The organism is Paraburkholderia sp. BR10141 (genome assembly GCF_056155635.1).
Genome location: NZ_JBMIQH010000014.1, coordinates 56,669 through 171,268 on the forward strand (window position 1 = coordinate 56,669; position 114,600 = coordinate 171,268).

97 protein-coding genes, 1 tRNA gene, 2 pseudogenes and 3 riboswitches (1 of these 103 running past the window's edge) are annotated in these 114,600 nt (G+C 66.1%); of the genes and pseudogenes, 59 read left to right on the plus strand and 41 right to left on the minus strand.

Features of this window, described 5'->3' with window-relative positions; genetic code table 11:
* The 4 genes from atpG to ACOJB8_RS20260 all read left to right on the plus strand — a co-directional run.
* Positions 1-713: the 3' portion of a F0F1 ATP synthase subunit gamma gene (gene atpG / locus ACOJB8_RS20245; RefSeq protein WP_069264446.1), read on the plus strand. It extends 169 nt beyond the left edge of the window; 713 of the gene's 882 nt are visible here — the last part of the coding sequence; the start codon falls outside the window, past its left edge; its stop codon occupies positions 711-713.
* Positions 714-800: 87 nt separating this feature from the next.
* Entirely contained in the window at positions 801-2,195 is a 1,395-nt protein-coding gene (atpD, locus tag ACOJB8_RS20250) for a F0F1 ATP synthase subunit beta (RefSeq protein ID WP_069264444.1), read from the plus strand.
* Positions 2,196-2,274: 79 nt separating this feature from the next.
* A complete protein-coding gene (locus tag ACOJB8_RS20255; protein ID WP_028203314.1) occupies positions 2,275-2,700 on the plus strand; it encodes a F0F1 ATP synthase subunit epsilon in 426 nt (141 codons plus the stop codon).
* Between the two features lie 333 nt (positions 2,701-3,033).
* On the plus strand, positions 3,034-4,794 hold the full coding sequence (locus ACOJB8_RS20260; protein WP_475013902.1) for an AMP-binding protein: 1,761 nt from the start codon (positions 3,034-3,036) through the stop codon (positions 4,792-4,794).
* A 742-nt stretch (positions 4,795-5,536) separates the two neighbouring features.
* On the opposite strand, the gene ACOJB8_RS20265 is transcribed toward ACOJB8_RS20260, so the two are convergent.
* Positions 5,537-6,349: a transporter substrate-binding domain-containing protein gene (locus tag ACOJB8_RS20265; RefSeq protein ID WP_475013904.1), complete on the minus strand. Its 813-nt coding sequence runs from the start codon at positions 6,347-6,349 to the stop codon at positions 5,537-5,539.
* Between the two features lie 224 nt (positions 6,350-6,573).
* Here ACOJB8_RS20265 and hemE point away from each other — a divergent pair, with 224 nt between their 5' ends.
* On the plus strand, positions 6,574-7,665 hold the full coding sequence (gene hemE / locus ACOJB8_RS20270) for a uroporphyrinogen decarboxylase (protein ID WP_069264734.1): 1,092 nt from the start codon (positions 6,574-6,576) through the stop codon (positions 7,663-7,665).
* A gap of 417 nt (positions 7,666-8,082) precedes the next feature.
* Positions 8,083-10,338 carry a primosomal protein N' gene (locus tag ACOJB8_RS20275; protein ID WP_475013906.1) on the plus strand — a complete coding sequence of 752 codons (2,256 nt, stop codon included), beginning with the start codon at positions 8,083-8,085 and terminating at the stop codon, positions 10,336-10,338.
* Positions 10,339-10,411: 73 nt separating this feature from the next.
* Here ACOJB8_RS20275 and ACOJB8_RS20280 read toward each other — a convergent pair whose 3' ends face one another.
* Positions 10,412-10,561 carry a hypothetical protein gene (locus tag ACOJB8_RS20280; RefSeq protein WP_368603720.1) on the minus strand — a complete coding sequence of 50 codons (150 nt, stop codon included), beginning with the start codon at positions 10,559-10,561 and terminating at the stop codon, positions 10,412-10,414.
* A 290-nt stretch (positions 10,562-10,851) separates the two neighbouring features.
* On the opposite strand from ACOJB8_RS20280, the gene putA reads away from it, so the two are divergent.
* Complete coding sequence (gene putA, locus ACOJB8_RS20285) at positions 10,852-14,796, plus strand: trifunctional transcriptional regulator/proline dehydrogenase/L-glutamate gamma-semialdehyde dehydrogenase (RefSeq protein ID WP_475013909.1); 3,945 nt, start codon at positions 10,852-10,854, stop codon at positions 14,794-14,796.
* Between the two features lie 96 nt (positions 14,797-14,892).
* A complete protein-coding gene (locus tag ACOJB8_RS20290) occupies positions 14,893-16,041 on the plus strand; it encodes a branched-chain amino acid ABC transporter substrate-binding protein (protein WP_069264433.1) in 1,149 nt (382 codons plus the stop codon).
* A 123-nt stretch (positions 16,042-16,164) separates the two neighbouring features.
* On the opposite strand, the gene ACOJB8_RS20295 is transcribed toward ACOJB8_RS20290, so the two are convergent.
* From ACOJB8_RS20295 to ACOJB8_RS20330, 8 genes are all read right to left on the minus strand, one after another.
* On the minus strand, positions 16,165-17,883 hold the full coding sequence (locus ACOJB8_RS20295; RefSeq protein ID WP_475013911.1) for a thiamine pyrophosphate-binding protein: 1,719 nt from the start codon (positions 17,881-17,883) through the stop codon (positions 16,165-16,167).
* Positions 17,884-17,957: 74 nt separating this feature from the next.
* The gene (locus tag ACOJB8_RS20300) at positions 17,958-19,346 is read right to left on the minus strand and encodes an L-serine ammonia-lyase (protein ID WP_069264429.1); all 1,389 of its coding nucleotides are present in this window, start codon (positions 19,344-19,346) and stop codon (positions 17,958-17,960) included.
* A gap of 97 nt (positions 19,347-19,443) precedes the next feature.
* Positions 19,444-20,640, minus strand: coding sequence for an alginate lyase family protein (locus tag ACOJB8_RS20305; RefSeq protein ID WP_475013913.1), 1,197 nt, complete (start codon positions 20,638-20,640; stop codon positions 19,444-19,446).
* 118 nt (positions 20,641-20,758) lie between these two features.
* Positions 20,759-23,743 (minus strand): aminomethyl-transferring glycine dehydrogenase, encoded by a 2,985-nt coding sequence (gene gcvP, locus ACOJB8_RS20310; protein ID WP_475013915.1) that lies wholly within the window; start codon positions 23,741-23,743, stop codon positions 20,759-20,761.
* Positions 23,744-23,815: 72 nt separating this feature from the next.
* On the minus strand, positions 23,816-24,196 hold the full coding sequence (gene gcvH / locus ACOJB8_RS20315; RefSeq protein WP_028203325.1) for a glycine cleavage system protein GcvH: 381 nt from the start codon (positions 24,194-24,196) through the stop codon (positions 23,816-23,818).
* Positions 24,197-24,270: 74 nt separating this feature from the next.
* Positions 24,271-25,389: a glycine cleavage system aminomethyltransferase GcvT gene (gcvT, locus tag ACOJB8_RS20320; RefSeq protein ID WP_475013918.1), complete on the minus strand. Its 1,119-nt coding sequence runs from the start codon at positions 25,387-25,389 to the stop codon at positions 24,271-24,273.
* Between the two features lie 89 nt (positions 25,390-25,478).
* Positions 25,479-25,614, minus strand: a riboswitch (glycine riboswitch).
* A gap of 57 nt (positions 25,615-25,671) precedes the next feature.
* Positions 25,672-25,782: riboswitch (glycine riboswitch) on the minus strand.
* Between the two features lie 214 nt (positions 25,783-25,996).
* Positions 25,997-26,368, minus strand: coding sequence for a hypothetical protein (locus ACOJB8_RS20325; RefSeq protein ID WP_342949176.1), 372 nt, complete (start codon positions 26,366-26,368; stop codon positions 25,997-25,999).
* A gap of 176 nt (positions 26,369-26,544) precedes the next feature.
* Positions 26,545-27,600, minus strand: a complete 1,056-nt coding sequence (locus ACOJB8_RS20330; protein ID WP_368603712.1) for an oxidoreductase — start codon at positions 27,598-27,600, stop codon at positions 26,545-26,547.
* Between the two features lie 277 nt (positions 27,601-27,877).
* Between ACOJB8_RS20330 and ACOJB8_RS20335 the strand changes: the two genes are divergently transcribed.
* Positions 27,878-29,968: a UvrD-helicase domain-containing protein gene (locus tag ACOJB8_RS20335; protein WP_475013920.1), complete on the plus strand. Its 2,091-nt coding sequence runs from the start codon at positions 27,878-27,880 to the stop codon at positions 29,966-29,968.
* Positions 29,969-30,052: 84 nt separating this feature from the next.
* Positions 30,053-30,634, plus strand: a complete 582-nt coding sequence (locus ACOJB8_RS20340; protein ID WP_475013923.1) for a hypothetical protein — start codon at positions 30,053-30,055, stop codon at positions 30,632-30,634.
* 94 nt (positions 30,635-30,728) lie between these two features.
* Here ACOJB8_RS20340 and ACOJB8_RS20345 read toward each other — a convergent pair whose 3' ends face one another.
* Entirely contained in the window at positions 30,729-31,652 is a 924-nt protein-coding gene (locus ACOJB8_RS20345; RefSeq protein ID WP_342949179.1) for a c-type cytochrome, read from the minus strand.
* Between the two features lie 326 nt (positions 31,653-31,978).
* Here ACOJB8_RS20345 and ACOJB8_RS20350 point away from each other — a divergent pair.
* Positions 31,979-32,054 (plus strand) — tRNA-Arg (locus ACOJB8_RS20350).
* Between the two features lie 278 nt (positions 32,055-32,332).
* Here the strand turns inward: ACOJB8_RS20350 and ACOJB8_RS20355 are convergent.
* From ACOJB8_RS20355 to ACOJB8_RS20380, 6 genes are all read right to left on the minus strand, one after another.
* Positions 32,333-33,013 (minus strand): CmcI family methyltransferase, encoded by a 681-nt coding sequence (locus ACOJB8_RS20355; RefSeq protein WP_368603710.1) that lies wholly within the window; start codon positions 33,011-33,013, stop codon positions 32,333-32,335.
* A gap of 29 nt (positions 33,014-33,042) precedes the next feature.
* On the minus strand, positions 33,043-33,720 hold the full coding sequence (locus tag ACOJB8_RS20360) for a class I SAM-dependent methyltransferase (protein WP_368603709.1): 678 nt from the start codon (positions 33,718-33,720) through the stop codon (positions 33,043-33,045).
* Between the two features lie 93 nt (positions 33,721-33,813).
* Complete coding sequence (locus tag ACOJB8_RS20365) at positions 33,814-36,927, minus strand: O-linked N-acetylglucosamine transferase family protein (RefSeq protein WP_368682628.1); 3,114 nt, start codon at positions 36,925-36,927, stop codon at positions 33,814-33,816.
* 279 nt (positions 36,928-37,206) lie between these two features.
* Complete coding sequence (fliT, locus tag ACOJB8_RS20370) at positions 37,207-37,506, minus strand: flagellar protein FliT (RefSeq protein WP_342949194.1); 300 nt, start codon at positions 37,504-37,506, stop codon at positions 37,207-37,209.
* Between the two features lie 23 nt (positions 37,507-37,529).
* The gene (gene fliD / locus ACOJB8_RS20375) at positions 37,530-39,107 is read right to left on the minus strand and encodes a flagellar filament capping protein FliD (protein ID WP_342949195.1); all 1,578 of its coding nucleotides are present in this window, start codon (positions 39,105-39,107) and stop codon (positions 37,530-37,532) included.
* 145 nt (positions 39,108-39,252) lie between these two features.
* Positions 39,253-40,449, minus strand: a complete 1,197-nt coding sequence (locus tag ACOJB8_RS20380; RefSeq protein ID WP_342949196.1) for a flagellin — start codon at positions 40,447-40,449, stop codon at positions 39,253-39,255.
* A gap of 370 nt (positions 40,450-40,819) precedes the next feature.
* Here ACOJB8_RS20380 and ACOJB8_RS20385 point away from each other — a divergent pair, with 370 nt between their 5' ends.
* Together ACOJB8_RS20385 and rpsU are read left to right on the plus strand one after the other, a co-directional pair.
* Positions 40,820-41,761, plus strand: coding sequence for an aldo/keto reductase (locus ACOJB8_RS20385; RefSeq protein WP_342949197.1), 942 nt, complete (start codon positions 40,820-40,822; stop codon positions 41,759-41,761).
* A gap of 381 nt (positions 41,762-42,142) precedes the next feature.
* Positions 42,143-42,355 (plus strand): 30S ribosomal protein S21, encoded by a 213-nt coding sequence (rpsU, locus tag ACOJB8_RS20390; protein WP_004198205.1) that lies wholly within the window; start codon positions 42,143-42,145, stop codon positions 42,353-42,355.
* A gap of 137 nt (positions 42,356-42,492) precedes the next feature.
* Here rpsU and ACOJB8_RS20395 read toward each other — a convergent pair whose 3' ends face one another.
* Together ACOJB8_RS20395 and ACOJB8_RS20400 are read right to left on the minus strand one after the other, a co-directional pair.
* Positions 42,493-42,951 carry a hypothetical protein gene (locus tag ACOJB8_RS20395; protein WP_342949198.1) on the minus strand — a complete coding sequence of 153 codons (459 nt, stop codon included), beginning with the start codon at positions 42,949-42,951 and terminating at the stop codon, positions 42,493-42,495.
* 294 nt (positions 42,952-43,245) lie between these two features.
* Positions 43,246-43,842, minus strand: coding sequence for a DNA-3-methyladenine glycosylase I (locus ACOJB8_RS20400; RefSeq protein WP_342949199.1), 597 nt, complete (start codon positions 43,840-43,842; stop codon positions 43,246-43,248).
* Positions 43,843-44,021: 179 nt separating this feature from the next.
* Between ACOJB8_RS20400 and ACOJB8_RS20405 the strand changes: the two genes are divergently transcribed.
* Both ACOJB8_RS20405 and ACOJB8_RS20410 read left to right on the plus strand, forming a co-directional pair.
* Positions 44,022-44,918 (plus strand): glucosamine kinase nucleotide-binding domain-containing protein, encoded by an 897-nt coding sequence (locus ACOJB8_RS20405; RefSeq protein WP_069264390.1) that lies wholly within the window; start codon positions 44,022-44,024, stop codon positions 44,916-44,918.
* Between the two features lie 92 nt (positions 44,919-45,010).
* Positions 45,011-45,832 (plus strand): Cof-type HAD-IIB family hydrolase, encoded by an 822-nt coding sequence (locus ACOJB8_RS20410; RefSeq protein WP_069264389.1) that lies wholly within the window; start codon positions 45,011-45,013, stop codon positions 45,830-45,832.
* Between the two features lie 67 nt (positions 45,833-45,899).
* Here ACOJB8_RS20410 and ACOJB8_RS20415 read toward each other — a convergent pair whose 3' ends face one another.
* A complete protein-coding gene (locus tag ACOJB8_RS20415) occupies positions 45,900-46,616 on the minus strand; it encodes a histidine phosphatase family protein (RefSeq protein WP_342949200.1) in 717 nt (238 codons plus the stop codon).
* Between the two features lie 213 nt (positions 46,617-46,829).
* Positions 46,830-47,576 (minus strand): aquaporin Z, encoded by a 747-nt coding sequence (gene aqpZ, locus ACOJB8_RS20420; protein ID WP_342949201.1) that lies wholly within the window; start codon positions 47,574-47,576, stop codon positions 46,830-46,832.
* Positions 47,577-47,876: 300 nt separating this feature from the next.
* Between aqpZ and ACOJB8_RS20425 the strand changes: the two genes are divergently transcribed.
* Positions 47,877-48,173, plus strand: a complete 297-nt coding sequence (locus ACOJB8_RS20425) for an H-NS histone family protein (protein ID WP_028203342.1) — start codon at positions 47,877-47,879, stop codon at positions 48,171-48,173.
* Positions 48,174-48,357: 184 nt separating this feature from the next.
* Here the strand turns inward: ACOJB8_RS20425 and ACOJB8_RS20430 are convergent, their stop codons facing one another.
* Positions 48,358-49,422 (minus strand): glycosyltransferase family 4 protein, encoded by a 1,065-nt coding sequence (locus tag ACOJB8_RS20430; RefSeq protein WP_069264383.1) that lies wholly within the window; start codon positions 49,420-49,422, stop codon positions 48,358-48,360.
* A gap of 596 nt (positions 49,423-50,018) precedes the next feature.
* Between ACOJB8_RS20430 and flhD the strand changes: the two genes are divergently transcribed.
* From flhD to ACOJB8_RS20530, 20 genes and pseudogenes are all read left to right on the plus strand, one after another.
* The gene (gene flhD / locus ACOJB8_RS20435) at positions 50,019-50,336 is read left to right on the plus strand and encodes a flagellar transcriptional regulator FlhD (protein ID WP_069264381.1); all 318 of its coding nucleotides are present in this window, start codon (positions 50,019-50,021) and stop codon (positions 50,334-50,336) included.
* Positions 50,337-50,442: 106 nt separating this feature from the next.
* Complete coding sequence (gene flhC / locus ACOJB8_RS20440) at positions 50,443-50,985, plus strand: flagellar transcriptional regulator FlhC (protein WP_069264379.1); 543 nt, start codon at positions 50,443-50,445, stop codon at positions 50,983-50,985.
* A gap of 363 nt (positions 50,986-51,348) precedes the next feature.
* Complete coding sequence (gene motA / locus ACOJB8_RS20445; RefSeq protein ID WP_042265911.1) at positions 51,349-52,209, plus strand: flagellar motor stator protein MotA; 861 nt, start codon at positions 51,349-51,351, stop codon at positions 52,207-52,209.
* A 10-nt stretch (positions 52,210-52,219) separates the two neighbouring features.
* Positions 52,220-53,284, plus strand: coding sequence for a flagellar motor protein MotB (gene motB, locus ACOJB8_RS20450; protein ID WP_475013934.1), 1,065 nt, complete (start codon positions 52,220-52,222; stop codon positions 53,282-53,284).
* Positions 53,285-53,297: 13 nt separating this feature from the next.
* The gene (locus ACOJB8_RS20455; RefSeq protein ID WP_475013936.1) at positions 53,298-53,672 is read left to right on the plus strand and encodes a response regulator; all 375 of its coding nucleotides are present in this window, start codon (positions 53,298-53,300) and stop codon (positions 53,670-53,672) included.
* 57 nt (positions 53,673-53,729) lie between these two features.
* The gene (gene cheA / locus ACOJB8_RS20460; RefSeq protein ID WP_368606872.1) at positions 53,730-56,006 is read left to right on the plus strand and encodes a chemotaxis protein CheA; all 2,277 of its coding nucleotides are present in this window, start codon (positions 53,730-53,732) and stop codon (positions 56,004-56,006) included.
* A 57-nt stretch (positions 56,007-56,063) separates the two neighbouring features.
* The gene (gene cheW, locus ACOJB8_RS20465; protein WP_028203349.1) at positions 56,064-56,600 is read left to right on the plus strand and encodes a chemotaxis protein CheW; all 537 of its coding nucleotides are present in this window, start codon (positions 56,064-56,066) and stop codon (positions 56,598-56,600) included.
* Between the two features lie 189 nt (positions 56,601-56,789).
* Positions 56,790-58,652 (plus strand): methyl-accepting chemotaxis protein, encoded by a 1,863-nt coding sequence (locus ACOJB8_RS20470; protein ID WP_368606871.1) that lies wholly within the window; start codon positions 56,790-56,792, stop codon positions 58,650-58,652.
* A 228-nt stretch (positions 58,653-58,880) separates the two neighbouring features.
* On the plus strand, positions 58,881-59,828 hold the full coding sequence (locus ACOJB8_RS20475) for a CheR family methyltransferase (protein ID WP_069264370.1): 948 nt from the start codon (positions 58,881-58,883) through the stop codon (positions 59,826-59,828).
* Positions 59,825-60,643: a chemoreceptor glutamine deamidase CheD gene (gene cheD, locus ACOJB8_RS20480; RefSeq protein WP_368682624.1), complete on the plus strand. Its 819-nt coding sequence runs from the start codon at positions 59,825-59,827 to the stop codon at positions 60,641-60,643. Before ACOJB8_RS20475 ends, cheD begins: the two co-directional genes overlap by 4 nt.
* Positions 60,640-61,761, plus strand: a complete 1,122-nt coding sequence (locus ACOJB8_RS20485) for a protein-glutamate methylesterase/protein-glutamine glutaminase (protein ID WP_141710660.1) — start codon at positions 60,640-60,642, stop codon at positions 61,759-61,761. The genes cheD and ACOJB8_RS20485 overlap by 4 nt, the downstream gene beginning before the upstream one ends.
* Positions 61,762-61,891: 130 nt before the next feature.
* Positions 61,892-62,287, plus strand: coding sequence for a chemotaxis response regulator CheY (gene cheY / locus ACOJB8_RS20490; RefSeq protein WP_028203354.1), 396 nt, complete (start codon positions 61,892-61,894; stop codon positions 62,285-62,287).
* Positions 62,288-62,417: 130 nt separating this feature from the next.
* Positions 62,418-63,074: a protein phosphatase CheZ gene (gene cheZ, locus ACOJB8_RS20495; RefSeq protein WP_069264724.1), complete on the plus strand. Its 657-nt coding sequence runs from the start codon at positions 62,418-62,420 to the stop codon at positions 63,072-63,074.
* Positions 63,075-63,385: 311 nt separating this feature from the next.
* The gene (locus ACOJB8_RS20500) at positions 63,386-63,886 is read left to right on the plus strand and encodes a DUF2844 domain-containing protein (protein WP_475014001.1); all 501 of its coding nucleotides are present in this window, start codon (positions 63,386-63,388) and stop codon (positions 63,884-63,886) included.
* 19 nt (positions 63,887-63,905) lie between these two features.
* Positions 63,906-65,189: a DUF3443 domain-containing protein gene (locus tag ACOJB8_RS20505; RefSeq protein WP_475014003.1), complete on the plus strand. Its 1,284-nt coding sequence runs from the start codon at positions 63,906-63,908 to the stop codon at positions 65,187-65,189.
* 224 nt (positions 65,190-65,413) lie between these two features.
* Positions 65,414-66,619: pseudogene (gene flhB / locus ACOJB8_RS20510) on the plus strand (flagellar biosynthesis protein FlhB); the annotation flags it as partial.
* Positions 66,620-66,741: 122 nt separating this feature from the next.
* Positions 66,742-68,841 carry a flagellar biosynthesis protein FlhA gene (gene flhA / locus ACOJB8_RS20515; protein WP_069264366.1) on the plus strand — a complete coding sequence of 700 codons (2,100 nt, stop codon included), beginning with the start codon at positions 66,742-66,744 and terminating at the stop codon, positions 68,839-68,841.
* 296 nt (positions 68,842-69,137) lie between these two features.
* Positions 69,138-71,243 (plus strand): flagellar biosynthesis protein FlhF, encoded by a 2,106-nt coding sequence (flhF, locus tag ACOJB8_RS20520; protein ID WP_475013940.1) that lies wholly within the window; start codon positions 69,138-69,140, stop codon positions 71,241-71,243.
* Positions 71,236-72,018, plus strand: a pseudogene (locus ACOJB8_RS20525) (MinD/ParA family ATP-binding protein); the annotation flags it as partial. The gene flhF and the pseudogene ACOJB8_RS20525, both read left to right, overlap by 8 nt.
* Positions 72,019-72,373: 355 nt before the next feature.
* Positions 72,374-73,105: an RNA polymerase sigma factor FliA gene (locus ACOJB8_RS20530; RefSeq protein ID WP_069264361.1), complete on the plus strand. Its 732-nt coding sequence runs from the start codon at positions 72,374-72,376 to the stop codon at positions 73,103-73,105.
* A 172-nt stretch (positions 73,106-73,277) separates the two neighbouring features.
* On the opposite strand, the gene ACOJB8_RS20535 is transcribed toward ACOJB8_RS20530, so the two are convergent.
* From ACOJB8_RS20535 to flgA, 3 genes are all read right to left on the minus strand, one after another.
* Positions 73,278-73,721, minus strand: coding sequence for a flagella synthesis protein FlgN (locus ACOJB8_RS20535; protein ID WP_069264359.1), 444 nt, complete (start codon positions 73,719-73,721; stop codon positions 73,278-73,280).
* Positions 73,722-73,771: 50 nt separating this feature from the next.
* On the minus strand, positions 73,772-74,116 hold the full coding sequence (gene flgM, locus ACOJB8_RS20540) for a flagellar biosynthesis anti-sigma factor FlgM (RefSeq protein WP_406954057.1): 345 nt from the start codon (positions 74,114-74,116) through the stop codon (positions 73,772-73,774).
* 181 nt (positions 74,117-74,297) lie between these two features.
* Positions 74,298-75,608: a flagellar basal body P-ring formation chaperone FlgA gene (gene flgA / locus ACOJB8_RS20545; protein WP_475013943.1), complete on the minus strand. Its 1,311-nt coding sequence runs from the start codon at positions 75,606-75,608 to the stop codon at positions 74,298-74,300.
* A 246-nt stretch (positions 75,609-75,854) separates the two neighbouring features.
* Here flgA and ACOJB8_RS20550 point away from each other — a divergent pair, with 246 nt between their 5' ends.
* The 12 genes from ACOJB8_RS20550 (at position 75,855) to flgL (ending at position 88,099) form a co-directional block, all read left to right on the plus strand.
* Positions 75,855-76,370 carry a flagellar basal body protein gene (locus ACOJB8_RS20550; protein WP_069264353.1) on the plus strand — a complete coding sequence of 172 codons (516 nt, stop codon included), beginning with the start codon at positions 75,855-75,857 and terminating at the stop codon, positions 76,368-76,370.
* Between the two features lie 88 nt (positions 76,371-76,458).
* The gene (flgC, locus tag ACOJB8_RS20555; RefSeq protein WP_028203363.1) at positions 76,459-76,884 is read left to right on the plus strand and encodes a flagellar basal body rod protein FlgC; all 426 of its coding nucleotides are present in this window, start codon (positions 76,459-76,461) and stop codon (positions 76,882-76,884) included.
* Between the two features lie 201 nt (positions 76,885-77,085).
* Complete coding sequence (locus tag ACOJB8_RS20560; RefSeq protein ID WP_083245249.1) at positions 77,086-77,733, plus strand: flagellar hook assembly protein FlgD; 648 nt, start codon at positions 77,086-77,088, stop codon at positions 77,731-77,733.
* Positions 77,734-77,759: 26 nt separating this feature from the next.
* Positions 77,760-78,998: a flagellar hook protein FlgE gene (flgE, locus tag ACOJB8_RS20565; protein ID WP_368618529.1), complete on the plus strand. Its 1,239-nt coding sequence runs from the start codon at positions 77,760-77,762 to the stop codon at positions 78,996-78,998.
* 27 nt (positions 78,999-79,025) lie between these two features.
* Positions 79,026-79,784: a flagellar basal-body rod protein FlgF gene (flgF, locus tag ACOJB8_RS20570; RefSeq protein ID WP_069264348.1), complete on the plus strand. Its 759-nt coding sequence runs from the start codon at positions 79,026-79,028 to the stop codon at positions 79,782-79,784.
* Positions 79,785-79,847: 63 nt separating this feature from the next.
* Complete coding sequence (gene flgG, locus ACOJB8_RS20575) at positions 79,848-80,636, plus strand: flagellar basal-body rod protein FlgG (RefSeq protein WP_069264346.1); 789 nt, start codon at positions 79,848-79,850, stop codon at positions 80,634-80,636.
* A gap of 32 nt (positions 80,637-80,668) precedes the next feature.
* Positions 80,669-81,382 carry a flagellar basal body L-ring protein FlgH gene (locus ACOJB8_RS20580; protein ID WP_475013947.1) on the plus strand — a complete coding sequence of 238 codons (714 nt, stop codon included), beginning with the start codon at positions 80,669-80,671 and terminating at the stop codon, positions 81,380-81,382.
* Positions 81,383-81,414: 32 nt separating this feature from the next.
* Complete coding sequence (locus tag ACOJB8_RS20585) at positions 81,415-82,575, plus strand: flagellar basal body P-ring protein FlgI (RefSeq protein ID WP_069264718.1); 1,161 nt, start codon at positions 81,415-81,417, stop codon at positions 82,573-82,575.
* A 10-nt stretch (positions 82,576-82,585) separates the two neighbouring features.
* Positions 82,586-83,587 (plus strand): flagellar assembly peptidoglycan hydrolase FlgJ, encoded by a 1,002-nt coding sequence (gene flgJ / locus ACOJB8_RS20590; protein WP_475013949.1) that lies wholly within the window; start codon positions 82,586-82,588, stop codon positions 83,585-83,587.
* 268 nt (positions 83,588-83,855) lie between these two features.
* Positions 83,856-84,626, plus strand: coding sequence for a flagellar brake protein (locus ACOJB8_RS20595; protein ID WP_028203371.1), 771 nt, complete (start codon positions 83,856-83,858; stop codon positions 84,624-84,626).
* Positions 84,627-84,836: 210 nt separating this feature from the next.
* Positions 84,837-86,843, plus strand: a complete 2,007-nt coding sequence (gene flgK, locus ACOJB8_RS20600; RefSeq protein WP_475013951.1) for a flagellar hook-associated protein FlgK — start codon at positions 84,837-84,839, stop codon at positions 86,841-86,843.
* Between the two features lie 11 nt (positions 86,844-86,854).
* Positions 86,855-88,099, plus strand: coding sequence for a flagellar hook-associated protein FlgL (gene flgL, locus ACOJB8_RS20605; protein WP_368727171.1), 1,245 nt, complete (start codon positions 86,855-86,857; stop codon positions 88,097-88,099).
* Between the two features lie 84 nt (positions 88,100-88,183).
* Here the strand turns inward: flgL and fliR are convergent, their stop codons facing one another.
* From fliR to fliF, 13 genes are all read right to left on the minus strand, one after another.
* Entirely contained in the window at positions 88,184-88,975 is a 792-nt protein-coding gene (fliR, locus tag ACOJB8_RS20610; protein ID WP_069264337.1) for a flagellar biosynthetic protein FliR, read from the minus strand.
* 52 nt (positions 88,976-89,027) lie between these two features.
* Positions 89,028-89,297, minus strand: coding sequence for a flagellar biosynthesis protein FliQ (gene fliQ, locus ACOJB8_RS20615; RefSeq protein WP_069264333.1), 270 nt, complete (start codon positions 89,295-89,297; stop codon positions 89,028-89,030).
* A 10-nt stretch (positions 89,298-89,307) separates the two neighbouring features.
* Positions 89,308-90,051: a flagellar type III secretion system pore protein FliP gene (gene fliP, locus ACOJB8_RS20620; protein ID WP_246089067.1), complete on the minus strand. Its 744-nt coding sequence runs from the start codon at positions 90,049-90,051 to the stop codon at positions 89,308-89,310.
* A gap of 102 nt (positions 90,052-90,153) precedes the next feature.
* Positions 90,154-90,783: a flagellar biosynthetic protein FliO gene (fliO, locus tag ACOJB8_RS20625; RefSeq protein WP_410860034.1), complete on the minus strand. Its 630-nt coding sequence runs from the start codon at positions 90,781-90,783 to the stop codon at positions 90,154-90,156.
* Positions 90,780-91,238 carry a flagellar motor switch protein FliN gene (gene fliN, locus ACOJB8_RS20630; protein WP_069264329.1) on the minus strand — a complete coding sequence of 153 codons (459 nt, stop codon included), beginning with the start codon at positions 91,236-91,238 and terminating at the stop codon, positions 90,780-90,782. Before fliN ends, fliO begins: the two co-directional genes overlap by 4 nt.
* Positions 91,231-92,229: a flagellar motor switch protein FliM gene (gene fliM, locus ACOJB8_RS20635; RefSeq protein WP_069264713.1), complete on the minus strand. Its 999-nt coding sequence runs from the start codon at positions 92,227-92,229 to the stop codon at positions 91,231-91,233. Before fliM ends, fliN begins: the two co-directional genes overlap by 8 nt.
* 46 nt (positions 92,230-92,275) lie before the next feature.
* Positions 92,276-92,779, minus strand: coding sequence for a flagellar basal body-associated protein FliL (fliL, locus tag ACOJB8_RS20640; RefSeq protein WP_069264327.1), 504 nt, complete (start codon positions 92,777-92,779; stop codon positions 92,276-92,278).
* Positions 92,780-93,011: 232 nt separating this feature from the next.
* Positions 93,012-94,574: a flagellar hook-length control protein FliK gene (locus ACOJB8_RS20645; RefSeq protein WP_475013955.1), complete on the minus strand. Its 1,563-nt coding sequence runs from the start codon at positions 94,572-94,574 to the stop codon at positions 93,012-93,014.
* A 21-nt stretch (positions 94,575-94,595) separates the two neighbouring features.
* Entirely contained in the window at positions 94,596-95,048 is a 453-nt protein-coding gene (gene fliJ, locus ACOJB8_RS20650) for a flagellar export protein FliJ (protein ID WP_069264319.1), read from the minus strand.
* Entirely contained in the window at positions 95,045-96,748 is a 1,704-nt protein-coding gene (gene fliI / locus ACOJB8_RS20655; RefSeq protein WP_475013957.1) for a flagellar protein export ATPase FliI, read from the minus strand. The genes fliJ and fliI overlap by 4 nt, the downstream gene beginning before the upstream one ends.
* Complete coding sequence (fliH, locus tag ACOJB8_RS20660) at positions 96,742-97,419, minus strand: flagellar assembly protein FliH (RefSeq protein WP_069264316.1); 678 nt, start codon at positions 97,417-97,419, stop codon at positions 96,742-96,744. Before fliH ends, fliI begins: the two co-directional genes overlap by 7 nt.
* Positions 97,412-98,407, minus strand: a complete 996-nt coding sequence (gene fliG, locus ACOJB8_RS20665) for a flagellar motor switch protein FliG (protein WP_069264314.1) — start codon at positions 98,405-98,407, stop codon at positions 97,412-97,414. Before fliG ends, fliH begins: the two co-directional genes overlap by 8 nt.
* The gene (gene fliF, locus ACOJB8_RS20670; RefSeq protein WP_069264310.1) at positions 98,397-100,205 is read right to left on the minus strand and encodes a flagellar basal-body MS-ring/collar protein FliF; all 1,809 of its coding nucleotides are present in this window, start codon (positions 100,203-100,205) and stop codon (positions 98,397-98,399) included. The genes fliG and fliF overlap by 11 nt, the downstream gene beginning before the upstream one ends.
* Before the next feature lie 306 nt (positions 100,206-100,511).
* Here fliF and fliE point away from each other — a divergent pair, with 306 nt between their 5' ends.
* From fliE to ACOJB8_RS20695, 5 genes are all read left to right on the plus strand, one after another.
* Positions 100,512-100,847, plus strand: a complete 336-nt coding sequence (gene fliE, locus ACOJB8_RS20675; RefSeq protein ID WP_069264308.1) for a flagellar hook-basal body complex protein FliE — start codon at positions 100,512-100,514, stop codon at positions 100,845-100,847.
* A gap of 144 nt (positions 100,848-100,991) precedes the next feature.
* Positions 100,992-101,438: a flagellar export chaperone FliS gene (gene fliS, locus ACOJB8_RS20680; protein ID WP_069264306.1), complete on the plus strand. Its 447-nt coding sequence runs from the start codon at positions 100,992-100,994 to the stop codon at positions 101,436-101,438.
* The gene (locus tag ACOJB8_RS20685; RefSeq protein ID WP_069264304.1) at positions 101,435-101,767 is read left to right on the plus strand and encodes a flagellar protein FliT; all 333 of its coding nucleotides are present in this window, start codon (positions 101,435-101,437) and stop codon (positions 101,765-101,767) included. The genes fliS and ACOJB8_RS20685 overlap by 4 nt, the downstream gene beginning before the upstream one ends.
* Before the next feature lie 84 nt (positions 101,768-101,851).
* Positions 101,852-103,393, plus strand: a complete 1,542-nt coding sequence (fliK, locus tag ACOJB8_RS20690; protein ID WP_475013962.1) for a flagellar hook-length control protein FliK — start codon at positions 101,852-101,854, stop codon at positions 103,391-103,393.
* Positions 103,393-103,797, plus strand: a complete 405-nt coding sequence (locus ACOJB8_RS20695) for an EscU/YscU/HrcU family type III secretion system export apparatus switch protein (protein WP_475013963.1) — start codon at positions 103,393-103,395, stop codon at positions 103,795-103,797. Before fliK ends, ACOJB8_RS20695 begins: the two co-directional genes overlap by 1 nt.
* On the opposite strand, the gene ACOJB8_RS20700 is transcribed toward ACOJB8_RS20695, so the two are convergent.
* Both ACOJB8_RS20700 and ACOJB8_RS20705 read right to left on the minus strand, forming a co-directional pair.
* On the minus strand, positions 103,775-105,226 hold the full coding sequence (locus tag ACOJB8_RS20700) for a coniferyl aldehyde dehydrogenase (protein ID WP_475013965.1): 1,452 nt from the start codon (positions 105,224-105,226) through the stop codon (positions 103,775-103,777). The two genes, ACOJB8_RS20695 and ACOJB8_RS20700, sit on opposite strands and share 23 nt — an antisense overlap.
* Before the next feature lie 79 nt (positions 105,227-105,305).
* On the minus strand, positions 105,306-107,027 hold the full coding sequence (locus ACOJB8_RS20705; RefSeq protein ID WP_475013967.1) for an isovaleryl-CoA dehydrogenase: 1,722 nt from the start codon (positions 107,025-107,027) through the stop codon (positions 105,306-105,308).
* Between the two features lie 377 nt (positions 107,028-107,404).
* On the opposite strand from ACOJB8_RS20705, the gene ACOJB8_RS20710 reads away from it, so the two are divergent.
* Complete coding sequence (locus ACOJB8_RS20710; RefSeq protein WP_475013969.1) at positions 107,405-109,033, plus strand: GMC family oxidoreductase; 1,629 nt, start codon at positions 107,405-107,407, stop codon at positions 109,031-109,033.
* Between the two features lie 26 nt (positions 109,034-109,059).
* Here the strand turns inward: ACOJB8_RS20710 and ACOJB8_RS20715 are convergent, their stop codons facing one another.
* A complete protein-coding gene (locus ACOJB8_RS20715) occupies positions 109,060-110,007 on the minus strand; it encodes a LysR family transcriptional regulator (protein ID WP_069264295.1) in 948 nt (315 codons plus the stop codon).
* Positions 110,008-110,161: 154 nt separating this feature from the next.
* Here ACOJB8_RS20715 and ACOJB8_RS20720 point away from each other — a divergent pair, with 154 nt between their 5' ends.
* The 5 genes from ACOJB8_RS20720 to metF all read left to right on the plus strand — a co-directional run bounded on the left by ACOJB8_RS20720 (position 110,162) and on the right by metF (position 114,453).
* Positions 110,162-110,650 carry a CidA/LrgA family protein gene (locus tag ACOJB8_RS20720; protein ID WP_410860685.1) on the plus strand — a complete coding sequence of 163 codons (489 nt, stop codon included), beginning with the start codon at positions 110,162-110,164 and terminating at the stop codon, positions 110,648-110,650.
* A 38-nt stretch (positions 110,651-110,688) separates the two neighbouring features.
* Positions 110,689-111,411 (plus strand): LrgB family protein, encoded by a 723-nt coding sequence (locus ACOJB8_RS20725; protein ID WP_475013972.1) that lies wholly within the window; start codon positions 110,689-110,691, stop codon positions 111,409-111,411.
* Positions 111,412-111,495: 84 nt separating this feature from the next.
* Positions 111,496-111,603: riboswitch (S-adenosyl-L-homocysteine riboswitch) on the plus strand.
* Positions 111,604-111,636: 33 nt separating this feature from the next.
* Positions 111,637-113,055, plus strand: coding sequence for an adenosylhomocysteinase (gene ahcY / locus ACOJB8_RS20730; RefSeq protein WP_069264292.1), 1,419 nt, complete (start codon positions 111,637-111,639; stop codon positions 113,053-113,055).
* 162 nt (positions 113,056-113,217) lie between these two features.
* The gene (locus tag ACOJB8_RS20735) at positions 113,218-113,571 is read left to right on the plus strand and encodes a phage holin family protein (RefSeq protein ID WP_028203399.1); all 354 of its coding nucleotides are present in this window, start codon (positions 113,218-113,220) and stop codon (positions 113,569-113,571) included.
* A gap of 51 nt (positions 113,572-113,622) precedes the next feature.
* Complete coding sequence (metF, locus tag ACOJB8_RS20740; protein ID WP_069264291.1) at positions 113,623-114,453, plus strand: methylenetetrahydrofolate reductase [NAD(P)H]; 831 nt, start codon at positions 113,623-113,625, stop codon at positions 114,451-114,453.
* Positions 114,454-114,600 lie beyond the last annotated feature (147 nt).

Sequence of the window (114,600 nt, forward strand, 5' to 3'; positions counted from 1 at the left end):
GCCGTGCGAACCCCGAGTACCGCCACCCGTTCATGGTGGAAAACACCGGTGCGAAGGTCGCAGGCGTGATTCTCGTCACGACCGACAAGGGTCTGTGCGGCGGGATGAACACCAACGTGCTGCGCGCGACGCTGCAGAAGTTCAAGGAGCTGGAAGCATCCGGCACGACGATCGAAGCAACTGCGATCGGCAGCAAGGGCCTCGGTTTCCTGAATCGTCTGCGCGCGAAGGTCGTCTCGAACGTTGTGCAACTCGGCGACACGCCGCACCTCGAAAAGCTGATCGGCGCGATCAAGGTGCAGCTCGACCAGTACTCGGAAGGCAAGCTTTCCGCCGTGTACCTCGCGTACACGCGCTTCGTCAACACGATGAAGCAGGAGCCTGTAATCGAGCAACTGCTGCCGCTGTCGGCCGAGCGTCTGGAAGCGGATGACGACGGCACGACGCCGAAGTCGGCGTGGGACTACATCTACGAGCCGGACGCGCAAACCGTCGTGGACGAACTGCTGGTGCGCTATGTCGAAGCCCTGGTCTATCAGGCCGTGGCGGAAAACATGGCTTCGGAGCAGTCGGCCCGTATGGTGGCGATGAAGGCGGCGTCGGACAACGCGAAGACGGTCATCAACGAACTGCAGCTCTCGTACAACAAGAGCCGCCAGGCCGCGATTACGAAGGAACTTTCGGAAATCGTCGGCGGCGCAGCAGCCGTTTGATCAAGCGACGAGCGCGAACCGATTGCGAAACCGCGCCGGTGTATGCCGGTGAGCGAGTGAAGAATTCAGGTATCTAAAGGAAAATCGATGAGTACAACTGCTTTGGTAGAAGGCAAGATCGTACAGTGCATCGGCGCGGTGATCGACGTGGAATTCCCGCGCGAGAGCATGCCGAAGATCTACGACGCGCTGATTCTCGAAGGGTCGGAACTGACCCTGGAAGTGCAGCAGCAGCTGGGCGACGGCGTTGTCCGCACCATCTGTCTGGGTTCGGCTGACGGCCTGCGCCGCGGCACCGTGGTCAAGAACACGGGCAACCCCATCCGCGTGCCGGTCGGCAAGCCGACCCTCGGCCGCATCATGGACGTGCTCGGCCGTCCGATCGACGAAGCTGGCCCGATCGTGAGCGAAACGACGCGCTCGATCCACCAGAAGGCTCCGGCGTTCGACGAGCTGTCGCCGTCGGCGGAACTGCTCGAAACCGGCATCAAGGTTATCGACCTGATCTGCCCGTTCGCAAAGGGCGGCAAGGTCGGTCTGTTCGGTGGTGCTGGCGTGGGCAAGACCGTCAACATGATGGAGCTCATCAACAACATCGCCAAGGAACACGGTGGTTTCTCCGTGTTTGCGGGCGTGGGCGAGCGTACCCGTGAGGGCAACGACTTCTACCACGAAATGAAGGACTCGAACGTTCTCGACAAGGTCGCGCTGGTGTACGGCCAGATGAACGAGCCGCCGGGCAACCGTCTGCGCGTCGCGCTGACCGGTCTGACGATGGCCGAGCACTTCCGCGACGAAGGCCTCGACGTGCTGTTCTTCGTCGACAACATCTACCGTTTCACGCTGGCTGGCACCGAAGTGTCGGCACTGCTCGGTCGTATGCCGTCGGCAGTGGGCTATCAGCCGACGCTGGCTGAAGAAATGGGCAAGCTGCAAGAGCGCATCACGTCGACCAAGAAGGGCTCGATTACGTCGGTTCAGGCCGTGTACGTCCCTGCGGACGACTTGACCGACCCGTCGCCGGCTACGACCTTCGGCCACCTGGACGCAACCGTCGTGCTGTCGCGTGACATTGCCTCGCTGGGTATCTACCCGGCAGTCGACCCGCTCGACTCGACCTCGCGCCAGATCGACCCGAACGTGATCGGCGAAGAGCACTACTCGATCACGCGCGGCGTGCAGCAAACGCTGCAGCGCTACAAGGAACTGCGCGACATCATCGCGATTCTGGGCATGGACGAACTGTCGCCGGAAGACAAGCTGACGGTGGCCCGCGCTCGCAAGATCCAGCGTTTCCTGTCGCAGCCGTTCCACGTCGCGGAAGTCTTCACGGGCTCGCCGGGCAAGTACGTGCCGCTGAAGGAAACGATTCGCGGCTTCAAGATGATCGTTGACGGCGAATGCGATCACCTGCCGGAGCAGGCGTTCTACATGGTCGGCACGATCGACGAAGCCTTCGAAAAGGCCAAGAAGATCCAGTAAGGGTTAGTTGCCGAAGTGCGGATAAGTCGCGCGACTTATCCGCCACAGCAGCCAATTAATCCCCAAGGAGTCGACACATATGGCAGCAACCATCAAGGTAGACGTCGTCAGCGCCGAAGAGAGCATCTTCGACGGCCAGGCGAAGTTCGTCGCGCTTCCGGGCGAGGCGGGCGAGCTGGGCATTCTGCCGGGGCACACGCCGCTCATCACGCGTATTCGTCCGGGCGCAGTGCGCATCGTGGCGGAAGACGGCGGTGAAGAGTTCGTGTTCGTCGCCGGCGGCATTCTCGAAGTGCAGCCGGGCGCCGTCACGGTGCTCGCCGACACCGCGATCCGCGGCAAGGATCTCGACGAGGCGAAGGCCACCGAAGCGCGCAAGCGCGCTGAAGAGACACTGCAGAACGCCGGCTCGAACCTCGAGTACGCCACCGCCCAGGCCGAACTGGCCTACGCGGTCGCGCAGCTCGCGGCGATCCAGCGCCTGCGCAAGATGAACCAGCACTAATGGGTTCTCGTACGCGCCCCCTCGTGGGGCCGCGTTCGAAGCAAAAAAGGGCTCCCCGGTTGGGGAGCCCTTTTTGCATGTGCGCGCCGGTGGGCGGGCACGGCCCAATGGCACCGCGATGAAAAACGCGGCATAAATGCCGTGAGCCACGGAGGTCGACCAAAACGCTCCGGCATACTTGACGTTTACGGAAAGGTAATGCCAAATCATGCGTTCGCAGCCGGCCCAGACCCTGCGGGTAAGACTTGATGCCGCCCCCAGTCAAGCCGGTGGCACAATGGTTTTCAAATTCATTTCAAACGCGGGAGTGACGCTCCCCAGGAGACAGCCATCATGGCAATCGACGCAGCAGGCGCGCGCGCCGCGCCCGGTGTACATGAGCCGCTCATCGCGCCGAAAGACGGGCTTTCCTACGTGCGAGGCACGTCCGACGTGCCACTCAGCGACGCGACCCTCGGCACGTTCCTGCAGGAGACCGCCAACCGCTTCCCCGAGCGGCCCGCCGTGGTGTTCCGCGAGCAGGGCATCCGCTGGAACTGGCGCGAGTTCGCCGCAGAAGTGGACGTGCTCGCGGCCGGTTTTGCCGAGCTAGGCGTCGTCAAGGGAGACCGCGTCGGCATCTGGTCGCCCAATCGCGTCGAATGGCTGCTCACCCAGTTTGCGACCGCGCGTATCGGTGCGGTGCTCGTCAACATCAATCCCGCCTATCGTCTTGCCGAACTCGAATACGCGCTGAACAAGGTCGGCTGCAAGGCGATCGTCTCGGCGGAGAGCTTCAAGACCTCGAAGTATCTGGAAATGCTGCAGACGCTCGCGCCCGAGCTTGCGAGCGCCACGCCCGGCCAGTTGCAGGCCGCGCGCCTGCCCGAACTGCGCGCGGTCGTGCGCATGTGCGACACGGCCACGCCCGGCATGCTCTGCTTCAGCGAACTCGTGGAGATGGGCCGCGAGCGCATCGCGCGCGACGGCACGGCGTGGCTCGACGCCATCAACGCGACGCTATCGCCCGACGAGGCCATCAACATCCAGTTCACGAGTGGCACGACCGGTAATCCGAAGGGCGCGACGCTCACGCACCGCAACGTGCTCAACAACGGACGTTTCATCGCCCAGGCGATGCGCCTCACCGAAGAGGATTCGCTTTGCATTCCGGTGCCGCTCTATCACTGCTTTGGCATGGTGCTCGCGGTGCTCGCGTGCGTATCCGTTGGCGCGAACATGGTGTTCCCCGGCGAGGCGTTCGATCCGCGCGCGACGCTCGAAGCCGTCTCGGAAGAGGGCTGCACGGCCTTGCACGGCGTGCCCACGATGTTCATCGCGGAGCTCGATCATCCGGAGTTCGCACGCTTCGATCTTTCGAAGCTGCGCACAGGCATCATGGCCGGCTCGCCGTGCCCGATCGAGACGATGAAGCGCGTGGTCTCCAGGATGCATCTCGCCGAAATCACGATCGCCTACGGCATGACGGAAACGAGCCCGGTGTCGTTCCAGAGCTCGACCACCGACCCGCTCGACAAGCGCACGACCACCGTGGGCCGCATTCAGCCGCATCTCGAAGTGAAGATCGTCGACGCGCTCGGCAATATCGTGCCGGTGGGCGAAACGGGCGAGCTGTGCACGAAGGGCTATTCGGTGATGCAGGGCTACTGGGGCGACGCGGAGAAGACGGCCGAGTCGATCGTCGATGGCTGGATGCATACGGGCGATCTCGCGACGATCGATGCCGAAGGCTACTGCAACATCGTCGGTCGCCTCAAGGACATGCTGATCCGCGGCGGCGAGAACATCTATCCGCGAGAGATCGAAGAGTTTCTGTTCCGCCACCCGAAGGTGCAGTCCGCGCAGGTGTTCGGCGTGCCCGATGCGAAGTACGGCGAGGAAGTGTGCGCGTGGATCGTGCTCCGCCCGGGCGAAGCGGCAACGGCCGAGGAGATTCAGGCGTTCTGCCAGGGGCAGATTGCCCACTACAAGATCCCGAAGTACATCCGCTTCGTCGACGAATTGCCGATGACCGTGACAGGCAAGGTGCAGAAGTTCGTGATGCGCGCGCGCATGATCGACGAACTCAAGATCAACGAGCAGAAGACGGCTTGATACGAGGTTCGATGCAATGCCGCGGCGGACGATTCAAGGCGTCGCTGCGGCATTGCAGAACGCGCAAAATAGTCGGGAAACCGAACGATTATTTACGCTGGAGGGAGTGGGTGCGGAGCGATGCCTGTTGAATAACGAAACGTACAGGCGAAAAAAAAGCGGGCCTGGAGCCCGCTAAAAACCACACGCTACGGGGTTAGCGCGAGGAGACCAAAGGAGGAGCCGGGTCATGAAACGTCTTCGACGCCGGTCACGGCTCCAACAAGGATGCCCCTCGAGAGGGCTTCGGCGTAGGGCCGACCGGCTGGTGTTTTGTGTCCGCTCACACTGGCACCGCGCCACATCCGTGTTGAAACCGTTGAAGGCATTGTGGGCGAATTAAGATAGGTTCGCGGTAACAAAGTGTTTCAGGTTGTAACGCCCGTCAGATAAGGCTCTCCGGCGCTTTTTGCCATCCTGAGCGTTTCGCGGAAGTCATTTTTACCGCTATTTTTCGAGGCTGCCTGACAGCCTTAATCGCAACTCGCGCGCGAGGATTCGAATCGCATGAAGGAAGGCCCACCGCATGGGCCTTTTTACGCATGACGCGTACGGTACAGATTTACCGGGTGCGCACATGCGCAATGCGTCGGCATTGCGCTCGCGCGTGGAATGCAAACTTTGCGTGCCTCGTGTGACCCCATGTTCTGCAACTCATCGTAGCAATTCGAAGGGCCATAACAATGCGGCGCGATTCAACACTTCACTTCAGCCACTTGTCGGAGATTGCCTGATATTCGCCGCTCGCGCGCGCAAGGTGCAGCCACTGATCGACATACTGCTGGAACACCACGTCGCCGCGCGGCACCATCCACGCTTTTTCGCCGTACTGAAACGGCTTGTCGGGATGCACCGAACACAGCCCCGGGTTGAGCTTCTGCTGCAACATGGTCTCGGAGGCGTCGGTCACCATTACGTCGGCCTTGCCCGCGAGAATCTGTTTGAAGATCGTCACGTTGTCCGGGTACATGACGAGATTCGCATTCGGCAGGAACTGCTTCGCGAAGCGCTCGTTCGTGCCGCCCGGATTCACGATCACGCGCACCGAAGGCTGGTTGATCTGCTCAACGGTCTGATACTTCTTGACGTCCGCGCATCGCACGATCGGCGTCTTGCCGTCGACTTGATAGGCCTCGGTGAAGAACACGCGCTTCTGGCGTTCGAGCGTCGTGGAGACGCCGCCCACTGCAACGTCGCACTTCGCGAGGAAGTCGTTCATGAGGTTCGACCACGACGTCTTCACGAACTCGGCCTTCACGCCCAGCGACTTCGCAAGCGACTGGGTCATGTCGATGTCGATGCCTTCGAACGTGCCGTCCTGCCTGTAGAACGAGTAGGGCTTGTAGTCGCCGGTCGTGCAGGCGCGCAGCGTGCCGCGCGCGATGATTTCGTCGAGGCGCGACGGGGCTGTGGCGCTCTGCGCACCGTTGGCGGGGGTACCGGCGGACTGGCTCGTGGCGCACGCGCTCAGCAAAGCGGCGCTAACGATCGTCAGGCCGAGGGCGGCTTTATTCATCGTGTCTCCAGATCTGGTTTTGGTTGATGTAATGTTTTGGAAAGCCGTCTGATGATAGTCCTCGCGTACGCGGCCGTTAAGCGCGGACTTACCTGGGTAGGCAGGCCTATACTTCAGTGGCATTGCGCTTTCTGATCCCGCCCATCAGGGGCATGACGCGACGGCCGCTCCGGTAAAATGGCCGCTTGCTTCCGAACCTTGGCGCGACTTCGCGCATCCAGCACGTGGCCCACACTCTCCTGAACGACACCTTCCTGCGCGCGCTGCTGCGCCAGCCGACCGAGTACACGCCGATCTGGCTGATGCGCCAGGCAGGCCGCTATCTGCCGGAGTACAACGCCACGCGCAGCCGCGCGGGCAGCTTCCTCGGCCTCGCGAAGAATCCCGATTACGCGACGGAGGTCACGCTCCAGCCGCTCGAGCGCTATCCGCTCGACGCCGCGATCCTGTTCTCCGACATTCTCACGATTCCGGACGCGATGGGCCTTGGCCTCTCGTTCCAGGCGGGTGAAGGGCCGAAGTTCGCGCACCCCGTGCGTACCGAAGAAGACGTGGCGCGGCTCGCCGTGCCGGATATCGGCGCGACGCTCGGCTACGTGACCGACGCCGTACGCGAAATTCGCCGCGCGCTCACCAATGCAGAAGGGCACCAGCGTGTGCCGCTGATCGGCTTCTCGGGCAGCCCTTGGACGCTCGCCTGCTACATGGTCGAAGGTGGCGGCTCGGACGACTTCCGCACGGTGAAGTCGATGCTGTACGCGCGCCCCGACCTCATGCAACGCATTCTCGAAGTGAACGCGCAGGCGGTGGCGGCCTATCTGAACGCGCAGATCGAAGCCGGCGCGCAGGCCGTGATGATCTTCGACACCTGGGGCGGCGCCCTCGCGGACGGCGCGTACCAGCGCTTCTCGCTGGCGTACATCGCGCAGGTCGTGGCGCAGCTCAAGCGCGAGCACGACGGCGAGCGCGTGCCCGTGATCACCTTCACGAAGGGCGGCGGCCTCTGGCTCGACGAAATCGCCAATACGGGCGTGGACGCCGTTGGCCTCGACTGGACCGTCAACCTCGGGCGCGCGCGCGAGCGCGTGGGCGAGCGCGTGGCGCTGCAGGGCAACCTCGACCCCACGGTGCTGTTCGCTTCGCCGGCCGCGATTCGCGAGCAGGCGCGCGCGGTACTGGACAGCTTTGGCGCGCACCCGGGCCACGTGTTCAACCTCGGCCACGGCATTTCGCAGTTCACGCCGCCCGAAAGCGTGGCCGAACTCGTGGACGAAGTGCATCGCCACAGCCGCGCGATCCGCGCGACCGGTGCGTGACGTTTTTGATGCGCCGCACCAAGCTGGGCTCCGGGCGTCAGGGTATGACCGGGCTCAAGAGGCCATCCAGACGCCATCGCGGTCCTGTCAAGACTTGACTTATACACACTTGCCTCGTTGCGGCGCGCAAGAGGGAAAGGTTGTCGCAGGCGCCCGTTCAGGTCTGCGCAGAATCAATCAGACCCTTGACAGACAAGGCTTTCGGCGCTCCACGGCGCTGTGTGCGGTATCCCACATAACGACGACACGCGGGCGCGCTGCGGCGGCGCCCGGGAAGTTCTCAACAAAGTTATCCACAGGCGCAGATTCGGGGGCGCGATTGTTCTGCGGAATCCAAAACTTAGCGCGAAATCTCAAGTATTACTTGAGGTTTGCATGTCTGTGCGGTGGCGTACGGAACTTCCCTGGGAGTGAGGCATGACAGGGCAGTACGTGCGCGTGGCGCTGGACCATCCACTGGATGCGCTCTACGACTATCGCTATGGCCTCGACAGCGCGCCGGAGCCCGGCATGCTCGTGCGCGTGCCGTTCGGACGTCGCGACGTCGTCGGCCTGATCTGCGAAGTGACCACTCACAGCGACGTGCCCGCGAACAAGCTCCGCGACGTGAGCGCGGTGTGCGCCGCCTGTCCGCCGCTTTCGGCGCAATGGCTCGCGCTGGCTGGCTTTGCCGCCGACTACTATCAGCGGGGCCTGGGCGAGGTCGCGTTGCCGGCGCTGCCACAGGCGCTGCGCGATCCGTCGCGCTGGGCGCGCATGCTCGCCCCCGAGGAGCGCTACCGTCTGTCGCCGCAAGGGCGCGCCGAGTTGCCCGACGCGTTGCCGGCGCGCGCCCAGGCGCTGCGCCGTCTCGCGCAGGCGCTCGTTGATGCCGGCGAACTCGACGCCGCCGCGGCCCGCGCGCTGCATCCGAAGGCGATTGCGACGCTCGAAGCCTGGTGCGAAGCCGGCTGGGTCGAGCACGAGTCCGTCGAGGTCGGCGCGGCCGCAAGTGCAGCCCACAGCGCACCGCAGACTGCGGCCATGGTGGACGTCCCGCGCCTGAGCGACGAACAGGCCGAAGCCGTGGAAGCCATCGGCGCGGCGAGCGGCTTCGCGCCCTTCCTGTTGCACGGCGTGACGGGCAGTGGCAAGACCGAGGTCTATCTGCGCGCGCTCGCGGCGCTGCTCGAGCGCGACCCCGGCGCGCAGGCGCTCGTGCTGGTCCCGGAAATCAATCTCACGCCGCAGTTCGAGGCGGCGTTTCGCACGCGCTTCGCGGCCACGCTCGCCGACGAGGCCATCGTCACGCTTCACAGCGGCCTCGCGGAAGGCGAGCGCGCCCGCAACTGGCTCGCGGCACACACGGGCCGCGCGCGCATCGTGCTCGGCACGCGGCTCGCGGTGCTGGCCTCGCTGCCGCGTCTCTCGATGCTCGTGATCGACGAGGAGCACGACCCCGCCTACAAGCAGCAGGAAGGGCTGCGCTACTCGGCGCGCGACCTCGCGGTATGGCGTGCGAAGCAGCTGGGCGTGCCGGTCGTGCTCGGCTCGGCCACGCCGTCGCTCGAAAGCTGGTGGCAGGCCGAGCAGGGCCGCTACACGCGCCTCACGCTCTCGCGCCGCGCAATTGCCGACGCGGTGCTGCCCACCGTCAAGCTGATCGATCTCGAAGAGGAGCGCCGGCGGGGCCGCGCTTCATTCGAAGGGCTCTCCGGGCCCCTGGTCGCGGCGATGAAGGCGCGCCTCGAGCGCGGCGAGCAGAGCCTCGTGTTCCTGAACCGTCGCGGTTATGCGCCCACGCTCGCTTGCGACGCCTGCGGCTGGGTGGCGGGCTGCCCGCGCTGCAGCGCGTACGTCGTGCTGCACAAGCCCGAGCGCGCGCTGCGCTGCCATCACTGCGGCTGGGAATCGCGCATTCCGCATTCGTGCCCGGAGTGCGGCAACGTCGACATCGCGCCGATGGGGCGCGGCACCCAGCGCATCGAGGAGGCGCTCGCGAGCGCGGTGCCGGGCGCGCGGGTGCTGCGCATCGACGCCGACAGCACGCGCCGCAAGGGCAGCGCGCAGGCGCTCTTTTCCGACGTGCACGCGGGCGAGGTCGACATCCTGGTGGGCACGCAAATGATCGCGAAGGGGCACGACTTCCAGCGCGTGTCGCTCGTCGGCGTGCTGAACGCCGACAATGCGCTCTTTTCGCACGATTTCCGGGCGAGCGAGCGCCTGTTCGCGCAGTTGATGCAGGTGAGCGGACGGGCGGGGCGCGCCGGCCTGGCTGGCGAGGTGCTCGTGCAGACGCGCTATCCGCGCCACGCGCTCTATCACGCGCTGGCGCGCCAGGACTACCTGGGGTTTGCGAATACGCAGGTCGCGGAGCGGCGCGACGCGCACCTGCCGCCGTTCGTCTATCAGGCGTTATTGCGCGCCGAAGGGCGCACGCTGGAAGCGGCGCTGGCGTTTCTCGCCCAGGCCGCGGAGGCGCTCACCGCGATTCCGGGCGCCGAGCGTGTCATGGCCTACGACGCGGTGCCGCTCACCATCGTGAAGGTGATGAACGTGCATCGCGCGCAACTGCTCGTGGAAAGCCAGTCGCGTGCCGCGCTGCAGGCAACGCTGCGCGCATGGCAGCCCGCGCTGCGCGCGTTGCGCGGCGTGCTGCGCTGGAATCTCGAAGTCGATCCGCTCGATATCTAGCCGCGGACAGCCGCCGCCATGGCCCCGTTGCCGCAACAGCGGGGCCACCCGGTATCAACTTCCCGTTTCTTCCTTACTGGCCGACCGTATCGGCCGCATCCGTGCGCGCCGCGCGCTTCAAACTCATGCGGCGTTCATCCGGCGCCGTCGCGCCGCGCATGAACAGCACGGCGCACGTCGCGCACAACGTCCAGATCCCTGCAATTACCAGCAGCTTTTCCATTTTTCGGTCCCTACGCACTTTCTTGTGATCAACAACCCCCGCTCTGTTTGTATAACGGCACGGCCGCGGAATCGATTAGGGTTGTCCAGCGTGTTGTTGGGCCAGGGAAAATACCGAGCGCGACCCGCGCGGCCCGGTGGGCGGTCATCGGCTGCAAACCCAGGCTGCACGGGGCCTCAACCGTGGTGCAACCATTTTGTGAGAGTGGTTGCACCTTTTTATTGGTAGGGTTACGATTCGCCAACTTTTTGGTCACCGCCGGTGCGGGTCTGCCGGCATATGAAGGAAACATGGCTAGCACCACACTTGGCGTCAAAGTCGACGATCTCCTCCGCTCGCGCCTCAAGGACGCCGCCACGCGGCTCGAGCGCACGCCGCACTGGCTCATCAAGCAAGCCATCTTTGCCTACCTCGAGAAGATCGAGCACGGCCAGTTGCCTCCCGAACTCAATGGTCATGTCGGTGCGACCGATCTCGCGGAAGGTGCTACCGCTGACGACGACGAAGCGGCGTCGCACCCGTTCCTCGAATTCGCGCAAAACGTGCAACCGCAGTCGGTGCTGCGCGCGGCCATCACGGCCGCGTACCGCCGTCCGGAGCCGGAGTGCGTGCCATTCCTGATCGGTGAAGCGCGCCTGCCGGCCAACCTCACGGGCGACGTGACGAAGCTCGCCACGAAGCTCGTCGAAACGCTGCGTGCGAAGGGTACCGGCGGCGGCGTGGAAGGCCTGATCCACGAGTTTTCGCTGTCGAGCCAGGAAGGCGTGGCGCTGATGTGCCTCGCCGAAGCGCTGCTGCGCATTCCCGATCGCGCGACGCGCGACGCGCTCATCCGCGACAAGATCAGCAAGGGCGACTGGAAATCGCACGTGGGCCACGCGCCGTCGCTGTTCGTGAACGCCGCCACCTGGGGCCTCATGATCACCGGCAAGCTCGTCACGACGAACAGCGAGACGGGTCTGTCGTCGGCGCTCACGCGCATGATCGGCAAGGGCGGCGAGCCGCTGATCCGCAAGGGCGTGGATATGGCCATGCGCCTGATGGGCGAGCAGTTCGTCACGGGTGAGAACATCTCCGAGGCGCTGGCCAACAGCCGCAAGTTCGAAGCGCGCGGTTTCCGCTACTCGTACGACATGCTCGGCGAAGCCGCGACGACGGAAGCCGATGCCCAGCGCTACTACGCATCGTACGAGCAGGCGATCCACGCGATCGGCAAGGCCGCGGGCGGCCGCGGCATCTACGAGGGCCCCGGCATCTCGATCAAGCTCTCCGCGCTGCACCCGCGCTACTCGCGCGCGCAGCAGGAACGCACGATGGGCGAGCTGCTGCCGCGCGTGCGCGCACTCGCCGTGCTCGCTCGCCGCTATGACATCGGCCTCAATATCGACGCCGAAGAAGCCGATCGCCTCGAACTCTCGCTCGACCTGCTCGAAGCGCTGTGCTTCGATCCGGAACTCGCGGGCTGGAACGGCATCGGCTTCGTGGTCCAGGCTTACCAGAAGCGCTGCCCGTTCGTGATCGACTACATCGTCGATCTCGCGCGGCGCAGCCGTCACCGCATCATGGTGCGCCTCGTGAAGGGCGCGTACTGGGATACGGAAATCAAGCGCGCCCAGGTGGACGGCCTCGAAGGCTATCCCGTGTACACGCGCAAGATCTACACGGATGTCTCCTACCTCGCCTGCGCGAAGAAGCTGCTCGGCGCGCCGGATGCCGTGTATCCGCAGTTCGCCACGCACAACGCGTACACGCTCTCGGCGATCTATCACCTCGCGGGCCAGAACTACTATCCCGGCCAGTACGAATTCCAGTGCCTGCACGGCATGGGCGAGCCGCTGTACGAAGAAGTCACGGGCCCGCTCTCGCAGGGCAAGCTCAACCGTCCGTGCCGCGTCTATGCACCGGTCGGCACGCATGAAACGCTGCTCGCGTATCTCGTGCGCCGTCTGCTCGAAAACGGCGCGAACACGTCGTTCGTGAACCGTATCGCCGATGCCTCCGTGCCGGTCGCCGAACTGGTCACGAACCCCATCGACGACGCCGCCAAGGTCGTGCCGCTCGGCGCGCCGCACGCGAAGATTCCGCTGCCGCGCGAGCTGTATGGCAACGAGCGTTTCAATTCGATGGGCCTCGATCTGTCGAACGAGCATCGTCTCGCGTCGCTCTCGTCGGCGCTGCTGGCGAGCGCGCATCATCCGTGGCGCGCCGCGCCGATGCTCGCGGACAGCGAGATCGTAGACATCGCCGCACGCGACGTGCGCAATCCCGCCGATCATCGCGATCTCGTCGGCACCGTAGCGGAAGCGACGAGCGAGCACGTGAGCGCCGCGCTCTCGCACGCCGTGGCCGCCGCGCCGATCTGGCAGGCCACGCCCGTCGAAGCGCGCGCGGATTGCCTCGCACGCGCCGCCGATCTGCTCGAAGCGCAAATGCATACGCTGATGGGCCTGATCGTGCGTGAAGCGGGCAAGTCGCTGCCGAACGCCGTGGCCGAAATCCGCGAAGCGATCGACTTCCTGCGCTACTACTCCACGCAGATCCGCGAAGAGTTCTCGAACGACACGCATCGCCCGCTCGGCCCCGTGGTGTGTATCAGCCCGTGGAACTTCCCGCTCGCGATCTTCATGGGCCAGGTGGCCGCCGCGCTCGCAGCCGGCAACACCGTGCTCGCGAAGCCCGCGGAACAAACGCCGCTGATCGCCGCGCAAGCGGTGCGCATCCTGCGCGAAGCCGGCGTGCCGGCGGGCGCGGTGCAACTGCTGCCGGGCAACGGCGAAACCGTGGGCGCGGCGCTCGTCGCCGATCACCGCACGCGTGCCGTGATGTTCACGGGCTCGACCGAAGTCGCGCGCCTCATCAACAAGACGCTGTCCGAGCGCCTCGATTCCGAAGGCCGCCCGATTCCGCTGATCGCCGAAACCGGCGGCCAGAACGCGATGATCGTCGATTCGTCGGCACTCGCGGAGCAGGTCGTGGCCGACGTGCTGCAAAGCGCCTTCGACTCGGCCGGCCAGCGTTGTTCCGCGCTGCGCGTGCTGTGCCTGCAGGACGACGTGGCCGACCGCACGCTCGAAATGCTCACGGGCGCGATGAAGGAACTCGCGGTGGGCAATCCCGACCGCCTCTCGACCGACGTCGGCCCCGTGATCGACATCGACGCGAAGCGCGGTATCGATACGCACGTCGCCGGCATGCGCGAAAAGGGCCGCAAGGTCCAGCAGATGCCGACGCCAGACTCCTGCGCGCAAGGCACATTCGTGCCGCCTACGCTCATCGAGCTCGACAGCCTCGACGAACTCAAGCGCGAGGTGTTCGGCCCGGTGCTGCACGTGGTGCGCTATCGCCGCAGCCAGCTCGACAAGCTGCTCGAGCAGATCCGCGCAACGGGCTACGGCCTCACGCTCGGCATTCACACGCGTATCGACGAAACGATCGCGCACGTGATCGGCCGCGCGCACGTGGGCAACATCTACGTGAACCGCAACGTGATCGGCGCGGTGGTGGGGGTGCAGCCGTTCGGCGGCGAAGGTCTCTCGGGCACGGGTCCGAAGGCGGGTGGCGCACTGTATCTGTCGCGTCTGCTCGCGAAGCGTCCGGCCGGTTTGCCGAAGTCGCTCGCCGATGTGCTCGTCGTCGACGCGCCGCAAGCGGCTGACGGCAACGGCGCGCCGCAATCGGCACAGGCTGCGCTCACGACGCTGCGCGACTGGCTCATCGCCGAGCGCGAGCCCGCGCTCGCGGCACGCTGCGACGGCTACCTCGAATACGTGCTCGCGGGCGCCACGGCGGTTCTGCCGGGCCCGACGGGCGAGCGCAACACCTACACGCTTTCGGCGCGCGGCACGGTGCTGTGCGTGCCGTCGACGGCCACGGGCGCCCGCGCACAACTCGCCGTTGCGCTCGCAACGGGCAACCGCGCGCTGTTCCAGGGCGCGGCAGGCGAAGCGCTGGTGAGCGCGTTGCCGGCGGCACTGAAGGCGCACGTCGCGATCAAGAAGACGGCGGATGCCGACTTCGATGCGGTCCTCTTCGAAGGCGACAGCGACGAGCTGCTCGCACTCGTGAAGGAAGTGGCCAAACGTCCTGGCCCGATCGTCTCGGTGCAGGGCGTGGCAGCGCACGCGCTCGCCAACGGCGATGAAGATTACGCTCTCGAACGACTGCTCGCGGAACGTTCGGTCAGCGTGAATACGGCAGCAGCAGGCGGTAATGCAAATTTGATGACGATCGGTTAAGCACCAGCCATACTGTCGGTCGTCTCAAGACAAGGAAGCGGCAAGGCGCATTGAATCCGAAGCCGCTCGTTTCATACCTGGTACCAAGGAGAAGCAATGCAACACACGATGAAGCAGCTGGCAGGCGCAACGCTTGTTGCCGCCCTGTCGCTGGCGGGGACTGCGCAGGCACAACAAGCCGAAGACGTGAAGATCGGTTTCGCCGGTCCGATGACGGGCGCGCAGGCGCACTATGGCAAGGACTTCCAGAACGGCATCACGCTCGCAGTCGAAGACATGAACGCGACGAAGCCCGTGATCGGCGGCAAGCCGGTTCACTTCGTGCTCGACTCGGCCGACGATCAGGCCGACCCGCGCACGGGCACGACGGTCGCGCAGAAGCTCGTCGACGACGGCATCAAGGGCATGCTCGGTCACTTCAACTCGGGCACGACGATCCCGGCTTCGCGCATCTACGCGAACGCAGGCATCCCGCAGATCGCCATGGCGACGGCGCCTGAGTACACGCAACAAGGCTTCAAGACGACGTTCCGCATGATGACCTCGGACACGCAGCAGGGTTCGGTCGCCGGCACGTTCGCAGTGAAGAACCTCGGCTTGAAGAAGATCGTCGTGATCGACGACCGCACGGCCTACGGCCAGGGTCTCGCCGACGAATTCTCGAAGGCTGCAAAGGCTGCCGGCGGCAACATCATCGACCGTGAATACACCAACGACAAGGCCGTCGACTTCAAGTCGGTCTTGACGAAGGCGAAGGCGATGAACCCCGACCTGGTCTACTTCGGCGGCGCGGATTCGCAAGCGGCACCGATGGTCAAGCAGATGAAGTCGCTGGGCATCAAGGCCCCGCTGATGGGCGGCGAAATGGTGCACACGCCGACCTTCCTGCAGATCGCGGGTGACGCGGCGAACGGCACGGTGGCGTCGCTCGCCGGCCTGCCGCTCGACCAGATGCCGGGTGGCAAGGACTACGTCACGAAGTACAAGAAGCGCTTCGGCGAAGACGTGCAGACGTACTCGCCGTACGCCTACGACGGCGCCATGGCGATGTTCGACGCGATGAAGAAGGCCAACTCGACGGATCCGGCGAAGTACCTGCCGTTCCTCGCGAAGACCAGCATGCCGGCAGTCACGACGTCGGACCTCGCGTACGACACGCGCGGCGACCTGAAGAACGGCGGCATCACGCTGTACAAGGTCGTCGACGGCAAGTGGACGACGCTGCAAAGCGTGGGCGGCAAGTAAGCGCCTGAGCTTTAGCTGAAGTCAAAAGCCCCGCAGAATCGAAAGATCTGCGGGGCTTTTGTTTGTGCGCTCACAACTGCTCACTCAGTGCGACAGGTGAGCTTGTTCAGGATTCCTTTTCAGTCATTCTCCGCGCATTTTCTTGCCCGCTTCGCGAATCTGTTCGAGCGTGGCCGCAGGCGTGCTCGCTTCCTTCGTCACACGGATCTCGATCAGCGCGGGCTTGCCTGCCGTGAGGGCACGCTCGAGCGCGGGGGCGAATTGCGCCGTGGTCGTGACGACTTCGCCGTGCGCGCCGAACGACTGCGCAAACGCCGCGAAGTCGGGGTTCGTGAGCTGCGTGCCGTGCACGCGGTTCGGATAGTGGCGCTCCTGATGCATGCGGATCGTGCCGTAGTGCGCGTTGTTCACGACGATGAACACGACATTCAGGCCGTACTGCATTGCCGTGGCGAGTTCCGACGACGCCATCATGAAGCAGCCGTCGCCCGCGAGCGCGACCACGGTGCGCGAGGGGTATTGCGACTTCGCGGCGATCGCGGCGGGCACGCCGTAGCCCATCGCGCCGCTCGTGGGTGCGAGTTGCGAGCGGAAGTGGCGATACGCGAAATGGCGATGCAGCCACGTTGCGTAATTGCCCGCGCCGTTCGTGACGATCGCATCGTCGGGCAGGCGCGCGCGCAGTTGCTGCATGACTTCGCCGAGCTGCACGTCGCCGGGCATCGGCAGCGGCTTGCGCCATGCGTGCCACGCCTCGTGTGCTTCTGCGGCGCTGCCGGCCCACGCGGGTTGAGCGGGCGCCGGGAGGGTTGCGAGCAGCGCCGCGAATTCCGCGAGGCCCGAAACGATTGGCAGATCGGCTGCGTAGACACGGCCGAGCTCCTCCGCGCCCTGATGCACGTGGATGAGCGTTTGCTTCGTTTTGGGAATGTCGAAGAGCGTGTAGCCGCCCGTCGTCGATTCGCCCAGACGCGGACCGAGTGCGAGCAGCACGTCGGCTTCGCGGATGCGCTTCGCGAGCGCCGGATTGATGCCGAGACCCACGTCGCCCGCGTAGTTCGGGTGATCGTTGTTGAGCGTGTCCTGAAAGCGGAACGCGAGGCCGACGGGCAATTGCCAGTTCTCGACGAAGCGCTGGAAGTCCGCACAAGCCTGCGGGTTCCAGCCATGGCCGCCTGCGATCACGAACGGCTTTTTCGCGCCCGCGAGCAGATCGCGCACGCGCTCCATCTGCGCGGCGGAAGGCGACGCCTGCACGCGCTGCGCGCTCGGCGCGATGGGCTGCGCTTCGGACGCGGGAATCGCGCCGCTCAGCATGTCTTCGGGCAGCGCGAGCACGACGGGACCCGGCCGTCCCGACATCGCGACATGGAACGCGTGGCTCAGGTATTCGGGCACGCGGCGCGCGTCGTCGATCTGCGCGACCCACTTCGCCATCTGGCCGAACATGCGTCGATAGTCGATTTCCTGGAACGCCTCGCGGTCCATCTGCTCGCGCGCGACCTGGCCGATCAGGAGGATCATCGGCGTGGAGTCCTGGAACGCCGTGTGCACGCCAATCGAGGCGTGCGTGGCGCCCGGCCCGCGCGTGACGAGCGCGATGCCGGGCCTGCCCGTGAGCTTGCCGATCGCTTCCGCCATGTTCGCCGCCGCTGCCTCGTGACGGCACACCACGGTTTCGATCCTTGCGGTTTCGTCGGACAAGGAATCGAGCACCGCAAGATAGCTCTCGCCCGGTACGCAAAACACGCGCTCGACGCCATTGGCGACGAGCGCATCGACGACGAGGCGAGCTCCGGTGGTAGTGGCTTCGGTGGTGGCGGATGCGTTCGGCTGCTGCATGGCGGTCAAGTCTCCTTCAATCGTTACGTGAATACGTTCGGATGCTTCAGGCAAGGCGACAGCGTTTCAGCGAATCAGCACTCGACGATGTTCACCGCGAGGCCGCCGCGCGAGGTCTCCTTGTACTTCGTCTTCATGTCGGCGCCGGTCTCGCGCATCGTCTTGATCACCGAGTCGAGCGAGACGTAATGGGCGCCGTCGCCGCGCAGCGCCATGCGCGCGGCGTTCACGGCTTTCACCGAGGCCATGGCGTTGCGTTCGATGCAGGGAATCTGCACCATGCCGCCCACGGGGTCGCAGGTGAGGCCGAGGTTGTGCTCCATGCCGATTTCGGCGGCGTTTTCCACCTGCAGCGGCGTGCCGCCCAGCACGGCGGCGAGCGCGCCGGCGGCCATCGAGCAGGCCACGCCCACTTCGCCCTGGCAGCCCACTTCGGCGCCCGAAATCGACGCGTTGAGCTTGTAGAGAATGCCGATGGCGGCCGCAGTGAGCAGGAAGTCGATCACGCCCTGTTCGTTCGCTCCCGGCGTGAAGCGCACGTAGTAGTGCAGCACGGCGGGGATAATGCCCGCTGCGCCGTTGGTCGGCGCGGTTACGACACGCCCGCCCGCGGCGTTTTCCTCGTTCACGGCGATGGCGTACAGGTTGATCCAGTCGATCATCGAGAGCGGATCTTGCAGCGCGCGCTCGGGGTTGCTGGTCAGCGCGCGATGAAGCTGCGGCGCACGGCGCTTCACGGCGAAGGGGCCGGGCAGCGTGCCGTCGGCGTCGGGATTGTTGATGCCGCAACCGCGCGATACGCACGACTGCATCACGTTCCAGATGTGCAGGAGACCTGAGCGGATCTGCTCGTCGCTGTGCCAGACGCGCTCGTTTTCGAGCATCAACTGCGCGATGCTCTTGCCCGTCGAGGCGCACAGCGCGAGCATCTCCGCGCCCGTGGTGAACGGATTCGGCAATTGCTGGGCCGCCGCGAGCACCTTCGTGTTCGGCGCGCCGGCCGTAACGACGAAGCCGCCGCCTACCGACAGATACGTGCTTTCGCGCAGCGTGTCGCCGTTCGCATCGAGCGCGCGCAGCTTCATGCCGTTCGGGTGTTCGGGCAGCGCCTGGCGATAGAACGCCACGTGCTCCTTGGGAACGAACGCGATGGGATGGCGGCCGAGCAGCGCGAGCTGGCGCGAGGTGCGCACGGCTTCGAGGCGCTCGCTGATGGTGTCGGGATCGACGGTGTCGGGCGCGTCGCCCATGAGGCCCAGCATGACGCCGCGGTCGGTGCCGTGGCCCTTGCCGGTGGCGCCGAGCGAGCCGTACAGCTCGACCTTCACGGCGGCGGTGCTCGCAAGCAGACCGTCGCGCTCGAGTCCTTCGGCGAACATCAGCGCTGCGCGCATCGGCCCGACCGTGTGCGAGCTGGAGGGCCCGATGCCGACTTTGAAGAGATCGAAAACGCTTACTGCCATGGGTACTGCTCCTGCTTGTCTGACGTTGGTTTGTAGGGATGCGGCGCGTTCGGCGGCATCGTTATTTCCCGTGCCGCCGCCGCATCCCGCGCGCGTTTTACCGCGCCGGCAACGGCAGACAGACGGCGAGCCACGCGGGCGGCGTGGGCGCGAGTTTCAGCGCGACTGGTGCAAAGCGGCCGTCGAGTCGCGCCGCGAGGTGAAACAGTTCGGCGGCGTTTTTGGGGTCCCACTGGCCGGTGTAGCCCGGCAGGCCCGCTTCGCGCCGCTTCGCGTCGAACGGTACGTTCGAATGCACGAATTCGTCGTGCGTCTTCTGGCCGAGCGCATACGGCGTGAGCCAGTCGAGCGCGCCCGCGAGCGTCGCGCCGTTGGCCGCGCGTTCGGTCAGCCAGTTGCGGTTGTGGCGGCGCGCGGCGAGCGCGGCGGTCACGAGCGGCTGCAAATCGTAGGTCACGTAGTGCAGTGCATCGCGCTCGGAGAAGTCGAGTGTCGAGCCGTCGGGCGCGACGTTGTCGCCGAGATGCTCGACGAAGAGCCGCTGCGCCGTCGCGATCATCTTGCGGTTGTCGAGCGTGAACGCGATCATCGCTATCAGTTTGACCCGATGGCTCTGCCAGTTGTTCGCAAAATTTCCCTTGAGCGGGCGCGGCTGTGCGTCGATCTGCGCGATATAGCCGGTCGCGAAGCTGTTCAGGAACTGCATGGTCGCGTTGCGCGTTTTCACGGGCAGCGCGCTCGCGGTCATGTCGTAGGCGAGTATCAGCCCCTCGAAACGCGTTTCGTCGATGGGATTGAAGCTCGGCTTGTACGTGGTGACCCAGGCGAGCAGAAAGCGGTCCACGAGCTTCAGGAAGCGCTCGTCGCTCGTCGCGCGCCACGCGAGCGCGGCGTTGCGCATGAGGTCGAGTTCCTTCGCCGCCTCGACGCTCTGGTCGTAGATGCCCTCGTGCGGCAGCGTGCCCTCGGTGTGCAGGCGCGGCAGCGGACGCGGCGTGTCGTTCACGTGCGTCAGCACCTCGGCCACGAGCGCCTTCACGCCCGGATCGGAGTTGGTGCGCTCGCTCGATTGCAGCGCGGGGGCCGCGCAGAAGTTCATGGCCGCATGGGCCGTACCGGCGAAGGTCGCGGTGAAGGTGGCGCAGGCCAGCGCCAGCGCAGCGGCAAGGCGCTGCGGGCGGCGTAACAGCGCACCGCGCGCGTGCCGGGCTTGCCGGACCGTATTCCGCGTTGCGGCATGCGGCAAGTCCCGCACCGAGTCCCGCAATGGAACCATTCGCACCTTCCGCGCCATGCGCGACTCCCTGATTCAAGGCTGACAGGTGTGTGATGTTAGCGGTTTGCGGCGGCAAATGTGAGAGGGATGACCGCCGCCGCGTGAGCCGAAGGTCACGCGGCGGCTTCACAAGGGCTTATTCGCCGGCGGTTTCGTCTGCATGTTCGCCCGCATATTCGCTAAGCGGCACGCACGAGCAGAACAGGTTGCGGTCGCCGTAAGCGTTGTCGGCGCGGCCAACCGGCGGCCAGTACTTGCGTGCGACGAGCGATGCGACCGGGTAGGCGGCCTGCTCGCGCGAGTAGGCGTGCTTCCAGTCGTCGGCGACCACCACGGCGGCCGTGTGCGGCGCGTGACGCAGCGGGTTGTCTTCCTTGTCCGCGCGGCCGTCTTCCACGGCGCGGATTTCCTCGCGGATGGCAACCATCGCGTCGATGAAGCGGTCGAGCTCCTCCTTCGACTCCGACTCGGTCGGCTCGACCATCAGCGTGCCCGGCACCGGGAAGCTCATGGTCGGGGCGTGGAAGCCGTAGTCCATCAGGCGCTTGGCCACGTCGTCCACGGTGATGCCGCTTGCATCCTTGATGGGGCGCAGGTCGAGAATGCACTCGTGCGCGACGAGCCCGCCCGGGCCGCTGTAGAGCACCGGGAAGTGCGGCGCGAGCTTGTTCGCCACGTAGTTGGCGTTGAGGATCGCGTTTTCGGTCGCAGCGGTCAGGTTGGCCGCGCCCATCATGGCGATGTACATCCACGAGATCGGCAGGATCGAGGCCGAGCCGTAAGGCGCTGCGCTCACCGCGCCGATGCCGTGACCCTTATCGGTCGAGCGCTTGTAGCCCGACGAAAGCTGGTTCGGCAGGAACTGCGCGAGGTGCGCGCCCACTGCGACCGGACCGACGCCCGGGCCGCCGCCGCCGTGCGGAATGCAGAAGGTCTTGTGCAGGTTCAGGTGCGAGACGTCGCCGCCGAACTGGCCCGGCGCCGCCAGACCCACCATGGCGTTCATGTTCGCGCCGTCCACGTACACCTGGCCGCCCGCCGCGTGCACGATCTCGCAGACTTCGCGCACGTTCTCTTCGAACACGCCGTGCGTGGATGGGTACGTGATCATGATCGCGGCGAGCTTCGCCGCGTGCTGCGCGGCCTTGGCCTTGAGGTCGGCGAGATCGATGTTGCCTTGCGCGTCGCACGCGACCACGACCACCTGCATGCCGGCCATCTGCGCCGATGCGGGGTTGGTGCCGTGCGCCGAAGCGGGAATCAGGCAGACGTTGCGATGCGCTTCGCCGCGCGAGGCGTGGTACGCCTGGATGATGAGCAGACCCGCGTATTCGCCCTGCGAGCCGGCATTCGGCTGCAGCGAAACGGCGGCGTAGCCCGTTGCGGCCACGAGCATCTGTTCGAGCTGATCGACCATCTCGCGATAGCCAACCGTTTGCTCCGCAGGCGCGAACGGGTGGATGCGGCCGAACTCGGGCCACGTGACCGGCAGCATTTCCGAGGTCGCGTTGAGCTTCATCGTGCACGAGCCGAGCGGGATCATCGAGCGGTCGAGCGCGAGGTCCTTGTCGGAGAGGCTGCGCAGGTAGCGCAGCATTTCCGTTTCCGAGTGGTGACGATTGAACACCGGATGCGTGAGGTACGCGCTTTCGCGCGCCAGCGCGGCCGGAAAGGTCAACGCGGCGGCTTGCGTGAGTTCGGCGTCGAGCTTGTCGACCGAAGGCGCTTCGCCGGCGAACGCGGCTTGCGCGAACACGGCGAGCAGGTCGGCCAGATCGGCGCGCGAAGTCGTTTCGTCGACGGACACGCCCACACGCGTCTCGCTCACGTGGCGCAGGTTCATGCCGCGCGCGAGGGCCGCGTCGTGCAGCGCCTGGGTGCGCGGGCCGGCTTCGAACGTGAGCGTGTCGAAGAACGCTTCGTTCACGAGCGTGTAGCCCAGTTGCTTCGCGCCCGCGGCGAGGATCGCGGCGACGCGGTTCACGCGTTGCGCGATGCGCTTCAAGCCTTGCGGGCCGTGGTAGACGGCGTACATGCTCGCCATGATCGCGAGCAGCGCCTGTGCCGTGCAGACGTTCGACGTCGCTTTTTCGCGGCGGATGTGCTGTTCGCGCGTTTGCAGCGCGAGGCGCAGCGCCGGGTTGCCTTGCGCGTCGATGGTCACGCCGACGAGACGGCCCGGCATCTGGCGCTTGAATTCGTCCTTCACCGCGAGGTAGGCGGCGTGCGGGCCGCCGAAGCCCATCGGCACGCCAAAGCGCTGCGAGTTGCCCACGGCCACGTCCGCGCCCCATTCGCCCGGCGGCGTGAGGACGGTGAGTGCAAGCAGATCGGCGGCGGCGATCACCGCGCCGCCGGCTGCGTGCACGGCTTGTGCGAGCGCGCGGTAGTCGCGCACGTCGCCGTTCACGCCCGGATATTGCAGCAGCACGCCGAAGGCACCTGTGGTTTTGGCAACTTCGGCCGCTTCAGCGGCCGGACCGACCTTTACCTCGATGCCGATCGGCTTGGCGCGCGTCTTCACGACTTCGATGGTCTGCGCCAGCACGTCGTCGGCGACGAAGAACACGTTCGACTTCGACTTGCCCACGCGCTGCACGAGCGTCATGGCTTCGGCGGCGGCAGTGGCTTCGTCGAGCAGCGACGCGTTCGAGATCGCGAGGCCCGTCAGGTCGGTGATCATCTGCTGGAAGTTCAAGAGGGCTTCGAGGCGGCCCTGCGAGATTTCCGGCTGGTACGGCGTGTACGCGGTGTACCACGCCGGGTTTTCGAGCACGTTGCGCAGGATGACGGCCGGCGTGTGCGTGTCGTAGTAGCCCTGCCCGATATAGGAGCGGAACACCTGGTTCTTGTCCGCGAGCGCGCGCAGGGCGGCGAGCGCCTCGGCTTCCGAGCGCGGCTGCGAGAACGGCCCGAGCGGCAGCGTCTCGTTGCGGCGGATCTTGGCCGGAATCACCGCATCGATCAGCGCGGCGCGCGAGGCGAAGCCGAGCGCGTCGAGCATCGCCTGCTGGTCGGCCGTGTCGGGGCCGATGTGGCGGGCGGCGAAAGCGTCGTGCGCTTCAAGTGCAGCAAGCGAGAGCGGGGAGTTCATCAGACGATCCGGGTGTTCGAGCTTCATAGGGATTCCTGCGGGCGCGGGCGGCGTTCTGAGCGCGCCGCCGCGCCATGGCGGTTAAGGCAAGGTTGCGATTTACGCGCCGATCGCCTTTTCGTAGGCGGCGGCGTCGATCAGCGAGTCGAGCTTGGCGTCGGCGGCGGGCTTGATCTTGAAGAGCCACGACTCGTACGGCGCGCCGTTCACCTGGTCGGGCGTGTCGACGAGCGACGTGTTCGCTTCGATGATTTCGCCTGCGACCGGCGCGTAGATGTCCGAGGCGGCCTTGACCGACTCGATCACGGCAACGGCGTCGCCGGCGGTGACGGCGCGGCCCGCTTCGGGCAGTTCGAGGAAGACGATGTCGCCGAGCGCTTCCTGCGCGTGGTCGGTGATGCCGATAGTCAGCGTGCCGTCGGCTTCGGTGCGGATCCACTCGTGCGATTCGGTGTATTTCAGATCGGCCGGGATGCTCATGGTTGCTCCAGTGCGTGGTGCGGTTTTTGTTGCTCGAAAAGGGGAGGGCGTGCGCGCTGGCAGGATCTCGCGGATCAGGCGGCGAGCACCTTGCCGTTGCGCACGAACGGCAGTTTTACCACGCTTGTGGGAAGGGCTTTGTCACGGATCTGCACCTGCACGACATCGCCCGGCTGCACGCCCTGCGGCACGCGCGCGAAGGCGATCGATTCCTGCATGCTCGGCGAGAACGTGCCGCTCGTGATCTCGCCCTCGCCGTGCGGCGTGAGCACTTTCTGGTGCGCGCGCAGCACGCCGCCGGCCTTGCCGTTTTCCTTCTGCAGGATCAGGCCGACGAAGGCCGAACGCGAACCGTTCGCCTCCAGCGCGCCGCGGCCGACGAAGTCGCGCGGCTCCTTCATGTCGACGGTCCAGGCGAGGCCGGCGTCGAGCGGCGAGACGCCGTCGTCCATGTCCTGGCCGTAGAGGTTCATGCCCGCTTCGAGGCGCAGCGTGTCACGCGCGCCGAGGCCGCAGGGCTTCACGCCCTGGCGCTGCAGGGCGTCCCAAAGTTCGCAAACGGCGGCGGCGGGCACCACGATTTCGAAGCCGTCTTCGCCGGTGTAGCCCGTGCGCGCGATCATCAGCTCGCCGAACGGCGTGGCTTCGACCTTCGCGGCGTTGAAGGGCTTGAGAACTTCGGTGGCGCTGCGCGACGAGGGCGCGACCTGCCAGACCTTTTCGCGCGCGTTCGGGCCCTGCACGGCGACGATCGCGAGATCGCGGCGCGGCGTGATGGTGAGGCCGAAGCCGCCTTCGGCGTTGAGCTTCTCGAACCAGGCGATGTCTTTTTCGGCCGTGCCGGCGTTGACGACGGTGCGGAACTGGTCGTCGGCGAAGAAGTAGACGATCAGGTCGTCGATCACGCCGCCTTCGGGGTTCAGCATGCACGAATAGAGCGCCTTGCCCGGCGTGGTGAGCTTGGCGACGTTGTTGGCGAGCGCGCGGGAGAAGAACTCGCGCGCCTTCGGGCCCGAAAAGTCGACGACGCACATGTGCGAGACGTCGAACATGCCGGCGTCGGTGCGCACGGCGCGATGCTCGTCGATCTGCGAGCCGTAGTTGACGGGCATGTCCCAGCCGCCGAAGTCGACCATGCGGGCATTCAGCGCGCGGTGCGTGTCGTTCAGCGGGGTGCGTTTGAGTTCGGTCATGGGGCCTCAGGCGGTCGCGAATATTCGCGCGAAAACGAAAAAGGCCATGCAGGAAGCGCCGCAGGCACGATGCCCGTGGTCGGTTCTTGCATGGCCCCTCTGTCCTCGGTACCTGAGAGATTGCGCCGTTGCCGCTGGCGCGCGCCCCTTCGGTGGGCAGCCTGAACGCGTGGGGGTTACGATCCGCCGCCGCCCGTTCTACTGCCGCTCTCCAGAGTTGCGGACTGTGTGCCGCTTCGCGTCATCTCGCGCAAAAAGCGCAAAGGCAGCGAATCAGCGGTCCGGCGCGCACGGTCCTTTTGCCTGAGAGTTTGTGGGTTGCCCCTTCGGCGGCGCCGGTTGCACTTGCGAAAGCAAGCTAAGGCAAACGGCGCGCTCTCCCGGCGCGCGCAGCGATTGTGCGCGACGCCTCGGGGCTATGTCAATGCGGAAAAATTCTGCGCGCGGCGCCAGCAAAGGGGCGTGAGCCTTGCTGGCATTGGCTTGCGCAGATGAATAACGCGCCATGCATCGCGCCGGAGAAAAACGGGGGCGGTTCGGGTGGGCAGATGGGTCGGCACGAGCCGCGAGCGCGCGGTCCGTGCCGACAGGCCAATGCGTGTGGCGCTTACTCGCCGATGGCGCGAGCGGCCGTGTCGAGTTCCTCGTTCAGAACGTGTTGCTCGTCGGGCGAGATGCCGCCGCCGTGCTGCGCGGCCATGTCGTGAGCTTCGCCGCGGATCGTGTCGAGGCGGTGATGGAGCGCGCCGCCTTGGGGCGGCGGGTAGTAGCCCTGGCTCACGCGCATATCGATGCGATGGCCCAGGTTGTCGATGCGGCTGTCGACCTGATGCAGGCGATCGACGGCGACTTCGTGGGGATTCGGGCCGGGCGGCGGCGCAGCGGGGTGGTGCGCCGGCTGGTTGACCACGCACGCGGCGAGGGTCGAAACGAGCGCGCCGGCGGCGATCAGGCGTAGAGCGTGGATGTAGCGGGTCATTCAGACTCTCCTTTGTCTTGTCGTTGCTTTTTTGGGCTTGCATGTCCACAAACGTCTGGCGATTGCAGCGTGATGACCCCACCGCGGCAACCAGATGTAACCATTTGTATGGTCCTTTCAGCGGCGTCGGCGCAATGCAAGGTCGACGCCGCAGCCGAAAGCGCGCGCCGGTGTGCTCAGGACTGGCGCACGAACCCCAGCGTGCGGCCGTCCTGCGCGCTTTGCATGGCGAGTTCGATGAGCGTCATGACGTCGATGGCGTCCTGCGGGCTTACCGGGAACGGCTTGCCTTCGCGGATCGCCGCCGCAAGCGCGCGATACAGATCGGCGTAATTGCCCGCAGCGTTGGGCACTTCGAGATCGGCTTCCTGGCCGTCGTCGCGCAGCACGTGGAGGCGGCCCGTATCGTTGCCCGCGCCGAAACCGGGCTGGCCCGGGCGCAGGCCGTCCTTGAGCTGATCTTCCTGAGTGTCGAGCCCGTTCTTCAGATAGCTGCCGCGCGTGCCGTGAATCGCGAAGCGCGGCGCGTAGGCGGCGAGCGCGCTGGCGTGCAGCACGGCGTCGTGGTGCGGGTAGCGCAGCACGAGGTGCGCGTAATCCGGCGCGCTCGCGTTTTCGCGGCGCGTGTGAACGAATGCGGTGATCGACTCGGGTGCGCCGAAGAGCGCGAGCGTCTGGTCGATCAGATGCGGGCCGAGATCGTAGAGCAGGCCACCGCCGCGCGTGGCGTCTTCGCGCCAGCGCTGCTTCACTTGCGGGCGGAAGCGGTCAAAGTGCGATTCGTAGTGCGTGATGCGCCCGAGTTCGCCGCGCTCGATCAGCTCGCGCACGGTGAGGAAATCGCCGTCCCAGCGGCGGTTGTGGAACGGTGCGAACACGAGGCCGCGCTGCTTCGCGATGGCCGCGAGCGTGCGCGCTTCCTCGGAAGTGAGCGTGACCGGCTTGTCGACCAGCACGTGCTTGCCGCGCTCGAGCGTGCGGCGCGCGAGGTCGTAGTGCGTGTCGTTGGGCGTGGCGATCACGACGCATTCGATGGCATCGATTGAGAGCAGCGCGTCCAGGTCGGGCACGATCGCGGCGTCGGGATAGTCGGCCTGGGCGCGTTCGGCCTGGCTCGTGGCGATGGCGGCGAGCTGCGCGGCGCCGCTATGCGCGATCACGGGGGCGTGGAAAGTCTGGCCGGCGAAGCCGTAGCCCATCAGGCCGATTTGCAGCGGTTGCGGTGCAGTCATTTGGCGCTTCCTCTTTCCAGCGAGTGCGGGTGGCGGGAGCCCGTTATTGTGGCACGGCGCGTAGAGCGTGCGGAACGCGGCGAGGGACTGATGGGCCGTGGAACGAGGAACATCGGGGGCGCCATCGGCGTATCGCTGTACCGTGTTAACATCGCACCTCCCGCGTGAGAGGCCGCTGCGACGTACGCACGCCTCGCGCCGTGCGGCGTCACGAAAGGCTACGCGCCCCGTTCGCACGCCTCCCAGCCGTACCACCCGTTTTTCCAATCCAGCAACGATGTCCGCAGGCCTCAATTCCGCCCAAAACGAAGCGGTGCGCTATCTCGACGGTCCCTGTCTCGTGCTCGCCGGCGCGGGCAGCGGCAAGACGCGTGTCATCACGCAGAAGATCGCGCACCTCATCGAAGCGAAAGGCTTCGAGCCGCGCCATATCGCCGCCGTCACCTTCACCAACAAGGCCGCCGCCGAAATGCGCGAGCGCGTGGGCAAGCTGCTCGAAGGCAAGACGCTCACCACGCCCGGCAAGGAAGGCCGCAAGGTGCCGACCAACCAGCTGACGGTCTGCACGTTCCACTCGCTCGGCGTGCAGATCCTGCGCCAGGAGGCGGAACACCTGGGCCTGAAGCCCCAGTTCTCGATCATGGATGCCGACGACTGCTTCGCCATGATCCAGGAGCAGGTGGGCTCGACGGACAAAGGCTTCATCCGCAAGATCCAGTCGATCGTCTCGCTCTGGAAGAACGGTCTCGTGATGCCCGAGCAGGCGCTGGCCACGGCCTCGAACGAGGACGAGCACCAGGCGGCCATCGTCTACCGCAACTACATGGCGACGTTGCACGCCTATCAGGCGGTGGATTTCGACGACCTGATCCGCCTGCCTGCCGAGCTGTTCGCGAAGAACGAGCAGGTGCGCGACCGCTGGCAGAACAAGCTGCGCTACCTGCTCGTCGACGAGTACCAGGACACCAACGCCTGCCAGTACGAACTGCTGAAACTGCTGGCGGGCCCGCGCGCGGCGTTTACGGCCGTGGGCGACGACGATCAGGCCATCTACGGCTGGCGCGGCGCCACGCTCGAAAATCTCGCGCAGCTCGGCAAGGACTTTCCGAAGCTGCACGTCATCAAGCTCGAGCAGAACTACCGCTCGACGGTGCGCATTCTCACGGCCGCGAACAACGTCATCGCGAACAATCCGAAGCTGTTCGAGAAGAAGCTGTGGTCCGAGCACGGCATGGGCGACACCATCACCGTTACGCCCTGCAACGACGAAGAGCACGAAGCCGAGTCGGTCGTGTTCCGGCTTTCGGCGCACAAGTTCGAGCGCCGTGCGCAGTTCCGCGACTACGCGATTCTGTATCGCGGCAACTTCCAGGCGCGCATCTTAGAACAGGTGCTGCGCCGCGAGCGCATTCCCTACGTGCTCTCGGGCGGCCAGTCGTTCTTCGACAAGGCCGAGATCAAGGACATCTGCGCCTACCTGCGTCTGATCGCCAACCACGACGACGATCCCGCGTTCATCCGCGCGATCACCACGCCGCGCCGCGGCGTGGGCAACACCACGCTCGAAGCGCTTGGTTCGTTCGCGGGGCAGGCGAAGGTGTCGCTGTTCGAGGCCGTCTACATGGGCGGTATCGAGGCGCGGCTTTCGGCGCGCCAGGTCGAGCCGATGCGCGTGTTCTGCGATTTCATGCAGCGCCTCGCCGAGCGCGCGCAGAAGGACCCGGCGACGGTCGTGCTCGACGACCTCATGGATGCGATTCACTACGAGGCGTATCTCTATGACGCCTTCGACGAGCGCCAGGCGCAGTCGAAGTGGCAGAACGTGCTCGAATTCCTCGAGTGGCTCAAGCGCAAGGGCACCAAGCCCGAGCAGGAGATCGGCGAAGACAGCGAAGCCACCGGATATGACAATGCCGACGGTCTCGCCGACACCGGCAAGAACCTCATGGGGCTGATTCAGACCGTCGCGCTGATGTCGATGCTCGAAGGCAAGGAAGAGGACCCGGACGCCGTGAGGCTTTCGACCGTGCATGCGTCGAAGGGACTGGAGTATCCGCACGTGTTCCTGGTGGGCGTGGAAGAGGGGATCATGCCGCACCGCGGCGGCTCGGAAGACGATGTGATCGACGAAGGACGCATCGAGGAAGAGCGGCGCCTCATGTACGTGGCGATCACGCGCGCGCAGCGCAGTCTGCATCTGAACTGGTGCAAGAAGCGCAAGCGGGCGCGCGAGACGGTGGTGTGCGAGGCGTCGCGCTTCATTCCGGAGATGGGCCTCGACGACGCGCCGCCGCCGACCGCCGAAGAAGCGCCGATGACGCCGAAGGACCGGCTGGCGAGTTTGAAGGCGTTGTTGCAGAAGGGGTGATGACCCTGGCATGCAGCGGGTGTTTGCTTTTTTGGGACGCGGGCGGCTGTAGAGTGAACGCCTCTGACCCGCTCGCTGCCGCAGATGGAAGATCCATTACTCCAGCATTACCGTCACGCGCTTGAAACGTATATCGACGCGAAGGACAACACGAAGCCCGCACGGATTTACGAAGCATTCGCGCAGGATGCGGAACTGACGTTCTCGCTGGCCACACCGAACATCGCGTTTCCGGCGCGCAGCGTCGGCGCCGAAGCGATCGCTAAGACGCTGGTCAGCGATTTTGGTGAGCGCTATTCGCGCTGCCGTACCTACTACCTTTGCGAGGCCACTGCGCTCGTTGCGCGCGAGCGCACGATCGAAGCGCTGCCCTGGCTCGTCGCGATGCGCGAGGACGCGGCGGGCGCGCTGCGCATCGGTCACGGCACGTATCGCTGGACATTCGATGCGAACGACATCGCGCCGCGCGTATCGGCATTCCACATTCACATTGCCCGGATGGACGTGATCGACGACCCGGACGGTGCGCGGCTCGAGCGCCTGCAACAGGGCTTGAGCTATCCGTGGCTCGCTCCCGCCGAACTGGCTGCGCGTTACGGCGCGCTCGCCGGGGACGCTTCGGGTGCGTTCGCTTTTGCCCGCGAATTCGCGCGTCCCGTGCGCTGACGCGCGACCGCTGTTTCATCGACGCATATAAAAATCCCCGCCCCGTATCGTTGCGGGCAGGGATCGTTTTGCGCTTTGGCGCGCGTGTGACGGCTTACTTCGCCGCGCTGACCATGTAATCGACGGCGGCCTTCACGTCGGCGTCGGAGGCAGTCGAGCCACCCTTGGGAGGCATCTGGCCCTTGCCGTGCAGCGCGTAGTTGTAGACGGTATCCATCGGGTCCTTCAGGCGCGGCGCCCAGTCGGCCTTGTTGCCGAATTTCGGTGCGCCCAGTACGCCCGCGGCGTGACACGCCTGGCAAACCTGCTGATAGAGTGCCTTGCCCGCCTGCGAGGCGTCGGCGCTTTGCGAGCCGCCACCTGCTGCGGGAGCGGACGAAGCCTGCGGGATGGCCGCGATCGCCGCTGCGGCGGCTTGCGCCTGGGCGGCGTTCGCATCGGCACCCGATGCGCCGGAGGCCGGTGCAGCGCCCGCCGCGCCCGAAGCCGCATTGGCTGCATTGGCAGCGCCTGGCGCGGGCTTGGGCGGATCCTGGAAGTTCGCGCCGGCGTGGTTCGCCATATAGGCGACGGCGAGGCCGATTTCGTAGTCGCTGTAGTCGTCGGGGCTCGTGCCGCCGCGCGGGGGCATCGCGCCCTTGCCGGAGAGCGCCGTTTTCCACAGCGTGTCGAAGCCCTGCGCGATGCGCGGCGCCCAGTCGCCCGAGTTGCCGAACTTCGGCGCGCCGGCGGCGCCCGAGGCGTGACACGCCGAGCAGACAGCCTGGAAGACCTGTTCGCCGGTCTTGTAGACGTGCGGCGCGTTGGCGTCGCGCACGTTGACCTGCGCGACCGGCGCGATGCGCGCGGCGACCTGCTGGGTAGAGAGCTCGTCGGTGCCCGCGCCGGTGCGCGTCGTGTTGTCGACGTAATAGACGAGCAAAATGATGATGACGATGGGGACGGCAAACCCGGCGATGACAGCGGCGATCAGCTGGCCGGGCGTTTTGATCGGGGCTCCGTGGGGTGCTTCGCTCATGCTTGTCTCGACTCCCGTTGGTTTTATGGTGAGCGGTACAGCAGGACGGCAATGGCCATGCGGCAGATCAAACACCGACGATTATAGACGGAAGGTTTTCCGGCTGGTGGCTGGGCGCAGAGGGAGTTCAGCGGGCGTTTACCCGGAGCGGGCGGGCGGTGGGACGTTGTTGCGTCTGAGTTGTGCTCGAATTGTGCCTGATGGGGATGCGACCCTTAATAATCCGCGCGGTGGACGGTTTAACCGAAACCGGTTATTCTCTCGGTCTCTCTTCGGCGCTGCCTTTCCCGTATTCTTCGGTCAATCGGCGGCGCCAGCAAGTCAACGCGCCCGTAGCTCAATGGATAGAGTACTGCCCTCCGAAGGCAGGGGTTGCTGGTTCGATCCCAGCCGGGCGCGCCAAAGTCTGTCGAAGATTTCAGCGATTTTCTACGCCGCGCGCATACGCCGTGCGGGAGTTCTCCAGCGAATTTTTCCGTCCGGCTTCGGGTCGGTAGCGACGTTGCGTAAAGCCCCCGGCAGTCCGCCGACTCTCACCGGCGGCGTGCTGCGACCGAGCCCGCCGATCAACTGCGCGCGGGCACCAGGCAATAGAACCGAGCCCAACGCCAAAGGTGCAGCGGATGGCGCTTGGCGACCGCAAACAGTCGCATTGAGCGCCATAGCAAGGGATGTCGAAATTACATAGTCGCCGGGTTTTCAACCATGGCGCAAGTGATCGGTGCTTGCCGCTGTCCTTGCGGACGACGTTCGAACGCAACGATGCTGTCGTAGCAGGCGATGTAATCGGTACTCTTCGTGAAGGTTGAAATTGGGATTTTGCCTCTCGAATGAACCGCATTCAGTTCGTCGATCTTGTTCTTGGCAAATTCGATAAAACTCCCAGGCCTCCCCACGCCGCCCTGATATTCAGGCCAGTAGCAGGTGTGAGTGTCCTCCACCATATAAACTCCGTTCTTGTGAAGCCGGTCATACATCAGCTCGAAGGAAGAGATCATGTGATTCATGACATGGCTTCCGTCATCGAGAACGATGTCGACTTCCGGATATTTGCGGAATATCTGATCGATCAGGGCAGGGTCGTCCTGGCTGCCGATGAAAATCTCGATACCCTCTGCTTCATGGGCCTTGCACTGAGGATTGATATCGACCCCTATGATTCTGGATCCGGCTCCGAAGAACTCCTTCCACATTGCCAGTGATCCACCGCCAAATACGCCGATTTCGATCATCACGGGCGCTTTATTTCTGAAGCGCGTGAAGTGACGCTCATAAATGTCAAAGTAATGAATCCACTTATGCAGTCGCTTGTCCGGGTTATTAAGAAAATACTTGTGCAGAAAGCCGTCCGTCATTTCCATGCCTTGGTCGGTGCAACGAATGGGAATATTTAAAGCTGAGGAGGTACGACCGCCCGAAACACGAACTGGAACGCCTTCGCGTCCTCGACCGCTGCGTTTGCATCGGCACCCGCTGCGCTCGCCATAGCACGAATGACGGGCAAAAAGGCCTCGCGTTGCGGCTCGTGGAAGATCCGCGCCTTGCCAGCATCGACGACAAACCCCGCGTCGCGAAACATCTCCAGCATCGTGACGCGCGTGAACCAGCGGATATGTGTGCGGTCGAACAAGCCGGAGTCCTGATACCGGAAATCGCCAAAGCTCAGACGAGCCTGCACGCTCCAGTGCTGCGCATTGGGAATGCACGCAACAACGCACCCGCCGCGATCCATCGTCCCGCGAATTTTCCTCAGTAGTGCCCAGGGATCGTGAAGGTGTTCGAGCACGTCCCCGAAGACCCAGCAATCGGCATTGAGGTCCGAACGAATTTGCTCGACAGTTACCCGCTCGACGTCTACATCGATTACGCGGTCGCAGTGTTCGCGTGCCATCTCGGCATAAGCCGGGACAATCTCGATCCCGGTATAGTGCACACCCGGATTTGTTTTTTTGTATTCGCGCGCCAGCGCTCCGGAACTGCAGCCGACTTCCAGCACGCGGCGTGCGCCTTGCGGCATGAGGTTAAGTAAGTCCGGATTGTGATGCTGATGGACAGGAGTTTGATCCAATATAGGCTCCGGTGGATATCGCTGTGAGAGGCAGTGAATGCGTTTCGACGAGGGCGGTATCTCGACAATTACGACTACCGCCCGCCGCGCGCCTCACTCTCCATATTTGTCCAAATAAGACGCGTACCCTTCCCGCCAGGTGGGTGTCCCAAAGGCTCCGCCACTCTCGTGAACCACGCTCAGTGGCCAGGTTCCCATGCGGAGCCCCTTTAGTTCAGCCTGGCGGCAGAAGTCCATATCGTAAAAGTGGAACTTGAACTGCTCGTCGAAGCGCAGGCCGCTCTTTACCAGCGTATCGCTATCCGCGATCAGCAACAGGCCGTCGAGGAGCTTGCATTCCTGTCCGGAAGGCCCGAACGTCGACGCGATGTTGCACGGAAAACCCGTGCCGTGACCCACGGTTCCGCTCAGATATTTGCGCTCGTCCCACTGCAGATCGGGCGTGGCGAAGGCCCATGCAGGCTGGCGCGGCACGCGGCGCAGGTTGCCGGCGAGCCCCACCACCTCGAAACGGGCGAGGGATTCGCGGATGCGCTCGGTCCAGAAGAAGTCGTTGAGCCAGACGTCGTCGTGAATGAAGACGAGGATGGCCGGGCGCTGCTTAGCCTCTTCGATCGCCGTGTTGTAGATGCTGGATAGTCCGCGCGTGTTGTTGTCGAACAGTTGGAGTTCGACGTTTGGCAGGTGCGCATAGAGCTTTAGCGAGCGGCCAAGCGCCGTTTCATTCGAGAACTGCTCACGGGTGCGACGGGTGCCGCAGACGATGCGGATGGGTTTCATCGCTGCGGGGATGTCGGTCACCGCGTCGATCGACGTGATCGATCCAGCTGTCGGCGCAATGTCCGGTTGCTGCTGCTCGCGCGCCGGTTCCACAACTGGCTCCGCCGATGCATCTTGCGGCTGCGCCAGGACCTCGAAATGCTCGGGTGCAAGCCCGTCGCACCAGCGCCGCCACATGGTGCGCAGTGCACGCGATACGGCGTTGGCGATCGTGCTCGCGCTGATGATGGGCGACTGCATGCAGTGCTGGCGCAACTCGCGGCGTACCGTTGCGAGCGCGTCGAGATCGTCAGCCAGCGCGACGCACTTGCTCACAAAGTCGTCCTTGTCGCGCGCGACGAACGCCTCGTTGAGCCCGAGGTGCGAGAGCCATCCCGTGCTGCCACGACTCGCCATCGAAACGCCGGGCAGCGTCACAGTGGGAACGCCCATCCACAGGGCGTGCATGGTCGTGGTCGAGCCGGCGAAGGGGAACGCGTCGAGACAGACATCGACCTGCTGGTGCTGTTGCAGGTAGACCTCGGTATTCTTGCGCTGCATAAAGCTGATGCGGCTCACGTCGATGCCTTCGCTTGCGAACAGCTTGGCCAGTTTGTTCATTTGTTCGACCGACGTGATCGCGCCAATGAGCATGCGCGAAGTCGGTATCTCGCGCAGCACGCGCGCCCAGAGCGCCACGACTTCCGGCCCGATCTTGACCAGACGGCTGAAGCTGCCGAACGTCACGAAGCCATTTTTCAAGGCGGGCAACTCGTTCACGTCCGGCGCTTGTTTGTACGGCTTGAATGGCGCGAGAGCAGGCAGAAACACGAGCTTTTCCGTGAAGCAGCTGGCGAACTGTTCGAGCGGCGTGACGAACCGGTCCGACATGTAATAGTCGATGGACGTCAGGCCGGTCGTGGCCGGATTGCCGATCCAGCTCACCTGAATGGGCGCGGGCTTATGCGCGAAGGCCACGAGGCGGTTGCGACCTGTATGGCCGGACAGATCGATCAGGATGTCGATACCGTCTTCGCGAATCTTTTCCGCGACCGCGGCGTCGGTCATGCCGAAGACTTCATGCCACTCTTGCGCGTGCTCCCGGATCGTATTCGTGAACGCGTCGGTGATCACGTAATTCGAATAGACGTGCAGTGACAGGCTTGTATCGCGGGCCAGATGCTCTACGATCGACTGGAAAAAATAGGCGACCGGGTGATTGATCAGGTCGCCCGAAACGAAGCCGATTCGCAGTCGCCGCGCCGGGTCACGAACATTGGTGTGCTCCGAACGCTGCGCACGCAGGGGGGCTTCCTGGCGCTTCCCGAATTCGCTGAATTCGGCGAATGCGCTTTTTGCATCGAGATCGGTCTTGTGCATCAGGCAGAACAGCAGGTTGCTGTGCGTTGCAGCCTGCATCGGCGCGAGTTCGAGTGCCTTGCGGAAGGCGCTTTCCGCTTCATCGTACTGGCCATCTTCGTTCAGCGCGTTAGCCAGCGCGTCGAGTTCGATAGCGTCACGAGGTGCCAGTTCCACGGCGTGGCGCATCTGGGCGATGCCCTCGCCTGTTCGGCCCGTTGCCTGCAGGGCGGCGCCCAGTGTGCGATGCAGCTGTGGACTCTCGGGATGCTTTTCGAGCGCTTTGCGGCAGTGCGATACGGCTCGCTGGGACTGCCGCGTGATATGCAGCGCGTCGGCCAGCATGATCTGAGCGGGGAGACTATTGGGCAGCAGGCTGGTGGCACGCTCGGCCGACGTCACGGATTCCGCATACTGGCCTGCGCGCTGCAGGGCGTGCGTGAGCATAATCCAGCATTCGCCATGCGAGGGGTTTTGTTTCGTCAAGCGACGGGCAAGCGTCAGCGCAGCCTCGGTCTCTTTGCTGTTGAAGAGATCTGCAAACTTGCGCAACTCCGTCGCGCTTGCGCGGCGTGGATCGATTTTCGCTGCGGGCGTGTCCGCCGTCTGCTGTTTCGGCATAGCTTCGATCGCTTCGGCCGTGTGCGAAGGTTCACGCGCGGGCGCCGACGCGGCGTCAAGCTGGGGCAGGCGAGCCTTCAACGCATCGATGGCGTCCGCAGGAACGCCGCATTTCTGCGCCACGTCGAGCGCCATCCGCGCGGCTTCGAACTGGTTGCTGGCGGTCAGGGCGTTGAAGTAGTAGACCCACAGTTGCGCGAAGTTCGGCGTGTGGCCGAGCACTGCTTCGAAGTGCGGCACGGCCTCGGCTGGCCGGTCCGTTTGCATGTACAGCACGCCCATGTGGTAGTTGGCGTCGACATGATCGCTATCCGCTTCCAGCACAATGGCGTAGAGCGCTTCAGCTTCGTCGTATTCCTGCTTGCGATGGTGCTCGATCCCGGCTTCCATGACGAGCTGAATGTCGCTCCCCATTTGCGATTGGGGGACGAGCGCGGTGAGGTCGGTCGGAGTATGGAAAGCGGTCATGACGAAGGCGTGCTTGCGCCGCAGGTAGCAGAAGTAGGGCAATTATCCAGGGCGCCCCGTCGGAACGAATTGCCGAGTTGACGTCAAAACGCCCGCCAATTCGGTTGGCGCGAGCAACGGGCGGAAATGAAGCTGGGTAGTCGGCCGTGGCGGCCCGAGCCGTGTGTAATGAGGGCGCGTAAAAGAAAAGCCCGCACGAGGCGGGCCGAGGTACGCAAATGCGCCCCGAAAGGCGCAATGGTTGGTTGTTATTTCTGGACGCTGTGCGAGGTCCGGACTTCAGAACTGCGCAACGCGCTGATACAGATTCACGTTCCGCGTTGCCTGCATGGCGCAACGATACTCGGCGCTAAGCGTGCTTTGTGCCGACTCCGCCGCCGCGGCGACAAGTGTATCGACCGCGTGAACCTGCTTGAGCACCTCGAGCGCGGCGCCCGTTTGCTTCGCGGAGAGCGACATGAGAAGGGGTGAGCGCTCGTTCGCAAGCTCGGCCGCCTTTTCCCATTCGCCGACGGCTGCCGCCTGCTCGATGTCTTTCGTGATCTGCCAGATGCGATCGATGGGCGCCCCGAATTCCATGTCGTCTCTCCTGCTGGATGCGCTCAGCTCTTGTTGGTGGCCAGCGCGCCTGCGCTGTTGGTGCCGCCGAAGAGCTGCGTGAGGTATTGCTGGTTGTTGTTCATCGTCGCCATCAGCGTGTTGAGCGCGGTGAATTGCGCAGTGTACATGCTGGTGAGCTGCGACTGGTATTCCGCGAGATTGGACTGCTGCGTCGAAAGGTTCGTCAGGTCAGTCTGGATCGCGTTCGTACGCGTCGTGATGACGCCCGTGCTCGACTGATAGCTCGTGATGTTGTTATTCAACTGGGCGGCGACGCCGTTGGTCGAATTGAACAGCGCCGCCACGGTCGACTGATTGTTTTGCAGTGCCGTATTCAGCGTGTCGCTGTCGACCGAGAGCGAGCCGTCCGAATTCAGGGTGACGCCAATCGATGCCAGGCTGGTCGTCGTATTGCCGCTCTTCACGCCCGTCGCCACGATCGTTGCGAGCTGGTTCTGGATCATGTTCAGCGTCGAGTCGCCAAGCAGCACGCCCTGCGACGTCGAGGTCGAACTGAATGACGTGAGCGTCGACATCGTCGTCACGAGCGTGTTGTACAGCGTGACGAAATTGTTGATCGCGCTGGATTCCGCGCTCGTGTTCTGCGCAACCGTAAGCGTTTGTGCGCCGCTGCCCGTGCTCGACGTGTCGACCGCCGCTGCGGTGAGGGTCAGCGTCACGCCAGACAGCGCGGTCTTTACGGTGTTCGTCGTGCTGGTCGCGCCCGTGCCGTCGATCGTGAAATAGGCGTCCTGTGCGGCCGTGGACTGTGTCCAGTTGGTCGTGTTGGAGATCGTCGACTGGTTAGCGGTGAGGTTGGCGGAAGTCGCGCTCGAGCTCGTGATCGCCGTACCTGCCGTGGTCGTCACGGCGAGGTTCTTCAGTGCGTCGCTGGAATTCGAATCGCTGATCGCGATGCTGATGCCGTTCTGCGAACCGGTCGACGTCGAATGCAGCACAAGGTGCGCGCCGTCGGCGCCGTTGACGACCGTTGCCGTCACGCCCGGATTGTTGGTGGCCGAGTTGATCGCCGATGCAATACCCGCAACGGTGCTGTTGGTGCTGTCGAGCGAGATCGTGGTGCTGGCGCCGTTAACCGTCAGCGTCATCGTGGACGAGCCCGACGCGAGCGCCGTTGTTGCACCGTAGCCGGTCGAGGTGAGCACCTGGGCTTGTGCCACCTGCTTGACATCGAGCGAGTATGACCCTGCTGCCGCGCCGCTGCCTGCTGTGGCGGTGATGCCGGTGCCGCTGAGCGTCGTGCTGAATGCGCTGAGGGTCGTGCCATCCGAGAGCGGCGAGAGGCCTGCCTGAAGTGCGGAAAGCGCGGCGGAAAGCGCGCCGTACGCGGAGATTTCGGTGTTGTCCTGCGTCTGCTCGGCGCTGATCGTGGCGGCCTGGCCGGCGATCTTGGAGTTGACGAGCGCCGTAACGAGCGAATTCACGTCCATCGACGAGTTGCCGGTCGAGCCGCTGACGATCGACTGGGCTGCTTGCTGCAGAGCGGCGTTGCTCGCTGCGGTCGTGGCGGCGACGCTACTTGCGATCGTGCTGGCTGTCGAGCTGGTTACGGTGGACATGAAGGGGCTCCGTGCGTCGGCGTTGCAGTGTGAATCGGTTCAGGTCTGGAAAATGCCAATCGGGAGGTGATCCTCCCGATTGGCTTGCGTTGCGCTCACGGGTATGGCGGCCGGGCGCGCAACGCTTGGGCTACAGAAGCTCGTATTACTGGAGGAGCTTCAGGATCTGCTGCGGCTGCGAGTTCGCTTGTGCCAGCACCGAGATACCAGCTTGCTGCAGCACTTGCGCCTTGCTCAGGTTCGCCGTTTCTTCCGCGAAGTTGGCGTCCTGGATCGACGACTGGGCGGTCGACAGGTCGGTCGACTGAGCTTGCTGCGTCGTGCCAATTGCCGTGAAGCGGTTTTGCGCTGCGCCGAGCGTTGCTTGCAGGTTGTTCAGCGTGTTCAGCGCGTTGTCGATCGACTCCATGGCCATGCTTGCGCCGCTTGCCGTGCTGATGTTGACGTTAGCAACGTCCGTCGGTGCGTTGTACGCGCCGATCTGCGTTTCCATGGCGACACCAGCGGCGGCGGCCGCTGCGGAACCCGCCGAGCCGGCTGCTGCAGCCATAGCCGCCGACATGCCGCCGTCGGTGAGCGTGACCGCCGTACCCGAGCCCTGGAAGCCGCCGCCGGTGCTGCTGGCTTCGTTGGAGGCCGTGAACAGAGCGCCGACCGCCGTCTGGCTCAGTGCCTGGTTGTTCTGGTCCGTGAACGTGAAGCCGCCGCTGCCGTCGGAGACCACATTGACGGAGGTGATCGTTGCTGCCGAGGCTGCGACCGTGGCGCCAGCCGAGCTCAGGCTCAGGCCGCTGAACGTGCCGAGCGTTTGGCCAGCTTGCGGCACGCCGCTGCCGATCGAAGCCGCCGACATGTTTTGCGTCAGGCTCAGGCTGATCGTCTGGCCGACGTTCGCGCCAACCTGGAACGACACGTTACCGAGCGAACCGTTCAGCACGTTCATGCCGTTGTACGTCGTTTGCGACGCGATACGGTTGATTTCCGAAACTTGCTGGTTCACTTCCTTTTGCAGTGCTGCGCGGTCGTCGGAGGTCATCGAGCCGTTGGCCGCTTGCGTGGCCAGCTGGCGGATACGTTGCAGGCTGCTCGTCAGCGACGACAGACCGCTCGATGCCGTTTGAACCAGCGAAACGCCGTCGTTCGAGTTCGACACACCCTGATTCAGACCGTTGATCTGGGTCTGCATGATGTTCGAGATCGCGAGGCCTGCTGCATCGTCAGCTGCGCTGTTGATGCGCTTACCCGACGACAGGCGCGTGATCGCTTGCGACAGCGCGCTGCCCGAGCCCGTCAGGTTCTGTTGCGCGACGAGCGAGTTGATGTTGCTGTTAATTCCGAGCATGGAAATTCTCCTAAGCGGGCTGAAAGCCCGTTACAAGCCACTATGGCCGCGGCGGGTGCAATCTTTCATTGCTGGCCGCCTCAGTGAAGGTTGTCGGCGTGGGTAAAAAAAACTTGAGGGGAAGCACCGACAATCGAGACCTCATTTGCGCGGTGCATAAAAAATCCGGTTGCGCCGCGCTTCGTGCTTCCCGCTTCCTTCACGCATTTCTGCGTCTTGCAGTTTGCAAGCGTGTTTACGGCAGGTATCGCGTGTGGTTTAGTGCAGGGCGCCGGTGCACTTCCGCGGCTGCGCGCCCTTGCCCGCTGCAGCGCGCCGCGAGGCGGCGTATCCTCAGCGATTCCCGTCCGCCCTTTCTTCTGGAGGCCCCATGGAACTACGCAGGATCGGCACTTCCTCGTTGCAGGTCGCCCCGCTCATGTTCGGCGGCAACGTCTTCGGGTGGACCGCAGACGAAGCCACCTCGTTCTCGATCCTCGACGCCTTCACCGACGCCGGCCTCAACTTCATCGACACCGCCGATGTGTATTCCGCGTGGGTGCCCGGCAACCAGGGCGGCGAATCGGAGACGATCATCGGCAAGTGGATCGCGAAAAGCGGCAAACGCGACAAGGTGGTGATCGCAACGAAGGTCGCAAAAGATGCACGCCGCCCGGGGCTTTCCGCCGCCAACATCGCGGCTGCCGTGGAGGATTCGCTGCGTCGTCTGCAGACCGATTACATCGATGTGTACTTCTCGCACGAGGACGACCAGAAAGTCCCGCTCGAGGAAACACTCGGTGCGTACCAACGGCTGATCGAGGCCGGCAAGGTGCGGGTGATCGGCGCGTCGAACTACACGGGCGCGCGCGTCGAGGAGGCGCTCGCGGTTGCGACGAAATCCGGTCTGCCCGCGTACCAGATCATCCAGCCCGAATACAACCTGTACGACCGCGCTCATTACGAGGCCGATCTCGAACCGGTGGCCATGGCGCAGAAGCTCGCGGTCGTGCCCTATTACAGCCTCGCGAGCGGCTTTCTCTCGGGCAAGTACCGTTCGCGCGAGGATCTCGCGAAGAGCACGCGCGGCTCGCGCGTCGAAAAGTACCTCGACCACCGCGGCATCCGGATCCTCGCGGCGCTCGACTATGTGGCTGAGCGTCACGGCAGCACGCTCGCGGCAGTTGCGCTGGCGTGGCTGATCGCGCGCCCGAGCATTACCGCGCCGATCGCGAGCGCGACCTCGCTGGATCAGCTGGAGAGCCTTGCAGCAGCGGTACGGCTGAAGCTCGATCCGGCCGACATCCAGGCGCTCAACGACGCGAGCGCCTGACGGCAAAGGCATTAATCCAGGTGTCCTAATCGACAGGGCGGGCGCGGCGGCCGCGGCAAGCCGCGCAAGTCCCTGAGTAGACTCAAGAAACCCTGGTCAGGCGGATCTTTTCCTGATATCATTGGGAGTGAATTGAGATCTTTGCCTGTTTTGTTGCCGTGTTCGTTACTGTTGGCGGCCGCAAACCGGCGGTCAGGTGTGTTGCAGCAAGGTCGACCTGATCGCGTTCCGCTGTGAACCCCCTACTTCTCTTTTCCGGCCTCCGTGGCCGCCTTGCCTCTCGTTCGGCCCCAGCGTGGCGAACGACCGGAGGGCCGGCGCGTGAGCGGCTTTGACGCTCGCGCCTTTGAACCGTATTAAGCGATTTGAGTTAGGAAATACATGACGACGATTCTTCTGAAGGAAAACGAGCCGTTCGAAGTGGCGATTCGCCGCTTCCGCCGTGCAATCGAAAAGAACGGCCTGATCGCCGAGCTGCGTGAGCGTCAAGCTTACGAAAAGCCGACGGCAGTTCGCAAGCGCAAGAAGGCAGCTGCTGTTAAGCGCCTGCACAAGCGCCTGCGCAGCCAGATGCTGCCGAAGAAGCTCCACTAAGCTTTTTCGCTTTTCGGTGTTCCGCCAGACGGCGGCGCATGCTTCGCAAGAAGCTGCGCCGCCGTTTGCGTTTGTGCCTATTTGCGCTTAGAAACTCCGCGCCGATGCGCAGCGCGTGTTGCGCGTGCCGGCCGATTTCAGGCAGCGTTCTTCAGCTGCGCGGGCGACAAGCCGAACTGCGCGGCAATCGAACAAAGGCGTTCGCGCCATTCCCACACGCCAAACACGTCGTGCACGTTCTGCAGGCAACTCAGCAGAGTGATCGTGGCGGGGTCGTATATGTTGATATGGGCGCGCAGCAGCGCCTTCTTCAGCGCGGCGACGCCCACATCCATATAGAGCGGCACGTCGTTCGTCTCACGGCCGAGGTAGCGCACGGGTATGCCTTCCATGGCGCTCATATAGTCGCGTGGCCGGATGAAGCTGCCGACCGGGCAACCGCCATAGCTGTGCGCGCTGCCGGAGCCGCCGCCACAGCCACCGCCCCGGTAGGCGCCGCCTCCGCGTGGGAGAAGTGCCGCGCGCCCCTGGCCAAAGAGATGGGCCACCGCGCGGTCGAAGATTTCCTGATGACTCAGGAAGTGGACGTTTTTCATTTCAACCCCCTGTTGCCCAGCTGCCGGGCACAGGTTAATTCCCTTCTAATGCGGCGCCGCCGGCCTTCCAGCCGACATCACTCACCGTTCCCCTGACGCGTCTGCATTCACTTCCCGTTATAACGGCACGCCAGCGGAAAACCGTGGGGTGGCGCACCGTAGCGATCAAAAATTGGGTTGGCCAGTGCCGGGCGCAGTCGCGCCGGCGTGCCACAAAGCCATGCGGGACGAAGGTTTCCAAGGCGCGTCCTGCCTCGCTCGGGAGTTACCCGAGTCGCGCAAGTGTCACTGCGCTCAGGAGCGGCGCTTCTTTTTGCCAAGCGCCGCGCAGGCCTTGCGGCACATGCAGTCGCGCTCATGGTCGTTGACCATGCCGACAGCCTGCATGAACGCGTAGCAGATCGTCGTACCAACGAATTTGCAGCCGTATTTTTTGAGCGCCTTGCTAAGGGCGTCCGAGACTTCGGTAGACGCTGGTGCGTCGCGATACGAGGCAAGGTCGTTCTGGATGGGCGTGTCGTTCACGAACGACCAGACAAACTTCGCGAGCGAGCCGTGCTCCGTCTGGATTTGCTGCACGGCGCGGGCGTTGGCGATGGCGGCCTCGATCTTGGCCCGGTTGCGCACGATCGAGGCGTCCTGCATGAGCGTTTCGACGTGTTTGGGCGTAAAGCGCGCAACCTTCTCGATGTCGAAGTCGGCGAAGGCGCGGCGATAGCCTTCGCGCTTGTTGAGTATCGTGGACCACGAGAGCCCTGCCTGCGCGCCTTCGAGCACGATCATTTCGAACAGATGCTGGTCGTCCCGCGACGGCACGCCCCACTCCTCGTCGTGGTATTGCACATACTGCGGCGACGCGCCGGCCGATACCCAGTTGCAGCGGTGTGTCACGGTAAGTTCTCCTTGCGAGACATCGTTCGAGCCACGCAAGCATAGCGGATCGGTGCAGCGCCGCCACCCTGGCCGGATGGCCGATTGTGCGAACCCGGGGAAGCCGTTAGTCTCTGCGGCACGACAAGAATTTTGGCTTTCGAACCGGACTCACAGGCGCGCGAGGCGCGGCGGACATCATGCGGAAATACACCTGGTTGATTGGCGTGGACGGCGGCGGCACGGGCACGCGCATCGCGCTTGGCGACGCGAACGGCGTTGAACTCGCGCGCGCGGCTGCGGGGCCGTCGGGGCTCGGGCTCGGTATCGCGCGGGCCTGGCAATCGATCGAGGAGGGCTGCCGCGCGGCGTTTGCGCACGCGGGGCTTGCGTTCGACTGGTCACAATGCGTGCTTGGCTGCGGGCTCGCGGGCGTGAACAACCCCGACTGGCTGGCGCCGTTTCTCGCTGCCGCTCCTCCCGTGGCCGGACTGGCGGTGGAAAGCGACGCCTACACGACACTGCTGGGCGCGCACGGCGGCGCGCCGGGCGTGGTGGTCGCCCTCGGCACGGGCAGCATCGCAGCGGTGCTCGGTGAGGACGGTCAGTGCCGCATTGCGGGCGGTTTCGGCTTTCCCTCGGGCGACGAAGCGAGTGGCGCGTGGTTCGGCCTGCGCGCGATCGTCTGGGCGCAGCAGGCGCTCGATGCACGCGTGCCCATGGACGACTTCGCACGGGCCCTCCTCGCACACGCGCGGGCCACCGATCGCGACAGTCTCATCGTATGGCAGTGCGCGGCCAACCAGACAGCTTACGCCAGCCTCGCACCGGTCGTCCTCGCGCATCGCGAACATCCGTTCGTCGCTAAGCTGCTCGCCGAAGCCGGCGTGGAAATCGCGAAACTCATCACCGCGCTCGATCCTTCGGGCGAGCTTCCGGCGGCGCTCTCGGGCGGCCTTGGGCAACCGCTGCGCGAGTGGGTGCCGCAAGCGGTGCGCGATCGCCTGCGCGCGCCGCTCGCCGATTCCACGTCCGGCGCGCTTCGCCTCGCGCAGATGGAGGCCCAGCGGCTGGCGCGCGCTGCTGCGGACAACTGAGCGGCAAGTGAGAAAGGGCGCGAACGAGGTCAAGGGCATAGCCGTGCCGCAGATGCTACGATTCAACGTTTCCCGCTAGCTGTCTGATCACCATGTACAAGGTCATTGCAACCGATCTCGACGGAACGCTGCTCAATAGCGACCATCAGGTCGATCCGTTCACGGTTGCCACGCTGGGCGCACTCGATGCGCAGGGGCTGCCGTTCGTAATCGCGACCGGCCGCCACTATTGCGACGTGGCCGGTATTCGCGACGTGCTCGGCATCCGGCCATATCTCATCACCGCGAACGGCGCGCGCGTGCACGCACCCGACGACACGCTGATCCACGCGAGCAATCTGAGCGCGCCCATGGTCGAGCGTCTGGTCGCCGCCGACACCGTGGGCGAGCACGGCCGCGTGATCGTGAGCATCTATACCGACGACGCCTGGCTCATCGACCGCGACGCGCCCGAACTGCTCGCGTATCACCAGGATTCGGGCTTCGAGTACCGCGTGGCGGATCTGCGCGATTACGCGGGCGCAGGCATCGCCAAGGCGCTCTATATCGGCGATCCGGCAGATCTCGCGCACGTCGCGCAGAATCTCGCGCGCGAGTTCGGCGACGCGCTCTACGTCACCTATTCCCTGCCCGATTGTCTCGAAGTGATGGTGGCCGGCGTTTCGAAGGGCCGCGCGCTGCGCGTCGTACTCGACCGGCTCGGCGTGGACGCCGCGGGTTGCGTCGCGTTCGGCGACAACATGAACGATATCGACCTGCTCGAAACGGCGGGTCATCCGTTCATGATGAACAACGCCAATCCCGATCTCATCAAGCGGCTGCCTCGGGTGCCGCGCATCGGCAACAACTTCGAAGCCGGTGTCGCGCATCATCTTCGCAAGCTGTTCGCGCTCAACGACGAACTCGCGTCGTAATTCACGCGGGCGCGGTCGCTAGCGCCGCCACCACCTCGATTCCATTCGAACGGTAACCGCGGGACGATTACTGCGCGGCGGGCAGTTGCGCGCACGGGCAGTCGTCCGCGCGACCGTCGAGGCCCTCGCGCTCGTGCGAGAAACGCGCGCGCGCGGCGCCGCCGCTCCAGTCGATACGCACCACGTAAATGCTGTCGAAGTCCGCGCTCTCCCAGCGCGGTACGTCGTTCGCGCTGCCGCCGTGCGCGGTGACGACGCGGCGTACGAGCGTCTCGATTTCCCGATGCTCCCATGCAACGAGCACGGTGCGGCCGCGCCACTGCGGATCGACGAGTGCGCTTTGCAGCGCGTCGATCTTCGAATAGCCATACGGCGTCTGGACCGGCATGCCGAACTGGATCGCGGTCGGCTCGATCGTCGCGAGCGGGCGCACGTAGTTGTAGGCATGGCCGTTGTCTTCCTTTTGCTCGCCGGGGTCGGGCGCGTAGATCGCATCGGGCTTGCCGTACTTGGCCGCGATCACGGCCGGCAGCGCAAGCGCTCGGTTCAGCCCCTTGCAGTTAAGCTGGCCGAATCCCTCTGGCGGCTTTTCACCGTGCCTCACGAAGATGAGCGTTTCGACGTTGCGCGCGGCTGGCGCGCTGCTCGCATTCGTCTGCGCTGTCTCGCCGGCGTTAGCGGCTCCGTTGGCGTGTGGCAGCGGCGCGCAGGCGCATAGCAGTGCGCTCAGCGCGGCGGCGAGCGTCGAGGCGATCCGGCCTGGCCGGGGGCGTGAGCGCTTCATGCTGGGCGTGATGCTCCAGGTCGCAAGACAATGGGAAGGTCGCCCGATTCTAGCAGCGCAGCCGTCACGGGCCCGGCCAGCAGCGCACCCGGAGCGCCCCGCGCTCAGCAAGACAAACGGGCGCCGAAGCGCCCGTTTGCAACTGCACGGAGAACGCGTCGCAATGCGGCGCGGCTCGGGCCGCGCGGACGTGTCAGCGCGCGTCAGAGGCCGTCAAGCCGTCTCGCGCGCGCCGACCGCCGCCACCGCTTCGCGCCGCCCCGCCACCGCCGGGTACACGATGCCTGCGATCACTGCGCCGACGATCGGCGCGACCCAGAACAGCCACAGCTGCGAGATCGCCTCGCCGCCCACGAACAGCGCGGGGCCGGTCGAGCGTGCCGGATTCACCGAGGTATTGGTGACGGGAATCGAGATCAGATGAATCAGCGTGAGGCACAGGCCGATGGCGATCGGCGCGAAGCCTGCGGGTGCGCGCTTGTCGGTTGCGCCGAGAATGACGAACAGGAAGAACGCGGTCATGACCGCTTCGCACACGAACGCGGCGCCCATGGCGTAGTGTCCCGGCGACTGCTCGCCGTAACCGTTGGTCGCGAAGCCGCTCGCGACGAGGTCGAAGCCGGGCTTGCCCGTCGCGATGAGCGCAAGCACGAAAGCGCCGATCACCGCGCCCACCACCTGCGCGGCGATATAGGGCACGAGGTCGCGCGCCGGGAAGCGGCCCGCCACGGTCAGGCCCACGCTCACGGCGGGATTCAGATGGCAGCCGGAAATGTGGCCGATGGCGTAGGCCATGGTGAGCACGGTCAGGCCAAAGGCGAGCGACACGCCCACGAACCCGATCCCGAGTCCGTGAACCGGCCCGGCGAAGTTGGCCGCGAGCACCGCGCTGCCGCAGCCGCCCAGAACGAGCCAGAAAGTGCCGATCAGTTCGGCGATGAGCCGCCTGGATAAGTGCATTGCGTGACACCTCGAAAAGTCGATTTTTGAAGGGGCCGCGTAAAGCACCGGCACCGGGAAATGCCAGATTCTAGGCAGTCGCCCTTTTCGATGCTGTCAAGGATTGTCAATTTCGACGTAATTGATCGAATTATTACGATCGATGTGTACGCAATTGCGCTGGAGCCGGTCGATCGTTAAATTGAAGAATAGCGTAAAAAGGCAGTATTAATAGCGATTGCTAATTCCGTTATTTACGTCTAATCTCCGATCGAGCCGGTTTCAAGAGCAGGTTTCAAGAGCAATGAAGGGGGAATAGAAATGTCGCAATATACAGAGATCAAGGCGCAGATCGCAAAACTCCAGGCTCAGGCCGAAGAGGCGCGGCGCACGGAGATCGCGGACGTCATCGCCACGATCCGGGAAAAGATCGCCGAATACGGCCTTTCCGCCCAGGACCTGGGCTTTGCCGAGGCCGCGCGCCGCGGGCGTCCGCCGAAAAAGGCGCCGCTGCCCGCGCGCTATCAGGACCCCAAGTCCGGCGCGACCTGGAGCGGCCGCGGCAAGCCGCCCAAGTGGATCGCGGGCAAGAACCGCGAACGCTACCTGATCGCCTGACGCTGGGGAACAGCCCGGCCGTCATACCGGCGTAGCCGAAAATGCAAAAAGAGCCGCATGTTTCATGCGGCTCTTTTTTGTGAGTCTTCTGTAATCAACGCGTAATGGCGCTATTCAGCGACTCGCAAACGATTCACGTCGCGCATTCGTCTGGATTTATCGCGAAATCTGGAATGCTTCGCACTCAACCGGCGGCGACGCGACGCAGTACCGGACGCTGTGCGGCTTCGATCAGCGCGGTATAAGTGTCGACATAATTGCCGGCCATGATGTGCGACGTAAAGCGGTGTTCGAACTGGTTGCGAATCGCCACGCGCGAAAGCGAATCGATACTCTGGAGCGCGGCCACGGCGCCTTGCACGTCCTCGACGACATAGCCCGTCACGCCCGGGTCGATCACTTCCGGCACCGAACCGCGATTGAAGGCGATCACCGGCGTGCCGCAGGCCATCGCCTCGATCATCACGAGGCCGAACGGCTCGGACCAGTCGATCGGGAACAGCAGAGCTTTCGCACCCGAAAGGAACGCGGGCTTCTGCTCTTCGTTGATCTCGCCGACGAACTCCACGTGGGCCTGCGAAAGCAGCGGCTCGATCTCGGTCTTGAAGTAGTCCTGGTCGACCTTGTCGACCTTGGCGGCGATCTTCAGCGGCAGGCCGGAGAGCGCGGCGATCTTGATCGCCGTGTCCACACGCTTTTCCGGGCAGATCCGGCCGAGGAACGCCAGGTACTCGGGCTTGCGGTCAGCTTGCGGCGTGAGCAGGTTCTTTGGCAGTCCGTGATAGATCGTGTTCTGCCACGCGGCCTGCGGCAACGGCTGGCGCTGCGAGTCCGAAATCGAGATGACCGGTGCGTTCGGGAACTGCTCGAATACCGGTTGCAGCTCCGGCAGGTCGAGGCGGCCGTGGAGCGTCGTCACGAACGGCGTGTCCATGGTCGTGAAAAGCGGGAACGGCAGATAGTCGAGGTGGAAGTGCAGCACGTCGAATTCGTGCGCGACGCGGCGCACGCGCTCGAGCAGCACCATGTGCGGCGCCAGCGCGTCGCGGATCGTGGGGTCCAGACGCAGTGCGCGCGGCCAGGCGGCTTCGAGGTTTGCCGAGGTGACCGAATCGCCGCTGGCGAACAGCGTCACGTCGTGGCCGAGGTCGACCAGCGCTTCGGTCAGGTAGGACACGACGCGCTCGGTGCCGCCATAAAGCTTGGGCGGAACGGCTTCATAAAGTGGCGCAATTTGTGCGATTCGCATTGTTCGATCTCCTGGCAAAAAAGCCGCGTGTGCAACGAACTCTGTGATGCGGCACTGCGGCGGTACAACGGTATCGGGTTATCCCTGAGACCGATTATGGCCATTTCGCGGCCCGACACACGCGGTTTTGCAAACGCTTAAAGTTGTTACAGCGGGATACAGCAGGTGTAAGAGGCCATTGCAAAGCGTGACGCGGCTTGGGCGCGCATTGCGCAAGCCGCGTGCCCGCTGCGCCGAAACAAGGGTCAAAAGGCAGGGCGCGAGTGGCGCGCGCGCAGCGAATACCACCCACGCGTGACGCATCCATGAAAAAGCCTATAATCAACCGATAAATCCGCGGCCTATGCGCACGACATGACGCGCCCCGCCTCCCGCCGCTGCTCCCGCCTCTTTGTCAGAAAAATTCCTACACGTTTGCGAAACTTTTTCTCGCAACGCGTCGCGGCATCCGTCCGATTTCCATTTGTTCCCGCCCCAGCCACAATGGACCCACGACCATAAACAGGCCGTTCGGATGCACTTGGGCTGTATCTGGGCGAGCAAACGTTTTCCGCGGGCGGTCTGACCAGCCGCCGCGATTTGATTCGGGGGAATCCATGAGCGCGACGACGCACAGCGACATGCTCAATGAGATCAAGGAAGTGAACCTGTCGTATCTGTTGCTCGCGCAACGTCTTTTGCGCGAGGACAAGCCGACGGGCATGTTCCGTATGGGCATCTCCGAGCAGTCTGCCGAGGTGCTCGCTAATCTCACTTTCGCGCAGACCGTACGCCTTGCCGCATCGAACCAGCTGCTTTGCCGCTTCCGGTTCGACGACCACGCCATCCTGAGCGCGCTTGCCGACAAGGGCAAAACCGCGCTGACGCACTCGGCGATCATCATGGCGGGCCAGGACGTCGAACAGATCGGCTGAACCGCTTCGCCCAGCGCCGCAGCGCGCTGCGGCGCATTGCACCCTTGCTGCCCGCGAACGGCGGCAGGGGCCAGGCGCATTCCATTGCGGCTTCCAACGGGTGTCTATGGCGACAAAGAGTGTGGTGCAGGAGGTAAAAGAGATCGCGCTCGCAATCGAGCTGATCGAACTGGGCGCGCGTTTGCAACTGCTCGAAGCGGAGACCTCGCTCTCGCGCGACCGGCTCATCCGGCTTTACAAGGAAGTGAAGGGCGAGTCGCCGCCCAAGGGCATGCTGCCGTTTTCGACCGACTGGTTCATGACCTGGCAGCCCAACGTCCATTCCTCGCTGTTCTACAACACGTTCATGTTCATGAGCCGCCACGCGCGCTGCGAGCCGATCCACGCGATCGTGAAGAGCTACCGGCTCTATCTCGAGCACCTGCGGCTGCATGACGAAACGCCCGCGCTGAGCCTCACGCGCGCCTGGACGCTCGTGCGCTATTTCACCTCGGGCCTCCTGCAGATGACGCCATGCAGCCGTTGCGGCGGCCGCTACGTCGCTCACGCGCACGACCCGCAGCGTGGCTTCGTCTGCGGGCTGTGCCAGCCGCCCTCGCGGGCGGGGCGCACACGGCGCAACGCGCTTGCGTCGCAGATCGCCGCTTGAGGCAGATCAACGCCGCTTGACCCTGATCGATGCGGTTTGCCGCACTCCATGCAGGCCGGGACTCCGGATAAACCCGGCCCGTCCCGGCGCAGAGGCCCCTGCGGCTTCGCCGGAAGGCGCGTGCCGCAAGCGCGCCGCGTCGTCGCACGCAGTCATAGACACGAATTGCAATCCCTTCCCGCGCGGCTTTGCGAACCGGCCCCAGATTCATCCGGCATGTCGACGTCGAGCAGACGGCAGACGCCCGGCCGGCTTACGATCCGCGCCCATTCAAACCCAAAGTTTTTCGCGCCGTTGCCGTAAACCCAGCTAAGGGCGCGGGCCGACGGCGGTTCGCGGCGCATTTCTAGTGAGGACCCGGCAGTGCTGATTATCGTTGGAACCCTCTTGACGATCCTTTGCGTCTTCGGCGGCTACGCACTCGAGGGCGGCCATCTGGCCGCACTCATGCAGCCCATGGAACTGCTCATGATCGGTGGTGCTGGCGTCGGCGCGTTCATCCTCGGCAACGGCATCAAGACCATCAAGGCCACCTTGCGCGTGCTTCCCACGCTGTTCAAGGGCGCCAAATACAACAAGGACGTGTACATGGAGCTGCTCGCGCTGCTCTATGTCCTGCTCGCGAAGGCGCGAAAGGAAGGCACGCTCACGCTCGAAGCGGATATCGACGATCCGCAGAAGAGCCCGATCTTCACGCAGTATCCGAAGATCCTGGCCGACCACCACATCGTCGAATTCCTCACCGACTACCTGCGTCTCATGGTGGGCGGCAACATGAACGCCTTCGAGATCGAAAGCCTCATGGACGAGGAAATCGAAACGCACCACGCCGAAGGCGAGGCGCCCGCTCATGCGCTCGCGAAGGTGGGCGACGCGATGCCGGCGTTCGGTATCGTCGCGGCGGTGATGGGCGTGGTTCATACCATGGCGTCCGCCGACAAGCCGCCCGCAGTGCTCGGCGAGATGATCGCCCAGGCGCTGGTCGGCACCTTCCTCGGCATTCTGCTTTCGTACGGTCTCATCGGCCCGCTCTCGAGCCTCGCGGAGCAGCGCGTGACCGAGTCGACCAAGATGTTCCAGTGCATCAAGGTCACGATCCTCGCGAGCCTGAACGGCTACGCGCCGGCGATTGCCGTGGAGTTCGGCCGCAAGGTGCTGTTCTCGACCGAGCGTCCGTCGTTCACGGAACTCGAAGAGCACGTGCGCCGCGTGAAGGCGAAGTAAGGGACGGCCCATGAGCAACAACAAGGACCGCGCAATCGTCGTCAAGCGCGCCGCGCCGAAGAAGGCCGGCCATCATGGCGGCGCGTGGAAGCTCGCCTACGCGGACTTCATGACCGCGATGATGGCGTTCTTCCTGCTGATGTGGCTGCTTTCGTCGGCTTCGACGGTGCAGTTGAAGGGCATCGCCGACTACTTCAACCAGCCGATGAAGATCACGCTCTGGGGCGGCGACCGCAGCGCGGAAGACTCGAGCATCCTGAAGGGCGGCGGCCGTGACATCTCGTCGCAGGACCAGGGCGTCACGCGCCGCAGCGACGGCGCGACCGAGCGCTCCGAGCGCAACCAGTCGAAGCACAACGACGACGACGCCACGAAGCAGCTCGAAGGCTCGCTCGAACGCAAGGAGCAGGTGCGCCTGCACGACCTGCAAGTCAAGCTGATGGCGGCGATCGAGGCGAACCCGGTGCTGCGCCAGTTCAAGCAGCAGATCCGCATCGACTCCACGCTGCAGGGCCTGCGCATCGAGATCGTCGACTCGCAGAAGCGCCCGATGTTCGCCACCGCGCGCGACGTGGTCGAGCCGTACATGCGCGACATCCTGCAGGCGATCGGCAAGACGCTCAACGACGTGCCCAACCGCATCGTCGTGCAGGGCCACACCGACGCCGTGCCCTACGCCGGCGGCGACAAGGGCTATAGCAACTGGGAGCTTTCCGCCGACCGCGCGAACGCATCGCGCCGCGAGCTGATCGCGGGCGGCATGGACGAATCGAAGGTGTTGCGCGTGCTCGGTCTCGCTTCCACGCAGAACCTGAACAAGGCCGATCCGCTCGACCCGGAGAACCGCCGCATCAGCATCATCGTATTGAACAAGAAGTCCGAAGACGCGCTCATGCACGACGACTCGACCACCACCACGCTCTCCGACGACGCAGCGGGTTCGGGCAAGAGCCTGCCCGCGCTCACGCCGGACGCCGGCATGGGCCGGGCGGCGCCGGCGCCGGTCGCGATCGCGCCGAAGGTGGCGACCACGGTGGCGCCGGTGGGGCCGGCGGTCGCCCCGGCAGCGCAATGACAACGAGGAACGGATGATCAGGAACATTCTGGCGATCGACGATTCGGTGTCCATGCGGGAGATCCTGCAGGCGGCGCTCGGCTCGGCAGGCTACGAGGTGATGGTGGCGAGCGACGGCGAAGAAGGGCTCGAGCATGCGCTCGCCCAGCGCTTCGATCTCGTGCTTACCGACCTTTACATGCCGCGCATGGGCGGACTCGACCTGATCAAGCAGTTGAGGGCGAATCCTTCGTACTTCGAAACGCCCATCCTCGTGTTGACCACGGAATCGGACGAAGGCTTCAAGGCAGCCGTACGCGACGCAGGCGCGACCGGCTGGATCGAAAAACCGGTGGACCCCGAGCTGCTCGTCGATCTGGCGAGCGCACTCGGCGAGGCCCACCCTTGAGGTGCCGCGCGGCGAACGACCAGGCACCCCCCAGGCAATTAACGCGGTGAAAGAGCAATGACTCTCGACATCACTCAGTTCTATCAGACGTTTTTCGACGAGGCGGACGAGCTGCTCGCTCAGATGGAGCAGCTTCTCCTGAACCTGAACGTCGGTCGCCCGGATCCCGAGGATCTGGCGGCGATCTTCCGCGCGGCGCACTCGATCAAGGGTGGCGCGGCGACGTTCGGCTTCACGGCCTTGACCGAGACGACCCACATTCTCGAATCGCTGCTCGACCGCGCTCGCAACAACGAGCTCGTGCTGCGCAAGGACATGATCGACACGTTCCTCGAAACGAAGGACGTGCTTTCCGACCAGCTCGGCGCCTACCGCGCGAGCGCCGAGCCCGATGCGCAGGCAGCGGCCGCCGTGCGCACCAAGCTCGAGCGCCTCTACGCGGAAAGCCGCGGCGTACCCGCGCCTGAACCCGCACCGGCGCCGGCCCCCGCGCCCGCACCGGCTGCGCAGGCGAGCGCCGGCGATTCGGAAGAAGATCTCGAAGCCGCGTTCGAATTGCACAGTACGCTGGCCTCGGCAGGCTCGGGCGCGCCCGAGCACGTCGTGAGCGAGGCGATCGATGCGGCAGCGTCGGCGCCCGCAGCCGGCGCCGAGGCTGCGGTGGAAGGTCCGCACCTGCGCGTCACGCTGCGCGCCGTCGACGCGAAGGACCAGGAACTGCTCGTCGAAGAGCTCGGCAACCTCGGCCGCATTCTCGGCCAGGTGAAGACCGGCGACGACCTCACGCTGTGGCTCGAAACCGATGTGACCTCCGACGACATCATCGCGGTGTGCTGCTTCGTGATCGACGAGAAACAGATTTCGATCGGCCGTGGCGCCGCGCCGCAGGGCGACGCGCAACCGGCTGCGGCCGCACCCGCCGCCGCGCCCGCGGCAACTCCGGCCGCGCCTCCCGCCGCACCGGTGGCGGCGGCCCCTGCGGCGAGCGCCGTGATCCCGGCCCCGCCGCCCGCTGCGCATGCCGAACAAGACATGCCGCGTCCGCCCGCGAGCGCCCCGGCGCCCGCGCAAGCCGACGGCGAGCGCAAGGCGCGACCGGCCGCCGCCGCCGCATCGGCGGAAGGCAGTTCGATTCGCGTGGGCGTCGAAAAGGTCGACCAGCTGATCAACCTCGTGGGCGAACTCGTCATCACGCAGGCCATGCTCGCGGAAACCACCAGCACGTTCGACCCGGCGCTGCACGACCGCCTCTACAACGGCATGGCGCAGCTCGAGCGCAACGCGCGCGATCTGCAGGAAGCGGTGATGTCGATCCGCATGATGCCAATGGATTACGTCTTCAGCCGCTTCCCGCGTCTCGTGCGCGATCTCGCGGCGAAGCTCGGAAAGGAAGTCGAGCTTGTCACCTTCGGTCAGGCGACCGAACTCGACAAGAGCCTGATCGAGCGCATCATCGACCCGCTCACCCACCTCGTGCGCAACTCGCTCGACCACGGCATCGAAACCGTGGAAGCGCGCCGCGCCGCGGGCAAGGACGCCACGGGCCAGCTCGTGCTGTCCGCCGCGCACCACGGCGGCAACATCGTGATCGAGGTGAGCGACGACGGCGCGGGCCTGCGCCGCGACAAGATTCTCGCCAAGGCGATCAAGCAGGGCATGCAGGTGAGCGACAGCATGTCCGACGACGAGGTCTGGAACCTCATCTTCCTGCCCGGCTTCTCGACCGCCGAGCAGGTGACGGACGTTTCGGGCCGCGGCGTGGGCATGGACGTGGTCAAGCGCAACATCCAGGCGATGGGCGGCCACGTGGAAATCACCTCGCACGCGGGCAAGGGCAGCACCACGCGCATCGTGCTGCCGCTCACGCTGGCGATTCTCGACGGCATGTCGGTGAAGGTCGGCAGCGAGATCTTCATCCTGCCGCTGAACTTCGTGATGGAGTCGCTGCAGCCGCGCCACGAAGACATCTACACGGTCACCAACGGCGACCGCGTGGTGCGCGTGCGCGGCGAGTATCTCCCGCTCGTGGCGCTGCATCAGGCGTTCAACGTCGAAGGCGCGCGCACGGACCCGACGCAGGGCATCGTCACGATCATGGAAACCGAAGGTCGTCGCTTCGCCATGCTGATCGACGAACTGGTCGGCCAGCAGCAGGTCGTGGTGAAGAACCTCGAAACGAACTACCGCAAGGTGCACGGCATTTCGGCGGCGACCATTCTCGGCGACGGCAGCGTCGCGCTGATCGTCGACGTGGCCGCGCTCAATCGCGAGACGCGCGCCACGCATGGCGTAAGCGCCAGCGCAAATTCGGGTGCGTTCGCCGAATTCGCGTAATCGCGATGAAGTCCGGACGCACTCAACCCATCATCTCCCAACCGTTCAGGGGCTAACGTGGCAGAAGTCCAATCGATTCAAGGCAACGGCGCGCACGGCGCGATTGCCGGCGCGCAACGCCGCGACGCGCTGCAGGCCGACGCAGGCGGCCAGGAATTCCTCGTCTTCACCCTCGGCGCGGAAGAGTACGGCATCGACATCCTGAAGGTGCAGGAAATCCGCGGCTACGACAGCGTGACGCGCATCGCGAACGCGCCCGACTTCATCAAGGGCGTGATCAACCTGCGCGGCATCATCGTGCCGATCGTCGACATGCGCATCAAGTTCCATCTGGGCCGCGTCGAGTACGACCACCAGACGGTCGTCATCATCCTGAACGTCGCGCATCGCGTGGTCGGCATGGTGGTGGACGGCGTCTCGGACGTGCTCACGCTGCAGATGGAGCAGATCATGCCGGCGCCCGAATTCGGCGCGACGCTCACGACCGAGTACCTCACGGGCCTCGGCACTGTGGAAGGCCGCATGCTGATCCTGATGGACATCGAAAAACTGATGACGAGCCGCGAGATGGCTCTGATCGAGGCGCTGGTCTAACGCGCCGAGAGTTAAACCGGGGGGCCGCGAGGCCAGCGTGAGAGAGAGCGGAAAGCCGCCGCCAAAGAGCGGCAAGCCGCCTTCGTTTTCGCGCGCGCTTCGCGCAGGGGCCCGGGCGTCGCCGTGCCTATGCCGGCCGCGCTTGACCGCACAGCCCGCCCCGATTCGTACAGGACAGGAGCAAACGAGATGCTGCAAAGATGGTCGATCCGCACGACGCTCACGGGCGTCGGGGTCATTCTGGTTGCGCTGACCGTGCTGGTCGGCACACTCGGGCTCGTCGCGCTCGGGCGTGCGAGCGATGCGTTCACCGAAATCGTGCGAGGCGATCTCGTGGCGATGCATGCGCTGAACGACGCGTCGTCGTATCTGCTGCGCACGCGCGTCGCGATCGACCGCGCCAGCGCGCTCACGGCAGCAGGCCAGGCCGACGATGCGAAGAAGGTGATCGATCGCGCCCAGGAATTGCTCGGCAAATCCAACGAAGCCTGGCAGGCGTTCCAGAACGCGCCGAAGGGCGGTCTCGACGCCGCCGCGCTCGACGCGCTCGCGGCAAAGCGCGCCACGCTCATGCAAGACGGCGTGCAGCCCGAATTCGCGGCCCTGCGCGCAAACGATCAACCGGCCTATCACGCCATCGCCGACACGAAGATCAGTCCGATGTTCGTCGATTACGACAACGTCGCCGGTCCGCTCGCGCAGGCCCTGGAACAAAGCGCGCAGGCTCGCGAGGCTGGCGCGCACGACAAGATCGCCGTCATGCGCATCGCGATTGGCGCGGCGATCGCCGTGGCGCTCGTGCTCGTCGTGGTGATCCGCTTCGCCATGCGCGGCCTCATCGTGCAGCCGCTCGAGGACGCAGTGACGTGCTTCGAGCGCATCGCCCACGGCGATCTCACGCAGCCGGTCACGGTCTACAGCGACAACGAGATCGGGCGTCTGTTCAGCGGCATCAAGCGCATGCAGGAAAGCCTCGTCACGCTCGTGAGCGCGGTGCATACGGGCGCAAGCTCGATCGACGTGGGCGCGCGCGAGATCGCCATGGGCAACACCGATCTCTCGCAGCGCACCGAGCAGCAGGCCGCTTCGCTGCAGGAAACGGCGTCGAGCATGGAGCAGCTCACCGGCACCGTGCGCCAGAACGCGGAGAACGCGCGTCAGGCGAGCCAGCTGGCCGTCAACGCCTCCGACATCGCGACGCGCGGCGGCGAGGTGGTGGGTGAAGTCGTGAACACGATGCAGGGCATCGCGGCGAGTTCGGCGAAGGTCGTGGACATCATCAGCGTGATCGAAGGCATCGCGTTCCAGACCAACATTCTTGCGCTCAACGCGGCCGTGGAAGCGGCGCGCGCGGGCGAGCAGGGCCGCGGCTTCGCCGTGGTGGCCGGTGAAGTGCGCAGCCTCGCGCAGCGCAGCGCCAGCGCGGCGAAGGAAATCAAGGAACTCATCAACGACTCGGCCGAGAAAGTGCAAAGCGGCTCGCAGCTCGTGGGCCGCGCAGGCGCGACGATGGAAGAAATCCTTCAGGCCGTGCGTCGCGTGACCGACATCATGGGTGAGATCAGCGCGGCGTCCGAGGAGCAGTCGGGCGGCATCGAGCAGGTCAACCGCGCCGTCACGCAGATGGACACCGTCACGCAGCAGAACGCGGCGCTGGTGGAGCAGGCGGCCGCTGCGGCCGCGTCGCTCGAAGAGCAGACGCGCCAACTGCAGAACGTGCTCGGCACGTGGACGACGGGCGGCACGTCGGCGCGCAGCGTGGGTGCAGGTCCGGCTCGCGTCACGCCGGCCGCGCCGGTTGCCGCGAAACGCGCGACGCCGTCTTCGGCTGCGGCGGGGGCGAAGCCCGCGGCGGCAACGTCGTCGTCGGCGTCGGTCGCAACGTCGGCGGCACCGGCGGACACCGCGAAGCCTGCGACAAAGCCCGCTGCGCAACCGGCAAACAAGGCGGTGGCAAAGCCTGCAGCGAAACCGGCCGCGCCTGCGCGCGGCGAGACGTACGTGAGCACGGCAGCATCCGCCTCGGACGATTCGGACTGGGAAACGTTCTGATCGAACGCGGCATGGAAGAGTAGTGAAGTACTGAACACGACGAGCAACTGCAATGCACATGAGCGCTACACAACGGCAAGACCTGCCGCGCCGGGCCCCACGGCCCGCGCGTGCTGCGCAGGCCGCCCATGCGCCGCACGCATTGCAACCGGGCAGGCGCGGCGCGCAGCAGTCCTGCGCCGCGGTATCCCATGCAGTGGGCGGCGCGCAATGCGAAGGAGCATCAGCATGAAAGCGCTGCGAAATACGCGCCAGGACGCCGGCGAGACCGGCGGCTCGGGCGTGGAGAGCAACCGCGATTTCGATTTCACCTCGGCGGACTTCGAGCGCATTCGCGCGCTCATTCACCGCCGCGCGGGCATCTCGCTCTCGGACCACAAGCGTGACATGGCATACAGCCGCCTTGCGCGGCGCCTGCGTACGCTCGGCCTCGACAGTTTTCGCGAGTACCTCGACCAGCTCGAAGCGCGCAACGACGCGACCGAGTGGGAAGCGTTCACGAACGCGCTCACCACGAACCTCACGGCGTTTTTCCGCGAGGCGCATCACTTCCCGATCCTCGCGGATTTCGTGAAGCGCAGGGCGGGGGTGGCAGGTGCGCAGCCGGTTTCGGTGTGGTGTTCGGCGGCTTCCACGGGCGAAGAACCGTACTCGATCGCGATGACGCTCGTCGAAGCGCTCGGCGACCGCGCCGCGCGCGAGGCGCGCGTGCTCGCCACCGACCTCGACACCCAGGTGCTCGCCAAGGCCGACGCGGGCGTCTACTCGTTCGACCAGGTGAAGCATCTGTCGCCGGAGCGTCTGAAGCGCTTCTTCTTCAAGGGCACCGGCTCGCACTCGGGACTCGTGAAGGTGCGCCCGGAGCTGCGCGCGATGGTCAAGTTCGAGCAGCTCAATCTCACCGACGCGGACTACGGCTTGCGCACGACGTTCGACGCGATCTTCTGCCGCAACGTGATGATCTATTTCGACAAGCCGACCCAGGCACAGGTGCTCACGCGCTTCGAGCCGCTCATGAAGCCGGACGGCCTGCTGTTCGCGGGCCATTCGGAGAACTTCACCTACGTCACGCAGGCGTTCCGTCTGCGCGGCCAGACGGTGTACGAACTCACGCGCGGCGCCGCTGCCAGTGCCGCGCCGCGCCGCGCGAACGACGCGCTCGGAGTGCCCGCATGAGCGCCCGCCTTCCGATCGCGACGAACCGCTATTTCGACGCGCATTTCCAGCGCCCCGGCGTCAAGCTGCTGCCCAACGAGTTCTACACGACGGGCGAGGACATGGTGCTCGTCACCGTGCTCGGCTCGTGCGTGGCGGCCTGCATTCAGGACCGCACCGCCGGCATTGGCGGCATGAACCACTTCATGCTCCCCGACGACGGCGCGGACTCCGCCCACGCCCTCACCGGCGCCTCCGACGCCATGCGCTACGGCGCCTACGCGATGGAAGTGCTCATCAACGAGCTGATCAAGGCGGGTGGCCGCCGTGAGCGTTTCGAGGCCAAGGTGTTCGGCGGCGCGGCGGTGCTCGCGGGCATGACGACGATGAACATCGGCGACCGCAACGCCGTGTTCGTGCGCCGCTATCTCGCGACCGAGAACATCCGCATCGTGGCCGAGGACCTGCAAGGCTCGCATCCGCGCAAGGTGGCCTTCCTGCCGCGCACGGGCCAGGTGATGGTCAAGAAGCTGCGTCTCTCGCAGGACACGAGCGTGGCCGAGCGCGAGCAGCAGCTCGCCGCGCAAACCGCCGAAGCGCGCGCCGAGCGGCTCGCGCGGGCGCGGGCGCGCGTCGAGCTGTTCGGCGTCGGCGGCGCGGGGCGTGCGGGCCCGGGCGCCACGTCGCCGGCAGCAAACTCGGCAGCTCATGCGCCCCAGATTTCCCAATCCCAGCCGCAGGGCGCGCGCCCTCGCATCGAGCTGTTCGGCTCGAGCGTGTCGTCCGCGCTGCGCGCATCCGGTCAAGACAACGCCAGGACAGTAGAGGAGGCGTGAACGCTGTGCAAAAAATCAAGGTTCTCTGCGTCGACGATTCGGCGCTGATCCGCAGTTTGATGACGGAAATCATCAACAGTCAGCCCGATATGACGGTCGTCGCCACCGCGCCCGATCCGCTCGTCGCGCGCGAGCTGATCAAGCAACACAACCCCGACGTGCTCACGCTCGACGTGGAAATGCCGCGCATGGACGGCCTCGACTTCCTCGAGAAGTTGATGCGTCTGCGGCCCATGCCGGTCGTGATGGTGTCGTCTCTCACCGAGCGCGGCAACGAAATCACGCTGCGCGCGCTCGAACTGGGCGCCGTCGACTTCGTGACGAAGCCGAAGGTCGGCATTCGCGACGGCATGCTCGAATACTCGGAAAAGCTCGCCGACAAGGTGCGCGCCGCCGCGCGCGCCCGCGTGCGTGCGCACCATGCGCCCGCCGCCGCATCGGCGGGCGCGGCAGCGCACGCGCACGGTCACGCCGCTGCGCACCCCGCAGGCCCGGCGCCGATGATCAACAACCCGCTCGTCTCGACCGAAAAGCTCGTGATCGTCGGCGCGTCGACGGGCGGCACCGAGGCGATCCGCGAAGTGCTGCAACCGCTGCCGCCCGACGCGCCCGCGGTGCTGATCGCGCAGCACATGCCGCCCGGTTTCACGAAGTCGTTCGCACAGCGCCTGAACGGGCTGTGCCGCATCACCGTCAAGGAAGCGGAGCACGGCGAACGGGTGCTGCCCGGCCACGCCTACATCGCGCCGGGCCACGCACACCTCTTGCTCGCACGCAGTGGCGCGAACTACATCGCGCATCTGTCCGACGACCCGCCGGTCAACCGGCACCGTCCGTCGGTCGACGTGCTGTTTCGCTCAGCGGCGCTGCACGCGGGCAAGAACGCCATCGGCGTGATTCTCACGGGCATGGGCCGCGACGGCGCAGCCGGACTGCTCGAAATGCGCCAGGCCGGTGCGTACACGCTCGCGCAGGACGAGGCGAGCTGCATCGTGTTCGGCATGCCGCGCGAAGCCATCGCCATGGGTGGCGCCGACGAGATCGCCTCGCTCTCCGACATGAGCCGGCGCGTGATGACCCGACTCGCCTCGATGGGCGACAGGGTTCAGCGCGTCTAAGAAATTGCCGATATAGAGAGATCATGCAGGCCGCAAACGCTTGCTCGATCGCTCGCGATTAATTTATCTGGATAGGCACTGCGCTTCTCTGGATAATTGCCCGGGTTTTCGCCTGGAGGAATGGAACGTGATGGATAAGGGAATGAAGATTCTGGTGGTGGACGATTTTCCGACGATGCGCCGGATTGTCCGCAACCTGCTCAAGGAACTGGGCTACTCGAACGTCGACGAAGCCGAAGACGGTGCAGCGGGCCTCGCCCGTCTGCGCGGCGGCAACTACGAGTTCGTGATCTCGGACTGGAACATGCCGAACCTCGACGGTCTCGCCATGCTCAAGGAGATCCGCGCCGACGCCAACCTGACGCACCTGCCGGTGCTGATGGTGACGGCCGAGTCGAAGAAGGAGAACATCATCGCTGCGGCGCAGGCTGGCGCGAGCGGCTACGTGGTGAAGCCGTTCACGGCCGCCACGCTCGACGAGAAGCTCAACAAGATTCTCGAGAAGATGGCCAAGACGGGGAGCTGACGTGAACGAGCCCATCAGTGAGCAGTCCGGCGCTCATTCCGGTGAGTGGCCGGAAGCCGAGGGCATCGAGCCGCTCCCGCAGCCGCCCGAGTTCGACTTCGAGCCGTCCGCCGCGGGCGAAGCCGGCGAGCTGGCGACGGACCGCATCCTCGCGCGCATCGGACACCTGACGCGCAGCCTGCGCGACTCGATGCGCGAACTCGGCCTCGACAAGCATGTGGAGCGCGCCGCCGAGGCGGTGCCCGACGCGCGCGACCGGCTCCGCTATGTCGCGAACATGACCGAGCAGGCCGCCGAGCGTGTGCTGACCGCGATCGACATCGCCAAGCCGCTGCAGGAAACGCTCGAACGCGACGCGAAGGAACTGACGAGCCGCTGGGCGACCTGGTACGACGCGCCGATCGGCCGCGAGGAAGTGCGCCAGCTGATGGACGACACGCGCGCCTTCGTGGATGGCGTGCCGCAAGCCACCGCGGCGACCAACGAGCAACTCCTCGCGATCATGCTCGCTCAGGATTTCCAGGACCTGACGGGCCAGGTGATCAAGAAGATCATGGACGTGGTCTATCTGATCGAGCAGCAGTTGCTCACCGTGCTGGTCGAGAACATCGCGCCGGAGCGGCGCGAGCAGTTCGCGGCGACGGCGGCGGCGCTCGCGGAGACCCAGAGCAGCACGGGCAGCCCCGAAGGCCTGCTCAACGGCCCGCAGATCAATCCGGAAGGCAAGACCGACGTCGTGCAGGACCAGGCGCAGGTCGACGATCTGCTCGCAAGTCTCGGGTTCTGACCCCTAACATGCAGCTAATCGTTCGGTTAGCTGCCGCATGTAGTCCAAGGCGGGCATACTAGTGCTCATGCCTTCGTGCCCTGCCGCGGCGAGCGTCGCGGTGGGCAACGGAGCATAGCCAGCCGTTGCCCGTCCTGCTGCGTCCCGCCGCGACCTTCCCGCGCGGCCCCGACAGCGTATGATGCAACGCGCCATCGCAACAGGGAGAGGACGCCTTGTATCCATACACATCGTTCTGTGGCAAGGCGGCGCGCTCGTTTGCGCGCCGCGTCAAACGCGGCCGCGCACCCGGCGCGGCGCTTCTCGGTTCCCTGCTTGGTGTGCTGCTCGCGGCGCCGGCGGCTCACGCCGCGCTCGGCGGTGCGCCCATGCCCACGCCGGCGGGCGCGAACGTCAGCACCCTGAGCGCCGCTTCGGCGGCAGCCGCGGCCGGCAACGCCTCGGCCGTGGCGCGCGCAGCGGTGCAAGGCGCGGCGTCTGGCGCTTCCACGACTCCCGCCTATACCGTTCAGCAGACCACGCTCGCCAACGGCACCGTCGTGCGCGAGTACCTCTCGCAGGCCGGCACCGTATTCGGCGTGGCTTGGGACGGCCCGCAGATGCCCAATCTCGCCACGCTGCTGGGCAGCTATTTTTCCCAGTACACGGCCGGCGTGAAGGCGAGCCACGCCGCCGGTCACGTGCGCGGGCCGGGCGTGGTCGAAAACTCGAACGTCGTGGTGCATTCGGGCGGCCATATGGGCGCCTTCTCCGGGCAGGCATGGCTGCCGCAGGCGCTGCCTGCGGGCGTCAGCGCCTCCGATATCCAGTGACGAGCGGAGGCCGAACGTGCTGACTTCAGTGCTGACTTCACGCTATTCGCGCAACGTGTGGCTGCGCCCTTTCCGGTTCCTTTCGGGCGCCGCGCTCGTTGCCCTGGTTTCGCTCGTCGCCGCCTGCGGGGGCGGGGGCGGCAGCAGCGGTAGCAGTAGCAGCAGCTCGAGCGGCAGCAGTGGCGGCAGCGGCTCCGCGGTTCCCAGTCCCACACAGCAGCCCACCGCGGCTACCGCCGCGAACACCGTGGGCGTCGTCGTCAATCGCGGACTGACCGGCACGCTGCCCAACATTCCCACTGTCAGCGTGACGATCTGCGTGGCCGGCACGAGCACCTGCGAGACCGTCGACAACATTCAGGTCGATACGGCGTCGTTCGGGCTGCGCCTGCTCGCGTCGGCGCTGCCGAACCTGTTGGGCTCGCTGCCCAAGGCGACGGCCAACGGCGGCACGCTCGCCGAATGCACGGCCTTCGCCGACGGTTACACATGGGGCACGGTGCGTCCCGCCGACGTGAAGATCGGCGGCGAAACGGCGTCCAATATTCCGATCCAGATCATCGGCGACCTGAACTCGAACACGGTGCCGTCGGCGTGCGCGAGCTTCGGCAGCGCGCAGGACACGGTGCAGGACCTGGGCGCGAACGGCATTCTCGGTATCGGCGTTGCGCCTTATGACAACCTCGGCACTTATTACTCCTGCCCCGGCGACACGAACTGCGTCACGGCAACGGTCACGCAAACCCAGTTGGTGGCCAATCCGGTGCCTAGGTTCGGCACGGACGGCAATGGCGTGATCCTCGAGATGGCCCCCGTATCCGATAACGGCGCGCCCAGTGCGACGGGCACGCTCGTGTTCGGCATCGGCACGCAGTCGAACAACGCGATGGCTGCCGCGCAAAGCTACAACACGGACTCGTGGGGCAGGCTCAGCTCCACCTTCAACGGGCGCACGCTCCAGACCTTCCTCGACTCGGGTTCGAACGCGATCTTTTTCGTCGACAGCGCCCTGCCGCAGTGCGGCGGCAATCTCGGCACGTTCTATTGCCCTACGTCCACCCAGTCCTTCAGCGCTGCACTCGCGTCCAATAACGGCGCAACGACGGGCACCGCGACCTTCAATGTCGCGAACGCCAACGCATTGCTCGGCAGCGGCGCGAACTATGCGGCCAACAACCTGGCAGGGCAGTTCGGGTCGGCCGCGGCGCTCGACCTGGGGTTGTCGTTCTTCTATGGCCGCTACGTGTACTACGGCATGGACATGAGCGCGTCCGGCGGCAAGGCGCCGTTCGTCGCGTTCTGAAATCGCGGGCCCTGAGGGTTGGCGGCCCGCGAGCGCGCGCGCATCGTGTGCCGGCGTTCGCCGATGATGCCGCCCCGGTTCCATCGGCCGAAATACCCTGATTTCCCCGTCCTACTCCGTCAATCGCCGCTTGGCTTGCGCGGCAATAATCGCTGTCACTGAAAAAGGGCGCGCGCCAGCCGCGCAGCCGCGACGAGCGGCGCGTGCCCGCGACCGGAGCATGCGTGGCTGAGGACAGCGACCTCGAGAAAACCGAATCCGCCACTCCCAAGCGCCTCGAAAAGGCGCGGGAGGAGGGGCAGGTTCCGCGTTCCCGGGAGCTGGCGACGTTCGCGCTGCTCTCGGCGGGCTTCTATGGCACGTGGATGCTCTCCGGCACGATCGGCGAGCATCTGCAAGCCATGATGCGCGGCGCGTTCTCGTTCAATCACGCGGGGGCGTTCGAAACCAGCCGCATGCTGATCGGCGCCGGCGTCGCCGCGCGCGAAGGTCTCATGGCGCTCATGCCGGTGCTCGCGCTCACGGGGCTCGCCGCGCTGCTCGCGCCGATGGCGCTCGGCGGCTGGCTCATCTCGACGAAGGCGCTGCAGCCGAACTTCGGCCGCCTCAATCCGATGTCGGGGCTCGGGCGGATCTTCTCCGTGAACGGGCCGATCCAGCTCGGCATGTCGCTCGCCAAGACGCTCGTGGTGGGCGTGATCGGCGGCTGGGCGCTGTGGAGCCGGCGCGACGAGATTCTCGGGCTCGCCATGCAGCCCGCGCCGCGCGCGTTCGCCGACGCGATGCATCTGATCGGCGTGTGCTGCGGCATGACGGTCGCCGGCATGTTCGTGGTCGCCGCGCTCGACGTGCCGTACCAGCTCTGGTCGTACTACCGCAAGCTGCGCATGACCAAGGAAGAAGTGAAGCGCGAGCACAAGGAAAACGAAGGCGATCCGCACGTGAAGGGGCGCATTCGCCAGCAGCAGCGCGCCGCCGCGCGCCGCCGCATGATGACTCAGGTGCCCAAGGCCGACGTGGTCGTGACCAACCCGACGCACTTCGCCGTCGCGCTCAAGTACGCCGATGGCGAGATGCGCGCGCCGAAGGTCGTCGCCAAGGGCGTGAACCTCGTGGCCGCGCGCATCCGCGAGATCGCGACCGAGAACAACGTGCCGCTGCTCGAAGCGCCGCCGCTCGCCCGCGCGCTCTATTACAACGTCGACATCAACCGCGAAATTCCGGGTCCGCTCTACGGCGCGGTCGCCCAGGTGCTGGCGTGGGTCTATCAGCTCAAGCGCTTTCGCGAGCATGGCGGCGACGTGCCGATGGAGCCGACCGACCTCGACGTGCCACCCGAAATGGACAAGGGCGCGATGAGTGACGAAGACGAAGCCAGCGAAGCCGACGAAGCCCTCACCCCCGATGAGCGCGCGGCCGCCGAGGCCGCCAGTCGCGCGAACGCGGCAAATTCCACGAACGCAGCGAACGCGGCGAACGCAAACAACGCATCGAATACCGCTGGCCGCGCCGATAACAATCCGGCGCGCGACGGCACTGAAGGAGCAACAGAATGAACGCCCGCACCGGTTTCCTCGCGCGGCGCCCGGAGATGCTGCAAAGCACGAATCTGCGCGCGCTGGCGGGACCGATCCTGATCTGCATGATCCTCGGCATGATGATCCTGCCGTTGCCGCCGTTCCTGCTGGATCTGCTGTTCACTTTCAACATCGCGCTTTCGGTGATGGTGCTGCTCGTCAGCATGTACACCATGAAGCCGCTCGACTTCGCGGCGTTCCCGAGCGTGCTGCTGTTCTCCACGCTCCTGCGGCTCTCGCTGAACGTGGCCTCCACGCGTATCGTGCTGCTCGAAGGCCACACCGGCCCGGGCGCCGCGGGCCAGGTGATCGAGTCGTTCGGCCACTTCCTCGTGGGCGGCAACTTCGCCGTGGGTATCGTGGTGTTCGTGATCCTCATGGTCATCAACTTCATGGTGATCACGAAGGGCGCGGGCCGTATCGCCGAAGTGTCCGCGCGCTTCACGCTCGACGCGATGCCCGGCAAGCAGATGGCGATCGACGCCGACCTGAACGCGGGCCTCATCAACGAAGAAGCGGCCCGCAAGCGCCGCAGCGAGATCGCCCAGGAAGCCGAGTTCTACGGCTCGATGGACGGTGCGAGCAAATTCGTGCGCGGCGACGCCATCGCCGGCCTGCTGATCATGGTGATCAACATCGTGGGCGGCCTGATCGTGGGCGTCGTGCAGCACGGCATGCCGCTCGCCTCGGCGGGCGAGACCTACACGCTGCTGACCATCGGTGACGGCCTCGTCGCACAGATTCCGTCGCTCGTGATCTCGACGGCGGCCGGCGTGATCGTCTCGCGCGTGGCGACCAACGAAGACATCGGCACGCAGCTCACCGGCCAGCTCTTCACGAACCCGCGCGTGCTGATGATCACGGGCGCGATCATCGTCATGATGGGCCTGATTCCGGGCATGCCGCACTTTGCGTTTCTGCTGCTCGGCGGCGGTGCGATCCAGCTCGGCCGCACGCTGAAGAAGAACGCCGCAGCGAAGAAGGCGAGCGCCGTGATCGCCGACGCCGCGCCCGCCGCGCTTGCACCCGTCGAAAACGCCGAGGCGACCTGGGACGACGTGGCGCTCATCGACACGCTCGGCCTCGAAGTGGGCTACCGCATCATTCCGCTCGTCGACAAGAACACCGACGGCGAGCTGCTCAAGCGCATCAAGAGCATCCGCAAGAAGTTCGCGCAGGAAATCGGCTTCTTGCCGCCCGTCATCCATATTCGCGACAACCTGGAGCTGCGCCCGAACGCCTACCGGATTGCATTGAAGGGCGTGGAAGTGGGCACGGGCGAGGCCTACCCGGGCCAGTGGCTCGCGATCAACCCGGGCCAGGTGAGCGCAGTGCTGCCCGGCACGCCGACCACGGACCCGGCGTTCGGCCTGCCCGCCGTGTGGATCGATTCGAACGTGCGCGAGCAGGCGCAGGTGTTCGGCTACACGGTGGTGGATTCGAGCACGGTGGTGGCGACGCACCTGAATCACCTCGTCGTCATGCACGCGGCCGAACTGCTCGGGCGCCGCGAAGTCCAGGCGCTGCTCGAGCGCGTGCAGAAGGACACGCCTTCGCTCGTGGACGACCTCGTGCCGAAGGTGCTGCCGGTCACGACGCTGCAGAAGGTGCTGCAGAACCTGCTGGAAGAAGGCGTGCCGATCCGCGACATGCGCACGATCATGGAATCGCTCGCGGAGCACACGCCGCGCATCACCGACGCCCACGATCTGACGGCGGCGGTGCGCATCGCGCTCGGCCGCGCGATCACGCAGCAATGGTTCCCCGGCAACGCCGACATGCAGGTGATGGGCCTCGACGCGAACCTCGAGCGCGTGCTGTCGCAGACGCTCACCTCCGGCCCGAACCCCGGCCTCGAACCGGGTCTCGCGCACACGCTGCTCACGCAGACCGAGCAGGCGATGGGGCGTCAGCAGGCGCTGGGTCTCGCGCCGGTGATGCTCGTGCAGCATGCGCTGCGCCCCATGCTGTCGCGCTTCCTGCGCCGCAGTCTGCCGCAGCTCAAGGTGCTGTCGTATGCCGAGGTGCCCGATACGCGCAACGTGAAGGTGGTGAACGTGATCGGGGCGCACTGATCGCGCTGCCGTATCTGGACGAGAAAAAGCCCGCTTCTTGCGGGCTTTTTCGTTAGCCGCGCCGCGTGCGAGCCTTTCTGCACGTAATTTTTGCCTGTGCGCACCCCCGCCACCGATTCCGCGAATTGCCCGCATTTCTCCGCCCTGATCCACCGATCATGGGGGGCTCACCTTCGAAATAATTCCAACATCGGAAAAGGCCTTGCACAGGACGCCAGGCCGGCAGCAATCCAGCGCCATTCCAGCAACAGACGACCGGCGGCGGCATTGGCCGCTCACCTCATCAGGGGCTTAGCTTGAACATTCGCAAATTCATCGGTGGCACCAGCCGCGACGCGTTACGGCTCGTACGCGAAGCGTTGGGTGCGGACGCCGTCGTTCTGTCGAACCGTACGCTCGACGACGGCAGCGTCGAAATCGTCGCGCTCGCGGACCGCGATCTCGCGGCGATCGCGCCGGCCGATGCCGCCGCCGCGCAAGGCCTGGGTGGCCTCGTGGCGCAAGGTGGTCAAGGCGCCCCGTTCGCGCAGCCCTCCGCCGCCATGACACAGATGTCGCGCACGCCGCGCAGCGCGCCTGGCGCCGCTCCCGCGGCGCTCGCCGCCCCGGTGGGCGGTGCGAACCCCTACGCGAGCGGCATGCCGGACGTGTTCTCGTCGGTGTTCGGCGCGAGCCCGGAAGTGGGCGCCGAAAACGGCGGCGCGAGTGCCGACGCCGATGCCGATGGCGACCAGGCCGCCGACACCGCCGTCTCGCTCGGCAAGGAAGCGGCGGCCGCGTCGGCCGCCATTACGCCGCTTTCGGCTTCGTCGCCTTCTTCGCGCGCCGCGGCAGGCCAGCAGGCCGCGCAATCGGCGATGCCGCCGACGCTGCAATCCGCGATGCAGGCCGCGCAATCGCAACAAGCTGTCCCGCATGCGCATTCGCCGCTGCAAATGGCGCTGCAGGCCGCGACCGAGTCGCTCGCCTCGCCGGCCTTTGCACCATCGTTTGCGTCCACGGCGCCGGCCGCCAACGCCAACGCCCAGGCCGCCGCACGTGAAGCCGCAGCGCGGCTCGAACAGGCCGCCGCCGCGCAGACGAGCGACGCGCCGCGCACGATGGCCGAATCGAACCCCTGGCTGATCGACCACGCCCGCCGTATCGCGAACCAGCAGAACGCGCCGCGCGTGCCGGGCATGACGCCTGCCACCGCCGCCGCGCGCGGCCTTGGCAGCGTCGCCGATCCGGTGCTGCCGCCCGACGTTGACGCCAGCACGCCCGACTGGGCGCTCGAGGCCGCTCATGTCGCCGCGCGCCGCGCCGCGCAGCGCCTCGGCCACGGTCCGGAAGCCGCGGGCCCCGCACCCGGCAGCCGCAATGCGCAGGGCACCGATGCGGCGCAAACCGTGAGCGAAGCGATCCGCGCGCGCATCGAGCAGGTCGTCAACGAAACCGTGATGAACGAGCTCGCCTCCATGCGCGGCATGATGGAAGAGCAGTTCGCGGGCCTCCTGTGGGGCGAGCGCCAGCGCCGCAGCCCGGTGCAGGGCGCGCTCACCAAGCAGCTGTTCGCCGCGGGCTTCTCGGCGCAACTGGTGAAAATGATGATCGACCGGCTGCCCGACGTGCAGACCGAAGAGGCCGGCATGGAGTGGCTCCAGTCGGTGCTCGAATCGAACCTGCCCGTGCTCGAAGACGAACAGGCGCTGATGGAGCGCGGCGGTGTGTTCGCGCTGATGGGCCCGACGGGCGTGGGCAAGACCACGACCACCGCGAAGCTCGCCGCGCGCTGCGTGATGCGCTTCGGCGCGAGCAAGGTGGCGCTGCTCACCACCGACAGCTACCGGATCGGCGGCCACGAGCAACTGCGCATCTTCGGCAAGATCCTCGGCGTTTCGGTGCACGCGGTGCGTGACGGCGCGGACCTCCAGCTCGCGCTCACCGAACTCAAGAACAAGCACATCGTGCTGATCGACACGATCGGCATGAGCCAGCGCGACCGCGCCGTGGCCGACCAGATCGCCATGCTGTGCGGCGCGGGCCGCCCGGTGCAGCGCCTGCTGCTGCTCTCGGCGACCAACCACGGCGACACGCTCAACGAAGTCGTGCAGGCCTACCAGAGCGGCCCGGACAACGCGCCGCTCACGGGCTGCATCCTCACCAAGCTCGACGAGGCGACCAACCTCGGCAGCGCGCTCGACACCGTGCTGCGCTACAAGCTGCCGGTGCATTACGTCTCGACGGGCCAGAAGGTCCCCGAGAACCTTTACGTGGCGACGCGCCGCTTCCTGATCCGCAGCGCTTTCTGCATTCCGCGAGAGAGTTCGCCGTTCGTGCCGCACGAAGACGATATCCCGGCGCTGCTGTCGGCACTCTCGACGCGTACGAATTCGCAGGCTCCCGAGGTCAGGTTTGGATAAGTTCGTAATCGATCAAGCTGAAGGGCTGCGGCGGCTTCTCGCGCGTGAAGGCTCGCGCGTGGTCGCAGTGACGGGCGGTGCAGGTTCGCCCGGACGCACGACCACGGTGGTCAATCTCGCGGCGGCGCTCACCGCGCAGGGCAAGGACGTGCTCGTGATCGACGAGTGTCTGGGACCCCGCTCGGTCTGTGCGCTGGTGGGCGGTGTGCGCGGCGCAGGCAACTTCGCCGCCGTCGTGCGCGGCGAGCGCACGCTCGACGAAGCCGTGGGCCGCCATGCGCTCGGCTTCGGCGTGCTGGCCGCCTCGCGCGACAATCGCGCGCAGTACACGTCCGCCCAGCTGCAGAAGGTCATTTCGGGCCCCGCGGACATCGTACTGATCGACGCGCAGCTCGACGCCGATGGCGCGCTTTCGCCGCTCGCCATGCATGCGCACGATGTGCTGATCGTGATGCGCATCGGTGCGCAGTCGATCACGGACGCCTACGCGTGCATGAAACGGCTGCACTTCGCGCATGCGATCGCGCAGTTTCGCGTGCTCGCGAATCATGTGGCGAACGCGAGCGACGCGCAGGCCGCGATCGAGAATCTCGCAGGGGTGGCGAGCCGCTACCTGAGCGTGTCGCTCGACAGCGCCGGAAGCGTCGCCGCCGATCAGCACATGGCGCAGGCGCTCAGGCTTGCGCGCTGCATCGTCGATGCGTTTCCGTCGACGGCCGCCGCGCGCGATTTCCGCCACGTGGCCGCCGAGCTGCCGCACTGGCCGATGCGACCCGCGGTCTCGGCGTGCTCGCCGGCCACGGCACGCGCGAATGCACTGTTCGGCGCGAAGGACGAAGAACATGAAGCGGCGGGCTACGCACCCGTCGACGATCCGGACGGCGCGCCGCAAGCCGGCGTCCAGCCCCACGCTACCCAAGCAACAAACGCCGCACACAGCACGCTCGCCGCGAACGCCGATTCGTTCGTAGCGGCCGTGACGGGTGTGCATCCCGCACCCAACGCAACATCCGCGTCCGCTCCGGCCCATGTGGGCTGGCGGACCGATACGCCCGCGCAGCGGACGTCGCCGCAGCACGTCTGACGTGCGCACGACGACGCCAACAGGGAGATGAGAAGTGGAGAGCACGATGTATAACGCTCAAGGAAAAATTTCGCAGGCCGACGTGCTCGCGAAATACGCGCCGCTCGTCAGACGGCTCGGCTTGCAGCTCGTCGCCAAGATGCCGGCGAGCGTGGACCTCGACGACCTGATCCAGGCCGGCATGATCGGCCTGCTCGACGCGGCCAACCGCTACAAGGAAGATCAGGGCGCGCAGTTCGAGACCTACGCGAGCCAGCGCATTCGCGGCGCAATGCTCGACGAGTTGCGCAGCAACGACTGGCTGCCGCGCAGCCTGCGCCGCACCTCGCGTGAAGTGGAAAGCGCGGTGCACAAGGTGGAGCAGCGGCTCGGGCGCTCGGCGAGCGAGACGGAGATCGCCGAGCATCTGAGCATGCCGCTCGACGAGTATCAGAGCATGCTGCAGGAACTGCATGGCAGCCAGCTCATCTACTACGAAGACTTCGACCGTTCCGCCGAGGACGAACCGTTCCTCGACCGCTACTGCGTCGATCATTCGGACCCGCTTTCGGCGCTGCTCGACGACAGCCTGCGCGGCGCGCTCATCGAGGCGATCGACCGGCTGCCCGAGCGCGAGAAGCTGCTCATGTCGCTCTATTACGAGCGCGGCATGAACCTGCGCGAAATCGGCGCGGTGATGGAGGTGAGCGAGTCGCGCGTGTGCCAGCTGCACAGCCAGGCGGTGGCGCGCCTGCGCACGCGACTGCGCGAGATGTCGTGGGCCGGCCAGGAGAATTGAGGCGGTAGACGGCGCGCGCGGCGGCCAGCGCGAGCCGGAGTGCAGTTGCAGTGACAGAGCCGGGGTGCGAGAGCGCCCCGGCTTTTTTGTTGGCGGACTGGACTCGCGCAAAACAAAAAAGCCGAAGCATCACTGCTTCGGCTTTTGTCTTTGGCGGACGATCTACGCGCGCTTACAGCCCGAACGCCGGCAACCGCCCATCGGGACCGTACAGCATCGAGCCGTTGCCCGTTTCGCCGCGCAGGATCGAGAGCGCGCGGCGGTTATGTTCCATGCGCGTGCGGATCATCATGCCAATGGTGAGATTCTTGCGGCGCGCGCGCTCGGTCGACCCCTTGAGCAGCGCCCACTGACTTGCCAGACGCGCGTCGCCGTCGCAGGCCATTTCGATGCCCTTGCGGCCGCCCGGCAGGCCGAGGCCGGCCAGTTGCGCGTCGCGCGCTTTTTCGAGGCCCGCGAGACGCTGCGTGAGCGTCGTCTTCTGCTCGACGATTTGCGGGAGCGCCTCCATGCCATCGGCCGACACGAGCGCCTTTTCTTCATAGGCGAGCAGCGACGCGAACGCCTCGACCGTGGCGTGTTCGTCGATCAGTGTGGCCAACAGGGCATCTTTCATTGCAAGGCACCAAAAAAAGCGAGGTTTGCGCGGCGCTCGCGCATCGGGCGTCAGTTGCCCGACGTCGGCTTCATGAGGTCGCGCGCGGTCTGGATCACGCCGTCGGCGATCTTGCCGGAGTCGATCTGCAACGTGCCGTTGCGGATCGCGTCCTTGATCGACTGCACGTGCGCCGTGTCGATGTCGGCGGAACCGCTCGCCGCGAGCGAGCGCATCGTCGACGAGAGCGACGACAGGCTCACGTTCGCGCCGCCTTGAGCGGCGGCGGTCGTGCTGCCTGCCGCGCTGGAGGTGGTAGCGGTGTCGGTGCTTACGCCGGTCGAATCGGCTTGCGAGCGCGCGAGGCCATCCTGCAGCGTGCGCGGATCATTGCGGGTGGAGGAGTCAACTTTCACGATGGGCGTTCCTGATCGATTTGACCTTGATAACGGCACAGGTCGGGCCGAACTTTAGCCGAAAAATCCCACCGTTACATGCTGTTACGTGTGCTGGCGCACAAAGCCGGAGACGGCCGGATCGGGCCGCCGGACGGGGCTCGGCGCGCCCTGATCCGGCCCTTGCCAGCGCTTACCGGCCCTAGATCTGCACCTGCACGGTACCCGCGTCCTTGACCACGCCCGAGATGATCTGGCCGCCGCTCGTGCGCACGCGCACCTGCTGGCCCGGCTCGGCGTTGTTGAGCGCGCTGCCCTCGGCGGAGATCGTGAAGTTGCTGCCCACGGCAATCACCTTGACCGTCTGGCCGATGACCACCGAGGCGGCGCTGCGCAACATGTCGGTGCGCAGCGGCAGTCCCGCGGAAATCCGGGCGAGCGCGACGGCGCCGGTCGCCTGGTTGGGATCGGTGATGATGGTCTGCGGCAGGTTCGCGAGGTCGCCCGCGCGCGGCATGAAATCGGCGGCCGAAAGCGCCTCGCCCGCGCCGATCTGACGCGAGGCCACGTAGTAGGTCACGTCCACCGCAATGCGCGCGCTCACATAGAGCGTCCACGGCTTCGCGCCGATGCAGCGCACGCCCACGGTCGTGTGGCCATAGGTGCGCGCGCCCGGCGGCATGAACGGCTCGAGTGACGTGCAGGCTGCGAGGCCACGCGGAAACACCGGCGCGACCGTGATGCTCACGTGGCCCGGCAAGCCAGCCGACTGCTGCTGCAGGAAGGCGAGCGCGGCGGCGCGGATCGATTCGCCGTCCTGCTGGCCCGGCGGCGTGGCCTGCACGTTCGTGGCGACGGCGCTGGTATTGAGATTCGGCGGCGCGCCGGCGCTTGCGCTGGCAACCGGCTTCGCGAGCGTCGCCGCGCCGGCGTCCACGACCACCGGGGCGACGCGGTTCGGTGCGGTAGACAGGTTCACGCGCTGCAGCGTGCCCGCGTTGTTCGCGTTGTTCGCGTTGGCCGCCGGCACGCGCATGGGCTGGGCGCTCGCGCCCGGCGCGGGAACCGTGACGATGCGCGGCGCGTCGCCTTGGGGTGCGCGCTCGCCGGGACCCGGTATCGTGATCATGCCGTTCGACTCGACGCCCGCGCGTGCATCCTCCGGCACGCCGCGCGAATTCAGATCGGCGTAGCTGGCCGCGCGCAGCGGTGCGGCCTCATTGGCGGGAGCAACGCTGGCTACAGCCGCGGCGGGCTTCTTCGCATTGCTCGCGAGCATCGCGTTCATCTGCGCGGCGTCGGCGCCCGAGCGGTCGCCGGGGCCCGCAATGAAGATCTGGCCGCCGGCGGCTTCAGGTTGCGCCGGAGTTTGTGCATGAGCGAGCGTGCCGCCAAAGAGCGCGCTGCCAAGGGCGCAGGCCAGCACGCATGTCCAGGACGCGCGCCACGACAGCGCGCGCGCACGCCGCTCCAGGCCGGCGTGCGGCCTACGGAAAGGGGCAGTCTGCGGCATTGTCGTTCTCCATCGATTGCATTGACACGCCTCGCATTCTAGGCGGCGCCCCCCGCGCGCTTGCGTCGAATAGAGGGGCGCTTTACCGGCTATTCGTCCGATTGGTTCTTGCCACCCCCGCCTAATATTCCACTCCATGCGCAAAGGCCTTCGGACCACGCGCCTAACGTTTGCGCCGGTTTCCCCGCCGCCTGGCGAGCCCGCCGCGCTCACGCCGAATCCTTTTCGTTTCACGGAGAACGCCCAATGCTGGACAAACTCGATGCCGAATTCGCCTTTGGGCGCGAAGCGCTCGATGTGCGCGCCACGCGCCAGGCATTGATCTCTTCGAACATCGCGAACGCCGACACGCCGGGCTACCAGGCGCGCGACGTGGACTTCGCGGCGTCGCTCGCCGGCGCTTTGCGCCAGCAGGGCGCCGGCGGCACGGTGGGCATGAAGGCCACCTCGGGCGGCAACGCCCAGCCGCTCGCCATGGCGCAGCCCGCGGGCGTGACGAGCGGCATGCAGATGGCGTCGACCAAGTCGGGCCACATGGCCGGCGACGCGAAGCTGATCCCGACGGGCGGCCCCGCCGACACCTACAAGAGCCAGCTCATGTACCGCACGCCGGTGCAGCCCGCGCTCGACGGCAACACGGTCGATCTCGACACCGAGCGCGTGCAGTTCGCCGACAACGCGCTGCACTTCGAGTCGGGCATGACGGTGGTCTCGCAGCAGATCAAGACGATGCTCTCCGCGATCACCTCGGGTTCGAGCTGATCGCCGCACGCAACCGGAAGACGCAGTAACGAAGCCATGAACGACCAACGCGCGCGTGACGCGCACCTGATGTGAGGTCTACGAAACCATGCCATCCCTGATGAACATCTTCAGCGTTGCGGGCTCCGCCATGACGGCGGAATCGCAGCGCCTGAACGTGACGGCGTCCAACCTCGCCAACGCCGACAGCACGACCGGCCCCGACGGCCAACCGTACAAGGCGAAGCAGGTCGTGTTCGCAGTGAACCCGCTCGGCGGCGCGCGCACGGCCTCGGGCCAGCAGGTGGGCGGCGTCAGGGTGACCGGCGTGGTGGACGACCCCACGCCCATGAAAGAGACCTACGACCCCGACAATCCCTCCGCCAACGCGGACGGCTACGTGACGATGCCGAACGTCGATCCGGTGCAGGAGATGGTGAACATGATCTCGGCGTCACGCTCGTACCAGGCCAACGTCGAAACGCTGAACACGGCCAAGACGCTGATGCTCAAGACGCTCACGATCGGAACGTAAAGCGGCAACCTGAAGCACGGCAAGCCGCAGTCAGTACGGACACTGCAGTACATACAGAGACCAGCGGGCGCGAAATGAAGCAGCGCCTGCCACCACCACACGCCAAAGCACGAAGCGCAATCGAGGGAGAACGCGTTGAGTTCCAGCAACACAACCATCGGCGGCAGCACCGCCACCGTGTCGCAGCAACTGCTCGACACCATGAACGGCACGAGCTCGAGTTCGTCGTCGGCGTCGTCGAGCGGCACGAGCGCGAGCGACCTGCAGTCCACGTTCCTGCGGATGCTCGTCGCGCAGTTGCAGAACCAGGACCCGACCAATCCGATGGACAGCTCGCAGATGACCTCGCAGCTCGCCCAGATCAACACGGTGTCGGGCATCCAGCAGCTCAACACGTCGCTGTCGTCGCTCTCCACGCAGCTTTCGGCGGGCCAGAACGCGCAGGCCGCGCTGCTGATCGGCTCGACCGTGCTCGCCCCGGGCAGCAGCGCCGCCGTGTCGAGCGGCAGCGCGCCGCAGCTCGGCGTGACGCTGCCTTCGGCGGTCTCGGACGTGAAGCTCACGATCACCAATTCGGCAGGCCAGGTCGTCAACACGCTCGACCTCGGCGCGCAGTCGGCCGGCACCGTGCCGGTCACCTGGAACGGCAAGGACAGCTCGGGCAATACGGTCGCCGACGGCACCTACACGATCAGCGCCAGCGCGACGACCAACGGCCAGTCAGCCACGGCAACCGCGCTCGTCGCGAGCCAGGTGCAGGGCGTGGTCCAGAAGTCGGACGGCACCCCGAGCCTCTCGCTCGCCAACGGCAAGACCGTCGCGCTTACGAGCGTCGGCGCCATTCTCTGAACACGATAAACGCGGAGTAGACAACCATGGGCTACCAGCAAGGATTGAGCGGCCTCGCCGCGTCGTCGAACGACCTCGACGTGATCGGCAACAACATCGCCAATGCGAACACCGTCGGCTTCAAGCAGAGCACGGCGCAGTTCGCCGACGTCTACGCGAACACCATTGCGACGTCGGTGGGCAACCAGATCGGCCTCGGCGCCTCGCTCCAGACCGTGCAGCAGGACTTCGCGCAAGGCACGATCAGCACGACGGGCCAGGCGCTGAACGTCGCCATCAACGGCAACGGCTTCTACCAGATGTCGCACAACGGCACGATCACGTATTCGCGTAACGGCGTGTTCCAGCTCGACAAGAACGGCTTTATCACCGACGCGTCGGGCAACGACCTGATGGGCTATGCCGCCAGTTCGACGGGCGTGATCAACACCGCGCAGACCGTGCCGCTGCAGGTGCCGACCACCAACATCGCGCCGGTTGCGACCAAGAACATCACGGCGCAGCTGAACCTGAACGCGCAGGCCACGACGCCTACCACGACGACCTTCAGCGAAACCGACTCGACGAGCTACACGTATTCGACGTCGGTCACGGCTTACGACACGCTCGGCGGCGCACAGACGGTCAACATGTATTTCGCGAAAGACGCGACGAGCGGCCAGTGGGACGTGTATGCCGGTCAGCCGGGCTCGGTGACGAAGCTCGGCACCGCACAGTTCAGCTCGTCCGGCGCGCTCCAGAGCATCACGGCCAGCGCCCCGGCAACGACCAACGGCACCACGTCGTTCAGCTTCAACATCAACCCGACGGACGGCTCCACGAAGCCCCAGTCGCTGACGCTCGACCTCGCGGGCACGACGCAGTACGGCTCGGCCAACGGCGTGAACAACCTCGCCCAGGACGGCTACGCGAGCGGCACGCTGTCGAACTTCTCGATCGCCGCGGACGGCACCATCACCGGCAACTACTCGAACGGCCAGACCATGTCGCTCGGCCAGATCGTGCTCGCCAACTTCAACAACCCGAACGGCCTTTTGAACCTGGGCGGCAACCAGTTCCAGCAAACGGCGGCCTCGGGCGTCGCGCAGGTCTCCACGCCGGGCAGCACGAACCACGGCACGCTCACGGGCGGCGCGCTCGAAGCGTCGAACGTCGACCTGACGAACCAGCTCGTCGACCTGATTACGGCCCAGCGCAACTACCAGGCGAACGCGCAGACCATCAAGACGCAGCAGACCGTCGACCAGACGCTGCTGCAGATGTAACGCGGCTAACCACGTACCGGGCACATCATGGACCGACTGATCTATACCGCGATGACGGGCGCGAGCCAGGCGCTCGAGCAGCAGGCCGTCGTCGCGAACAACCTCGCGAACGTCTCGACCACGGGCTTTCGCGCGCAGCTCGCCAACTTTCGCGCCGTGCCGATGTCGTTCGGCGACGGCTCGACGGTGAACGACCAGACCACGCGCACCTACGTGCTCTCGGCAACGCCTGGCTCGGACATGACGCCCGGTGCGATCTCGCATACCGGCAACCCGCTCGACATCGCGATTCAAGGCCAGGGTTTCATGGCCGTGCAGACGGCCGACGGCAACGAGGCCTATACGCGTGCGGGCAATCTGCACGTCGATGAAAACGGCCAGCTCGTCACGGCCAACAACCTGCAGGTGATCGGCGGCGGCGGCCCGATCGCGGTGCCGCCGGGCTCGGCGATCACGATCGGCAAGGACGGCACGGTATCGGCCATCGCGCCGGGCAGCCCCGCCAACGCGATCGCCATGATCGACCAGATCAAGTTCGTCAACCCGCCGGCAGGCGCGATTACGCGCGGTGACGACGGCCTGTTCCACACGTCGGACGGCAACCCCGCCGACGCGGACCAGACCGTCCAGGTCGCAACCGAGTCGCTCGAGGGCAGCAACGTGAACCCGGTGGCGGCGATGGTCTCGATGATCACCAACGCGCGCCAGTTCCAGATGCAGACCAAGCTGCTCCAGAACGCGGACCAGAACGAGCAGAGCGCGAACCAGCTGCTCAACTTCAGCTAAGCCATTTCAAGTTAAATGAAGGCCGCCTCGCGCAGCGCGAGGCCGGACCGGGAGAAAGACACCGTGAACCGATCGCTCTACATCGCCGCCACCGGCATGAACGCCCAGCAGGCGCAGATGGACGTGATCTCGAACAACCTCGCGAACGTGAGCACCAATGGCTTCAAGGGCTCGCGCGCGGTGTTCGAGGACCTCATGTACCAGACGCTGCGCCAGCCGGGTGCGAACTCGACCCAGCAAACCGAACTGCCTTCGGGCAGCCAGGTGGGCACGGGCGTGCAGCAGGTGGCGACCGAGCGTCTCTATACGCAGGGCAACCTGCAGCAGACCGGCAACTCGAAGGACGTGGCGATCAACGGCGCCGGCTTCCTCCAGGTGCAGATGCCCGACGGCACGACGGCCTACACGCGCGACGGCTCGTTCCAGACCAACGCGCAAGGCCAGCTCGTGACGGCGAGCGGCTACCAGGTGATGCCGGCGATCACGGTGCCCGCCAACGCCACCTCGCTCACCATCGGCAGCGACGGCGTGGTCACGGTCACGACGCCGGGCTCCAGCAATAACACGACCATCGGCACGCTGCAGCTCGCCATGTTCATCAACCCGGCCGGCCTGCAGTCGAACGGGCAGAACCTGTTGTCGGAAACGGCATCGTCGGGCGCGCCCACGGTTTCCACGCCGGGCCAGAATGGTTCGGGCACGCTCAACCAGGGCTACGTGGAATCGTCGAACGTGAACGTCGTGCAGGAACTCGTGAACATGATCGAGACGCAGCGCGCCTACGAAATCAACAGCAAGGCGGTCACCACTTCTGACCAGATGCTGCAAACCCTCAGCCAGATGCAGGTCTGAGGTCTCCCTGGTTAATCAAGTCGGTGAAGAATATGTCGCAGTCCGTTCGAAACCATCCTCGCATCCGCGCGCGGCATCCGGGCACCCCCCGGCCGTTCGTGGCGGCTGTGGCGCTCGCGATGCTGGCGGGCTGCGCCTACCTACCCAACCGGCAGCCGATCACGCAGCAGCCCATGACGGCCGTGCCGCCCCCGCCGCCCGCGAACACCTCGCCGGGCGCGATCTACAACCCCGGCTACGCGGGACGGCCGCTCTTCGAGGACCAGCGTCCGCGCAATACCGGCGACATCCTCACGATCGTCATCTCCGAAAACATCAATGCGACCAAGTCGTCGGGCGCGGCCACCAAGCGCGGCACCAGCGCCAGCTTCTCGGGCACCGCGAACTTCCTGCCGGGCTTCTTCAACCGCGCGAACCTGAATACGACGGGCGCGAACCAGTTTGACGCCACGGGCGGCGCGAACGCTTCGAACACGTTCACGGGCGTCATTACCGTGACCGTGACGAACGTGCTGCCCAACGGCAATCTCGTCGTGTCCGGCGAGAAGCAGATGCTCATCAACCAGGGCAATGAATACGTGCGCTTTTCCGGCGTCGTCAATCCGAACACCGTTGCCGGAGACAACTCCGTGCTATCGACCGACGTCGCCGACGCGAAGATCGAATACTCCGCGAAAGGCGTGATCGACGAGGCCGAGACGATGGGCTGGCTGCAACGCTTTTTCCTGAACATCGCGCCATGGTGAAGATCCGCTTCCATCGTTCGCGCCGCTCGCGCATGAAGGACGTGCTCGCCGCGCTCGGCGTGGCATTCGGCTTCGTGGTGGCCTGCGGTGCGCTCGTCGCCTACGCGACGCCGGCGCGCGCCGAGCGAGTGAAAGACCTCGCGACGTTCCAGGGCGTGCGTGACAACCCGCTCATCGGCTACGGCCTCGTGGTGGGTCTCGACGGCACCGGCGACCAGACGACCCAGGCGCCGTTCACGACGCAGACGCTCGCGAACATGCTCGCGAACCTCGGCATCTCGATCAACAACACGTCGAGCTCGTCGGGTTCCTCGTCGACGCTCAACAACATGCAGCTGAAGAACGTCGCCGCCGTGATGGTGACGGCCGTGCTGCCGCCGTTCGCGCGGCCGGGCGAGCAGATCGACATCACGGTGTCGTCGCTCGCCAACGCGAAGAGCATTCGCGGCGGTACGCTGCTGCTCACGCCGCTCAAGGGCGCCGACGGCCAGGTCTACGCGCTCGCGCAGGGCAACGTGGCCGTGGGCGGCGCGGGCGCCTCGGCCAACGGCAGCAAGGTGCAGGTGAACCAGCTCGCCGCGGGGCGCATTGCCGGCGGTGCGATCGTCGAGCGCGCGGTGATCTCGCCGGTTTCGCAGCAAGGCGGTCTGCTCACGCTGACCGTCAACGACATGGACTACGACACGACGCAGCGCATCGTCTCGGCCGTCAACAACATGTTCGGCCCGGGCACGGCCTCGCCGCTCGACGGCCGCACGATACAGGTGCACGGGCCGGCCGATCCGGGGTCGCAGGTGGGCTTCATCGCGCAGATCCAGGACCTCAACGTGAATCCGGCCACGCCGGCCGCGAAGGTGATCCTGAACGCGCGCACCGGCTCGATCGTCATGAACCAGATGGTGACGCTGGAGAGCTGCGCGGTCGCGCACGGCAATCTCTCGGTCGTCGTGAACACGCAGACGGCGGTGAGCCAGCCCGGTGCGTTTTCCAATGGCCAGACGGTGGCGACGCGGCAGTCGCAGATCCAGCTGAAGCAGGACAACGGGTCGCTCAAGCTCGTAACGGCGGGTGCCAATCTCGCCGAGGTCGTGAAAGCGCTCAACGCGCTGGGCGCCACGCCGGCGGATCTGATGTCGATCCTGCAGGCGATGAAGGCGGCGGGCGCACTGCGCGCCGACCTCGAGATCATCTAAGGGGTGTAACTTGGATAATACGAAGAACATCGGCGGCGGCAGCCTCGACCTCACCAACCGCTTCGCGCTCGACGTGCAGGGCTTCGACTCGATGCGCGCCGCGGCGAACGCCTCGCCCCAGCAGGGCGTGAAGATGGCCGCGAAGCAGTTCGACGCGGTCTTCACGCAGATGATGCTCAAGAGCATGCGCGACGCGACGCCCGACGACGGCCCGCTCGACTCGCACGACGGCGCGCAGTTCACCTCGATGATGGATCAGCAGCTCGCCCAGCAGATGTCGAACAAGGGCATCGGCGTGGCGAACGCGATGCTCAAGCAACTCATGCGCAGCATGGGGGGCGCTGCCGGTGCCGATGGCGCGGGTGGTGCCGGTGGTGCGGGCGGCGTGGCGGGCGCGATCTCGGGGCTTTCGGGCAAGGACGCGAGCGAGGGCAACCTCGCCATGCTCAATGCGCTCGGCCGCGCCTACGGCAACGCTGCCGCCAATGGCGCGCTCGCCAACGGCTCGGGCTACAGCGGCAACAGCGCGCTCACGCCGCCGGTCAAGGGCAACGGCGACGCTTCGGTGGACGCCTTCGTCGACAAGCTCGCCAACGCCGCGCAGCAGGCCAGCTCGACCACGGGCATCCCGGCGCGCTTCATTCTCGGCCAGGCTGCGCTCGAATCGGGCTGGGGCAAGCGCGAGATCAAGAACGCCGACGGCTCGGCGAGCCACAACGTGTTCGGCATCAAGGCGACCAAGGACTGGACCGGCAAGAGCGTCTCGACGGTCACGACCGAGTACGTGAACGGCCAGCCGCATCGTGTGGTGGAGAAGTTCCGCGCCTACGACTCGTACGAAGACGCGATGACCGACTACGCCACGCTGCTCAAGAACAATCCGCGCTACGCGTCGGTGATCAACGGCTCGAAGAGCGCCGAAGGCTTCGCGCACGGCATGCAGCGCGCGGGCTACGCGACCGACCCGCACTATGCGAAAAAGCTGCTGACCATCATGCAGCGGATGGCCTGAAGATCGATTCGACGCCCGGCGCCACGGTTGACGTCAATTAGGCAACCGCAAACGTTGGCTCGGCGCAGTTGCCGGAAGAAGCTGCGCACGCGTGTTTCATGCAGGGAAAAGGCACATTTTTTTTACGCCCAATCCCTAAATTTTTCGTCATGTCTGCCGCTAATGCAGGCGAGATGGAAAAGCAATCCGGGCGGTCGGACCGCCCGAACGGCGCGGGCGGAAAGGGTCCGCTCTCGCGCCGGCACGTTCACGAATTTCCGGCAGGCCGATGAATACCGTTCAGTCGAATCCACAGGAAGCAGGCGAGGGCGCCGAGGGTGCCGACGGCTCCCACGATTTTGGGCGCCGCAATCCGCTCGAGATCGGCGTCCAGCTACGCAATCTCGTCAATCGCGGCGACTTCCTGACCCTCCAGTATCGCGGCGGACAGCTCGTCACGCGCATTCTGGCCGTCAACGGACGCGAGCGCACTTTCGTGTTCGACTGGGGCGCGATGCCCGAGCAGAACACGGGCGTGCTCGCGGCGCCCGAGTGCCTGTTCCACGCCTCGCCCGACGGCGTACGCGTGGAGTTCAAGACGGCTACGCCGCGGCGCACCGAGTTCGAAGGGCACCCCGCGTTCGAAGCCGATTTCCCCGAAGTGCTGTTCTACGTGCAGCGGCGCGAGTACTTCCGCGTCGACACGCCCGTGCTCGAGCCGTGCATCTGCCGCGGCGAGCTGCCGAGCGGCGGCCCGCGCTTTGCGTACGAGGTGCATGACCTCTCGCTCGGCGGCCTCGGACTGCGTACGACCGAGGAGCGCGTCGCGGACCTCGCCATGGGGCTCGTGCTGCCCGACGTCGAACTCGACCTGCGGGCGCACGGCAAGCTGCGCGTGGATCTCGCGCTCGTCGTGCTGCGCTTCATCGATCTGCCCAACGGCGACCGCCGCTATCACATGGGCTTTCGCTTCGACGCGCTGCCCGGCGCCTCCGAGAACACGCTGCAGCGCTATATCACGCAGCTCGAGATGAAGCGCCGCGCGCTCGCGCGTGCCTGAGCGGCACGCGCCTCGCCCGCACGATCCGCCACACCCCGGACGGCGCAGCGCATGCTGCGCCGGCGCGCCCGCCGCGCGGCAGCCGCGCACGCGCCCACTCGCTAACGTTTTCGTCCCCATCGGGCGCTCAATTTTTGCAGTGCGTTGCCGTTATACCGTGAGTACACCACGCGGTTTGCCAGGGGGGCAGGCCGCTTTCGAGGATTACGCATGTCCAACATTTTCTCGATCGGTCTGAGCGGCCTGCAGGCGGCGCAGATTGGTATCTCGACCACCGGCGAGAACATCAGCAACTCGACGACCGCGGGCTACACCGTCGAGAAGCCCGTGTACCAGGAATCGGCAGGCCAGTACACGTCGAACGGCTATCTCGGCAGCGGCGTCACCACCGCGACCGTGCAGCGCGCGTACAGCCAGTACCTCACGACGGCCGTCAACAATGCGCAGACGGCCAGCAGCTCGTACACGGCTTCGTACAACCTCGCCACGCAGCTCTCCAACCTCGTGGGGAGCCCGACCTCGGGCATCGCCACCGCGATCACGAACTTCTTCACGGGCCTGCAGAACGTCTCGAATTCGCCTTCGGATACCGCAGCGCGGCAAACCGTGCTCTCCGACGCGCAGACGCTCGCCACCCAGATCAACGCCGCGAGCCAGCAGTACGACGCGATGCGCCAGAGCGTGAACACGCAGCTCACGAGCGCGGTCTCGCAAATCAACACCTACACGCAGCAGATCGCGAACCTCAACGCGCAGATCACGTCCGCGAGCTCGAGCGGCCAACAGCCGAACCAGCTGCTCGATCAACGCGATCAAGCGGTCGCGAACCTCTCGCAGCTCGTGGGCGTCCAGGTCGTGCAGGGCAGCACCGGCTACAGCGTGTTCCTCGGCAACGGCCAGCCGCTCGTGGTCAGCAGCCAGAGCTACAACCTCGGCACGCAGCCTTCGAGCACCAACCCGCAGGAACTGGCCGTGACCTGGCAGGGCCTGAATGGCGCGAGCGCCGCATCGCAAGGCGCGCCGCAGGTGCTGTCGTCGGCCGCACTGCAAGGCGGCACCGTGGGCGGCCTCGTTTCGTTCGTCTCGTCCACGCTCGATCCGGCGGAGTCGCAACTGGGCGCGATCGTGACGAGTTTCGCCGCGCAGGTGAACTCGCAGAACGCACTCGGCCTCACGCTCTCGGGCGGTGCGGGCGGCAACCTGTTCACGGTGGGCAACCCGCTCGTCACGGCCAGCTCGACGAATCCCGACACGCAGACCACGGTCAGCGCGACGCTCACGAACAGCACGCAGCCGCTCACCGACAACTACAAGCTGAGCTACGACGGCACGAACTGGAACCTCACCGACACGACGACGAACTCGCTGGTCGCGACCCAGCCGAACGGCACCGCGCCGATCAAGATCGGCGGCTTTTCGATTACGCCTTCGGGCACGGTGAGCGCGGGCGACTCGTTCATGATCCAGCCGACGGCCGGCGCACTCGCGAGCTTCTCGGTCGCGACCAGCGACCCCGCGGCGATCGCGGCGGCCACGCCGGTCGTCGTGTCGGCGTCCACGAAGAACGCAGGCACGGCCACGGTTTCGCAGGGCACGGTCGGCGCAGGTTACTCGACCAGCGCGCTGCCTGTCACGCTCTCATACGCCTCGACGAGCACCACGACCGGCACGCTGAGCGGTTTCCCCGTCGGTTCGAAGGTGCAGGTCACCGTGGCCGGCTCGAGCACGCCGACGACGTACACGATCACGAGCAGCACGACGCCGGTGAGCTACGACGCCACCACGGGCGCGACGATCGCCATCATGGATTCCACGGGCACCGTCACGAACGCAAGCTTCACGATGACGGGCACGCCCTCGAACAACGACACGTTCACGGTGGCGGGCAACAAGAGCGGCACGCAGGACGGCCGCAACGCGCTCGCGCTCGCGAACCTCACCTCAAGCACGGCGTACACGGGATCGACCACGCTCACCACGGCGTATGCGAACTACGTGAACTCGATCGGCGACACGGCAAGCCAGCTCAAGGCGTCGAACACGTCGCAGCAGTCGCTCGTGACGCAGCTCACCTCGCAGCAGCAGTCGGTGCAGGGCGTGAACCTCGACGAGGAAGCCGCGAACCTGCTGCAGTATCAACAGCTCTATCAGGCCAACAGCAAGGTGATCCAGACGGCGGCATCGCTGTTCCAGACCCTGCTCGGCATTTTCCAGTGAGGCGCTGACCCATGCGTATCGCGACTTCCCAGATTTTTTCCTCCAGTCTGTCGACGATGGAGAACCAGCAGTCCCAGCTCCTTCAGGTCCAGCAGCAGATCTCGACCGGCGTGGCGATTTCGAACCCGGGCGACAATCCGCTCGGCGCCGCGCAGGCCGTGACGCTTTCCGCCACGAGCGCGACGCTCACGCAGTACACGTCGAACCAGACCACGGCGCTCACTGCGCTGCAGCTCGAGGACACGACGCTCTCGAGCGTGACGAGCACGATGCAGAGCATTCACTCGCTCATCATCGAAGCGCAGAACGGCTCGCTCACGGACCAGGCGCGCCAGGCGATCGCCCAGCAGATGCAAGGCGACCGCAACCAGCTGCTCACGCTCGCCAATACCACGGACGGCGCGGGCAACTACATCTTCTCGGGCTTCCAGAGCACCTCGCAGGTGTTTTCGAACAAGTCGGGCGGCGGCGTGACTTACAACGGCGACGCGGGCCAGCGCGTGATGCAGGTGGCCGGCACGCGCAACATCGCGGTCGGCGACACGGGCACGACGGTGTTCCAGAGCGTGCAGGCCGTGGGTTCGGCCAACGTGGCCTCGGGCAGTTCGTCGAACAAGGGCACGGGCGTGATCAGCGGCGTGACGGTGACGGACCCGACCCAGGCGACCAACAACGACCACTACTCGATCGCGTTCGCCACCGACGCGACCACGGGCGCGCTCACCTACACGGTGACCGACAACAGCGTCAGCCCGGCGACGACCACGACGCCGGCCAATTACACCGAAGGCAATCCAATCTCGCTCGGCTCGGGCATGAGCGTGACGATGTCGGGTACGCCCAGTGCGGGCGACTCGTTCTCGGTCACGCCGGCCACGGCGTCGCAGAACACGGACGTGTTCGCGAGCATCGACAGCATCATCGCTGCGCTGAACACGCCCACGAGCGGCTCCACCGCCGCGGTCGCGAACCTCAACAATGCGCTGAACACGGGCCTCACGCAGATCGGCAACTCGCTGTCGAACGTGATCACGGTGCAGGCTTCCGTGGGCGGCCGCGAGCAGGAAGTGAAGGCGCTGCAAACGGTCACGTCGACCAACTCGCTGCAGGTCACGTCGAACCTCACCGACCTCACGAGCACCAACACAGTGGCCGCGATCAGCCAGTTCGAGCAGCTGTCGAACGCGCTCACGGCTTCGCAAAAGAGCTTCGCGGCAACGCAAAATCTCTCGCTGTTCCAGTACATCAATCCTTGATCGTGAGGCATTGAGCGGTCGAAAAAAAAGCGGATTCCGATCCGCTTTTTTATTGCGCTGCGCGCGCGTCGTGCGAGGCGCGTTTCAACCGTGCGGCCGCAGCGCGCCGGCCACGCGGCCCATCTGGTCGATACCGCTGTCGAACAGGCGCGCGAAGTAGGGAATCAGGTTCGGCATCATCAGCTGAATGAGCAGCAGGCCCACGAGCATCGTGAGCGCGAAGCCGATCTGGAAGATACCGATTTGCGGGGCCGCGCGGTTCAGAATGCCGAGCGACAGATTGGTGATGAGAAGCGCTACCACCACCGGCAACGAAAGCAGCAGGCCCGAGGTGAGGATCGTCGCGCCATAGCTGGCGATCAGCTGCCAGCCCGAGGCGCCGAGCACGCTTGCCGTGACCGGCAGCGTCTGGAACGTGGCGACGAGCGCCGCAATCATCTGCAGATGGCCGTCGAACACGAGGAAGGCCAGCATCGCCATCATGTTCAGCCAGGAGGAGAGCGCGGGCGAACTGGTGTTGGCCTGCGGGTCGAAGAAGCTCGCGAAGCCCAGACCCATGCCGAGGCTCATCATGTCGCCCGCCGCGGTGACGACCGCGAACACGAGCTGCATCGTGAAGCCGAGCGCCACGCCGATCAGGAACTGGTTGACGAGGATCCACACGCCCTCGGCGGAAAACACCGTGACTTGCGGCATCGCGCCGAGCGTAGGCGCGACGATCAGCGTGATGAAGCCCGCGAGGCCGATCTTCACGCGCGTCGGCACGGAGCGGTTGCCCACCAACGGCGCGACCGCCACGAGCGCCAGAATGCGCGTGAACGGCCAGAGGAAGGCCGTGAGCCAGGCGTTGAGCTGCGCGTAGGTGACCGTAAACATCGTGTGCCGGAAGACGAGCGCCGAAAGCGCAGAGGGGCGGCCGGGGCTGCGCTTAGCCCGCGAGCTGCGGAATGCTCGTGAAGATGCGGTGCATGTAGTCGAGCATCGTCGTGAGCATCCACGGGCCGGCGATCACGAGCGTGACCGCGATGGCGACCAGCTTCGGGATGAATGCGAGCGTGGATTCGTTGATCTGCGTGGCCGCCTGGAAAAGGCTCACCACCAGGCCCACCACGAGCGCGACGAGCAGGAGCGGCGCAGCAAGCAGGAGCGCCACATACATCGCCTCGTGAGAGAGCGTCATGACCATTTCGGGCGTCATGTCTGTGTCCTCAGGTAAAGCTCTGCGCGAGCGAGCCGATCAGCAGTTGCCAGCCGTCCACCAGCACGAACAGCATCAGTTTGAACGGCAGCGAAATCGTCGCGGGCGACACCATCATCATACCCATCGACATCAGCACGCTCGCCACCACCAGGTCGATGATGAGAAACGGGATGAAGATCGTGAAGCCGATCTGGAAGCCCGTCTTCAGCTCGCTCGTGACGAACGAGGGCACGAGCAGCGTGAGCGGCACGTCCTCGGGTCCCTGCATGGGCGCCGCGTGCGAGATGCGCGCGAACAGCGCGAGGTCGGACTCGCGGGTCTGGCGCAGCATGAAGGTCTTGAAGGGCGCGACACCCCGCGCCACGGCGTCGTCCATCGAAATCGTGCCGGCCGAGAACGGCTTGTAGCCGTCGTTGTAGGCCTTGTCGAGCACCGGCGACATCACGAACAGCGTGAGAAAGAGCGCCAGGCCCACGAGCACCTGGTTGGGCGGCGTGGTCGTCGTGCCGAGCGCCTGGCGCAGCAGCGAGAGCACGATGATGATGCGCGTGAAGCTCGTCATCATCAGCACCATCGCCGGCAGGAACGACAGCATCGTGAGCAGCAGCATCGTCTGCACGCTCAGCGAGTACGTCGTTCCGCCGTTGGGGCCGGGGCTCGTGTTGAAGGCGGGGAGGCCTTGCGGGCCGCCCGCGCTCTGCGCGTGCGCCAGGTGCGGCAGCGCGAGGGCGAAGGCGCCCGCGCCGAGCATCAGCGCGAACGGAAGCGCCGTTCTGGCGATCTTCGCGAGGGTAGCCGCGCGCGCGCGGACATCGCCGCCTGCGCCCGGCGCATGAAGGGAACTGCCGTGCATTTACTGCGCTCCGCCGTCGTGACGCATGAAACGCGCGTTGATGCGTTTGTTCGCCTCGCTTTTCAGCGCGTCACGAAAGCGCTGTGCGAAGGTGCCCGAGAGGGCAGGGGCGTTGGGAGCGGCCGCTGCGACGCCTGCGGGAAGCTCACCCGCGGGCAGCGTGTGGAGCAGGCGCACGTTGCCGGGCGCGGCGCCCAGCACGAGCCAGGTATCGCCGATCTCGACGACGGCCACGCGCTCCTTGCCGCCGAGCGATGCGCCGCCCACGGTCTTCACGAGCGCGTTCTTCGGGCCGCCCTGGAGGCCGAGACGCCGCGCGAGCCAGGCGCAGCCGAATACCACGGCAATCACGAGCGCCAGACCCAGCACCGTCTGCACCACCGCGCCGAACCCGAGCGCGGGGACCGCGCTGCCGGCGATCACGGCGGATGCGCCCGAAGCAGCCGATGCCGCGCGCGTGGCTTCGTTGAGCGCCTGAAGGTCGGCGGCTCGCGCGCTCATGACCGCGAAGACGGCCGCGCCGGCGAGCGAAAGGTGTACAGCGAGGCGCCACGAGAATCGCAGCACGCGCGCGCCGCGGGACTTCTGCGTGCGTCGCGCGTTGGCGCCGGGAACAGCCTGGGGTTTCATCGGTTCAGCTTCCGGATCCGCTCGGACGGCGTGATGATGTCGGTGAGACGAATGCCGAACTTGTCGTTCACGACCACCACTTCGCCCTGGGCGATGAGGCAGCCGTTCACGAGCACGTCCATCGGCTCGCCGGCCATGCCGTCGAGTTCCACGACCGAGCCCTGCGCGAGTTGCAGCAGGTTGCGGATGGCGATCTTGGTGCGGCCCAGCTCCACGGTCATCTGGACGGGAATGTCCAGAATCATGTCGATGTCGTTGGCCGTTCTGGTCGAATCGACCTTCGAAAGCGGCTGGAACACGGCCGCCGGTTGCGCGGCGGGCGCTTCGTTGCTGTTCTGCTCGGCAAGCGCGCTCGCCCAGTCGTCCATCGAGTCGCTGCCCGCTTCCGGCGCCGCAGCCTCGAAACCCGGGTCGAGCACCGGCTCGTCTGCGCTCGTGCCGTTGATGTCACTCATATCCACCTTCCTTCATCGTGTCGGCTGCGCTGATCATCTTCTGGACCCGCAACGCGTATTGACCATTGAAAATTCCGTAGCCGCACTCCATCACGGGCACGCCGTCCACCTTGGCGGTGATGTGCTCTGCGATGTTCATGGGCAGCACGTCGCCCTTCTTCATGTTCAGGATCTGCTCGAACGTCACGGGCACCTGCGCGAGGTCGGCCGTGAGCTCGACTTCGGCGGCCTGCACCTGCTTCGAGAGCACGCGCACCCAGCGGCGATCCACGTCGAGCACTTCGCCTTGCAGCGGCGAGGCGAGCACGTCGCGGATCGGCTCGATCATCGAGTACGGCATGCAGATGTGCAGCGTGCCGCCCGTCGGCCCGAATTCGATCGAGAACTGCGTGACGATCACGATCTCGTTGGGCGTGGCAACGTTTGCGAACTGCGTATGCATTTCAGAACGCACGTATTCGAACTGAAGCGGCCGCACGCTTTTCCACGCGGTCGTGTAGTGGTCGAACACGAGATTGAGCAGCTTGCCGATGATGCGCTGTTCGGTCTGCGTGAAGTCGCGGCCTTCCACTCGCGTGTGAAAACGGCCGTCGCCGCCGAACAGGTTGTCCACGACGAAGAACACGAGGTTCGGGTCGAACACGAACAGCGACGTGCCGCGCAGCGGCTTCACGTGCACGAGGTTCAGGTTCGTCGGGATCGGCAGGTTGCGGGTGAACTCGCTGTACTTCTGCACGCGCACCGGACCGACCGAGATTTCGGCGGTGCGGCGCATGAAATTGAAGATGCCGACGCGCAACAGGCGCGCAAAGCGCTCGTTGATGATTTCGAGGCCGGGCATCCGGCCGCGAACGATACGTTCCTGCGTCGCGATGTTGTAGGGCCGTACGCCCTGCTTCTCCGAGCCGCTCGAATCGGAATCGACTTCGCCGGTGACGCCTTTGAGGAGGGCATCGACCTCCTCCTGGGACATGAACTCGTCGTGACCCATCGTCATGATGACTGGCCCTCCATCGCGGGAATCATGTCAGTCACGCTCACTGGACGACGAATTCGGTGAACAGCACGTCGTCGACGTGCATCGGCTTCTCGTTCGCGCCGGCAGGCTGCGAGATCAGCACGGCGAGTTCCGTGGCGAGCGCACGCTTGCCGTCGAGCGGTGCGAGGTCGGACGGATGCTTGTTCGAGAGCGCGAGCAACAAGCGGCTGCGGATCTCGGGCATGCGCGCGACGAGCGCGTCCTGGGTGGCCTGGTTGTCGAGCTTGAGCGTGAGGCCGATGCGCAGGTAGTGCGACTCGCCGTCGTCGGCCTGCAGATTGACGGTCATCGGCTCGAGCGCGTAGTACACGGGCATTGCCGGCGGCGCGGCGGTCGGCGTGACCGGCGCGCTCGCCGTGTGGCGCGACATGAAGAACCACGTCGCGCCGCCCGCCGCGGCGGCGGCGAGGATCGCAATGAGCGCGATGACGATAATGCGCTTCATCGGTCCGGGTTTCGCGCCCTGGGGCGCGGCTTGCTGGGATGCGGTGGTGGTCGCCATGTCGAAAGTCAGCCTGGATGCTTGCAAGGGTCCGGGGCACCGACCTGGTGGTCAGTCCGGGCATGCTGCATTGTTCCGGCTTTTGCCTTTCAGCGATGGGAGGAATAGACGGGGGAATTCCGGCTATCTCGTGGTTTTGTTGCGCGCCGCGGCAAGCCGGGCGCGCAAGGACGAGAGGTCAGGGCGCGCAGCCGCTGGGCGCGGCTGCGTAAGGCAGGGTGTCAGGAAGGTGTCAGGCGAAGGTGTCGATCAGGCCGACGGAGCGCTGCGTGACGCTCGCGGCGCTGCTCGTCTCGTCCACGGCATCCGTTGCGGCGAGCGTGCTGCCCGAGCCGGAACCGGAACGGCCGGAGCGGCCCGAACCGCTGCCGTCCTGCTGCGCCTGCTGGTTCATCTGGCGCGAGAAGCCGTCGCTCACGCTCGCGCTGCCAAGGCCGATGCCGTTTTGCTCCATGGCCTCGCGCAGCTTCGGCAGGGCCGCCTCGACGGCCTCGCGCACCTGCTGGTGCTGCGAGACGAAGAGGGCGTGCGCGTGGGTGTCCGAGACCTGCAGCACGACCTGGAGCGGTCCGAGATCCTTCGGATTGAGCGTGAGTTCCGCCGACTGCTGGTGTGCGTTCGAGAGGAACACGACCTTCTGGCTGAGCGCGTCTTCCCAGTCGTTCGTGCCGACCTGCGGCGCGATCGACGCGGAGGCGGCCGCCGCCGCCGGATTCGCGCTTGCGCTGGCCGCCTGGGCGGCCTGAGCCTGCGCGGCCGTCGCGGCGGCGACCGCCGCGGCCTGGGTCGCGGCGAGCGCGTCGGTCGTCGCGGTGCTCGCCGTGGCGTCGGTCTGCGTGGCGGCGCCTGCCTGCTGCTGCGCCGCTGCCGTGAGCGCGTCGGTGGCGGCCTTCGCGGCGTCGGTCGCGGCTGTCGTGGCGCCCTTGGCCGCGTCGGCGCTCGCGCCGCTGCTTGCGGCCGTGCTGAACGCCTTGCTCTGGGCGGTCGCGCTCAAATGCGAGGCGAAGCTGCTGACGATGTTCGAACCCGAGCCCGTGCTGGCCGTGGTTGCGCCATTCGCAGCCGATCCGGCCGTGCTCGCCGCATGCGTGGCGAGCGTAGCCGCGCCGCCGCGCAGTTGCGCGAGCGCGGCTTGCAGGGCGTCGTGCACCGACGTCGAGGCGCTGCTCGCGGCGCTGCCCGTGGCCGTGCCGTCGCCTGCCGCGCCGGCAACTGCTGTGGCTGCCGTGGCGGCCGCTGCTGCCGCCGCGGAGGCGACGCCGGCGAGCGTGCTGTCGCTGCTCGCCTGGCTGCCGTCGGCGTTCGTGTCGGTGCTCATGTTGTCCTGGGTCTGCTGGCCCTGCTGCGCTTGCTGCGTTTGCTGCGCCTGCTGGGCTTGAGCCGCGGCGGCCTGCGCGCCTGCGTCAGTGGCCTGCTTTTGCTGGGTGCGCGCGGCGGCGGCGCGGTGATCGGCGCTCGAGGTGCCCTGCGAGGACTGGCTCGAGCTCGAGCTGGGCGTCTGCGAAGCACCGCTGTTGCTGCTGCTGCTTTGCGAGGCGCTGCTGCTCGACGTGTTCGAATTGGACTGCGCCGACGCATTCGACTGCGCGCTTTGCGCCGCCTGGGCGTTCTGGTTCGCCTGCGCGCTTTGCGCGTTCATCTGCTGCTGCAGCGTCTGCGCGAAACCCTGGCTGGCGGCATCGGCCTGGCTAATGGCGTTCGCTGCCGTGTTCGACACGGCGTTCGAGGTGGAATTGCCCGTCACGGCGTCCGTGGCGGCGCCGAACAGCGAAGAAAGGGAAGAGAGGAGCGACATACTGGCGGCCTCGAAAACGTGTTACGGATGTTGCGACGTGCGCATACGCAGCACGCGGGCGGCGTGCTCGTCGGCGTCGCGCTGTTCGCGGCGGGCGTCCTTGCGGGCCTGCACATCGTCATGGCGGGTTTGCAGCACCTCGTACGAGCCGAGCTTTTGCTTGCTGCGCTGCCACTCGGGCTTGGCGGCTTCCACGCGCGCGGTGGCCTGCTCGAGCAGGCGCCGCTGCTGTTCGATCGCCGCGTCGAGCGTGTCGATGAACGCCTGGAAGTTGCGCACGTTGCCTGCAGCCATGCCGCTGCGCGCCGATTCGGTGAAACGCGTGTGGTACTCGTCACGGTAGGTGATGAGCGCCTGGAGCTGCTTTTCGACCTCGACGCGCTCGCGCTGCACGCGCCCGAGCTTCTGCGTGGCGGCGTCGACGTCGTCTTGCGCGAGGCCGATCAAGGTTTGCAGCGCGGTTTGTTTCGTCATGTCCTGGCTCCAATCAGCTGGCCGAGCATCTCGACGCTCTGATCATAGTTCGCGGTTTCGCGAAAACCCTGCTGAAGAAAGGCCTCGATGCGCGGATACAGCGCGATCGCGCGGTCGAGCACGGCGTCGCGCCCGCTCACGTACGCACCCACGTTGATGAGGTCGCGGTTGCGCTGGTAGCGCGAAAGCATCTGTTTGAGCGCGCGCGTCTGGTTCAGATGCTGGTCGTCGATCAGCGCGGTCATCGCGCGGCTGATCGAGGCCTCGATGTCGATGGCGGGATAATGCCCCGCTTCGGCGAGCGCGCGCGAGAGCACGATATGGCCGTCGAGAATCGCGCGCGCCGAGTCGGCGATCGGGTCCTGCTGATCGTCGCCTTCGGTGAGCACGGTGTAGAACGCCGTGATCGAGCCGCCGCCCTCGGGGCCGTTGCCGGTGCGCTCGACGAGCGCCGGCAGCTTGGCGAACACCGAAGGCGGATAGCCCTTGGTCGCGGGCGGCTCGCCGATGGCGAGCGCGATCTCGCGCTGCGCCATCGCGTAACGCGTGAGCGAGTCCATGAGCAGCAGCACGTGCTTGCCCTGGTCGCGAAAATATTCGGCCAGCGACGTCGTGTACGCGGCGGCCTGCAAGCGCAGGAGCGGCGAAACGTCGGCCGGCGCGGCCACGACGACCGAGCGCGCAAGGCCATCCTCGCCCAGGATCTGCTCGATGAATTCCTTCACTTCGCGGCCCCGCTCGCCAATCAGGCCGATCACGATGACTTCCGCGCTGGTTGCGCGCGCCATCGTGCCGAGCAGCACCGATTTACCGACGCCCGAGCCCGCGAAGAGGCCCATGCGCTGGCCGCGCCCGACCGTGAGCAGCGAGTTGATCGCGCGCACGCCCACGTCGAGCACCTTGTGGATCGGCTCGCGGTTCAGCGGATTGATGACGGGCGCGGTGAGCGGCGCATCGGCCTCGGTGTTCAAGGGGCCCAGGCCGTCGAGCGGGCGGCCCGAGGCATCGACCACGCGGCCGAGCATGCCCCAGCCCACCGGCAGGCGTTTCGCACCGGCCTTCGGGTCGGCGATCGGCGCGGTTTCCAGCGGCCAGACGCGCGCGCCGGGCAAGAGGCCCGCGACTTCGGTCGTCGGCATCAGAAAGAGTTTGTCGCCGCCGAAGCCGACCACTTCCGCTTCGGCCATCGGCAGCGAGCTGCCCGGCGGCAGCTCGATCATCACCTCGGCGCCCACGGAGAGGCGCAACCCCACGGCTTCGAGCACGAGGCCCGCCGCGCGCGTGAGGCGCCCGCAGCCGCGCAGCGGCAGGGCGAGCGCGTTGCGCTCGCGCACGCCGCGCAGTTGCGCGTTCCACGAGGTCAGGAACGGGTTGGCCGGGTCGTAGTTCGCCGGCGGTACGTAGGGTGCGCTCGGGGTTTCGGCCGCCACGACCGGCGCGCCGTGATCCGTCATGCCTGGCGGCGCATCGGCGGCGTCCGCGGCGAGCGCGGCGTCGATCGCATCGATGGCGCCTTGCTCGCGTGCCTCGCGTTTGGCCGGAATGCCCGGAATGTCGAGGTCGCCCACGAGCAACGCGCCAAGCTGTGCCGGGTCGCTCGCGAGCGGGCCGAACGAGGCGAGCGCGAGTTCCTGCTCGAGCGGCGTGAGACCGCCCGTGTGGATGGTCTGATGGCTCGGCGGTTGCGGGTGGTTCACCATGGCCGTGCCTTGCCGAGCGCGGCCGTGACGCGCTCCCAGCGCGTGCGGATGCTGGCGTCGGTTTCGCCCGTCGCGGCCTGCGCGCGGCAGCCGCCGCGCTCGATGGTCGGGTCGGTGCGCACGCTCCAGCCGCGCGTCTGAAGGTCGTCCAGCAGATAAGCCTCGACGATCGGCAGATCGGCGGGGCTCACCACGAGCTGCGGGGAACCGGCGAGTTGCGGCTCGGCCACGAGCACTTCGCGCGCGACGGCGACGAGCGCCGTCGGGTCGTGCTGGACGTGCTGGCGCACGACCTGCTGCGCGATGTCGAGCGCGAGTTCCACGAGCGTCTCGGCCACGCCGGCCTGCGCCGTTTCGAGTGCGTCGCTAAAGCGGCTGGCGAGCGCCGCGAGCTGTGCCGCCTGCGCGCGCGCCTCGGCCTGGCCCTGCTCGAAGCCCTGCTGGCGGCCCTGTTCGTGCCCGGCCTGATAACCGAGCGCCTGGCCCGCCACGTGGCCGGAGCGCAACCCTTCCTGGTGGGCCGCGTCGCGCAGCGCATGGAGCTGGGCCTCGAACGCCGCGGTTTCGTCGGGCGTGGGCGGCGGCGGCGGGGGAGGCGGCGGGTCGAACGAGGCCATCTCCCAGCGCTGGTACGCCGAGCGATGGCTGTTCGCGGAGCTCGTGTCAGACATAAGCGTCTTCTGCCTTGCCGCCTAGAACGATCTGGCCGCTCTCGGCGAGGTTGCGCACGATCTGCAGGATGCGGCGCTGCTGTGCCTCGACTTCCGACACGCGCACCGGACCGCGCGCGTCGAGGTCTTCGGCGAGCAGTTCGGCCGCACGCTGCGACATGTTCGAGAGGAACTTGGTGCGCAGCGCGGGCGGCGCACCCTTGAGCGAAATGATGAGCGACTCCGACTCGACTTCCTTGAGCAGCAGCTGGATCGCGCGGTCCTCGAGGTCGAGCAGGTTCTCGAACACGAACATCTGATCGATGATCTTCTGTGCGAGTTCCGCGTCGTACTGGCGGACGTTCTCGATCACCCCTTCTTCGTGCTGGCTCGTCATGAAGTTGAGGATTTCGGCCGCCGTGCGGATGCCGCCCATCGGGCTGCGCTTGAGGTTGTCGCTGCCCGAGAGGAGGTTCGTGAGCACGTCGTCGAGTTCGCGCAGCGCCTGCGGCTGGATGCCGTCGAGCGTCGCGATACGCAGCAGCACGTCATTGCGCAGACGCTCGGTGAAGCACGAAGCGATTTCCGATGCCTGGTCGCGGTCGAGGTGCACGAGGATCGTCGCGATGATCTGCGGGTGCTCGTTCTTGATGAGTTCGGCCACCGACCCCGAGTCCATCCACTTGAGGCCTTCGATGCCGCTCGTGTCGCCGCCTTGCAGAATGCGGTCGATGATCGCGCCGGCCTTGTCCTCGCCCAGCGCCTTGTTGAGCACGTTGCGGATGTAGTCGTTCGAGTCGAGCGAGAAGGCGGTGTGCTGCTCGGCTTCCTTGACGAATTCCTGCAGCACGACTTCGATCTCTTCGCGCTTGACGTTCCTGAGCGCCGCCATGGCGGCGCCGATTTTCTGCACTTCGCGCGGACCGAGGAACTTGAAGACCTCGGAGGCCTCTTGCTCGCCGATCGACATGAGCAGCAGCGCGCTCTTGGTTGCGCCTTCAGCGTTCATCGTTCACCCAGCTTTTCACGACGGTTGCGACGATCTTCGGATCCTGGCGCGCGATGTTGCGCGCGTATTCCAGGTTGCGTTCGAACTTGTTCTTCTCGTTTTCGAAGGCGAGCAGGGCGGCTTCGCTTTCCGCGCTGTCTTCGCCTTCCGCGCCGGTGCCGCCGATGCGCACCGCTTCGGGGAGACCGTCGAGCATCAGCGGCTCGCCGTCGCCCATGCCGGGCAGCGCGGGCGCAACCGGCTCGGGCGGCGGGAACGCGCGGCGCAGCGCCGGCTTCACCATCACGAAATAGAGGAAGAGAGCCACCGCGCCAATGCCGAGCCACGTCGCGATCTGCTTGGCAAGGGCGAGGATGTCCGGTTGACGCCACCACGGCAGGTTCGCGTTCGGGTCCACTTCGGTCTGGAACGCGGCGTTCACCACGTTCACCGAGTCGCCGCGCTTGGCGTCGTAGCCCATGGCGTCCTTCACGAGCTGCTCGACCTGCGCGAGCTTCTGCGCGTCGAGCGGCTGCATGGTGGCGTGGCCCTTGGCGTCCATCTTCGGCTGATAGTTCACGATCACGGCGACCGACAGGCGCTTCACGTCGCCCGGCGCTTGTTGATAGTGGCGCACGGTCTTGTCGAGCTCGTAGTTCGTGGTGGTGTCGCGATGATCGGAGACCGGCACCGGAGCCGACGCGCCGTTGGCACCCGCCGGCGCGCTGATGGGCGCCGAAGCCGGCTGCGGCGGCTGGTTCGTGAGCGCGCCGGGCACGCCGCCCGCGCCGCTTTGCTGCATTTCCGTCGAAATGTTCTGCTGCTGGCTGCGGATGGCGGCGGCCTGCGGATTGGCGTTCGGACCGTAGGCCTCGGAGGTCTGCTCGAGCTTCGAGAAGTCGAGGTCGGCGCTCACCTGCGAGCGTGCGTTGCCGGCGCCGAACAGGGGCGCGAGGATCGCATCGATGCGCGCCTGGGTGTCGTGCTCGACCTGGCGCACGTACTTGAGCTGCGAGGCATCGAGGCCTACGCCCGTGGCGCTCTGCGTGAGCAGGTTGCCGTCCTGGTCGACCACCGTCACGTTGCGCACCGGCAGGTCCGGCACGGCCGAAGCCACCATGTGCGTGATCGCGGCGACCTGGCCGTCGTCGAGGATGCGGCCCGGATACAGGTTCACGAGCACCGAGGCGGAGGGCGCTTCGCGCTCGCGCACGAACACCGAGGGCTTCGGAATGGCCAGATGCACGCGCGCCGACTTCACGCTCGCGATCGACTGAATCGTTTGTTCGAGCTCGCCTTCGAGCGCGCGCTGGTAGTTCACCTGCTCGGCGAACTGGCTGATGCCGAACTTCTGGTTGTCCATCAGCTCGAAGCCGACCGAACCGTTCTTCGGCAGGCCTTGGGAGGCGAGGCGCAGGCGCATTTCGTTGACCTGCTCGGCGGGCACGAGGATGGCGCCGCCGGCGTCCGAGAACTTGTAGGGAACGTTTGCGGCCTGGAGCGCAGTAATGATGGCGCCGCCGTCGCGGTCCGACAGGTTGCTGTACAGCACCTTGTAGTCGGGCGCGCGCGACCACAGCACGAGACCCGCGACCACGGCCACGAGCACCGCCACGGCAAAAATGAGCGGCGCGCGCGGGTTGCCGCGCACGTTGCGCAGCGACGAGAGCGAGCCGAGGCGTTGCGCGAAGCCGCCGCCGAGGTCATCCGCGCCGCCCAGGCCTGCGCCCGCGCCAGCGCCGGGCGCGGCGCCCGCGCCAGAGGTGGCGAGGCCCATGCGGGCGTCGGGGTTGATCAAAGAATTGGCAGTCGAATCCATGCGACGGGTATCTCCGGAGGCTTCCAGGTCTCGCCTTGCATGGCGGAGACTTTCACGAGACGCATTATCCGGGGCCACTGGCAAGCCGATTGCGCGAATAGAGCCGGGTTTTCCCCCTAGTTTCGGGGCTGCCGAAACGGACCCGCTGCTATGCTCTCCTCCAGATTCGGCATCTGTCGGCGCGCCGTCTCGGCCGGGCCCGCAGGATCGCTGTGCAATCGCTGAAGATTGCGGCGCAATCGCTGAAACTCCGGCATTGGGGCTCGTCCCCGGAATACCCTGCCGTCCTCTTTTCGTGGAGCAAACATGACCGTGCCAGTATCCCCGCTCACGTCCGCCTTGGCGCAAATGCAGTCGATGGCGACCCAGGCGGCCGGCGGCCCCACCGCAGCCGACGAAAAATCGGGCGCGGCCACGGCCGGCGGGTTCGCGGCGGCGCTCAAGTCGTCGCTCGACCAGATCAGCGACGCCCAGCAGAAGGCTGTTGGCGAGTCGCAGGCGTTCGAACTGGGCGCGAACAACGTGTCGCTCAACGACGTGATGGTCGACATGCAGAAAGCCAACATCGGCTTCCAGTTCGGCTTGCAGGTGCGCAACAAGCTCGTGGCCGCCTACACCGACATCATGCAGATTCAGGTGTGACGGTGCCCGAAGCCTTTGCCCGCGCAACGCGCTAAAGCTTCTCCCCCTACGTTCCGATAACCCGGCTAGAAGAGTCCGTCGCTCGTGCTTGCACAGCGCGTCGGACGACCGCATTCAAGCCAAACGTATCAAGGAGAAGCGCCGATGTTTTCCCCTGCCCAGTCTGGAGCTAACGCCTATGCACGCGTGGGCGTCGAAACGGGGGTCATGGGTGCGAGCCCGCACAAGCTGATCGTTCTCCTGTACCAGGGAGCGCGCCAGGCCATTGCGCAGGCACGTATGCATTTGCAGGCCGGCAACGTCGGGCCGCGTTGCGAGGCGATCGCCAAGGCGATCCGGATTATCGAGAGCGGACTTCAGCTCGCGTTGAACGTCGAGGCGGGCGGCGAGATCGCTCAACGCCTGAATGCGCTGTACAGCTATATGACGAAGCGCCTGCTGGAAGCCAATATTAAACAGAGCGAGACCATGCTGGTCGAGGTCGATCGACTGCTGGCTACGCTCGAAGAAGCCTGGTTGGGGATAGCGCCGGAAGTGGCGAGGATGGCCGAACAGGCATCCGCGTCAGCGTCCGGCTCATTGATGAGATGAGTTCAAAAGCAGACTACTTCGCCCGCTACGAAGCGATAGCGGCCGTGTCGGAGCAGATGCTCCATGCGGCGCGCGATGCGCACTGGAACGATCTGATCGGCTTGCAGGAGGAGTACCGGATCCTCGTCGATGCCTTGAAGGACGCCGAAGCCGCGGTGCGGCTCACGGTTACCGAACGGGCTCGCAAGTACGAGCTGATCCGCCAGATCCTCGCCGACGACGCCGCCATTCGCGATCTCGCAAGCCCTTGCATGGCACGGCTTTCGGCGCTCTTTTACGGCACCGTGCAGCCCGCGCGGGTCTTGCAGGAAATCTACGGCGCCCGCTAGCGCGGCGCGTGGCGCCTCGCGAGGCAACGGCGCGCAACGCCCCATGAACCGGCAGGTCAGCGCCGTGCGCAGATCCGGAACACCATGAACGGAATCGACACCGGAGCCGCCGCGCTCCTCGCGAGCCGCATTGCGGCGCTCACGCCGGTCGGGCCGCAGAGCGCCTCCGGCGCGGCGCAGACGGGCGTCTCCGCGCTCGCAACGGGCACTGCCGCACTCGCCGACACCGCGACCAACACCAGCAGTACGCAGGACTCGACCGAGACCGTCCTTTCGGCGGTTGCGCTGGCGCTCGACGCCATCATCCGCTCGGGCGGCGAAGCGACGCCCGCCGTAGTGGGCCGCGCGCCGCTCTGGGCCAGCCCCGCTGCCGACGCGGCGCCCGGCGGCGCGGCCACGTTGCCGCTGCCGGGTCTCGCCGGCGAGCAGGCGCAGGCGGCACAAGCGGCGCTGCTCGCGGACGTGGCGCTCGCGGCCCAGGGTCTGGCCGGCGAGGCGCTGGCCGCGGCGGCCGACGCCGGGACCGATGCTTCCGCGCAGACGGCGTCCTCGCAAAACCCGCAGGCCGGACAAACCACCCAAACCGCTCAAACCGCGCAAACCGCCGCCGCCGCACAGGCCGGCCCGGTCGCCGCGCTCGCGGCGTCGCTCGCGCAGACGGTCAGCTCGAGCGGACTCTTCTACGAAGCCCACCTCGCGCAATGGTTGCGCGGCCAGCTCTCGCCCGCCGACCTTGCCGACGAGCCGCAAAACCGTCTGCTCGGCGCGCACTCGCAACTGCCGCTCGACTGGAGCCCGGCCGACGACGAGATCGACGACGTGCAATGGACCGAGACGTTCGCCGACGCGCCGGGCGCCGTGCGCGGCGAAACGGGCAATGCCCAGAACGCGGCAAACGCGCTCAATGCCGCACTGGCACGGGCCTTTCCCGGGCTGGCCGATCTGCACGGCGACGCGGCCGCGAACCAGGCCCAGGCGCGCGCGACGCTCGCCGACACCCTGTTGCCCGCGATGCATGAGGCCGCCGCGCAGGGCGCCGGGCCGACGGTCCATCCGGCTGTGATTCCGCTCGTGCGCCAGCAACTCGATCTGCTCGCCACCGGTGAGTTTCGCTGGAACGGCGAGGCCTGGCCGGGCGTGCGGGTGGACTGGAGCATCCAGCAGGACGACTACGATGCCCGCGACCCGCACTCGGGCGCAGGCGGTGTGGATGCCGACGACATCCCATGGCGCACGCGGCTCACGCTTGCGCTGCCGAAGCTCGGCACCGTCGACGCGGAACTGACGCTCACAGGCTCGACGCTCGCCGTGCGCGTGCAGGCGAATGCGGGCGGCGCCGCGCGCCTGACCGCAGAAAGCGAATCGCTGCGCGGTCGGCTCGAAGCGCTCGGGCTCACGCTCGCGGGGCTCTCGATCCGCGAGATCGGCAGCGGCCCCGCGGCAAGTCCCGCCGAGGCGGCCAGGGCAGCGAGCGCTGCGAGCGCCTACGCCGCACAAACCACTTCCGCCGCATCCACCACGCAGACCGCGCAGGCTGGCGCCGCGGCGGAGGCGTCCGCCGCGCGACCGGGCGCCGACGCGACCGATCAGCGGAACCACCGCCTCGACCACGACTGGGAGTTGTGATGAGCCGCACGCACCGCAAGAGCGCCGCCGCGCTCGCCTACGACGCCCCTGAAGGCGACGGCGCGCCACGCGTGGTCGCGAAGGGCTACGGCCTCGTCGCGGAGATGATCGTGCAACGCGCGAAGGAAGCGGGCCTCTACGTGCACGAAGCGCCGGAGATGGTCTCGCTGCTCATGCGCGTGGACCTCGACGCCAAGATCCCGCCGCAGCTCTATCAGGCGGTGGCCGAACTGCTGGCGTGGCTTCACCGCCTCGAAGCGGACAACGACGCGAAGGCCAAAGCCGCCGCGCAAACGCAAGCCGCCGGAGCGACAGCCGGCGGCGCCCCACGCGATATCAGCGACATCCGCAGGATCGCCGGCACCCGCCCCGCGCTGCCCTTCAATCCCTCAACATCAACTTGATCAGCCAGGCGACGCGCTTGCCGTAGGGCGGCGCGATGAGCCCGCGCGCATTCAGCCGCGCCTGGGTGAAGACCGGCTTCATCTTCGAGAACGTGACGAAGCCCTCGTAGCCGTGATACGCGCCCATGCCGCTCGGGCCGACGCCGCCGAACGGCAGCCCCTCGGCGGCGATATGCATGAGCGTCTCGTTCACCGACATCCCGCCCGCCACCGTTTCGTGCGTCACGCGCTCGACCGTGCGCGGGTCGTCGGCATAGAGATAGAGCGAGAGCGGGCGAGGGCGCGCATTCACGTAGCGCAACGCTTCGTCGAGCGTGTCGTAGGGCACGAGCGGCAAGAGCGGCCCGAAGATTTCCTCCTGCATGAGCGCCGTCTGCGCGCCGGCGTTCGTCACGATGACGGGCGCGAAGCGCCGCGTGGCCGCGTCGTGCGTGCCCAGCGCGTGCAGTTGCGCGCCGCACGCCTGAGCTTCGTCGGCGAGGCGTTGCAGGCGCTCGAAGTGGCGCGCCGAGATGATCGACGTGTAGTCGCGGTTGTTCGCGAAGTCCGGATAGAGCTGCGCGAAGCGCGTGCGCGCGCGAGCGATGAACGCCGCCTCCTGGCCGCGCGGCAGCAGCACGTAGTCGGGCGCGATGCAGGTTTGCCCCGCGTTCAGCGTCTTGCCGAGCAGCAGGCTGTCCACGGCGTAGTTCAGGCGCGCGCCTTCACCGATGATCACGGGCGACTTGCCGCCCAGTTCGAGCGTGACCGGCGTGAGGTTTGCGGCAGCTGCGCGCATGACCTCGTGCCCCACGCGCGTCGAGCCGGTGAAGAGCAAATGGTCGAACGGCAGCGCACTGAAGGCGGCGCCGACCGACGCGTCGCCGTTTACGACCGCCACGTGGTCGCGCGCGAAGGTCTTGCCGATCAGCTCCGCGAACAGCGCGGACGTGCGCGGCGTCAGCTCCGACATCTTGATCATGGCGCGGTTGCCCGCCGCGAGCGCGCACACGAGCGGGCTCGCGGCCAGCTGCAGCGGATAGTTCCACGGCACCACGATGCCCGCCACGCCAAGCGGCTGCGGCACCAGCTTCGCGCGTCCGGGCAGCAGCCATTTGCCGACCGGTCTGCGGCGCGGCTTCATCCAGCGCGCGCCGTGCCTGAGCGCCGCGTCGATCTCCTGCTTGAGGACGACGAATTCCGCGAGCGCGACCTCCGCCTTCGAACGCTGGCCGAAGTCGGCGTTCATCGCCTCGGCGAGCGCGTCGCGGTTCGAGAACAGCACGTCGCGCAGCGCCCTGAGATGGCGCGCGCGTGCGTCCCACGACGGGAACGGGTCGCGCAGGAAGGCGTCGCGCTGCGCGGCGAGCAGCGTGTCGAGCGCGGCGCGCGGGTCGTCGGGGGCGTCGTGTGCGTTGATCGCGAAGTCTTCGGGCAGGTCCTGCTTCATGGTCGGTCCTCTTGGGTTCGCCCACGCTTTGGCGCGGACGAACGGAAAAATCGGTTCGTATTATCTGAGGCGCTGAGGGTCACACCGGGCGCGACGGAAACGCCCGCTCGATGATCGCGGCGTGATCGAAGCGCGCGGGCAGCGTGCCGAATACGCGGTCGCAGTCGGCGTCGTGCTCGTCGAGGCGCGTGGCGATGAACGCTTCGGCGATCTCCGGCGGACCGTCGCGCAGCAGCATGGCCTGCGCGATCAGCACGATCTGCTGCGCGATGCGCCGCGCGCTCGCCTCGCGCGTGCCCGGCGCGCCATTGAGCAGCACCGAGAGGCGGTCGAGCGCGGCGTTCAGAACCGGGTGAGTCTGCGCGTCGCGCCGCCACGCGAGAAAGAGCGCCTGGGCGGCGTCGGCCTCGCGCTCCAGCGCGCGCAGCACGTCGAGGCACATCACGTTGCCCGAGCCTTCCCAGATCGAGTTGACGGGCGCTTCGCGATAGAAGCGCGCCATCGGCCCTTCCTCGACGTAACCGTTGCCGCCCCAGACTTCCATGGCCTCGCCCGTGAACGCGAGCGCGCGCTTGCAGACCCAGAACTTCGCCGCCGGCGTGACGATGCGCCGCCAGGCGCGTGCTTCGAGCAACGTGTCGTCGGTATCGCCGGGTTTCGCTTCGGCGCTGTCTTCGAAGGCGCGCGCAAGACGCATGAAGAGCGCCGTCGCCGCTTCCGATTCGAGCGCGAGATCGGCGAGCACGTTTTGCATGAGCGGCTGCTCGGCGAGCACACGGCCGAACGCGCTGCGGTGGCGCGCGTGGTGGATCGCCTGCACGAGCGCCGCGCGCATGAGCGCCGCGCTGCCGATCACGCAGTCGAGCCGCGTGTAGTTCGCCATCTCGATGATGGTCGGCACGCCGCGGCCTTCGTCGCCGACCATCACGCCGTACGCATCGAAGAACTCCACTTCGCTGCTCGCGTTCGAGCGGTTGCCGAGCTTGTTCTTCAGGCGCTGCACATTGACCGCGTTTTTCGTGCCGTCCGGCCGGTAGCGCGGCACGAAGAAGCAGGAAAGTCCGTCGTGCTCCGTGGTGCGCGCGAGCACGAGATGCGCGTCGCACTGCGGCGCCGAGAAAAACCACTTGTGGCCGGTGAGCAGATACGCCGCGCCGCGGCCGGCTTCGATGCCCGCGGGGCGCGCCTCGGTGCGGTTGCTGCGCACGTCCGAGCCGCCTTGCTTCTCCGTCATGCCCATACCGATCATCATCGAACGCTTCTGCGCGAGCGGCAGGTCGCGCGCGTCGTGCTCGCGCGTGTAGAGCGGCGCGCGCAGCGTTTCGAACAGCGCCGGTTCGCGCTGCAGCACGCCAATGCTCGCGAACGTCATGGTCAGCGGGCACAACGACCCCGATTCGAGCTGCGCGTGCAGGAAGTAGCCTGCGCAGCGCGCGGCCATCGCGCCAGGCTGCGGGTCCGAATAGGGCAGCGCGTGCAATCCCTGCTCGCGCAGCAGCGCGAGCAACTCGTGCCAGGCGGGGTGGAATTCGATCGCGTCGATACGCTCGCCGCGCGGGCTATGCGTGTGCAGTTCGGGCTCATGGCGATTGGCGAGATCCGCGAGCGCGAGCGTTTGCGCCTTGCCGAGCGTCTCGCCATGGCGCGCTAGCGTTTCGCGGTGCCAGTTCGCGCCAGCGCGCGCGAGGGCCTCGCCGAGCGCTGCGTCGGTGGTGAAGAGGTTGTAGTCGGCGAGCGGCGGCGCCTGGTTCGTCACTTCGTGGGTCGTGCCGGGGCGATGCGTGACTTCCGTCGGGTTCATCTGCCTGTCTCCGATGCAAGGCTGCTGCGTGCGGCGTGCTTCACGCGCGGCCGTTCGTGTTGTATTCGCTCTCGTGACGGGGGAGGCGTGCGCAGCGGCCGCTCCATGGGAAGCGTCCGTGAGGTGAGTGATTCTTGTGCGCTCCAGCGCTCCCTTTGCCGCTTGCAGGAATCTCGCGGGTTTCAGCTCTGGCGGCTGAACCGCCTTCCATCATAGGCGTCGATCCGCTGTCAGGTTTAGAGGAGATGCTCTGACATAAAAGCTGACCTCCGAATCAGACGCTTCCTACAATGCGCCATTGAAGCCGAAAACGAACGAGCGTGCAATTAGCGCGCCGGGCCTCGCAAGAGGCAGGCATGGGGCAGGAGACGGAGACGATGCAATACGACTACATCATCGTAGGCGGCGGCTCGGGTGGCGCGTCGCTGGCGGGCCGGCTGGCCGACCGTTGCCCGCAGGCGAGCATCGCGCTCGTCGAAGCCGGGCCGCATACGGCGCGCAACCTGTTCGTCAACATGCCGCTCGGCGTCGCCGCGCTCGTCCCGTTTCGCACGAAAAACAACTACGCCTATGAAACCGTGCCGCAGCCGGGACTCGCCGGACGGCGCGGTTACCAGCCACGCGGCCGCGGCTTCGGCGGGTCGAGCACCATCAACGCGATGATCTACACGCGCGGCCATCCGCTCGATTACGACGAATGGGCGCAGCTCGGCTGCACGGGCTGGGCGTGGCGCGACGTGCTGCCGTACTTTCTGCGCGCCGAGGACAACGAGCGCGGCGCGAGCGCCTGGCACGGCGCGGGCGGCCCGCTGTGCGTGGCCGACCTGCGCGAGCGCAATCCGGTGGCCGCGCGCTTCGTCGAGGCCGCGCGCGAGGCGGGCTTTCGTATGAACGACGACTTCAACGGCGAGGAACAGGAGGGCGTCGGCTTCTATCAGGTGACGCAGCGCGGCGGCGAACGCTGCACGGTGGCGCGCGCGTATCTGTATGGGCGCGAGCGGCCGAACCTGCATCTGATCGCCGATGCGACGGTCCTGCGCGTGCGCTTCGACGGCGCGCGCGCGAGCGGCGTGGAGCTTGCGCGCGGCGGTGCGATCGAGACCCTGCGGGCGCGTGCCGAGGTGATCCTCGCGGCGGGCGCGTTCAACTCGCCGCAGTTGCTGATGTGCTCGGGCATCGGCCCCGCCGACGAACTGCGCGCGCTCGGCATTGCGGTGCGCCACGACGCGCCCGAGGTCGGCCGCAACCTGATCGACCATATCGATTTCACCTTCAACAAGCGCGTGCGTTCGAGCGACACCGTGGGCTACTCGCTGCGCGGCGCGGCGCGCATGACGGCGGGCTTCGTGCGCTATCTGCAGGGGCGGCGCGGCATGCTCACGACCAACGTGGCGGAGGCGGGCGGCTTTCTGAAGAGCCGCCCGGAACTCGACCGGCCCGACCTGCAGCTGCACTTCTGCACGGCACTCGTCGACGATCACAGCCGCCGCCTGCATTGGGGCCACGGCTATTCGCTGCACGTGTGCGTGCTGCGCCCGGCGAGCCGCGGCACGGTCACGCTCGCGAGCGCCGACGCGCGCGTGGCGCCCACGATCGACCCGCGCTTTCTCTGCGATCCGCGCGACCTCGACGCGCTCGTGCAGGGCGCACGGCTCGCGCGGCGCATACTCGACGCGCCCGCGCTCGCGCAGCTGGGCGGCCGCGAACTCTACACGCATGGCGAGCAGAGCGACGCGCACTTGCGCGAGACGATCGCCCGCCATGCCGACACGATCTATCACCCCGTCGCGACCTGCCGCATGGGCGGCGACGCGCGTTCCGTCGTCGATCCGCAGTTGCGCGTGCGCGGCGTGACGGGGCTGCGCATCGCCGATGCTTCGGTCATGCCGACACTCATCGGCGGCAACACGAATGCGCCTTGCGTCATGATCGGCGAGCGTGCGGCCGACTTCATCGCACAAACGAGATGCGAGCGCGATACGGCGCTTCAGCACGTCGACGCCTGAGGGTTCGCCCTCGCTCGTCGCAGGTTTCAGCCAGGCTTGCCCGGCTGCTTTTCCATCCCCGGCGGGTGCACGAAGTCGTCGAGAAACGTGAAGGGCTTGCCGTATTCCGAGCGCGCGACGTCGAGCCACGCGCGCGCCGCGTGCGAGAGATAGCCGCTGCGTTTCCAGCCGATCGCCATGTCCCAGGTGATCTGCGGCTCGCTCACGGGCAGGCAGGTGAAGCGCTCGGCGTCGAGCCGGCGCACGTACGGCGCGGGCAGCAGTGCAATGCCCACGCCCGCGAGCACGAGTGCGGCCATCAGGTCCCAGTGGCCGCTGCGTCCCACCACCTGCGGCACGAAGCCGGCCGTGCGGCACGCGTTCAGCACGACGTCGTTGAGCGCGAGGCTTTCGCCGTAGAACACGAACGGCTCGCCGGCCAGCTCCGCGAGCGGCACGGCGAGCTTGTTGTCCCAGCGCGAGCCGCGCCGCGCGACGAGCCACAGCACCTCGTGCGAGATCGGCAGGACGTCGATCAGTGCGGGATCCACGGGCAGCAGCACGCCGCCCAGTTCCAGCTCGCCTGAGATCAGCGCGGCTTCGATGGCACGCGACCCCTGCTCGAAAAGCTTCAGCTCGATCTTCGGATAGCGCTGGCGAAACGTGGCGATGGCGGGCGTGAAGAGCGAGCCGCCCATCGGCGGGATACCGATGGTGAGTTCGCCGCGCCCGAGGGTGCCGAGATCGGCGAGTTCGGCCTGGAGCTGCGCCTGCGCGGCGAGCACGTCCTGGCCGCGCTGGTAGACGATGCGCCCGGCGTCGGTGAGCACCATCTGGCGCGCGTCGCGCAGCAGGAGCTGGGTGCCGGTCTCGTCTTCGAGCGCCTTCACCATCTTGCTGATGGTCGGCTGGGTGACATGCAGTTTTTCGGCCGCGGCGGTGAAGCTCTGTTGCCGCACCACCTCGATGAAATAGCGAAGCGCGCGCAGTTCCACGATCGGGACTCCACAAATGTGCAGAAAACACGCTCAGCCGGGTGCTGAGTTGGTGCATTCCAATATGGAATGTAGCAGATGATCTTAAGTCATTATGTTTATGCTGCGCTGCACCCTATACTGACTTCCATTCCAGTGTCACTTAGGGTTTGCCATGACTACCTCCAACGCGACCGCGAAAGTCTCCGAAAACGCCGAGCGTAAAGCGGGCGGCATGGCGAGCTTCGGGCGCCGTATCGGCCGCATTACCGTGCAATCGGCGCTGCTCGCAGGCGTCTGGTACGCCGCCGACGCCCTCACGCGCTTCACGCACCTGCCGGTGCCGGGTGGCGTGGTGGGCCTCGTGCTGCTGCTCGCACTGCTCTTTTGCGGCGGCGTCACGCCGCGCTGGGTCAAGGCGGGCGCCGACTGGCTGCTTTCCGACATGCTGCTGTTCTTCATTCCGGCTGCCGTCGCAGCCGTGAAGTACGGCGGCCTCTTTCGCGCCGATGGCTGGCGACTCGCGCTCGTCGTGGTCGGCGGCACGCTGATGGTGATGGTGGCCGTGGCGTTTGCGGTCGAACAGGCCGCGAAGCTCGAGCGGCGCCTCGCGCTGCGCCGCGTGCGCGATTCGCGGCACTCGCGCCATCTGGCGCGGGCTTAAGGCTGCAACGTCCTGAATAGAGTGAGGATGATTCCGTCATGAACACGTTTTATTCGTCCCTGTTCGCCGACGACGCGGCGCGGCTCATCGCCGCCGGCTGCTTCATCCTCACCGTTGCGCTCTATTTCGCCTCGAAGGCGCTCTATGCGCGCTTTCGCTCGCCGTGGCTCACGCCGCTCGTCGCGGTCCCCGCCGTGCTCGGCGTGTTCGTGCTGGCGCTCCATATTCCGTACCCCGTGTACTTCCAGGACACGCGCTGGCTCATGTGGCTGCTCGGGCCGGCCACCGTGGCCTTCGCGGTGCCGATCTACGAGTACCGCGACCTGCTCAGGCGCCACTGGATCTCGCTCACCGTGGGTGTGACGGTCGGCATCGTCGTGGCAGTGGGCGGTTCGCTCGCGCTGGCCAAGCTCCTGCACCTGTCGCCCGATCTGCAGCGCAGCCTGATGACGCGCTCGATCTCCACGCCGTTCGCGCTCGCGGTGTCGGACAAGATCCACGCGCCGCGTGACCTCACCGCGCTCTTTGTGATCGCCACGGGCGTGTGCGGCATGCTGTTCGGCGAACTGGTGCTGGGCCTCGTGCCGCTGCGCACGCGCCTCGCGCGCGGCGCGCTCTTCGGCGCGGCGGCGCACGGCGTGGGCACGGCGAAGGCGCGCGAGCTGGGCAGCGAAGAAGGCGTGGTGGCGAGCCTCACGATGATGATCGCGGGCGTGGTGATGGTGCTGCTCGCGCCGGCGCTCAGTTTCTTGCCGGTTTAAAGTCCTGCGGGCGCGTTCGCGCCCGCTTTTATCGGCAATGCGCACGCGCGCGGACGCCATCCCGATTTGCTACAATCTCGGCTCGCTTTCGAGGAGCGTTGCGACGGGTTTTCTGTAACCCGCCAGGCTCGAAAGTGCTTCAATCCGGTTGAATCCACTGAATCAACCGCACTGAAACGGCGCTCACGTCTTTAATTTCTAGTCACTTTTAGAAAGGAGGGCGTGATGAACGCCGCAGTTCCGCAAGATCAAGCCAAAGATTTCATCGTCGCCGATATGTCGCTTGCCGCCTGGGGCCGCAAGGAACTCAATATCGCCGAGACCGAAATGCCGGGCCTCGTGCAAACCCGCGAAGAGTACAAGGCGCAGCAGCCGCTCAAGGGCGCGCGCATCGCCGGTTCGCTGCACATGACGATCCAGACGGGCGTGCTGATCGAGACGCTCACCGCGCTCGGCGCCGATGTCCGCTGGGCCTCGTGCAACATCTTCTCGACGCAGGACCACGCCGCCGCCGCGATCGCGCAGGGCGGCGTGCCGGTGTTCGCGTTCAAGGGCGAATCGCTCGACGAATACTGGGAGTTCTCGCACCGCATCTTCGAATGGCCGAACGGCGAGTTCGCCAACATGATCCTCGACGACGGCGGCGACGCCACGCTGCTGCTGATCCTCGGCTCGAAGGCTGAAAAGGATCGCTCGGTCATCGCCAAGCCGACGAACGAAGAGGAAGTCGCGCTCTACAAGTCGATCGCCGCGCACCTCGACGTCGATCCGCAGTGGTACTCGAAGCGCCTTTCGCACATCCAGGGCGTGACCGAAGAAACCACGACCGGCGTGCATCGCCTGTACCAGATGGAGAAGGAAGGCCGTCTGCCGTTCCCGGCCATCAACGTCAACGATTCGGTCACGAAGTCGAAGTTCGACAACCTGTACGGCTGCCGCGAGTCGCTCGTGGACGGCATCAAGCGCGCGACCGACGTGATGATCGCGGGCAAGATCGCGGTTGTGGCCGGTTACGGCGACGTGGGCAAGGGCTGCGCGCAGTCGCTGCGCGGTCTCGGCGCCACGGTGTGGGTCACGGAAATCGATCCGATCTGCGCGCTGCAGGCGGCGATGGAAGGCTACCGCGTCGTGACGATGGAATACGCCGCCGACAAGGCCGACATCTTCGTGACGGCCACGGGCAACTACCACGTGCTGAACCACGATCACCTGAAGGCGATGCGCCACAACGCGATCGTCTGCAACATCGGCCACTTCGACTCGGAAATCGATGTTGCGTCGACGCGCCAGTACCAGTGGGAAAACATCAAGCCGCAGGTCGACCACATCATTTTCCCGGACGGCAAGCGCGTGATCCTGCTGGCCGAAGGCCGCCTCGTGAACCTCGGTTGCGCCACGGGCCACCCGTCGTTCGTGATGTCGAACTCGTTCACGAACCAGACGCTCGCGCAGATCGAACTGTTTACGCAAGGCAAGAAGTACGAGAACAAGGTGTACGTGCTGCCGAAGCACCTGGACGAAAAGGTTGCACGCCTGCACCTCGCGCGCATCGGCGCGAACCTGACCGTGCTGTCGGACGACCAGGCTTCGTACATCGGCGTCGACAAGAACGGTCCGTTCAAGCCGAACCACTATCGCTATTAAGCCGATACAACGCGATACAAAGCGGGCTGCTGTTTTAAGCCCGCTTTAAGCGGTCAGGCGGATGCTGACCCCAATCCCTGCGCGCGCAACGCGTGGGGACTGCGGGCGGCATCCGCCGCCGGCACCTGGCGATACAAAAGCAACGACGCAAAAGGAGTCCTTATGACCGTGCTGCTGACCTGGCTGATCAACGCGCTCGCGCTCCTGATCATCACCTGGCTCGTTCCGTCGATCCATATTCGCAGTTTCGGCACCGCGCTCATCGTCGCGATCGTGCTCGGCCTCATCAACGCCGTGCTGCGCCCGCTGCTGATCGTGCTCACGCTGCCCGTGACCATCCTCACGCTCGGCCTCTTCATCCTCGTGGTGAACGCGCTGTGCTTCTGGCTGGCGGCGTCGCTCCTCAAGGGCTTCGAGGTGTCGGGCTTCTGGTCGGCATTTTTCGGCTCGATCCTGTACAGCATCGTGTCGTGGCTGCTGTCGGCGCTGATTTTCGGCAACCGCAGCCTCGGCTGACGCGGGCCGGGCCGCCCACGTTCGCGGCCCGGCCTCACTGGCCTCATCAACATGAAACCGATCGAACTCTCATTCGAATTCTTCCCGCCGAAGACGCCGGACGGCCTGGAAAAGCTGCGCGCTACGCGGGCGGAACTTGCCACGCTCAAGCCGAAGTTTTTCTCGGTGACGTTCGGCGCGGGCGGGTCGACGCAACAGGGCACGCTCGACACCGTCGTCGACATCGCGAAGGCTGGCATCGAGGCGGCGCCGCATCTCTCGTGCATCGGCTCCTCGAAAGAGAGCCTGCGCGCGATTCTCGGCGAGTACCGCTCGCACGGCATCCGCCACATCGTGGCGCTGCGCGGCGACTTGCCCTCGGGCATGGGCGCGGTGGGCGAATTGCGCTACGCGTCGGAACTCGTCGCGTTCATCCGCGAGGAAACCGGCGACGCGTTCCACATCGAAGTGGCCGCGTATCCCGAGTACCACCCGCAGGCGCGTTCGCCGCGTCACGACCTCGAAGCGTTCGCGCAAAAGGTGAAAGCGGGCGCCAATTCGGCGATCACGCAGTACTTCTTCAACGCGGACGCGTATTTCCGCTTCGTCGACGACGCGAAGAAACTGGGCGTGGATATTCCCATCGTTCCCGGCATCATGCCGATCACGAACTACTCGCAGCTCATGCGCTTTTCGGAGATGTGCGGCGCCGAAGTGCCGCGCTGGGTCGCCAAGCGTCTGGAAAGCTTCGGCGACGACCGCGAGTCGATCCGCGCATTCGGGCTCGACGTGGTGACCGACCTGTGCCGCCGTCTCGTCGAGGCAGGCGTGCCGGGCATCCACTTCTACACTCTCAACGCGGCGCCGGCCACCAAGGCCATTTGCGAGCGGCTGGGCTTCTAGGGCCCGCACGCTCGACCCGCCAAACGGCAACAAACCGCGCGGTTCCCGGACTCCCGGGCCGCGCGGTTTTTTATTGAGATGCGATTGCGCGATTTGCATCAGCAAGGCTGCGCGCCCCGGCTGCGCGCGTCATTTCGGCGCGCTATG

Excerpts from the sequence above, each read along its gene's own strand:
- atpD (WP_069264444.1), top strand. The coding sequence starts at position 801 with ATGAGTACAACTGCTTTGGTAGAAGGCAAGATCGTACAGTGCATCGGC.
- ACOJB8_RS20255 (WP_028203314.1), top strand. The coding sequence starts at position 2,275 with ATGGCAGCAACCATCAAGGTAGACGTCGTCAGCGCCGAAGAGAGCATC.
- ACOJB8_RS20260 (WP_475013902.1), top strand. The coding sequence starts at position 3,034 with ATGGCAATCGACGCAGCAGGCGCGCGCGCCGCGCCCGGTGTACATGAG.
- ACOJB8_RS20265 (WP_475013904.1), bottom strand. The coding sequence starts at position 6,349 with ATGAATAAAGCCGCCCTCGGCCTGACGATCGTTAGCGCCGCTTTGCTG.
- ACOJB8_RS20275 (WP_475013906.1), top strand. The coding sequence starts at position 8,083 with ATGACAGGGCAGTACGTGCGCGTGGCGCTGGACCATCCACTGGATGCG.
- ACOJB8_RS20280 (WP_368603720.1), bottom strand. The coding sequence starts at position 10,561 with ATGGAAAAGCTGCTGGTAATTGCAGGGATCTGGACGTTGTGCGCGACG.
- putA (WP_475013909.1), top strand. The coding sequence starts at position 10,852 with ATGGCTAGCACCACACTTGGCGTCAAAGTCGACGATCTCCTCCGCTCG.
- ACOJB8_RS20290 (WP_069264433.1), top strand. The coding sequence starts at position 14,893 with ATGCAACACACGATGAAGCAGCTGGCAGGCGCAACGCTTGTTGCCGCC.
- ACOJB8_RS20295 (WP_475013911.1), bottom strand. The coding sequence starts at position 17,883 with ATGCAGCAGCCGAACGCATCCGCCACCACCGAAGCCACTACCACCGGA.
- ACOJB8_RS20300 (WP_069264429.1), bottom strand. The coding sequence starts at position 19,346 with ATGGCAGTAAGCGTTTTCGATCTCTTCAAAGTCGGCATCGGGCCCTCC.
- ACOJB8_RS20305 (WP_475013913.1), bottom strand. The coding sequence starts at position 20,640 with ATGGCGCGGAAGGTGCGAATGGTTCCATTGCGGGACTCGGTGCGGGAC.
- gcvP (WP_475013915.1), bottom strand. The coding sequence starts at position 23,743 with ATGAAGCTCGAACACCCGGATCGTCTGATGAACTCCCCGCTCTCGCTT.
- gcvH (WP_028203325.1), bottom strand. The coding sequence starts at position 24,196 with ATGAGCATCCCGGCCGATCTGAAATACACCGAATCGCACGAGTGGATC.
- gcvT (WP_475013918.1), bottom strand. The coding sequence starts at position 25,389 with ATGACCGAACTCAAACGCACCCCGCTGAACGACACGCACCGCGCGCTG.
- ACOJB8_RS20325 (WP_342949176.1), bottom strand. The coding sequence starts at position 26,368 with ATGACCCGCTACATCCACGCTCTACGCCTGATCGCCGCCGGCGCGCTC.
- ACOJB8_RS20330 (WP_368603712.1), bottom strand. The coding sequence starts at position 27,600 with ATGACTGCACCGCAACCGCTGCAAATCGGCCTGATGGGCTACGGCTTC.
- ACOJB8_RS20335 (WP_475013920.1), top strand. The coding sequence starts at position 27,878 with ATGTCCGCAGGCCTCAATTCCGCCCAAAACGAAGCGGTGCGCTATCTC.
- ACOJB8_RS20340 (WP_475013923.1), top strand. The coding sequence starts at position 30,053 with ATGGAAGATCCATTACTCCAGCATTACCGTCACGCGCTTGAAACGTAT.
- ACOJB8_RS20345 (WP_342949179.1), bottom strand. The coding sequence starts at position 31,652 with ATGAGCGAAGCACCCCACGGAGCCCCGATCAAAACGCCCGGCCAGCTG.
- ACOJB8_RS20355 (WP_368603710.1), bottom strand. The coding sequence starts at position 33,013 with ATGGAAATGACGGACGGCTTTCTGCACAAGTATTTTCTTAATAACCCG.
- ACOJB8_RS20365 (WP_368682628.1), bottom strand. The coding sequence starts at position 36,927 with ATGACCGCTTTCCATACTCCGACCGACCTCACCGCGCTCGTCCCCCAA.
- fliT (WP_342949194.1), bottom strand. The coding sequence starts at position 37,506 with ATGGAATTCGGGGCGCCCATCGATCGCATCTGGCAGATCACGAAAGAC.
- fliD (WP_342949195.1), bottom strand. The coding sequence starts at position 39,107 with ATGTCCACCGTAACCAGCTCGACAGCCAGCACGATCGCAAGTAGCGTC.
- ACOJB8_RS20380 (WP_342949196.1), bottom strand. The coding sequence starts at position 40,449 with ATGCTCGGAATTAACAGCAACATCAACTCGCTCGTCGCGCAACAGAAC.
- ACOJB8_RS20385 (WP_342949197.1), top strand. The coding sequence starts at position 40,820 with ATGGAACTACGCAGGATCGGCACTTCCTCGTTGCAGGTCGCCCCGCTC.
- rpsU (WP_004198205.1), top strand. The coding sequence starts at position 42,143 with ATGACGACGATTCTTCTGAAGGAAAACGAGCCGTTCGAAGTGGCGATT.
- ACOJB8_RS20395 (WP_342949198.1), bottom strand. The coding sequence starts at position 42,951 with ATGAAAAACGTCCACTTCCTGAGTCATCAGGAAATCTTCGACCGCGCG.
- ACOJB8_RS20405 (WP_069264390.1), top strand. The coding sequence starts at position 44,022 with ATGCGGAAATACACCTGGTTGATTGGCGTGGACGGCGGCGGCACGGGC.
- ACOJB8_RS20410 (WP_069264389.1), top strand. The coding sequence starts at position 45,011 with ATGTACAAGGTCATTGCAACCGATCTCGACGGAACGCTGCTCAATAGC.
- ACOJB8_RS20415 (WP_342949200.1), bottom strand. The coding sequence starts at position 46,616 with ATGAAGCGCTCACGCCCCCGGCCAGGCCGGATCGCCTCGACGCTCGCC.
- aqpZ (WP_342949201.1), bottom strand. The coding sequence starts at position 47,576 with ATGCACTTATCCAGGCGGCTCATCGCCGAACTGATCGGCACTTTCTGG.
- ACOJB8_RS20425 (WP_028203342.1), top strand. The coding sequence starts at position 47,877 with ATGTCGCAATATACAGAGATCAAGGCGCAGATCGCAAAACTCCAGGCT.
- ACOJB8_RS20430 (WP_069264383.1), bottom strand. The coding sequence starts at position 49,422 with ATGCGAATCGCACAAATTGCGCCACTTTATGAAGCCGTTCCGCCCAAG.
- flhD (WP_069264381.1), top strand. The coding sequence starts at position 50,019 with ATGAGCGCGACGACGCACAGCGACATGCTCAATGAGATCAAGGAAGTG.
- flhC (WP_069264379.1), top strand. The coding sequence starts at position 50,443 with ATGGCGACAAAGAGTGTGGTGCAGGAGGTAAAAGAGATCGCGCTCGCA.
- motB (WP_475013934.1), top strand. The coding sequence starts at position 52,220 with ATGAGCAACAACAAGGACCGCGCAATCGTCGTCAAGCGCGCCGCGCCG.
- ACOJB8_RS20455 (WP_475013936.1), top strand. The coding sequence starts at position 53,298 with ATGATCAGGAACATTCTGGCGATCGACGATTCGGTGTCCATGCGGGAG.
- cheA (WP_368606872.1), top strand. The coding sequence starts at position 53,730 with ATGACTCTCGACATCACTCAGTTCTATCAGACGTTTTTCGACGAGGCG.
- ACOJB8_RS20470 (WP_368606871.1), top strand. The coding sequence starts at position 56,790 with ATGCTGCAAAGATGGTCGATCCGCACGACGCTCACGGGCGTCGGGGTC.
- ACOJB8_RS20475 (WP_069264370.1), top strand. The coding sequence starts at position 58,881 with ATGAAAGCGCTGCGAAATACGCGCCAGGACGCCGGCGAGACCGGCGGC.
- cheD (WP_368682624.1), top strand. The coding sequence starts at position 59,825 with ATGAGCGCCCGCCTTCCGATCGCGACGAACCGCTATTTCGACGCGCAT.
- cheY (WP_028203354.1), top strand. The coding sequence starts at position 61,892 with ATGGATAAGGGAATGAAGATTCTGGTGGTGGACGATTTTCCGACGATG.
- flhA (WP_069264366.1), top strand. The coding sequence starts at position 66,742 with ATGAACGCCCGCACCGGTTTCCTCGCGCGGCGCCCGGAGATGCTGCAA.
- ACOJB8_RS20530 (WP_069264361.1), top strand. The coding sequence starts at position 72,374 with ATGTATAACGCTCAAGGAAAAATTTCGCAGGCCGACGTGCTCGCGAAA.
- ACOJB8_RS20535 (WP_069264359.1), bottom strand. The coding sequence starts at position 73,721 with ATGAAAGATGCCCTGTTGGCCACACTGATCGACGAACACGCCACGGTC.
- flgA (WP_475013943.1), bottom strand. The coding sequence starts at position 75,608 with ATGCCGCAGACTGCCCCTTTCCGTAGGCCGCACGCCGGCCTGGAGCGG.
- ACOJB8_RS20550 (WP_069264353.1), top strand. The coding sequence starts at position 75,855 with ATGCTGGACAAACTCGATGCCGAATTCGCCTTTGGGCGCGAAGCGCTC.
- flgC (WP_028203363.1), top strand. The coding sequence starts at position 76,459 with ATGCCATCCCTGATGAACATCTTCAGCGTTGCGGGCTCCGCCATGACG.
- ACOJB8_RS20560 (WP_083245249.1), top strand. The coding sequence starts at position 77,086 with ATGAACGGCACGAGCTCGAGTTCGTCGTCGGCGTCGTCGAGCGGCACG.
- flgE (WP_368618529.1), top strand. The coding sequence starts at position 77,760 with ATGGGCTACCAGCAAGGATTGAGCGGCCTCGCCGCGTCGTCGAACGAC.
- flgF (WP_069264348.1), top strand. The coding sequence starts at position 79,026 with ATGGACCGACTGATCTATACCGCGATGACGGGCGCGAGCCAGGCGCTC.
- ACOJB8_RS20580 (WP_475013947.1), top strand. The coding sequence starts at position 80,669 with ATGTCGCAGTCCGTTCGAAACCATCCTCGCATCCGCGCGCGGCATCCG.
- ACOJB8_RS20585 (WP_069264718.1), top strand. The coding sequence starts at position 81,415 with ATGAAGGACGTGCTCGCCGCGCTCGGCGTGGCATTCGGCTTCGTGGTG.
- ACOJB8_RS20595 (WP_028203371.1), top strand. The coding sequence starts at position 83,856 with ATGAATACCGTTCAGTCGAATCCACAGGAAGCAGGCGAGGGCGCCGAG.
- flgK (WP_475013951.1), top strand. The coding sequence starts at position 84,837 with ATGTCCAACATTTTCTCGATCGGTCTGAGCGGCCTGCAGGCGGCGCAG.
- flgL (WP_368727171.1), top strand. The coding sequence starts at position 86,855 with ATGCGTATCGCGACTTCCCAGATTTTTTCCTCCAGTCTGTCGACGATG.
- fliR (WP_069264337.1), bottom strand. The coding sequence starts at position 88,975 with ATGTTTACGGTCACCTACGCGCAGCTCAACGCCTGGCTCACGGCCTTC.
- fliQ (WP_069264333.1), bottom strand. The coding sequence starts at position 89,297 with ATGACGCCCGAAATGGTCATGACGCTCTCTCACGAGGCGATGTATGTG.
- fliP (WP_246089067.1), bottom strand. The coding sequence starts at position 90,051 with ATGCTCGGCGCGGGCGCCTTCGCCCTCGCGCTGCCGCACCTGGCGCAC.
- fliO (WP_410860034.1), bottom strand. The coding sequence starts at position 90,783 with ATGAAACCCCAGGCTGTTCCCGGCGCCAACGCGCGACGCACGCAGAAG.
- fliN (WP_069264329.1), bottom strand. The coding sequence starts at position 91,238 with ATGAGTGACATCAACGGCACGAGCGCAGACGAGCCGGTGCTCGACCCG.
- fliM (WP_069264713.1), bottom strand. The coding sequence starts at position 92,229 with ATGGGTCACGACGAGTTCATGTCCCAGGAGGAGGTCGATGCCCTCCTC.
- fliL (WP_069264327.1), bottom strand. The coding sequence starts at position 92,779 with ATGGCGACCACCACCGCATCCCAGCAAGCCGCGCCCCAGGGCGCGAAA.
- ACOJB8_RS20645 (WP_475013955.1), bottom strand. The coding sequence starts at position 94,574 with ATGTCGCTCCTCTCTTCCCTTTCTTCGCTGTTCGGCGCCGCCACGGAC.
- fliJ (WP_069264319.1), bottom strand. The coding sequence starts at position 95,048 with ATGACGAAACAAACCGCGCTGCAAACCTTGATCGGCCTCGCGCAAGAC.
- fliI (WP_475013957.1), bottom strand. The coding sequence starts at position 96,748 with ATGGTGAACCACCCGCAACCGCCGAGCCATCAGACCATCCACACGGGC.
- fliH (WP_069264316.1), bottom strand. The coding sequence starts at position 97,419 with ATGTCTGACACGAGCTCCGCGAACAGCCATCGCTCGGCGTACCAGCGC.
- fliG (WP_069264314.1), bottom strand. The coding sequence starts at position 98,407 with ATGAACGCTGAAGGCGCAACCAAGAGCGCGCTGCTGCTCATGTCGATC.
- fliF (WP_069264310.1), bottom strand. The coding sequence starts at position 100,205 with ATGGATTCGACTGCCAATTCTTTGATCAACCCCGACGCCCGCATGGGC.
- fliE (WP_069264308.1), top strand. The coding sequence starts at position 100,512 with ATGACCGTGCCAGTATCCCCGCTCACGTCCGCCTTGGCGCAAATGCAG.
- fliS (WP_069264306.1), top strand. The coding sequence starts at position 100,992 with ATGTTTTCCCCTGCCCAGTCTGGAGCTAACGCCTATGCACGCGTGGGC.
- ACOJB8_RS20685 (WP_069264304.1), top strand. The coding sequence starts at position 101,435 with ATGAGTTCAAAAGCAGACTACTTCGCCCGCTACGAAGCGATAGCGGCC.
- fliK (WP_475013962.1), top strand. The coding sequence starts at position 101,852 with ATGAACGGAATCGACACCGGAGCCGCCGCGCTCCTCGCGAGCCGCATT.
- ACOJB8_RS20695 (WP_475013963.1), top strand. The coding sequence starts at position 103,393 with ATGAGCCGCACGCACCGCAAGAGCGCCGCCGCGCTCGCCTACGACGCC.
- ACOJB8_RS20700 (WP_475013965.1), bottom strand. The coding sequence starts at position 105,226 with ATGAAGCAGGACCTGCCCGAAGACTTCGCGATCAACGCACACGACGCC.
- ACOJB8_RS20705 (WP_475013967.1), bottom strand. The coding sequence starts at position 107,027 with ATGAACCCGACGGAAGTCACGCATCGCCCCGGCACGACCCACGAAGTG.
- ACOJB8_RS20710 (WP_475013969.1), top strand. The coding sequence starts at position 107,405 with ATGCAATACGACTACATCATCGTAGGCGGCGGCTCGGGTGGCGCGTCG.
- ACOJB8_RS20720 (WP_410860685.1), top strand. The coding sequence starts at position 110,162 with ATGACTACCTCCAACGCGACCGCGAAAGTCTCCGAAAACGCCGAGCGT.
- ACOJB8_RS20725 (WP_475013972.1), top strand. The coding sequence starts at position 110,689 with ATGAACACGTTTTATTCGTCCCTGTTCGCCGACGACGCGGCGCGGCTC.
- ahcY (WP_069264292.1), top strand. The coding sequence starts at position 111,637 with ATGAACGCCGCAGTTCCGCAAGATCAAGCCAAAGATTTCATCGTCGCC.
- ACOJB8_RS20735 (WP_028203399.1), top strand. The coding sequence starts at position 113,218 with ATGACCGTGCTGCTGACCTGGCTGATCAACGCGCTCGCGCTCCTGATC.
- metF (WP_069264291.1), top strand. The coding sequence starts at position 113,623 with ATGAAACCGATCGAACTCTCATTCGAATTCTTCCCGCCGAAGACGCCG.